This is a genomic window from Piscinibacter gummiphilus, from assembly GCF_002116905.1.
Classification (GTDB): Bacteria; Pseudomonadota; Gammaproteobacteria; order Burkholderiales; family Burkholderiaceae_C; genus Rhizobacter; species Rhizobacter gummiphilus.
Window position 1 is genome coordinate 5,946,904 of record NZ_CP015118.1, and the last position, 114,511, is coordinate 6,061,414.

Here is a 114,511-nt window from a genome sequence, read left to right on the forward strand (position 1 = left end):
AGACGCCGCTCAGAGAAGCGGCATCATCAATTCGAAGTGACTGCGCTCGGCGTCGTGCACGGATGGCGGGACCCACGTCGGCCGGAGCCGTGATGCGCAGGAGCTCGGAGGAAGTGCTGGCGTTCATTTCGGAATTCCCGGGATGTCGGTGGCCATGGCCGTCCGTGGGGGACAATTTCTTGAATTCCGAAATGATGCCACATCATGGCCTTTGGGTCGAATAATTCATCAAACTCCGAAACTGTGTCCATTCGAGTGTGGTGAGGCGCGAAATCACTTGAAATCCGAAACGGCCTCGGGATGGCAAATCCTGCCCGGGCTTTTCCGATTCTTTTCTATCGCACCCTCGGCCCCAGCCGGACGCAGGTCCTCGCGATCGCATGATCGAGGTCCCCGGCCTCGGCATGTCCCGCCGAGATCAGGCGGTCGATTCCCCGGTACTGCTTGCCGAGCGCCTGCTCCTGGCTCGTGGGCAGCGCGTACAGGTGGATCCGGCGCCAGGCCTCCCGGGTGTCCTGGATCAACTCCTGGCCATGGGCGACACTCGTCCCGTCCCGGACCAGGTCCCAGAGCCACAGCCCCAGCATCGCGGGAAGAACCTCGTTCCATTGGCGGAAGTGGATCGGCTTCGGCTGGCCCGATCGGAAGAAGCCGGAGTTCCGGTATTCCTCCCACATCGGCGCATCGAAGGCTTCGCCGTGTTCGTCCTGCAGCGCCTGCTGGATGGCCACCCGCAGGTAGTCCAGGGCCTGATCGATCTCCGCGGGCGCGCGGTGCAGGTCGATGCGCAGCTGAAGGGCCCGCCCTCCCGATGGCGCCTCCACGCGCCGGGGATTCACTTCCTTCAACGTGATGCTGGGTGAGAAGTCGTGGATCGCCGTCCGCGCGCCGAGCAGGGCGCAGGCGACATCCAGGTCCGCGGGCTGGTACATCGGACTCAGGAGGCGATGGATGCGGAGCCTGTCCTCGGGAACCTCGCTCCCCGGGGGCCAGGGCTGGAAATCCGCCCTGGCCCCCGGCTCCGGCAGACCGATGACACCGGACATCGCCCGGTCCAGCTCCAGGCACAGCAACTCCCCGTGGCAGAAGCCGGTCATCGGGAGCAGGCCGAAGAAGTCGAAGTAGTTGAAGCGGTCGAGCAGGTCCTCGACGAGGTCCAGGTGCGCGGCCAATGCCGACAGGGCACGCATCAGAGACTCCCGCACCCGGGGCGGCGAGCCGGCATGCCCCATCTGGTCGAGCGCCACGTCGAACCGGCCCGACCGGAGGGCCTCCCGGCCGCTCCGCCTGTCCACCAGCCAGAACAGATCGGACAGCCAGGCTTCGGGACGAAGGGATGTTCCCAGCGCCTCGACCAGCCCCTTGCGCAACGCGCGCAGCCCCTCGAGCGCCGCCGGATGCTCCTGCCGGAACCGCCGGATCGCACACTGCAACAGGAGGAGGCGGTCGAACTCGGATTGCCGCTGCTGGATGATCGGGTGGTTCGCCATGAGGGACAAGGTCGGCAGGTGAAGTCCAGGTAGACCCGGAACGGCCCGGGTGTACGTGGACGCCGGGGGTGCCCGACGATACCTTCGCTGCCGTCTTCCCACTCAACGAAAGGACCTCCCCATGCAACCCGACGACGTCAAGGGCACCGCCAACCTGGCCCGCCAGACCTCCGCCTATGCGGGCCTCCGGGAGGAATACGGCGCCGCCGCCGCCGAGGCGCTGGTGTCGCGGGGCCTGTCCCGGCGCGGAATCGACGTGCCTGCCGCCGGGGTGAGGCACTGGGACACGGTGAACCGCGCGATCCTGGCCGGCCGCATCGACATCGCCACCGTCCGGGCCGAGGCGGAAGAACGGGCCGCCAGCGCCGTCGCCGCGCTGATCGGGACGGTGTCGGGCACCACGCGCACCACCCCCGAAGCGCAGTAGGCGGCCGCTTGCGGGCAGGCATGTGGCGCGCCTCCGACACCCGACCGACAACCCGGCCGCCACTCCCTATAATGAGAAACGTTCTCATTACTGTAGTTCGCCATGCCGGCCGTCGAGCTCGCCCCGCCACACGAAATCCATTCGCTCTACAGCCATCACCATGGCTGGCTGTACGGGTGGTTGCGCAAGCGGCTGGGGTGTTCCGACAACGCGGCCGACCTGGCGCACGACACCTACCTGCGCGTGCTGGTGTCCGGGCGCACGCCGCCGCCGGACCAGTCCCGCGCGCACCTGATGCAGATCGCCAAGGGCCTGGTCGTGGACCAGCACCGCCGGCGCGTCATCGAACAGGCCTACCTCGAGATGCTCGTGCACCAGCCGCCCGCGCTCGCACCGTCGGTCGAGGAGCGCGCACTCGTGCTGGAGGCGCTGACCCGCATCGACGCAGCCCTCGACGCCCTCGCGCCCAAGGTGCGTGAGACCTTCCTGCTCTCGCAGTTCGACGGCCTCACCTACAGCGCCATCGCCGAGCAGTTGGGCATCGCCGTCGCCACCGTGCGCAAGCACATGCTCAAGGCCGTGACGGCCTGCTTCGCGGTGCTCGGGGGCGACACGCATTGAAGACCGCCCCCTCGGCGGCCGACGCGGCCGCGCTCGAGTGGCAGGTCACGCTCTGGTCCGGCGAGGTCACGCCGCAGGAGCAGGACGCCTTCGAGCGCTGGCGCACCGCCAAGCCCGAACACGAGCGTGCCTGGCAGCAAGTGCAGCAGATGAGCCAGCGCTTGCATGCCGCGCCCGGTGTGGTCGCGAGTTCGGTGCTGCGCCGCGGCGCGGGGCCCGACCGCGTGCCGGCCCGCCGCAAGGTGCTGGGCGGCCTCGGGCTGCTGGCGGCCACCAGCGGGCTCGCGAGCCTGACGATGGACACGCCGCCGTGGCGCACGGCCCTCGCCGACCTGCGCACCGGCCCTGGTGAACGCCGGCACCTGTCCCTGCCCGACGGCACCCGGGTCGCGATGAACTCCGGCACCGCCGCCGACGTGCACTTCGACGCCCGCGAACGCCGCCTGCGGCTGCACGCGGGCGAGTTGCTCGTCACCACGGCGCACGACACGTCGCGCCCCTTCGTCGTCGAGACCCGCGAAGGCCGCGTGGGCGCGCTGGGCACCCGCTTCAGCGTGCGCCGCACGGCCGAGGGCGCCATCGCCCAGGTGTTCGAGGGGGCGGTCGAGGTCACGCCGGACGGCCTGCCCGCCGCCGTGCTGCGGCTGACCGCCGGACAGCAGGCACGGTTCACCGCCGGCCACGTCGACGCCCCCCACGCCGCCGACCCGTTGTCCACCGCGTGGGAACGCGGGCTGCTCGTGGTGCAGCGGTGGCGGCTTGCCGACGTGATCGCGGAGCTGTCCCGTCACCGCGGTGGCGTGCTGCGCTGCGACCCGGCCGTCGCCGACCTCGTCGTCTCCGGCGTGTACCCCCTCGACGACACCGACGGCGTGCTCGCCTCGCTGGCCCGGGTGCTGCCGATCCACGTGCGGCACACGTCGCGCTACTGGGTGACGGTCGGGGCGCGCTGAGCCGCACTTTTTTCGCGCGGACCGTAGCACTTTTCCTTTCTCGTCCGGGAAACAGGAAGAGGCCGCCAGCGGCCACCTGATCCACATCCCCGAGGAAGTTCCCATGCCCACCCCGAGTGCCCCCGTGGCCCCGACGTTTTCCCCTTCACGCCTCAGCCGGGCCGTGCTGCTCGCCTGCCTGTCGCTGGGCCTCGGCGCCACGGCGACCGTCGCCCGCGCCCAGGCGAGTGCCCAGGCCCCGGCGCACCACGAGATCCCGGCCGGCCCGCTCGACGACGTGCTGACCCGCTTCGCCGCCGCCGCGGGCGTGCCGCTGACCATCGACGGCCAGCTCACGGCTGGCAAGCGGAGTGCGGGGCTGTCGGGCAGCTACGGCGTGCGCGAAGGCCTGGACCGCATCCTCGCCGGCTCCGGCCTCACGGTCACGGCGCAGCCGGGCGGCGGCTACGTCCTCGTGAAGTCCCCCGCCGCCACGGACACCAGCGGCGAAGCCGCCCTGCCGGTCATCAAGGTGCGAAGCCAGGCCATGCTGGAGGCCACCACGGAAGGCACCGGCTCGTACACCACCGGCGCCACGAGCGCCTCCACCGGCCTCAACCTGTCGCTGCGCGAGACGCCCCAGTCCGTCACCGTGGTCACCCGCCAGCGCATCGAGGACCAGGGGCTCACGCAGATGATGGACCTGGTGCAGAACGTGGCCGGCCTGTCCGTCAGCCAGGGCGGCAACGCCGGCTCCGACTCGAGCACCATCTACTCGCGCGGGTTCGCAGTGGAGAACTACCTGATCGACGGGGTCGGGCAGAACTACAGCAACTACAGCAGCATCTTCCAGACCAACGACCTCGTGATCTTCGACCGCGTCGAAGTCGTGCGCGGCGCGTCGGGCCTGATGAACGGCGTGGGTTCGCCCGGCGCCTCCATCAACCTCGTCCGCAAGAAGCCCACCGCGGAGTTCCAGGCGTCCGGCCGTGTCGAGGTCGGCTCGTGGAACTACTACCGGGGCGAAGCGGACGTGTCGGGCGCGCTCAACGAGGCCGGCACGCTGCGCGGCCGCGCCGTGGCCGCGGTGCAGGACAACGACTCGTACATCGACCGCCTGAACGAGAAGCGGAAGGTGCTCTACGGCATCCTCGAGGCGGACCTGACCCCGAACACGCTGGCCACCGCCGGCGTGTCGATCCAGCACCACGACGCCACCGGCCACGCCCGCGGCGGACGCCCCCTCTTCGCGAAGGACGGCTCGCTGGTCAACTGGGCCCGCTCCGATTCGGCCGCCGCGAACTGGGGCTACTCCGAGCGCCACAACAGCTCCCTCTTCGCCTCGCTCGAACACCGCTTCGATTCGGGCTGGTCGGTGAAGGGCACGGCCATCCGGTCCGAGAGCGACTACGACGAACGCCTCGGCTACGCCGCCGGCGGCAACCTCACACCCGGCACCGGCAGCGGCATCTCCCTGTACGGCTCCGGCTGGGAAGGCACCCCGGTGCAGGAGACGTTCGACGTGCGTGCCACCGGCCCGTTCGAGGCCTTCGGCCGCAAGCACGAACTGGTCGTGGGTGCGAGCACGTCGCGCACCAGGGACGTCGCGCCGGACTTCCCCGGCTGGGCCGTGACCCCCATCCCCGACATCTACAACTGGGACGGCAACACGCCCGAGGCACCGGTCTACGCACCGCGCGGCACGCAGAGCTTCAGCGAACGCCTCACGAGTGCCTTCGCCGCGGCACGCCTGAAGCCGACCGACGAGCTGTCGGTCATCCTCGGCGCCCGCGTCACCGACTGGCGCAACAGCGTCTCGTACGTGGACAACGCCGGCGTGATGTACGACAGTTCCTCGCGCGCCGAAAGCGGCGAGATCACGCCGTTCGCGGGCGTGACCTACGACTTCAGTCCGCACTGGTCGGCCTATGCGAGCTACACCAGCATCTTCAAGCCGCAGAACAACCAGTCGGTCGACGGCAGCTACCTCGACCCGGTGCTGGGGAACACGTGGGAGACCGGCGTCAAGGGCGCCTTCTTCGACAACCAGCTGAACGTGTCGGCAGCCATCTACCGCATCCAGCTCGACAACTTCGGCGTGGTGATCCCGGGCGAGTTCGTCGGTGGCGACCTGAACAAGCCGGCGTACCGGGCCGAGTCGGGCACGCTGTCGCGCGGCTTCGAGCTGGAAGTGTCCGGCGCGCTGACCCCGGCGTGGCAGCTGTCCGCGGCCTTCGCGCGCAACCTCGCGCAGACGCGTGAAGGCGGCCCGCTCGACACCTCCATCCCCGCCAACACCTTCAAGCTGTTCTCCACCTACAAGCTGGCCTCGGTGGGCAACGGCCTGACGCTCGGCGGCGGCGTGCGCTGGCAGAGCGAGATCTACAGCGAACGCTCGATCTTCCCGGGCGGCGGCGCCGCGCCGATTCCCGTGCGCTTCACGCAGGAAGCCTATGCGGTGGTCGACCTGATGGCGCGCTACCAGATCACCCGCAACCTGGGCGCATCGGTGAACCTGAACAACGCGTTCGACAAGTCGTACCACATGTCCACGTGGAACTCGTACTACGGCACGCCGCGCGAAGTGCGCGCCGCGCTCGACGTGAAGTTCTGACCGTGTCGCCCGTGCCGCCCTTCAGCGGCACGGCACCGACCACGGTGCATCGGGCCCCACCTCGTGGACCTCTCCGGCGAACCACACCACCAGCGGTGGTGCGCCGGGCGACGTCCGCAGCGTGAGGCGGCGGCCCTCGAGCCGCGCGTTCACCCAGTGCCCCGCCAGCACGACCCGTACCGCGACCTCGTCGAGGGCCTCGGGCGGATGCGGGTCCAGCCGCAGCCCGTCCCGCACGGGCCACAGGCCCAGGTAGTGCCGCTGCAGCACGTCCCACACCCCGCCCATCGCACCGAACGACAGGCCGTCCTCGACCGTCGCCGCACCGCGCAGCGGCGCATGCACGGCCCCCTCGAACGCCGCCCACGACGCGGCCCGGTCGACCGCCGCGAGGGCACCCGCCCGCGACACGCCCTCCAGCCGGCCCGGGCCTGCTGCCAGGGCCGCGTGGTGCCGCACGGTGCTCGGGTACCAGCCCGCCACGGCCACGCCGCCCAGGTGGGCGACGAGGTCGGCGGCCTCGTCGGGGCCGAGCAGGTGCAGCAGCGTCAGCGTGTCGATGCCGTCGCCCTCCGGCAGCGTCAGCACGTCCCCGGACCACACCACGGGCACGTGCCGGCTCGCCTCGTCCCACGCGGCCACCTCGGCATCGGAGAGGGCCGTGCGTTCGCGCAGCCGCATCCACGCCGCCGCGTCGAGATGCTCGCGCAGCCGCGCGGCGCACCGCAACGTCCATGCGGCCGGCAGCGACCGCGCCTGCGCATCGATCCCCAACCAGCGCCGGGCGCAGGCGACGAGCAGCTCCCCCGACGCCCCGCCGAGCAGGGCCGTGTCGCGGGTTGAAAGGTGATGCCGCCACAGACCGAACGCGGCCGCCGACCACCACGCCCGCGGCGCCTCCGCCGTGAGCCGCCGCGCGCGGTGGTGGATCACTTCGCGCGCGAGGGCCGGCAGGTGCAGGCTGTAGAACGGCAGCGCGAGCGCCTCGTCCCAGGCCTCGTGGCCCGGCTCGCGGCCCGATGCCGACCACACCGGCAGTCCCACGTCGCGCCCCACCGACCGTGGCGACACGGCCTGCAGCAGATGGAACGCGTTGAACCGCAGCGCGCGCTGCAGTGCCGCATCCGTCGTGCCGAGGAAAACCCGCTCCCACACCGATTGCCACGCCGCGCGGTGGCGTTCCAGCTCGGGCTCGAAGCCGGGCGGGGACACCGGCGCGGCGCCGTCGTCGACGGTCACCGTCATCGCGACGTCGATGCACACCGAGGCCTGCTCGGCGAGTTCGACATGGTGCTGCTGGTCGCTGCCCCCGATCTCGTGCGACCGCCCCGCCTGGCGGCCCGGCGCGCCCGACGTGCGCAGCGTGACGTCGACCCGCCACGGCGTGCCGTCCGGCGTCCGTCGCACCCGCACCGCGAGCCCGTCGGACGGCATCAGGTTCTCCACCTGCTCCGGCTCGCCCCCCTGCGCCCACGCGGGGTGCGCCACCGGGTGCTTGCGCAGGTCGAGCACGGACCGCACGACGATCGCGCCCGACCAGTTCAGCGGCGTCAGCTCCCAGCGCAGCTGCACGACGTGCGCGTGCGCCAGGCTCACGAAACGGGTCTCGCGCCACCGGGTCTGGCGGCCCTCGGCGTCCTCGAGCACCGCCTCGCGTTCGGCGACGCCGTCGGCCAGGTCCAGGCGATGGGTGCGTCCGTGCTGCAGCAGCGGGCGTTCGCCGAACCATTCGGCCTCGCCATCGTGGCGCCAGCTCAGCGCGAGTCCGTTCGGCAGGTCGATGAGCCGTCCGCCGGAGAAGAAGCACACGGGGTCGGCCACGCCGTCGCGGCCGAACGAGACCTCGGGGTCGACGGCCAGCACGAACAGCACGCCGTTGCCGAGCGCGAAGGACAGCACGCGGGAGGCCCTGGCCTCCAGGTCGTCGGGATCCAGGATGACGTCGTTGGCATCGGGCATGTCGTCATTCTCGGCAATCGATGTGCCCAGGACGAAAAAGGGGTGGGCAGCCGCGCCCCAACCACGGAAAATGCGGGTCATGAACACCGCGCCCGCTTCCGATCCCGTCGCCTTCCTCCGCTCCCTGTACGACGCTGCGGTGTCGCGCGCCCTGCCGGCCGACGTCACCGCGCCGCACCTGCCCGCGCCGCCGAAGGGCCGCACGCTGGTGCTCGGCGCCGGCAAGGCGGGTGGCGCGATGGCGGCCGCAGTCGATGCGCTGTGGCCGGCCGGCGCGCCGCTGTCGGGCCTCGTCGTCACGCGCTACGACCACGTGCCGCCGGCCTACCGCGCGAACCCCGGCCGCATCGAGGTCGTCGAGGCCGCCCACCCGGTGCCCGACGCCGCGGGCCGTGACGCGGCCGCGCGCATCGTCGAACTCGCGAAGGGCCTCACCGCCGACGACCTCGTGCTGTGCCTGATCTCCGGCGGCGGCTCCGCGCTGCTGTCGCTGCCGGCCGAGGGGGTCACGCTCGAGGACAAGCAAGCCATCAACAAGGCGCTGCTCAAGAGTGGCGCGGCCATCGACGAGATGAACTGCGTGCGCAAGCACCTGTCGGCCATCAAGGGCGGCCGGCTCGCCGCCCTGTGCCAGCCGGCGCGCGTGGTCACGCTGCTGATCAGCGACGTGCCGGGCGACTCGCCCGAGGTGATCGCCAGCGGCCCCACCGTGCCCGACTCCACCACGTGCGCCGACGCGCTCGCGATCCTCGACCGCTACGGCATCGATGTGCCGGCCGCCGCGCGCGCCGGCCTCGAGTCGGGTGCGTTCGAGACGCCGAAGCCGGGCGACGCCTGCTTCGACGGCAACGTGGTCCACATGATCGCCACGCCGCAGCAGTCGCTCGAGGCCGCCGCAGCGCTCGCGCGCTCCGCCGGGCTCGACGCGCACATCCTGTCCGACGAGATCGAGGGCGAGTCCCGCGAGGTCGGCAAGGTGCACGCGGCCCTCGCCCGCGCCGTCGCACGCCGCGGCCAGCCGTTCGCGAAACCGTGCGTGGTGCTGAGCGGCGGCGAGACCACCGTCACCGTGAAGGCCAAGGGCGGCCGCGGTGGGCGCGCCACCGAGTTCCTGCTCGGCTGCGCCATCGCGCTGCAGGGCGAACCCGGCGTGTACGTGCTGGCGGCCGACACCGACGGCATCGACGGCATCGAGGACAACGCCGGTGCCGTCGTCACGCCGGACACGCTGGCCCGCGCCGTGGCACTCGGCGTGAAGGCCGACGACCACCTCGACCGCAACGACGCCTACAACTTCTTCAAACCCCTCGGCGACCTCGTGGTGCCGGGGCCCACGTTCACGAACGTGAACGACTTCCGGGCGTTGCTGATCCTCTGACCGAAATGTCATCCCGGCGAAAGCCGGGACCCACCGCCCCGAGTGGCCCCCGGCTTTCGCCGGGGTGACAGGCAGAAAAAAAGCCCGCTCGCAGCGGGCTTTTTCCATGGGGACGAACCGATCAGTGCAGGATGAGGTTCGGCAGCCACATCGAGAAGCCGGGGACATAGGTCACCAGCATCAGCGCCAGGATCAGCGCCCCGTAGAACGGCCAGATCGTGCGCATCACCGTGCCCACCGACACACCGCCGATCGCGCAGCCGATGAACTGCGTGGTGCCCACCGGCGGGGTGTTCAGGCCCAGCGCGCAGTTGATCAGCATCACGATGCCGAACTGCTCCGTGCTCATGCCGAACTGCTGGCAGATGGGCAGGAAGATCGGCGTGCAGATCAGGATCGTCGCGGCCATGTCCAGGAACGTGCCCAGCAGGAACAGGATCACGTTCACGCAGAGGAAGATCACCCAGGGCTTGTCCGACAGGTGCGACAGCGCGTTGCCGGTCATCTCCGCCACGCCGTACAGACCGATCAGGTACCCGAACATCGACGAGATGCCGATCAGCAGCAGCACGACACCGGTCGTCTTCACGGCCTTCGCGGCCGAGCGGATGAACTGGTCGAGCGTCAGCGTGCGGTACGCGAAGACGGTCAGCAGCAGCGCCCACAGCACGGCGACGGCGGCCGACTCGGTGGCGGTGAACGCGCCCGACAGGATGCCCGCGATGATGATCACGACGACGAAGAGGCCCGGCAGTGCCTGCGCGAACGACTTGGCGACGATGTCCCAGCCCGGGAACTCACCCGCCGGGTAGCCGCGCTTGACGGCGACCCAGTAGGCCGCGCCGAGGTTGCACAGCGTCAGCAGGATGGCGGGGATGATGCCCGCGAGGATCAGCGTCGAGATGCTCGCCTTGCCGCTGGCGGCCAGCGCGAAGATGATCAGGTTGTGGCTGGTCGGCATCAGCGCGCCCACGAGGGACGCGTGCGTCGTCACGTTGACCGCGTAGTCGGCGTGGTAACCCTCCTTCTTCATCTGGGGGATCAGCACCGCGCCCATCGCCGAGACGTCGGCCACCGGCGAACCGGAGACACCGCCGAACAGCGTGCAAGCCACGACGTTGCTCATGCCCAGGCCGCCGCGCACGTGGCCCATCAGGCTCTTGGCCAGCGCGATGATGCGGTCGGCGATGCCGCCGTACATCATGATCTCGCCGGCGAAGATGAAGAACGGGATCGCCAGGAACGAGAACGGGTTCATCCCGGAGATCATCTGCTGGAAGCCCACCGCGAGCGGCAGGCCTTCGTACAGGATCGCCGCGAGCGAGGAAAGACCGATCGAGAAGGCGACCGGAACGCCCAGCAGCAGCAGCAGGGCGAACGTCACGCAGAGAATTGTCAGTGCCATGCCGGCTCTACCTCGGTGCCACGCACGAGCGCAACAATGTGTTCAAAGGAGAAAAGCGCGATCAGGATCCCGGCCATGACGGCAGGGATGTACCGGAACGCTTCGGAGATGCCGAGGGTGGGGAGCTTGTACTCCCACACCGACTCGGACAGGATGCCGCACTGCCACGCCATCGTGAGGCCGAAGAGCAGCACCAGCGCGTGGATCAGGATCTCGAGCTTCAGGCGCAGCCATTCGGGCGCCAGCACCAGGAAGGACTCGAGGCCGATGTGGCCGGCGTCATGGACGCCGACGGCCACACCGAGCATCGTCACGTACAGCACGAGCAGGATCGCGCTCGTTTCGGCCCAGGTCGGCGTGTCGTTCATGATGTACCGACCGAAGACCTGGTACAGCACCGCAATCACCAGCAGCACCATGCCGACCACGCCGATGTTCAGACACGCTTTCGCGATGAACGTGCAGGTTCGCGTAAAGAGGTTCGGCGGCGAGGACGCGGTCACAGGAGCTGCCGGGGAATGCGATGCAACGCTCATTTCGTGGCCTGCACCCGTGCGACGAGGGCCTTCAGCTTCGGATCCTGAAGGTACTTGTCATAGACCGGCTTCATCGCGGCCTGGAACGATGCCTTGTCCACTTCCACGATCTGGGCGCCAGCGGCCTTGACAGTGGCGAGCGACTTCTCTTCACGCTCGTCCCACAGCTTGCGCATGTAGACGACGGATTCCTTGGCGGCTTCGCGGATGATCTTCTGGTCTTCCGGGCTCAGCGTGTCCCAGGTCTTCTTCGAGAAGAGCAGGATTTCCGGGGCCATCGAGTGCTCGGTCTTCGAGAAGTACTTCGCCACTTCGAAGTGACGCGACGACTCGTAGCTCGGGTAGTTGTTCTCGGCGGCGTCGATCAGGCCGGTCTTGAGCGCGGTGTAGACCTCGCCGAAGGGCATCGGCGTGGCGTTGGCGCCCATGGCTTCCAGCAGCGAGACCCACAGGTCCGACTGCTGCACGCGCACCTTCAGGCCCTTGGCGTCGGCCAGGGTCTTGATGGGCTTCTTGACCGTGTAGATCGAGCGGGCGCCGCTGTCGTACCAGGCCAGGCCGATGAAGCCCTGGGCCGCGCAGGCCTTCAGGATGTCGTCGCCGACGGCACCGTCCAGTACCTTGCGCATGTGTTCCTTGCTGTTGAACAGGAACGGCATGGTGACGACGGTGGTTTCCTGGCACACGTTGTTCATGGCCGACGAGTTCACGCGGGTCATGGCCAGCGCGCCGAGCTTGGTCTGCTCGATCGTGTCCTTCTCGATGCCGAGGGCGGACTTGGCGTACACCTTGATGCTGTGGCGGCCGTTCGTGCGCTGGGAGACCAGCTCACCCATGTGGCGCACGGCCAGCACGGTGGGGTAGTCCTCGGGGTGGATGTCGGACGAGCGGAATTCCGTGGCCATGGCCACCGAACCGACGCAGGCCATGACGGCGGCGAGGACGCCGGTGCGCAAGCGGAGAGTGATGTTTTTCATTCAAGGACTCCAGTTCAACGTGAGCGGAAAGGAACTTCAGCGATACCGCGCCCACCCGGCCGCGTGACAAACAGCGCGCCATCGAGGGCGGCATCGAAACCATCGACCGGCTTGCCGGGCCGGATCGAGGCAATGAACAGCTGGTCGAGTTCGGGGCCGCCGAACGCGCACATGGACGGCTTGGACACCGGCACGGCGATCGATCGATCGAGCTTGCCGTCGGGCGTGAAGCGGTGGACCACACCACCGTCGTTGCCGCAGATCCAGTAGCCACCGTCCTCGTCGACGGCCGCGCCGTCGGGACGGCCCTGCATCGGCTTCATGTCGACGAACACCTCGCGCGGGGCCATGTGGCCTTCGGCGTCGAGGCGGGCGCGCCAGACAGTCTGCACGTTCGGGTGCGAGTCCGAGAAGTAGACGTATCGGCGGTCGGCCGTGAAGGCCAGGCCGTTGCCGGTGATCAGGCCCTCGACGAGCGGCTCGCCGATGCCGGCGGCCGTCACGCAGTAGAGCTTGCCGGCAGGCGAGGCGAGCGACATGTCGCGCACCATGGTGCTGACCCAGTAGCGCCCGTCGCGGTCGCAGCGGCCGTCGTTGAAGCGCATGCCGGGTTCGGCGAACGTGATGGGGAACAGCAGCTGCTCGGCCGCGTGCGGGTTGCCGGCCGGCAGGTCGATCTCGAACACACCCGTTTCCATGCCGGCCACGAGGCCGCCGCCCTCGCGCAGCACGATGCTGCCGATGCGTTCGTGCGTGGCCCAGCTCTGCACGGTGCGGGTGGCCCAGTCGAAGCGGCGGATCTGGCGGGACTCGATGTCGATCCAGTAGAGCGCCTGTTCGGCCACGGACCAGACCGGGCTTTCGCCCACCTGGTCGCGGATGTCGGAGACGGCTTGCATGTCGGTCACTCCGGTCACTCGAAGGGGCCGGTGCGGACGAACGGGCCGCCCTGGTACAGCACGGCGGGGTCGTTGAAGTCGAGCGTCTGCTGGCGGGCCTCGACCTCGGCCCGGAAGGGCTCGGAGCTGTCCTGCGGCACGTAGCCGATGTGGGCGGCCTTCGTGTTGTCCCACCACTTGGTGCGGTTGTCCGACATGCCGTAGATCACCGAGTAGCCGACGACCGGGGCGGTCAGCGAGGCGACCACGAGGCGCTCGAGGTCGTCGTAGCTCATGAACGTGGCGAGCATGCGGCGGTCGCGCGGGGCGGTGAACGACGAGCCGATGCGCAGCGCCACGGTCTCGATGCCGTAGCGGTCGAAGTAGAAGCGGGCCAGGCTTTCGCCGAAGGCCTTGCTGACACCGTAGAGGCCGTCGGGGCGCATCGGATCGTCCGCGTCGATGACCTCGTTCTGGCGGTAGAAGCCGGTCACATGGTTCGAGCTGGCGAACACCACCCGACGCACGCCCTGCTTGCGGGCGGCTTCGTACAGGTTGTACGTGCCGACGATGTTGGCTTGCAGGATGGGGTCCCAGGGGGTCTCGACCGAGACGCCGCCCAGGTGCACGACGGCGCTGACGCCCTCGAGCAGGTTCAGCACGGCGGCGCGGTCCTCGAGCGGCGTGATGGCCAGCTCTTCACCGGGGGCGGCGGTGCCCAGGTCGGCGATGTCGGAGAGGCGGAGGACATCGCAGTGCGGCTTCAGGCGCGAGCGCAGTTCGCGGCCGAGGCCACCGGCGGCGCCCGTCAGCAGCAGGCGAGGGAAGCGGATGGAGCAGGTGGTGGCAGGCATGTGGATCCGGATTCAGCAGAAGACACGGGACACAACGCAACCACGGCACTCGCCGCCTACAGCGCAAATGCCGTGTTGTAGGTTGTCGTACAACGGATCGTATCGTCGCCCACCGATCCCCTCGCGTCAAGGCAACAGACTGCGGGGATTACCCTAATGACCCTCCCTGTGCGCCCCTCGGGTTTGTCCGAATTTGTGAACGAATTCACGCCACCTACGCTGGTCGTACGATGACCGACAACAAGAGTCGTCGTGTGCCGACCCGGCAAACCCCATCCCACAGAGGAGCTCTTCAACATGAAACGCAGAATGTTCGTGATGTCCAGTCTGGCCCCGATCGCACTCGCCGCGTGCGGCGGTGACGATGACGTGACCCCCACCCCGGCGCCCCCGGCCGAGACCGGCGTGCGGGGCTCGGCCCTCGACGCCCTGAAGCGCGCCGCCGAGCACATGGACGAGAACGTCTCGTACCGCGGCGGCTACGTGTGGCAGTACCTCCCCGACCTGTCGGTCAGCTGGGGCGAGATGGAAGCCAAGCGCAGCATGTGCTGGATCCAGCCGCCGGGCACCCCCACCGCGGGCCATGCCTTCCTCGACGCGTACCACGCGACCGGCGACGAGCGGTACTACGAAGCCGCCGTGCGCACCGCGCAGGCCCTGATGGCAGCCCAGCATCCGGCCGGCGGCTGGAACTACATCCACGACTTCGCGGGCGAGGACTCGCTCAAGCACTGGTACGACACGGTGGGCGCCAACGGCTGGCGCCTCGAGGAGTTCCAGCACTACTACGGCAACGCGACGTTCGACGACGCCGGCACCGCCGTGTCCTCGCAGTTCCTGCTGCGCACGTACCTCGAAAAGAAGGATGCGCAGTTCAAGCCCGCCGTCGACAAGGCGATCGACTTCGTGCTGAAGGCGCAGTTCACCGGCGGCGTGGCCGATGGCGGCTGGCCGCAGCGCTGGCCCGTGCAGCCGGCGGCCATCTCGTCGATGCCACCCAAGAACCCAGGCCAGCTTCCCGTGGGCGCCCATTTCGACATGGAGGACGGGGACTACACGACGATGGTCACGTTCAACGACGACGTCGCCGGCGAGAACATCAAGTTCCTGCTGATGTGCGTGATCGGACTCGGCGAGACCCGCCTCGTCGACCCCATCAAGCGCGCGATGGAATGCCTGCGCACGCTGCAGCAACCCGCGCCGCAGGCCGGCTGGGGCCTGCAGCACCTGGCGGCCGATCGCAACGGCCGCACCGCCGGCTCGCCCGCCGGCGCGCGCAGCTACGAGCCGCGGTCGCTCGCGACGCACACCACGCAGACGAACGTGCAGCAACTCTTCAACTACTTCCGCGTGACCGGCGACCGCAAGTACCTGGCCGGTGTGCCGGCTGCGCTCACGTGGCTCGAGAGCTGCAAGCTCACGCCCACGCAGATCGCAGAGAACCCGCTGCTCGGCGGCGGCCGCACGCACCCGACGTTCATCGAGCTCGGCACGAACGTCGGCCGCTTCGTGCACCGCTACGGCTCCAACATCCACAACGGCGCGTACTACTCCGACAACAACCACAAGGACACACCGAGCCACTACTCCGCCGGCCGCAACATCAACATCACCGCCCTGCGGACGACGTACGACCAGCTCAACGCGATGACGGACGCGCAGATCGCCGAGATGGTCGCGAACTCGCCGCTCAACGTCACCACGCCGCGCGCGCTGCCGAAGTACTTCTCGATCCGCGAGGTGGACTTCCCCGACCTGTTCACCGGCGCCGTGATGAAGACGCCCGACGTGACGGAGGCCGCGGCCAAGGCCGTGATCGACGACCTCGGCACGAAGAACCACTGGCTCACGCCGCTGACGCTGGTGACCAATCCGTACCGCGGCGACGGCCCCACCACGCCGTACACGGGCACCGCGTACCAGAGCAAGCACGTGGGCGATGTGTACGACACCTCGCCGTACGACTCGCTCGACGCTCCGGTGATCGCGCCGTACACCAACAAGGACCGCCCGCTCGGCATCTCGACGAGCAATTGGGTGGCCAACATGGGCAAGCTGATCGCGTTCATCGCGCCCGTGAAGTAAGCCCCCGAAGCCCGTGCGAGACGGCAGGTTGCGCCGCATTTCGCACGGGCTTTGCTACAGTCCGGGGTAGCGAGGGTCGTCATACAACCCGTCGCACCGGGAAAGAACACAAGAGGGAATCGATGAACACGCCCACGACGGCCACCAGACGCACCAAGCCCCGCAACCTCGCACTCGACGTGGTCGACGTGCTGATCGAGCGGGTCCGAGCCGGTTCGCTGGCCGTGGGTGCGAAGCTGCCGACCGAGGCCGCGATCATGGACGAGTTCGGCGTCAGCCGCACCGTCGTGCGCGAGGCGCTGTCGAAGCTGCAGGCCTCCGGCGTCGTGCAGACGCGTCACGGCGTGGGCACCTTCGTCGTCGGCCTCGGCGAGGCGAGTGCCTTCCGCATCGGGCCCGAACAACTCGCCACGCTGCGCGACGTGATCGCGGTGCTCGAACTGCGCATCGGCCTCGAGACCGAATCGGCAGGCCTCGCGGCCGTGCGCCGCTCCGACGCCAACCTCGTCGCGATGCGCCAGGCACTCGACGAGTTCGCCGCGGCCGTCACCGCCGGCCTGGACGCGGTCACCGCCGACTTCGCGTTCCACTCCGAGATCGCCCGCGCCACGCAGAACCCGCACTTCACCGACCTCATCAGCGCCCTCGGCATGGCCGCCATCCCGCGCGCCAGGCTGGACCCGGCCCACACCGACGATGCGGAGCGCCTCGCGTACCTGCGGCGCGTGAACGGCGAACACGAAAGCATCTACGACGCCATCGCGGCGCAGGACCCGGAAGCGGCACGTGCCGCGATGCGCACGCACCTCGCGAACAGCCGCGAACGCCGCCGGCGCGCGGCGGCGTTGGCGGGCGACGCCTGACAGCCGGCCCGCTCCGCTTTCGAAACACGAGTCATCCCGGCGCAGGCCGGGCCCCTGGGCGCCTCGAGGAAGGCACAGGGTCCCGGCCTGCGCCGGGATGACTTGCTTTTGGGGACGACTTGTTTTTGGCGGCGGCCAGGTCCAGGATCGGGTTCACCCGGGTTGCACCTCTTGATTTGCGGTTGTACGATGACCGACAACGGGTTTGTCTGCCCGCGTTTTTGAAGGTCCCGCCATGCCCACCACCCCGTATTCCAGCTTCCCGAACCGGCTTCGCGCCGACCTGCTCGCGGGGAAGCGCCTGATCGGCTGCTGGTGCTCGCTGGCGAACCCCATCACCACCGAGGTGCTGGGTGTCGCCGGCTTCGACTGGCTCCTGCTCGACGGCGAACACTCGCCGAACGACGTCATCAGCTTCATCCCGCAGCTGATGGCGCTGAAGGACAGCCCGAGCGCCCCCGTGGTGCGCCCCTCGCAGAACGACACCGTCGAGATCAAGCGCCTGCTCGACGCCGGCTTCTACAACTTCCTCGTGCCCTTCGTCGAAAGCGCCGACGACGCCCGCCGCGCCGTGGCCGCCACCCGCTACCCGCCGCAAGGCGTGCGCGGCGTCTCCGTGTCCCAGCGCAGCAACCGCTATGGCACGGTGCCCGGCTACTTCACCGGCATCAACGACCAGGTCTGCGTGATCGTGCAGATCGAGAGCCGCGCCGGCTTGGCCGCCGCCGCCGAGATCGCCGCGGTGGACGGCATCGACTGCCTGTTCGTGGGCCCGTCCGACCTCGCCGCCGGCCTCGGTCACCTCGGCAACGCGAACCATCCGGACGTGCAGGCCGCCATCGCCACCATCTTCGATGCGGCCCGCCAGCACGGCAAACCCATCGGCATCCTCGCGCCGGTGGAAGCCGACGCGCGCCGCTACCTCGAGCAGGGGGCCACCTTCGTCGCCGTCGGCAGCGACCTGGGCATCTTCCGCAGCGCCACGCAGGCGCTGCACGACAAGTACCGCCCCTGATCCTTCCCACCCCTATTTCCAGGACACACACATGAGCAAGCTGGGTTTCATCGGTCTGGGCATCATGGGCACGCCCATGGCCGCCAACCTCCTCAAGGGCGGCCACGAGCTGTTCGTCAACACGCGCCGTTCGGTGCCCGCCGAACTGACCGCCGCCGGCGCCACCGCCTGCGCGAGCGCGAAGGAAGTGGCCGAGAAGGCCGACGTGATCTTCCTGATGCTGCCGGACACGCCGGACGTCGCGAAGGTCCTCTTCGGCGACAACGGCGTCGCCTCGGGCCTGTCGAAGGGCAAGACCGTGGTCGACATGAGCTCCATCTCGCCGATGGAAACGAAGGCCTTCGCGAAGAAGATCAACGACCTCGGCTGCGACTACGTCGACGCGCCGGTGTCCGGCGGTGAAGTGGGCGCCAAGGCGGCCTCGCTGACCATCATGGTGGGCGCCTCCGACGCCGCGTTCGAGCGCGTCAAGCCGCTGTTCGAGCTGATGGGCAAGAACATCACGCTCGTGGGCGGCAACGGCGACGGCCAGACCTGCAAGGTCGCCAACCAGATCATCGTCGCGCTGAACATCGCCGCCGTGGGCGAGGCCCTCGTGTTCGCCAGCAAGGCCGGCGCCGACCCGGCGAAGGTGCGCCAGGCGCTGATGGGCGGCTTCGCCTCGTCGCGCATCCTCGAAGTGCACGGCGAGCGCATGATCAAGCGCACGTTCAACCCGGGCTTCCGCATCAACCTGCACCAGAAGGACCTGGCCCTCGCGCTGGCCGGTGCTCGCGAGCTGGGCGTGGGCCTGCCGCAGACGGCCGGCGCCGCGCAGCTGATGCAGGTCGTGGCCGCCAACGGCGGCAAGGACCTGGACCACTCGGCCCTGGTCAAGGCGCTCGAGCTGATGGCGCAGCACCCCGTCGCGCCCGACGCCGCCTGACCCTGAACTTCTCCGGTTCAAACGCCTCCACCCGGAGGCGTTTTCGTTTCTGCCGATAAACTGGTCCGCACCCAGCCAGACGCCCCTTCCACCCCGCCCGAGGAGTCCGCATGCCGCATGACGTCAGCCTGATCTCCACCATCGCCGTCGGGCTGGGTCTCGCCATGGTGCTCGGCTACCTGGCGGCGCAGGTGAAGCTGCCTCCGCTCGTGGGCTACCTGCTCGCCGGCATCGTGATCGGCCCGTCCACGCCGGGTTTCGTCGCCGACGTGGCCCTGGCCGGCCAGCTGGCCGAGATCGGCGTGATGCTGCTGATGCTGGGGGTGGGCCTGCACTTCTCGGTGTCCGACCTGCTGGCGGTCAAGCGCATCGCCATCCCCGGCGCACTGCTGCAGATCACGGTGGCCACGCTGCTCGGCGTGGGCGTGTCCTCGTACTGGGGCTGGAACCTCGGGGCGGGGCTCGTGTTCGGCCTCGCGCTGTCGGTGGCCAGCACGGTGGTGCTGCTGCGGGCGCTGGAGGCCCGCGGCGTGCTGGAATCGGTGAACGGCCGCATCGCGGTGGGCTGGCTCGTCGTCGAGGACCTGGTGATGGTCCTCGTGCTCGTGCTGCTGCCCCCCATCGCCGGCCTGCTCGGCGGCGACCCCGCACCCGGTGTCCTCGCCGAACCGGGCCGCGGCATCGGCGTGACGCTGGGCCTCACGCTCGCGAAGGTCTCGGCCTTCATGGCGTTGATGCTGGTGGTGGGCCGCTGGGCCTTCCCGAAGATCCTGTGGCTCGTGGCCCGCACCGGCTCGCGCGAGTTGTTCACGCTGTGCGTGATCGCCGCCGCGCTGGGCGTGGCCTATGCGTCGGCCAAGCTGTTCGACGTGTCGTTCGCGCTGGGCGCCTTCTTCGCCGGCATGATGATGCGCGAGTCCGAGTTCAGCCACCGCGCGGCCGAGGAATCGCTGCCGCTGCGCGACGCCTTCTCGGTGCTGTTCTTCGTCTCCGTGGGCATGCTGTTCAACCCGGCCGTGCTGCTCAACGAGCCCGTGAAGCTGCTGGTGGTCGTGCTGATCATCATGGTGGGCAAGACCCTCGCGGCCTTCGCCCTCGTGCTCGCGTTCCGCTACCCGCTGAACACGGCCCTCACGGTGGGCGTGAGCCTCGCCCAGATCGGCGAGTTCTCGTTCATCCTCGCGGGACTCGGTGTCCAGATGAAACTGCTGCCCGAGGCCGGACAGAGCCTGATCCTGGCCGGCGCGCTCGTGTCCATCGCGCTCAACTCGGCGCTCTTCGCCGCCATCGACCCCGCCCTGCGATGGATCCGCGACCACTCGTCGTTCGCCCGCCGCCTGGAGGCCCGCGACGACCCGCTGGCCGAGCTGCCGATGAGCGTGGACGCCTCGCTGCTGCACGGCCAGGTGGTGCTCGTGGGCTACGGCCGGGTGGGCCGGCGCATCGCGCGCACGCTCACCGAACACCGCATCCCGTTCGTCGTGGCCGACGAACACCGCGAGCTCGTCGAGCAGCTGCGCGAGCGCGGCATCCCCGCGGTGGCGGGCGACGCGGCCGACCCGGCGGTGCTGATCCAGGCCCACGTCGCACGCGCCGGCATGCTCGTCATCGCGGTGCCCGACGTCTTCAACGTGCGCAAGATGGTCGAGACCGCCCGGCTGCTGAACCCGAACATCGAGGTCATCGTGCGCAGCCACAACGAAAGCGAGGCCGACCTGCTGGCCCGCGACATCGTCGGCAAGGTGTTCGTGGGCGAACACGAGCTGGCGCGTGGCATGTCCGACCACGTGCTCGGCCGCATGGCCGTGCCCTGAGCCGCCATCCGCCGCCGTCCTCCACTGACATTCCGTCACATCCCCCGGCACCCTTCCTGCTGCAATGCCCCCCAGGCCGCGCGCGCGGTCCGGAGGTGACCTGCCTGGTCCCTCACTGACACGCTGCGCCACATTTGCAAGCAGATACGGGTGATCCATGGTCGCTGAACCCCATTCCGAGACGTCCTCCACGCCGCGCCGGCGGCGCTGGCGCACCACCGCCGCCGTGACCCTGTTCACGGCCGTCCTCGCCGCGTGCGGCGGAGGCGGAGGCAGCGGGGGCGGCAGCGCCCCCACCGGCGACGTCCCGTCGAACGAGCCGCCGCCGCCCGTGCCGTCAGCGCCCACCGCACAGCCCACCACCGCCGCCGACGCGGTGCGCCTGGCCGACCAGGCCAGCTTCGGCCCCACCGAGGCGCTCGTCACCACCATCAAGGCCCAAGGCGCCGCCGCCTGGGTGGCCGCCCAGATGTCGCTGCCCGCCACCTCCCGCTATTCGAGCGGCCAGGGCGATGCGATCCACACGTACACCGGCACCGCGGACTTCTGCACCGGCCGCGGCGACGACTGCTGGCGCGACTGGTACTCCACCATGCCGCTCGTCTGGGACTTCTACCGCAACGCCGTCGGCCAGCCCGACCAGCTGCGCCAGCGCACGGCCTTCGCGCTGCAGCAGATCCTGGTCGTGAACAACCTCGACGTCAGCGGCACCTACGGCTTCCGCAACTACCACAATGCCCTGTTGGCCGGCGCGTTCGGCAACTACCGCGACCTGCTGCGCAAGGTCACGCTGTCCCCCGTGATGGGCGACTTCCTGAACAACGCCAACAACGACAAGGACGCACCGAACGAGAACTACGCGCGCGAGCTGCTGCAGCTGTTCTCCATCGGCACCTGCGAGCTCGAGTCCGACGGTTCGCTCAAGGGCGGCAAGTGTTCGCCCACGTACACGAACGACACCGTGCGCGCCTACGCCTACGCCCTGACGGGCTGGACGTACCCGGCCGGCGGCGCCTCGCGCTACGGCTGCTGGCCCAAGGGGGCCAACTGCACGTACTACGGCGGCGACATGGTCAAGGTCGACCAGTACCACGACACGAAGGAACGCCAGCTCCTCGGCGGCGTGAAGCTGGCCTCCGGCCATACGGCCGACACCGCGCTCGAGACCGTGCTCGACAGCGTGATGAACCATCCCAACACGCCGCCGTTCATCGGCAAGCAGCTGATCCAGCAGCTCGTGTCCAGCAACCCGTCCAGTGCCTACGTGGCCCGGGTGGCCACCGCGTTCGCGTCGGGGAAGTACAACGGCTTCGGCACCGGCCAGCGCGGCGACCTCGCCGCCACGGTGGCCGCCGTGCTGCTCGACACGGAGGCCCGCGGCGAGACGGTCACCCGCTCCGCCGGCAAGCTGCGCGAACCGGTGCTGATGTTCACCGGCGTGGTACGCGCGCTCGACGGCACCACGGACGGGGACGCCTTCGGCTGGTGGTGGGGCGACACGATGCAGCAGCACGTGTTCCGCGCGCCGTCGGTCTTCAACTTCTACCCGCCCGACTACCCGGTGCCCGGCACCACGCTCGTGGGCCCCACGTTCGGCATCCACAACGCCAACACCGCGCTCAACCGGCTGAACTTCCTCGTGTACCTGCTCGACTGGAACGGCAGCACGCCCAGCACCACCGTGCCCAACGCCGTCGGCACGAAGGTCAACCTCACCGCGATGTCCGCCGACGCCGCCGATGCCAGCAAGCTCGTGACCCGGCTCTCGATGTTGGCCCTCGGCCGCGAACTGCCGGCCACGGCCCGCGCCGAGGTCGTCAAGGCCGTCGAGGCCTCCGGCTCGAACGCCGCCAACCGGGTCAAGACCGCCGCCTACCTGGTGTTCGGCGCCCCGCAATACCACGTGCACCGCTGAGATCGCCCCATGTCGCACCACCACCACGCCACCCCCGCCACGGCACTCACACGCCGCGAATGGCTCGCCCGCTCGGGCCTCGGCCTCGCCGGCGCCCTCGGCGCCGGCACGCTCGCCAACCTGACGCTCGCCACGAAGTCCGCCCACGCGGCCGACTACAAGGCGCTCGTCTGCATCTTCCTGTACGGCGGTAACGACGGTCTCAACACCATCGTCCCCACCGACACGGCCCGCCACAACCAGTACAAGGGCGTGCGCGGCGGCATCCACGTGCCGGTCGCGAGCCTGCTGCCGCTCGGCGGCACCTCGTACGGCCTGCACCCGGCGCTGTCGGGGTTGTCGAAGGCCTGGAGCGACGGCCAGCTCGCGCCGGTGTTCAACGTGGGCACGCTCTACAAGCCCCTCACGAAGGCGCAGTTCCGCGCCGAGCCGGCCAGCTCCGACCTGCTGCCCGACAACCTCTACTCGCACTCCGACCAGCAGAACCTGTGGCAGACCGCCACGGCCGACGCGCTGACCCGCACCGGCTGGGGCGGCCGCGCCTCGGTGACGCTCGCCGCCGGCAACCCGGTGATCTCGGTGGGCGGCAACGCGCGCTTCGGCCTGTCGGAGACGCAGTCGCCCCTCGTGCTGCCGGAAACCCCGGGCGACACGTTCGGCGCGCAGAACCTCGCCGCGAACTCCGCCCGCAAGAAGGCCATCGACGCGTTGTACGCCGAGGCGCAGTCGCAGGACCTGGGCACCGCGTTCACCGCGGCACAGCGCAACGCGTTCAGCGTGTCCGACCGGCTCGGCGCCATCGTCGCCACCAAGCCCGGCCAGAACACCGCCTTCGCGGCCATCGACACGGCGTTCGCGCCGGTGCTCGACGCGAACAAGCGCCCCACCACCGCCATCGCGCGCCAGCTGTACCAGATCGCCAAGCTGGTGGTCTCCAATGCCACGGCCACCGGCCCGCGCCAGATCTTCTTCGCGCAGATGGACGGCTTCGACACCCACGGTGGCCAGGCCGTCGCCGACACCCCGATGGACGGCGCCCACCCGCGCCTGCTGAAGGCCCTGGGCGATGCCCTCGGCGCCTTCCAGGCCGCGATGGTGGCCACGGGCTACGGCAACGCGGTCACCAGCTTCACGCAGAGCGACTTCGGCCGCACCTTCACGCCGAACAACAGCAGCGGCACCGACCACGCGTGGGGCAACCAGCACCTCGTGGTGGGCGGCGCGGTCAAGGGCGGCACCACCTACGGCACCTACCCGAGCCTCACGCTGGGTGGCCCCGACGACGTGGGCGTGGACTCGTGGGAACTGCAGGGCCGCTGGATCCCCACCACGTCGGTGGACCAGTACGCGGCCACGCTGCTGGGCTGGTTCGGGGCCACGGACGCGCAGCTGCTGCAGCTGCTGCCGAACCTGCAGAACTTCGCGACGAAGAAGCTCGGGTTCGTCTGACGAGGCTTGTCATCCCGGCGAAGGCCGGGATCTTCGGCGCAGGCCCAGGGTCCCGGCCTTCGCCGGGATGACACCGTTGTTGGTGCTTCCCGCTTCCGTCAAGCCGTCTCCGGCTCCTCCGGCTTCGCGATCGACGCCCGCGCCGCCGCCGCGGCGCGCAGCGCCTTGAGCTTCTCGCGCGGGTCCACCTGTTCCTTCACCTCGTCGAGCTTCATCTCGGCGATGAAGCGGCTCGGCACGCCGGGCACGAACTCGCGGCCCTTCTTGCGCCGGCGCAGCACGTCGACCGCCAGCGTGCGGCGCGCGCGGGTGATGCCCACGTACATCAGCCGGCGCTCTTCCTCGATGTGCTGCGGCGTGGTCTCCTCGTCCTCGCTGCGGAACGGCAGCAGGCCTTCGTTCACGCCGGCCAGCACCACGTGCGGCCACTCGAGGCCCTTCGACGCGTGCAGCGTCGAGAGCGTCACCTGGTCCTGCTCGTCGCTGCGTTCGGCCAGGCTGATGATCACCGAGATGGTCTGCGCCACGTCGAGCACCGTCTGGCGCTCCGTCTCGAAGCTCATGCCCCCGTCGTTCTCGATCTCGCCGCCGCACCGCCGGGCGATCCAGTCGACGAAGTCCATCACGTTCGACCAGCGGCCGGCCGCGACCTTCTCGCTGTCGTCGCCCTCGTAGAGGTGCTTCTCGTAGTCGATGTCCTTGAGCCAGCCCATCAGCAACGCCTTCGCGTCCTCGGACCCCGACGTGTGCCGCGCGCGGTACTCGAGGTCGTTGACCATGCGGCCGAACTCGTGGAGCGAGGCCACGGCCGCGGGCTTCATCGCCGTGCCGAGGCTCTCGGCGAACAGCGCCTCGAACAGGCTCACCTTCCACTTGCCCGAGAACTCGCCGAGGGCGCCGAGCGTGGTGTGGCCGATGCCGCGCTTGGGCGTGGTCACCGCGCGCAGGAACGCCGGGTCGTCGTCGTTGTTGACGAGCAGCCGCAGCCACGCGCACAGGTCGCGGATCTCGGTGCGCTCGAAGAAGCTCTGTCCGCCCGAGACCTTGTACGGGATGTTCGCCTTGCGCAGCGCCTTCTCGAACACACGCGCCTGGTGGTTGGCCCGGTACAGGATCGCGAAGTCCTTGTAGGCCGCGTCGGGGTACTGGGAGCGGATGCTGTTGATGCGGGCCACGGCGCGCTCGGCCTCGTGTTCCTCGTTGTCGCATTCGACGAGGGCCACGGGGTCGCCGTCCCCGAACGCGCTCCACAGCTTCTTGTCGAAGAGCTTCGGGTTGTTGCCGATCACGCAGTTGGCCGCGCGCAGGATGAAACCGGTGGAGCGGTAGTTCTGCTCGAGCGGGATCACCTTCAGCGCCGGGTACTCCTGGGGCAGTCGGCGCAGGTTCTCGATGGTGGCGCCGCGCCAGCCGTAGATGCTCTGGTCGTCGTCGCCCACCGCGGTGAACATCGCGCGTTCGCCCACGAGCGACTTGAGCAGCTCGTACTGGATCGCGTTGGTGTCCTGGTACTCGTCGACCAACACGTAGCGCAGCGTGTTCTGCCACTTCGTGCGGCATTCCTCGTCGCGCTGCAGCAGCCGGTGCGGCATGCCGATCAGGTCATCGAAGTCCACCGCCTGGTAGGCCGCCAGACGCTCCTCGTAGCGCTTCATCACCACGGCGGCCACGCGTTCGTCGTCGTCGAGCGCGGCGGTGGCGGCCTGGTCGCTGTCGAGGCCCTGGTTCTTCCAGAGGCTGATGGTCCATTGCCAGCGGCGCGCCATGTTCACGTCGGTGGTGCCGCCCGCGTCCTTCAGGATGCCCACCACGTCGTCGCCGCCGAGGATGCTGAACTTGTCCTTCAGGCCCAGGCGCGCGCCCTCCGCCCGCAGCAGGCGCACGCCCAGCGAGTGGAACGTGCTGATCACGAGGTTCTTCGCGGCCTTGCCCCCGATCAGTTCCTTCGCGCGCTCGCGCATTTCCTGAGCGGCCTTGTTCGTGAAGGTGATGGCGGCGATCTGGCCCGGCGCGTAGCCCGCCTCCAGCAGCCGGCCGATCTTGTGCGTGATCACCCGCGTCTTGCCGGAGCCGGCACCCGCGAGCACGAGGCAGGGGCCGTCGAGGTGGTGCACGGCCGCCATCTGGGCGGGGTTCAGCGAGGGGGCTTCAGACATGGAAAAAGCGGTCCGGGCGAGGGGGGCGACGGATCATAACGAGGCCGGCCGATGACCTTGCATCGCAGTCTGTGCTAGCGTGAAACCTTCCCGATGACTGCCGACCTGAACCGCCGCCACCTGTTGGCCGCCGCCCTCGCCGCGGGCGCCGCGCCCAGCCTCGTCGCCTGCGCGAACCTCGGTTCGCCCGAGCCCTGCTTCACGCTCGGCGTGGCCTCGGGCACACCCCGGCCCGACAGCATCGTGCTGTGGACCCGCCTGTCCCCCGAAGCTCACCCCGCCCGGGTCGTCGAGGTGCGCTGGGAACTCGCCACCGACGAATCCTTCCGCCACGTCGTGCGGTCCGGCGTCGACCACGCCGAGGCGGACTGGGGCCACAGCGTGCACGTGCAGGTGGGTGGACTGGAACCCGCCCGCTGGTACTGGTACCGCTTCACGGCGCTGGGCCAGGTGTCGCCCGTCGGGCGCACGCGCACCGCGCCGGCCGCCGGCAGTCTCGACCCGGTCGCGTTCGCCATCGCGTCGTGCCAGCGCTGGGACCACGGCCACTACGCCGCGTGGCGCCACCTCGCCGACGAATCGCCCGACCTCGTGCTGTTCCTCGGCGACTACATCTACGAATACGCGCCGGTGCCCGGCGGCGTGCGTTTGCACCAGGGTCTCACCGACACCCGCACGCTCGCTCAGTACCGTGCCCGCTACGCGCAGTACAAGGGCGACCCCGACCTGCAGCGGGCCCACGCCAGCGCACCCTGGATCGTCACATGGGACGACCACGAAGTGCAGAACGACTACGCCGCCGACCAGGGCCCGTTCTTCGCGCCGGCCTTCCTCGAGCGCCGCGCACGGGCGTACCAGGCGTGGTGGGAGCACATGCCGCTGCCGCCGTCCACGCGCCCCACGGGTCCCGGCCTGCAGGTGTTCGACCGCTGCGACTGGGGCGCGCTCGCCCGCTTCCACGTGCTCGACAACCGGCAGTACCGCGACCCGCAGGCCTGCCCGCCGCCGGGACGGGGCGGCGGCAACACGGTCGACGTCGCCCGCTGCCCCGACCTGGCCCGTCCCGAACGCACCTACCTCGGCGCCACGCAGGAGCGCTGGCTCGGCGAGGGGCTCGCCCGCGGCGGCGTCCGCTGGAACTTCATCGCCCAGCAGACGCTCGTGGCCCCGTTCACATGGCGGCCCGACGGCAACCGCGTGTGGACCGACGGCTGGTCGGGCTACCCCGGCGCGCGGGCCCGGCTGCTCGGGCAACTCGCCCGGCCCGGGGTCGAGAACCCGGTGGTGCTGGGCGGCGACACCCACACCCACTACGTCTGCGACCTGCACCAGCGCGGCGACCCCACCGCCCCCGTGATCGCCACCGAGTTCTGCGGCACATCCATCAGCAGCCGCGGCCGCTCCCAGGCCCAACTCGACGCCGCACTGCCATGGAACCCGCACGTGCACTACGGCCGCCGCGACGAACGGGGCTACGTGGCCTTCCGGCTCGCGCCCGGACGGCTCGACGCCCGCCTGCGCGCCCTCAGCGACGGGGCCGATCCCGCGGCCACCGTGCGCACCGCGGCCACGTTCCACGTCGAATCGGGCCGGGCCGGCGCACAACGCGGTTAGGCTCCATCCCCATGTCCTCGATCCTCGCCGTCACCTTCCCGTTCTTCGCGCTGGTGCTCTGCGGCTACCTCGCCGCCCACCGCCGCTACCTGCCCGAGTCGGCCATCCCCGGCCTCAACGGCTTCGTGCTCTTCTTCGCGCTGCCGTGCATGCTGTTCCGCTTCGGCTCCAGCATGCCGTTCGCGCAGCTGATCGACCCGTGGCTGGCGGCGATCTACGCGGTGTGCGCCCTCGTGATCGTGGGCGGCACCATCGCGGCCACGCGCCACCAGGTGGTGTTGAAGGACGCCGCGTTCGGCGCGCTGGTGGCTGCGTTCCCCAACACCGGCTTCATGGGCGTGCCGCTGCTCGTCGCGGTGCTCGGCCAGGCCGCCGCCGGGCCCGTCATCACCACCATCCTGGTCGACCTCGTGCTCACCAGCTCGCTGTGCATCGCCGTGGCCGAGTCGCACGCGCCCCACGGCCCGGGACCGTCGCCGCTCGCCCGGGCGCTGCGCGGTGCGTTCAGCAACCCGCTGCCCTGGGCCATCGGGCTCGGTGCGGCGAAGGCCGCGAGCGGCATCGTGTTCCCCGGCCCGGTCGACCAGGTGATCAAGATGCTGGCCGACGCGGCCTCGCCGGTGGCCCTCTTCACCATCGGCGCGGTGCTGTGGCGCGCGGGGCAGCACACCCACACGCGCACGCCGGTCGCGCACTACCTGCCCGTGTCGCTCGTGAAGCTGTTCGTGCACCCGCTGCTCGTGCTGGGCCTCGGTTTCGGCGCCCGCGCCGCCGGGGCCGACGTGCCGCTGTTCGGGCTCACCGTGCTGGCCCTCGCGGCGGCGCTGCCCAGCGCCAGCAACGTGTCGATGCTGGCCGAGCGGCACGGCGCCGACAACGGACGCGTGGCCCGCATCATCATGGCGAGCACCGTGCTGTCGTTCCTGACCTTCTCCGGGTTCGCCTCGCTGACCCGCCCGCTGCTGGCTCAGTAGGCGGTGCAGAGGCAGTGGGCCAGCGACGCGAACGGGTTGCGCCCGTCCGCCAGCTGCACCAGCCACGCCATCTCGTCTCGCGCCTGCTGCGCCACCGCCGGCGGCTGCACCCACGGCAGCCGCGCGTCGAGCTGTTCACCCACCACGGTGGCGGTCGCACCACCCACCAGGCTCAGCACGCGGTCGAGCCGGCTGCGTTCCGGTTCGATGTAGGTGATGCGCGGATCGCCTTCGAGCTTCGCGCGTTTCGCCGCCGACTTCAGCGCCACGTCGAACCCGCCGATCGTGTCGACCAGGCCGCGTTCCAGCGCCTGCGAACCGGTCCACACCCGGCCCTGCGCCACGGCGTCGATCTTCTCGGGCGTGGTCTTGCGGGCGCCCGCGGCGAGGGTGGTGAACTGCTGGTACACATGGCCGATGCTCGATTGCAGCAGCTCGGCGAAGCGCGGGTCGAGCGGCTTGCGCGGGTCGCCGGCGCCCACCAGCCACGTGGTGCGCACGCCGTCGGTGTGCACGCCGAGTTTCTCGAGCGCCTTGTCGGCGCGCGGCAGCAGCGCGAACACCCCGATCGAGCCCGTGATGGTCGCCGTGTCGGCCACCACCTCGTCGGCCGCCATCGAGATCCAGTAGCCCCCGGACGCGGCCACGTCGCCCATCGAGATCACCACCGGCTTGCCGGCGGCCTTCGTCAACTCCAGCTCGCGGCGGATCAGTTCCGAGCCGTACGGGCTGCCCCCCGGGGAGTTCACGCGCAGCACCACGGCCTTGACCTTGTCGTCGAGCCGCGCCTGGCGGATCAGGTCCGCGGTGGAGAGCCCGCCCACCGCGCCGGCCGGCGCCGCACCGTCGACGATGGCGCCCTCGGCCACCACCACGCCGATGGCGTCGCCGGTGAACTTCGGCACCTGGCGCGCGAGGTAGGGCGCGAACGCGACCTGGCGGAACGACTTGCCGTCCTCGGACTTCGCGCCACGCTCGACCATCAGGTCGCGCACCTGGTCGAGGGTCATCAGCTTGTCGACGAGCTTCGCGTCGAGCGCCGTCTTCGCGGCGTCGCCCCCGGCCGCGGCGAGGCGCTGCGGCAGGTCGTCGATCAGCGCACCGATGGTGCCGGCCGGCAGCTTGCGGGCCTTCTCGACGTCCTGGGTGTAGGTGGCCCACAGGCCGTCGTACACCGCGCGGCTGGCGGCCTGGGACTCGGGCGACGGACCGTCGGCGATGAAGGCCTCGCCCGCGTCCTTGAACTCGCCCACGCGCAGCAGGCTGACCGTCACGCCGACCCGGTCGAGCGCCTCGCGGTAGTAATTGCGGTAGCCGCCGAAGCCCTGGATCAGCAGCGTGCCCATCGGGTGCAAAAACACCTCGTCGGCCTGCGCGGCGAGGTAGTACTGGCGCTGGTCGTAGCCGCCGCCCCACGCCGTCACCTTCTTGCCGCTGGCGCGGAAGCGCTGGATCGCGGCCGCTGCCTCGCGCAGCGCGGGCAGGCCGCCGCCCTCGAACTCGTCCAGCACCAGCAGCGCGTTGTGCACCTTCGGGTCGGCCGCGGCGGCGTCGAGCACGGTGCGCACGTCGCGCAGCTGCGTGTCGGCATCGGCCCGGCCGGCGCCGAACTGCGCGAGCGCCGCGTCCCGCGGGCGCGTGGACCGCTGCTCGACGAGCTTCCCCCGAAGGTTCAGCACGAGCGTCGTCCGTTCGGCCATGGGTGCCGCGCCGCCGCGCACCATCGACACGACCAGCACGACCAGCAGCACGAGGAACAGCAGGTTGAACACCAGGCGCCGGGTACCGTCGAGAACGGACCAGAGGCGGCCGAAGAACCGGCCGGTGGCGGCGAGGCGGGGGTAGGGCATGGGGATCCTTCCGGGGGATGTCGACGCGGGAACCGCGTCCGACACTTTAAGGGCACGGGCGATGGCCTTGCCTATCGCCGCGTTCGAGCCTTTCAACTTCCCTCTCCTCCCGCCCCGCCCCAGACTGCGAAGCATCGACACGAGGACGCACCCATGACCGACACCACCCGCCTGACCACCGCCTCCGGCATCCCCGTCGCGGACAACCAGAACTCCGTCACCGCCGGCCCGCGCGGTGCCGTGCTGCTGCAGGACTTCCACCTGATCGAGAAGCTCCAGCACTTCAACCGCGAGCGCATCCCCGAGCGGGTCGTGCACGCGAAGGGCTCCGGCGCCTACGGCACCTTCACGGTCACGCACGACATCACGAAGTACACGAAGGCCAAGCTGTTCGGCGCGGTGGGCAAGACCACCGAGACCTTCCTGCGCTTCTCCACCGTGGGCGGCGAGAAGGGCTCGGCCGACACCGAACGCGACCCGCGCGGCTTCGCGCTGCGTTTCTACACGGAAGAGGGCAACTGGGACCTCGTCGGCAACAACACGCCCACCTTCTTCCTGAAGGACGGCATCAAGTTCCCCGACTTCATCCACACCCAGAAGCGCGACCCGCAGACGAACCTCAAGTCGCCCACGGCCGTGTGGGACTTCTGGAGCCGCACGCCCGAGTCGCTGCACCAGGTCACCATCCTGTTCTCGGACCGCGGCACGCCCGACGGCTACCGCCACATGGACGGCTTCGGCAGCCACACCTTCAGCCTGATCAACGCCGCCGGTGAGCGCGTGTGGTGCAAGTGGCACCTGAAGACGCGCCAGGGCATCCGCAACCTCGACGCCGCCGAGGCGCAGCGCCTGGCCGGCACCGACCCCGACTACGCCCAGCGCGACCTCTTCAACGCCATCGCGAACGGCGACTTCCCGCAGTGGGACGTCTACGTGCAGGTGATGCGCGAGGACCAGGTGGCCGCCTGGGAAGCCCGCACCGGCTGGAGCGCGTTCGACCTGACGAAGGTGTGGCCGCACGCCGACTTCCCGCGCATCCCCGTGGGCGTGCTGGAACTCAACCGCAACCCCGACAACTACCACGCCGAGGTGGAGCAGGCCGCGCTGTCGCCGTCCCACATCGTGCCGGGCCTCGGCTTCAGCCCCGACAAGATGCTGCAGAGCCGCCTGTTCGGCTACCACGACGCGCAGCTCTACCGCGTGGGCACGAACCACCAGCAGCTGCCGGTGAACCGGCCGCGCTGCCCCGTGCACCACCAGCAGCGCGACGGCTACATGGCCGTGGACAACGGCGGCGCCGCCCGCAACTACGACCCGGTGCAGGCCGGCGGCTCGAACCCCTCGGGCCTCGGCCACGGCGAACCGGGATGGGTGCTGGAGGGCGTGGCCGGCCGGTACGACGACCGGGCCACTGCCGACGACTTCACCCAGGCCGGCAACCTGTTCCGCCTGATGACGCCCGACGCGAAGGACCGCCTCGTCACCAACATCGCGAACGCGATGCAGAGCGTGCCCGACGAGATCCGCCAGCGGCAGCTCGCCCACTTCACGAAGGCCGATCCGGCCTACGGTCAGGGGGTGGCGGCGAAGCTCGCCACGCTGATCCAGCGCTGACCCGGAGGGCCGGGAAAGACCTCGGCCCTTTGGTTCATGTCCGCTTCCCTCCGGGCCGCTGGCGTACTACGCTTGCCGGTCCCAGCCAACCCGCGAGGAGAAGCCGCATGAACGCCGAATCGAAGTGTCCCGTCGCGCACACGCCCGCACGAGCCCGCACCAACGTCCAGTGGTGGCCCGACGCGCTGAACCTGGCCCTGCTGCACCAGCATTCCACGCTGGCCGACCCGATGGTCGAGGACTTCGACTACCGCAAGGAGTTCCTGACCCTCGACCTGAAGGCGGTGACCGCCGACCTGCATGCGCTGATGACCGACTCGCAGGACTGGTGGCCCGCCGACTACGGACACTACGGACCGCTGTTCATCCGCATGGCCTGGCACGCCGCCGGCACCTACCGCATCTTCGACGGCCGGGGCGGCGCCCGCTCCGGCGAACAGCGCTTCGCGCCCCTCAACAGCTGGCCCGACAACGGCAACCTCGACAAGGCGCGCCGGCTGCTGTGGCCCATCAAGCAGAAGTACGGCCGCAAGCTCTCGTGGGCCGACCTGATGATCCTGACCGGCAACGTCGCGCTCGAGTCGATGGGCTTCAAGACCTTCGGCTTCGGCGGCGGCCGCGAGGACATCTGGGAACCGCCCGCGATCGACTGGGGCCCCGAATCCACGTGGCTCGGCGACGAACGCTACAGCGGTGAGCGCGAACTCGCGAACCCGCTCGCGGCCGTGCAGATGGGCCTCATCTACGTGAACCCGGAAGGCCCGAACGGCAACCCCGATCCCGCCGGCTCCGGCCGCGACGTGCGCGAGACCTTCGCGCGCATGGCGATGAACGACGAGGAGACGGTGGCGCTCACCGCCGGCGGCCACACCTTCGGCAAGTGCCACGGCGCGGGCGACGCGAGCCTCGTGGGCAAGGAGCCCGAAGGGGCGAACGTCGAGGAACTGGGGCTCGGGTGGAAGAGCACCTTCGAGAGCGGCATCGGCGCCCACGCGATCACCAGCGGCCTGGAAGGCGCGTGGACCCCGAACCCGATCCAGTGGGACAACGGCTACTTCGAGACCCTGTTCGGCCACGAATGGGAGCTGACGAAGAGCCCCGCCGGCGCGAACCAGTGGAAGCCGAAGGGCACCACCGGCGACGGCAAGGTGCCCGACGCGCACATCCCCGGCAAGCGCCACGCCCCGATGATGACCACCGCCGACATGGCGATGCGCGTCGACCCCGCCTACGAGAAGATCTCACGCCGCTACATGGCCGACCCGGCCCTGTTCGCCGACGCCTTCGCCCGCGCGTGGTTCAAGCTCACCCACCGCGACATGGGCCCGAAGAGTCGCTACCTCGGCGCACTCGTCCCGAAGGAAGACCTGATCTGGCAGGACCCGATCCCCGCGGTGGATCACCCGCTGGTCGACGCGGCCGACGTGGCCGCGCTGAAGGCGAAGCTGCTGGCCACGGGCATCGCCCCGCGGCAGCTGATCAAGACGGCGTGGGCCTCGGCCACCACGTTCCGCGGCACCGACATGCGCGGCGGCGCGAACGGGGCGCGCCTGCGCCTCGCACCGCAGAAGGACTGGGACGCCAACGAACCCGCGGAACTCGCGAAGGTGCTGGCGGCGCTGGCCACGGTGCAGCAGGACTTCGCCAAGTCGGCGAAGGGCGGCAGGAAGGTGTCCCTCGCCGACCTGATCGTGCTGGGCGGCTGCGCGGCCGTGGAGGCCGCCGCGAAGCAGGCGGGGTTCGCCGTCACCGTGCCGTTCACGCCGGGCCGCATGGACGCCACGGCGGCGCAGACCGATGCCAACTCGTTCGATGTGCTCGAACCCGCGGCCGACGGCTTCCGCAACTACACGCGCAAGGGCAGTGCGCTCTCCGCGGCCACCGCCCTGGTCGACCGCGCCGCGCTGCTGACGCTGACGGCGCCGGAGATGACCGCCCTCGTCGGCGGCCTGCGCGTGCTCGACGCCAACACGGGCCACACGCCCCACGGCGTCTTCACGAAGCGCCCCGGTCAGCTGACCCCGGACTTCTTCGTCAACCTGCTCGACATGCGCACCGCCTGGCAGCCGTCCTCGACGCAGGCGGGGGTCTTCGAAGGGCGCGACCGCAAGACGGGCGAAGCCCGCTGGACGGCCACCCTGGCCGACCTCGTCTTCGGCTCGAACGCGCAGCTGCGCGCACTGTCGGAGGTCTACGCGTCGAGCGACGGCGCGAAGGCCTTCGTCGACGACTTCGTGGCGGCGTGGGACAAGGTGATGAACCTGGACCGGTTCGACGTGCCGGGGCACAAGGTGGGTTGAGGGTCCGGGCGGAGCGCTAGAACGTGGTCACCGCGAACGTGTTCCGCCCGTTCCGCTTGGCCCGGTAGAGCGCCCCGTCCGCCTTCGCCATGATGTCGACGGCCTGGATGCGCGGGTCGTCGACGTAGGCGACGCCGATGCTCGTCGTGACGCGGCGGATCTCGTCGCCGACGTGGAACGGCAGACGCATCAGCAGGCCGATCTTCTCGGCGATGGCCACGGCCTCCTCGACGTCCTTCAGGCCCTCGAGGACGATGACGAACTCGTCGCCGGCCAGCCGCGCCACGGTGTCGGTCTGTCGCACGCACGTCAGCAGCCGCCGCGCGAACTCGCACAGCACCTCGTCGCCCGTGCCGTGGCCGCGGCTGTCGTTGATCTCCTTGAAGTGGTCCACGTCGAGGAACAGCAGCGCGAGGCGCTGCCGCGTGCGGCGGTGGCGGGCCACGCTCGACTGCAGCCGCTCGTCGAACGCACGGCGGTTGGGCAGGCCGGTGAGCGGGTCCACGCGGGCCTGCTCGTTCAGCTTCGCCTCCACCTCCTTCAGCGCGGTGACGTCGGTGCTGAGCGCGTAGAGGCCGTCCACGCGGCCGTCCTCGCGCACGTCGGGCACGTACACCGTGTGCAGGTGGCGCCGGGTGCCCCGGGTCGTCGACACCAGGTCGAACTCCACGCGCTGGCCCGACAGCGCGGTTCGCAGCGCCTCGCGGCGTTGCTCGTACAGCTCGGGGCTCACGACGTCGCGGATGCGGCGGCCGATGGCGGCCACCGGGTCCACGTCGGACCACGCGCGGTAGGTCTCGTTGGCGAACTGCATGCGCTCGTCGGCATCCACGTACGAGATCAGCACCGGCAGGTTGTCGGCGATGGTGCGCAGGCGCTGCTCGCTGTGCTGCACCGCCGCGCGGGCCTCGTGCGTGTGGGCCATCAGTGTGTTGTAGGCCTGGACCACCTCGTAGACCTCGCGCGTCTCGTCGCGCAGGTCCACGACCACCGGCTCGGAACGGTCGAGCGATTGCACCATCGCCGCGCGCAGGTGGTCGATGGGTGCGAGCAGGCGCTCCACCAGCACCCAGATGCCGATGCCGGCCAGCACCATCAGCCCGAGGCCGAGGGCGATCACCTGCCGCTCGGAGTCGCGAAGCTGTTCGCGGGCCTCGGCGAGCGGGTAGGCCGTGGTCAAGAGCCACGGCACGTTCTTGAGCAGGCGGAAGCTGAAGAGGGCCTCGAGCCCGACCGAGTTCACGCCCTCGAAGGTGCCCTCCTCGCCGGCGAGCGCGCGGTACACGAGCGGGCTGCGGTCCGGTGGCGGCACCGGGGTCATGACGCGGTCGCGGTGGCCGTGCATCATGATCATCGGTGTCTCGCCCTTGACGATCACCGACACGTACCCGGTCTTGCCCACCTTCACGTTCGACAGTTCGGTGAGGAAGTTGGGCCGCGTGAGGTAGAGGATGCCGCCGAGCGCACCCACGGTCTCGCCGGAGGCCGTGCGGATGGGCGCCGCGAACACGATGTTGGGCTCGGCCGTCGCGCGGCCCGCCAGCGGTTCGGACACCACGAGGCGGCCCGTCGCCATCACCTCCTTGAAATAGGCGCGGTCGGCCACCGAGCGGCCCACGCGGCCGGCGAACTCGGGCGTGTCGAACGTGATGCGGCCCTCGCGGTCGATCACGATCAGCGTGTCGAACAGGCCCAGCACCACCGGGCGCGAGGCGAAATGCTCGCGCAGCAGGTCGGGGCGGGCGATCAGTTCCGGGTCGATCACCGAGGCGGCCTGCTGCAGCGCCTGGCGCCGGTCGGCGACGCGGGCGTCGAGTTCGCGGGCGATGCTGTCGGACAAGGTCGTCTGCACGTCGGCCGCGTTGCGTGTCATGTCCGAGCGCAACATCCACAGCGTGAAGGACGTGACCGCGATCACCACCACCACCATGGCAGCCGCCGACCAGAAGGCCAGCTTGGCTTTCAGGCTGCGTCGCTTGTAGTGTTTGAGCATCGCGGGCGGTCGAAGGGACGGGCAGACGCGAGCCTAGCCGTCCGCAGCCACCCCCGGTCCGCGGATGAGCGGGCCGATCCGCCCGCAGTTGCGACGATCACCAGCTGCCCGGATCGATGCGGTAGAGCGCAGTGAACTCGCGGTACAGCAGCGGGTGCTCGGCCGCCAGCCGTTCGGGCTGCTCGAAGAACACCTCCGACGCCACGGCGAAGAACTCGGCGGGGTTCGTGGCGCCGTAGGTGCTGAACAGGGACGGCTCGCCCGTGGCCGCCCGGGCCTGCAGCTCCGCGAAGGCGTCGCCCATCACCTGCGCCCAGCGCGCGCGCCGCTGGGTGGGGCCGAGGGCGGGGGCGCCGTTGGCCGGACCGTTCTCCTGGTCGAGCTGGTGCGCGAACTCGTGGATCACGACGTTCTGGCCGTCGCCCGGCGTGGCCGCGCCCGAGACGGTGTCGTCCCACGAAAGGATCACCTGCCCCTGCGACCACGATTCGCCGGACAGCGCCTGGCGCTCGTCGCGCACGATGCCGCCGCCCTCGGCGTGCACCTTGTCGACGAGGAAGGCGCCCGGGTAGACGAGGATCTGGCGCAGCTTCGGGTAGTAGCTCGACGGCCGGTTGAGCAGCAGCAGGCAGGCCTGCGCGGCGATGGTGACCCGCACCTCGTCGGTCACCTGGAAGCCGGCGCAGCCGATGAAGGCCTTCTCGCGCAGGAACACCTGCATGTGCGCCTTGAGCTGCAGCTGCAGGTCGGCGGGCAGGCCGCGCACGTACGGCACGCGGCGGCGCAGGATGGTGCGCCAGTCGGCGGGGAAGGGCAGCGCGCGCCAGCGGGCGCGGCGGCGTTCGGTGAACCAGGGTTCGGTCACCAGCCAGCCGATCCACAGCAGGGCCAGGGCCGAGACGATCAGCAGGGTGAGCACGGACGGGTCCCCGGGGTGTTCTGGAAGTACCCTGCAGATGGGCGCGGGCGGGCGGATTTCAATGGCGGCGGGTGCGTTAGGCTACGCGCTTCGCTTCTCCATCACGCCATGTCCCATCCCGTCGTCATCCTCGGCACCGGCCTCGCCGGCTTCACGCTCGCCCGCGAGTTCCGCAAACTCGACAAGGAAACGCCCCTTGTCCTCGTCAGCCGCGACCACGGCGGCTTCTATTCGAAGCCCATGCTGTCGAACGCGCTGGCCGGCAACAAGACGCCCGCGAGCCTCGTGATGAAGGACAGCGACAAGATGAGCGCCGAACTCGGCGCGGCCACGATCCACAAGGGCCGCACCGTGGCCGGCATCGACACGGCCGCCCGGGTGATCGAGCTGGACGGCGGCGAGCGCATCGCCTACCGCGACCTCGTCTTCGCCGTCGGCGCCGACCCGATCCGCCTGCCCATCGAGGGCGACGCGGCCGACACGGTGCTGTCCGTCAACGACCTCGACGACTACGGCCGCTTCTCGGAACGCCTGGACGGCGTCACCTCGGTCGCCGTGCTGGGGGCCGGCCTGATCGGCTGCGAGTTCGCGAACGACCTGCTGTCGCGCGGCATCTCGCCCACCGTGATCGACCTGGCGCCGCGCGTGCTGCCGCGCCTGCTGCCCGACGCGGCCAGCGAACGGCTGCGCTCGAAGCTCGCCGAGGCCGGGGCGTCGTTCCGCTTCAACGTGTCCGTGTCCCGCGTGGACCGCGCCGGCGCGGGCCTGAAGCTCACGCTGAGCGACGGCAGCGTGCTCGACGCGGGCCTCGTGCTCTCGGCCGTGGGCCTGCGCCCGCGCACCGGCCTCGCCGCCGAGGCCGGCGTGCGCGTGAACCGCGGCATCGTCACCGACCGGCTGCTGTCGGCCAGCGCCCCGCACACGCACGCGCTGGGCGACTGCGCCGAGGTGGACGGCCACACCCTGCCCTACGTGATGCCCATCATGCAGCAGGCCCGGGCGCTGGCGGCCACCCTGGCCGGCAACGCCACCCCGGTGGTCTACCCGCCGATGCCGGTCATCGTGAAGACGCCGGCGTGCCCCACGGTCGTGTGCCCGCCGGCGCTCGACGCCTCGGGCGCCTGGACGGTGGAGCTGACCGACGACGGCTGCGATGCCCGCTTCCACAGTGGCGACGGGCAGCTGCTCGGCTTCGCGCTGCTGGGCGCGGCCACGAAGCAGCGGCAGGCGCTGGTGTCGCAGGTGCCCGGCCTGCTCGTGTGACAGCGACGGAAGAGTTTCACGTGAGCGTGCGTTTTCTTGCGCTTTTTTACGCCTCACACTGAAACGATCGGCGCACACTGGGGCTCATCGAACGATCCTCTCGATGCCCGCCATGCGCCACTTCCTCCGCCAACGTTCCGCCCGCCTCTACCTCCTCGGCCACGGCCTGATCTTCATCGGCGCCTGGTCCATCGAGGCCACCGGGTCGTACGTGCCCATGGCGCTCGCGGCCTCGGCCGGGCTGATGCTGTCGATGCCGCTGTTCTGCGAGCGGCTCGCCCGCGCCAAGGCGGCGCGCCAGCGCTGAACGCCCTGTAGGAGCGTGCCCACCGCCGGGCACGCTGCCGTCCGCTGCCCTCGGGCCGCGGGCCCCGGCATCCTCTGGAACTCACTCTTCCAGGAGATCGCCATGAGCAACACCGGACCCCTCGTCACGGGCCTCTTCCGTGACCGCGACAGCGCCGAACAGGCCTACCAGTCCGTCCAGGACCGGGGCTACGGCAGGAACGATGTCAACCTCGTGATGTCCGACGACACCCGCCAGCGCTACTTCGCCGACGACGTGCGCGTCACCGAACTGGGCACCAAGGCCGCCGAAGGCGCCGGCGTGGGTGGCGCGATCGGCGGCACCGTGGGTGCCATCGCCGCGGCCATCGCCGCCGTGGGCACCACCCTCGCCATTCCCGGCCTCGGCCTCGTGATCGCCGGCCCGCTGGCCGCGGCCGTCGCCGGCGCGGGTGCGGGCGCCGCCACCGGCGGCCTCGTGGGCGCGCTGATCGGCTGGGGCATTCCGGAGGAACGCCTCAAGACGTACGACGCGGGCATCCGCGACGGCGCCATCCTGATGGCGGTGAAGCCGCGGTCGGACGCCGACGCGGCGCACTTCGAGAACCAGTGGCGCGTGACCAAGGGGCAGGACGTCTACCGCTGATCCTGCGGATCAGATCGCCAGCGGGTCCACGTCCAGCGCCCAGCGCAGCACGCCCTTGTGCGTGGCCCGCAGCGACGGCAGCGCCGCCATCCATGGCGACAGCACCCGCTGCAGCTGCGGTCGAGACGACGCCTCGACCAGCATCTGCATGCGCTCGACCCCCGCCACCCGCGCGATCGTCGTGGGCACCGGCGGGTACAGCAGCAGCTCGTTCGCCCCCGGCAGCTCCGCCGCGAGGTCGGCCGCCGCCTGCAGGAAATCGCGCGCGGCCTCGGGCGTGCGGGCCTCGGCCCGCATCAGCGCGAGGTGCACGTAGGGCGGCAGCCCGGCGATCTCCCGCTCCTTCAGCTGGCTGGCCGCGAAGGCCTTGAAGTCGTGCTGGCGCAGTGCGGTGTAGACCGGGTGCGTCGGGTGCCAGGTCTGCACCCACATCTCGCTGCGGTCGGCCTGCGCCGCGTCGCGCCCCGCGCGGCCGGCGGCCTGCATCAGCAGCGAGAACAGCCGCTCCGGCGCGCGGAAGTCGCTGCTGAAGAGGGCGCTGTCGGGGTTCACCGCGGCCACGAGCGTGATGCGGCGGAAGTCGTGACCCTTCGTGACCATCTGCGTGCCGACGAGGATGTCGACCTCGCCGGCGTGCACGGCCGACAGGCTCGCCTCCAGCGCGCCCTTGTGTTTCGTGGTGTCGGCGTCGATGCGGGCCACGCGGGCGCCGGGCAGTGCGGCGGCGAGCTGCTCCTCGAGCTTCTCGGTGCCCTGGCCCAGCGGGGCGATGTCGAGGTTGCCGCAGTCCGGGCACGCGCGCGGCACCGGCTGCGTGAAGCCGCAGTGGTGGCAGCGCAGCGTGCGGTCGCCCTTGTGGAACACCCGCCAGGCGCTGCAGTGCGGGCACCCGCTCTTCCAGCCGCAGTCGGTGCAGTGGAGCACCGGGGCGTACCCGCGGCGGTTCAGGAACACGAGGCTCTGCTCGCCGCGTTCGAGGCGCTTGGCGAGCGCGGCCACCAGCGCCGGTGCGAGGGCCGTGGTGGCGCCACGCACCTTGGGCAGCAGGTTCATGTCGGCGAGCCGCACCTTCGGCAGCACGCCGCCTCCCACCCGGTTCGCGAGCGTCAGCCGCAGGTAGCGCCCCTGCTCGGCCCGCTGCCAGCTCTCGAGCGACGGCGTGGCCGACCCGAGCAGCACGCACGACCCCTCGAGCTTGCCGCGGTAGACGGCCAGGTCCCGGGCCGAGTAGCGCGCGCCCTCCTGCTGCTTGAACGACGGGTCGTGTTCCTCGTCCACGACGATCAGGCCGAGGCGGGGCAGCGGGGCGAACACCGCGAGGCGCGTGCCCAGCACGAGGTCGGCAAGGCCCAAGTGCGCCGCGAGCCAGTTCTTCAGACGCTGCGCCGGGGTCAGCCCGCTGTGCAGCGAGACGATGCGCCGGGGCGTGTCGCCCCCGCCGAACCGTTCGGCGAACCGGGCTTCGAGCTGCGGCGTCAGGTTGATCTCGGGCACCAGCACCAGCACCTGGCGGCCGGCAGCCAGCGCCGCCTCGGCGGCGCGCAGGTACACCTCGGTCTTGCCGCTGCCGGTCAGCCCGTGCAGCAGCACCACCGGCGCGGCGCCGGGCAGGTTCACCTCGGCCAGCTTCGCGAGAGCGTCGGCCTGGTCCGACGTGAGTTCGGGACGGACGGGCGCGGGCGCCGCGGGCACCGGCTTGTCGTACGCCTTGCGCAGTTTCGCGATGCGGCTGGCCAACCCGGCGTTGTCCAGCTTGCGGAGTTCGGGCGGCAGCACCGCCATCGCCACCTCGCCAAGACCCCGCTGGTAGTAGGTGGACGTGAACTTCACCAGGTCGCACCAGCGGGCCGACAGCGGCGGCAGCGCGTCGACCACCTCGGTGACGGCCTTCAACGCGTGCCCCTCGTCGTCGCCCGGGGCGGTGGTCCACACGACCCCGGGCACGTCCCGCCGCCCCAGCGGCACACGCACCAAGGCGCCGGGCGAGAGCGGCCGCTCGCTCAGGTAGTCGAGCGGACCGTGCAATCCGCTGTGCAGCGGCGCCTCGACCGCGACCGCCAGCCGGACCGGATCCGCCCCTGGCGAAGTCAGCGAGTTAGCCGTCAAAGTTCAGGCCTTTTTGAGACATTGCGCTTAAGGCCATGATTTGAATGAACTTTTGGAGCTTTCCACCGGATCTGTGGATAACTTTGTGGGTAAGCTGCCCACAGGCGCGCTAAGACGTTGATCTGTTTGGCTTCCGCTTGGAATGCCCACTTTCGTGGCAATCAGCGAACCTAATGAAATCAACAACTTAGCAAGCACATTCGAGAAATGTCTGCTGCGCTGCAGCACCCCTTCAGTGGGGTTGCCGCACGCAGCATTTTGGGGATAAGTCAAGCCTTGACGAACGATTAACGAGTTTGTACGGGCGTTCAGGCACGCAGATGGCCCGTTTCCACGTCAGCGGGCGCCCGCTCGCTGCGCCCGGGAGTGTTCGTGCACCGTGTCGACCAGCACCTTCACGATCTCGGGCGGGGTGAACTGGCTGATGCCGTGCCCGAGGTTGAAGACGTGCCCGGCCGTGGTGCCGTCGGCATTGGCTGGCGCACCGAAACTGTCGAGCGTGCGGATCACCTCGGCGCGCACCTGCTCCGGCGGCGCGAACAGCACGTTCGGATCCAGGTTGCCCTGCAGCGCCACGCGGCCGCCCACGCGGCGGCGGGCCTCGCCCAGGTTCATCGTCCAGTCGAGGCCCACCACGTCGGTGCCGCTGGCCGCGATCTCGTCGAGCCACAGGCCCCCGCCCTTCGTGAAGACGATGTGGGGGATGCGCCGGCCGCCCTTCTCGCGCTGCAGCTTCGCGAGCACGCGCCGGGTGTAAGCGAGGCTGAACTGCTGGAACGCGCCGTCGGCCAGCACGCCGCCCCAGCTGTCGAAGATCATCACGGCCTGGGCGCCCGCGTCGATCTGGGCGTTCAGGTACACCGCCACCGCGTCGGCGTTGACCTCCAGCATGCGGTGCATCAGGTCGGGTCGGGCGTACATCATCGACTTGACGAGGCGGTAGTCGTCCGACCCCTGGCCTTCGACCATGTAGCAGGCGAGCGTCCACGGGCTGCCGGAGAACCCGATCAGCGGCACGCGGCCGTTCAGGGCCTTGCGGATCGACGTGACGGCGTCGAACACGTAGCGCAGCTTGTCGAGGTCGGGCACCGCGAGGCGGGCCACCGCGGCCTCGTCACGCACCGGCGACGCGAACTTCGGGCCCTCGCCGATGGCGAAGCTCAGGCCGAGGCCCATGGCGTCGGGCACCGTGAGGATGTCGCTGAACAGGATGGCGGCATCGAGGTCGTAGCGCTCCAGCGGCTGGAGGGTGACGTCGGTGGCGTACTGCGTGTTGGTGGCGAGCCCCATGAAACTGCCCGCTTGCGCCCGCGTCTCCCGGTACTCCGGCAGGTAGCGGCCCGCCTGGCGCATGAGCCAGACCGGGGTGTGCGGGGTGGGCTCGCGCAGGCACGCGCGCAGGAAGGTGTCGTTCTGGAGGGGTGCAAACATGTCCGGGATTATCGTTGCACCCATAATTTGCCACCACGACCGGAGGAACCCCAATGCTCGCCCAGAACGTTCTGCAGACCATCGGCAACACCCCGCACATCCGCATCAACCGGTTGTTCGGGTCCAGCCACAACGTCTATGTGAAGAGCGAGCGGTCGAATCCGGGGGGCTCCATCAAGGACCGCATCGCCCTCGCGATGGTCGAGGCCGCCGAGCAGGACGGCCGCCTGAAGCCCGGCGGCACCATCGTCGAACCCACCTCGGGGAACACCGGTGTGGGCCTCGCGATGGTGGCGGCCGTGAAGGGCTACCGCCTCGTGCTGGTGATGCCCGAGAGCATGAGCGTCGAGCGCCGCCGGCTGATGCTGGCCTACGGAGCCCGCTTCGAACTCACCCCGCGCGAGAAGGGCATGAACGGCGCCATCGCCCGTGCCCACGAGATCGTCGCCGAGACGCCCGGGGCCTGGATGCCCCAGCAGTTCGACAACCCGGCCAACGTGGAGGTGCACGAGCGCACCACGGCCGCGGAGATCGCCGCGTCGTTCCCGAGCGGCCTCGATGCGCTGATCACCGGCGTCGGCACCGGCGGGCACATCACCGGCTGCGCCCGGCAGCTCAAGGCCCTGTGGCCCAAGCTCAAGGTGTACGCGGTCGAGCCCAGCGCGTCGCCCGTGATCAGCGGCGGCAAGCCGTCGCCGCACCCCATCCAGGGCATCGGCGCCGGCTTCATCCCGCGCAACCTGAACACCGAACTGCTCGACGGCGTGATCCAGGTCGAGGCGGACGCCGCGAAGGACATGGCCCGCCGCTCCGCGCGCGAGGAAGGCCTGCTCGTCGGCATCTCGTCGGGCGCCACGCTCGCGGCCATCGCGCAGAAGCTGCCCGACCTGCCGCACGGCGCCACCATTCTCGGCTTCAACTACGACACCGGCGAACGCTACCTGTCGATCGAAGGTTTCCTGCCCACCGAATGAAACCGAAGATCCTCATCGTCGAAGACGAACCCGGCATCGCCGACACGCTGCAGTACGCGCTGCGCACCGACGGCTTCGATCCGGCCTGGGTGGCCACCGGCGCGGAGGCCGTGGCCCACGTGACCGCGGAGGCCCCCGCCCTCGTGATCCTCGACGTGGGCCTGCCCGACACCAGCGGCTTCGAGGTGTTCAAGCGCGTGCGCGCCGTGGCCGACGTGCCGGTGATCTTCCTCACCGCGCGCAGCGACGAGATCGACCGCGTGGTGGGCCTCGAACTGGGCGCCGACGACTACGTGGCCAAGCCGTTCTCGCCGCGCGAGCTGGTGGCCCGCGTGCGCTCGATCCTGCGCCGCGCCGCGAAACCCCCGGCGGCTCCGGCCCCGGCGGCCATTGCGCACATTCCCGTGGCCGTCGACGACGGACGCCGCCAGATCCGCTACTACGGCCGCCTGCTCGAACTCTCGCGCTACGAGTTCGGCCTGCTGCAGACGCTGGCCTCGCGCCCGGGCCACGTGTTCACGCGCGACGCGCTGCTCGAGCGCGTGTGGGACGACGCGACCGAAAGCCTCGACCGCACCGTGGACGCGCACGTGAAGACGCTGCGCGCGAAGATGAAGCTCGTGGCCCCCGATCTCGACCCGATCCGCACGCACCGCGGCACGGGCTACGCGCTCGCGGAAGACCTGCCCGCATCGATCGGCGCCTGATCCGGGAATTTCCCACCCCTTTCGCGCTCAACGGGCGCGACGCGCGGCCGATAAGGCAACGATGCGGCCCGCTTCCCTTTGGAGCAGGCCGGCCTTCGACATGCGCGACCCGATCCTCTTCTTCACCCGCCTGCTGCTGAAATGCCTGCTGCCGGCGTTCGCCCTGCTGCTGGCGTTCAGCGCCCGCGCCGCGGCCCCACTGGCCCTCGTCGGCGACGACATCGACCTCTGGCCCGCCGTGACGTTGCTGGACGACCCCGGCCACACGCTGCGGCTGCCCGACGCGCTCGCCCGCCGGGCCGAGTTCAAGCCCACCGACGCCCCCTACGCCAACCTCGGCCTGAACCGCCACACGGTGTGGCTGCGCGTGCCGGTGGACGTGCCCGCGGACGCGCCCGCCCGCTGGTGGTTCACGATCGACTATGTCGCCCTCGACGACGTCGAGGTGTTCGTTCAGCGCGGCGCCGAAACGCTGCAGCGGGTCGAGATGGGTGACCACCTCACCGTCGCGGAACGCCCGTTCCCCGGCCGCACGCACCTCGCGCTGCTGAACCTGCCCGCGGGCGAATCCCTCGAACTCTTCGTGCGGGTGCGCACCACGAGCACGATGATCGTGCCGATGTCGCTGCGCCAGCCCGTGGTGGTGTCGCAGCGCGAGAACGCGTTCCAGATGTGGCACGGCATCGCGCTCGGCATCGGCCTGTGCGTGCTGGCCTATGCGCTCACCGGGGCCATCGCGAACCGCGAGTCGCTGTACGTGTGGCTCGCCTGGTCGAGCGTCACGGGCATCCTGTTCTTCTTCTCGTACTTCGGCCTCGCGCAGCAGTACCTCTGGCCGGAGAACCGGTGGCTCGTGCAGAACGGCGCGGTACTGCTGATGCTGCTCGTGCTGGTGGGCGGCTTCATGTTCGCCGAACGGGCGCTCGACGTGGGCAGCATGCACCCGCGCATCGGCCGCGCGATGCACGTGATGGCGGCCCTCATGCTGCTGGCGGCGGTGCTGTTCGCAACCGGGGTGATCGACTATCACCTCGCCACCGACATCAGTGCGTGGTTCGGCGCCTGGCCGATGCTGCTGTCGGTCACCGTGGCGATCAGGCGTGCCCGGTCGGGCGATCGTGCGGCGGCGTGGACCATCGGCGGCTGGGCCACCTACACCGTGGGCGCGATGACCGCGATGGCGCTGAGCCGCGGTCACGCACCGGCCACGCTCGCGATGCAGGAGACCTACATGGTCTGCGCCCTCGTGCAGATCTTCGCGTGGGTGATGGTCATCAACGTGCGCGTGGCCGAGTTCCGCGAGGAGGCCGCCGCGACCCGCCGCGAGCACGACCGCGTGCTGCTGATCTCGCAGACCGATCCGCTCACCGGCCTGCTGAACCGCCGCGGCCTGCAGCTCGGGCTGCAGCCCCTGATCGACCAGTCGGCCCCCGGCCGCCTCACCGCCGTGTACCTGCTGGACCTCGACGGTTTCAAACCCGTCAACGACCTGCACGGCCACGACGCGGGCGACGAGCTGCTGGTCCAGATGGGCGAACGCCTGAAAGGCGTGATGCGCGCGAACGACCTCGTGGCCCGCCTGGGCGGCGACGAGTTCGTGGTGGTCGCCACGCAGCTCGGCGGCGAGGCCGAGGCCGAGGTCGTGGGCCACAAGCTGCTCGCGTGTTCCGACGCGCCGTTCCAGCTCACCCACACCGAGTGTGCGGTGGGCATCACGGTGGGCTACGCGCTCGCGGCCGGCGACGGCGCCGACGCGGCCGAACTGCTGCGCCGCGCCGACGCCGCGATGTACGGCGGCAAGCAGGCGGGCAAGCGGCGCGTGCGCCGCGCCCACGTCGAGGTGACCCCCGCCTGACGTTCTCGTTCTGATAGGGTGCGCGCCATGAGCAAGCGCACCCGCATCTTCATCGGCATCCTCCTCGCGTACGCGCTGGGCGTGGGGTGGCTGATGTACCGCCAGCTGGAGGACATCGACCCGCGCTATCGCGAGAGCGCCGAGGAGTCGCTCGTCGAGACCGCACAACTGGTGGCGACGCTGGTGGAACGCCAGTCGGTCGACGGCACGCTGCAGGCCGAGGCCCTCGGGCCCGTGTTCCAGGCGCTGTATGCGCGCCGCTTCGAGGCCGACATCTTCGGCTTCCGCAAGACCCGCGTGGAGCTGCGCGCCGCCGTGACCGACCGCGACGGCCGCGTCGTGTTCGACTCGCTCGGCCGCGAGACCGGCAAGGACCATTCCCAGTGGCGCGACGTGCGACTGGCGCTGCAGGGCGAGTACGGCGCGCGCTCCACGCCCGACATCGCCGGAGACCACCGCACCACGGTGATGTACGTCGCCGCGCCCATCCGCGTGAACGACCGCATCATCGGTGTCGTGAGCGTGGGCAAGCCGGTGCAGAGCTTCGGCCAGTTCGTCGAGGCCGCGCGGCGCAAGACGGTGCTGGTCGGCGTGACGTCGGCCGCCGCGGTGCTGCTGCTCGCGGTGATCGTGTCGCTGTGGCTCGTGCGGCCGTTCGGCGTGATCGCCGACTACGTGCGCTACGTGCGCTCGCAGCGCTCGTTCAGCCTGCCGCGCCTCGGCCGCCGCGCGCTCGGCGCCATCGGCGCGGCCTACGACGAGATGCGCGACGCGCTCGCCGGCCACAGCTACGTCGCCGACTACGTGCAGACGCTGACCCACGAAGTGAAGAGCCCGCTGTCGGCCATCCGCGGCGCGGCCGAGCTGCTGCAGGAGCCCATGCCCGATGCCGACCGCGCGAGGTTCGCCGGCAACATCGCCCGCGAGGCGCTGCGCATCCAGGAACTGGTCGACCGCATGATGGAGCTGACCGCGCTCGAGTCCCGCCGCGGGCTCGACACCGTGGCCCCCGTGGCCCTCGGCCCGATGCTGCGCGACCTGGCCGCCGCCGCACGGCACGCGGGCGCGCCGCGCGGCGTGACGGTGGACCTGGACGTGCCGCCCGAGGAGGATGTGCCGTCGGTCGAGGGTGACGCCTTCCTGCTGCAGCGGGCGGTGGCCAACCTGCTGTCGAACGCGGTGGACTTCTCGCCGAACGGCGGCACGGTCACGCTCGCGGTGAAGCGGGCGCGGCACACGGTGGCGATCACGGTGCGCGACCGCGGCCCCGGCGTGCCGCAGTACGCCGAGGGCAAGGTCTTCGAGAAGTTCTACTCGCTCGCGCGGCCCGGCACGCAGAAGAAGAGCACCGGGCTCGGGCTGCCGTTCGTCAAGGAGATCGCCGAGCTGCACCAGGGCCGCGTGACGCTCACGAACGCACCGGACGGCGGAGCGGTGGCGACCCTCGCGCTGCCGTCGTTCGCCTGACCCGCACGCCGCCTAGAATCAGCCCTTCGCCCCTGGTACCGCCCCATGCAGTTGCTCGCCCGCCTCAGCCAATTCGTCGGCAAGACCTTCGCCCTCTGGGTGTTGCTGTTCGCCATCCTCGCGTTCTTCTTCCCCGCGCCGTTCAAGACCGTCGGCCCGTACATCGTGCCGCTGCTCGGCCTGATCATGTTCGGCATGGGCCTCACCCTGTCGAAGGACGACTTCAAGGAAGTGGCCAAGCGCCCGGTGGACGTCGCCATCGGCGTGGCCGGCCAGTTCGTCATCATGCCGGCCCTCGCCTGGCTGCTCTCCAAGGGCCTCGACCTGCCGCCCGAGGTGGCCGTGGGCGTGATCCTGGTGGGGTGCTGCCCCGGCGGCACCGCATCGAACGTGATGACCTTCCTCGCGCGCGGCGACGTCGCGCTGTCGGTCGCGGTGACCTCGGTGACGACGCTGCTCGCCCCGGTGGTGACCCCGGCGCTGATCTACCTGCTCGCGAGCCAGTGGCTCGAAGTGAGCGCCTCGGCGATGTTCTGGTCCATCGTGCAGGTGGTGGTGCTGCCCATCGCGTTCGGCGTGCTCGCCCAGTCGCTGCTGCGGGAGAAGGTCAAGGCCGCGGTCGCGGTGCTGCCCCTGGTGTCGGTGGTCTCGATCGTCGCGATCGTGGCCGCCGTCGTGGCCGGCAACCAGGCCCGCATCGCCACGAGCGGCCTGATGATCTTCGCGGTGGTGGTGCTGCACAACGGCCTCGGCCTGCTGCTGGGCTACTGGCTCGCGAAGGCCACGGGCATGGACGTGGCCAAGCGCAAGGCCATCTCGATCGAGGTGGGCATGCAGAACTCCGGTCTCGGCGTGGCCCTCGCCACGGCCCACTTCTCGCCGCTGTCGGCCGTGCCGAGCGCGATCTTCAGCGTCTGGCACAACATCTCGGGACCGCTCGTCGCGACCCTGTTCCAGCGGTTCCGGAACGGCCCGGCGGCCGGGCCGCGCTGAACGGTCAGGCGCGGATCCGCGGGCCGCGGGGCAGGCCGGCCGCGTCGTAGGCGCGGCGATGCGCCACCCAGCCCCAACCCCACAGCAGCAGCGGCACGGCGACCAGCGCCGAGAGCCACGGCCAGTGGTCGGCGGCGAAGCCGGCGGCCTCGTCGACGAACGACGGGCCCTCGTCGGCCAGGGGCGGCATCGGCATCAGTTGCGCCGTGTCCGTCTCCGGTTCGGGTGCGGGCTTCACGATGGGCCGCGGCTCGGGTTCGGGCTCCGGCTTCGGTTCAGGTTTCGGCGGGGGCGTCACCACGGCCACGGGCGCTGGCGCGGGTGCCGGCGGCGGAGGAGGTGGAACCTCGATCTTCTTCGGCGGCGGCACGGCGGGCGCCGGCGCAGGCGCCACCGCCACGACCTTCTCCACCGGCACCGGTTTCGGTGTCGGCGCGGCCGTGGCCGGGGGCGCACCCCGGATGAACAACATGCGGTAGGCCCCGCCGCTGCAGTTGCCGATGACCTTCGCGCCCTTCGGCACGGGTTCACCCGCCGGCAGCGATTCGAGGTGGTAGCTGCCCGCGGCGGGCAGGCGCGCGGCGAGGGAGGTCTTGAGTTGCTCGCAGGCGGGGGTCTGCGCCTGCGCGCCCGCCGCCAGCAGCACCGCCGCGGCGGTCACCGTCCATCGCACGGCCCGGCCCGGCGGCGCGGGGATCCGGTCGATCCTCTGTTCTTCCATCCTCGTTGACTCCGTCCTGCCCTGTTGCCGGTCGAATGGCGTGCCGGCGCACCCCGAAGTGTGGCCTGTTCCGGGCCGTTGCCGAAGCCCGGACGCCCCACCTTGTGGGGGATGGTGTGGCGTGCCGCACACGTGGATCCCCGGGGTTTCCCGGAGAACGCCCTGGCGCACATCTTTTTCACCCCATCGGCCCCCGCCGCGCGTACCAGCCTTCGTCCCCTCGAACGAAAGGCTCCCATGACCCCGTCCCTCCGCCCTCTCGCCCTGGCCCTGCTCGCGATCACCGCCACCGCCCACGCCCAGGACTCCCGCATCACCCAGGTCAAGGTCTACCCGGGCAGCGCCACCATCGAGCGGGTCGCCCGTGCGAAGGCTGGCGACCGCACCCTGACCTTCGCCTGCCTGCCCGCCGGCCTCGACGTGCAGAGCCTGCAGGTGACGGCGAACGCGTCGGTGCGCCTCGGCGAAACCACGGCGCTGACCGAGGCGCGCGACCTGTCGCCACGCTGCGCAGCCCACCCGCTCGACGGCCGCATCCGCGCGCTGGAGGAACAGAAGGACGCGCTGCTGGCCGAACACGAGTCGCTCGGCCTCGTGACCGGCTACCTGAAGGGCGTGGCCGGCGGCCGCGACACCCGCCCCGCCGTCGATGCGAAACAGCTGACCGGCATGGCCGACGCCGTGCGCCGCACCGGCCAGGACGCGCTGGCGAAGCAGCGCCAGCTCGTGCGGCAGCAGGCCGACCTCGACCGCCAGCTCGCCCCGCTGGTGGCTGAACGCGCCCGCGCGCGCGGCGCGAGCGGCCAGGTGGTGAGCGTCACGGTGACCCTGGCCACCCCGGCCGACGCCGACGTCACGCTGCGCTACCAGGTGGCCGGCCCCACGTGGTCGCCCGCGTACCGCGCGCTGCTCGACACACCGACGCGCCAGGTGCGCCTCGAACGCCAGGCCCTCGTCGCCCAGTCCACCGGCGAGGACTGGGCCGGCGTGAAGCTCGTGCTGTCCACCGGCCAGCCCCGCCGCGAGACGGCCGGGCGTGTGCCGACGCCGTGGCAGGTCGGCATCGCCCAACCTCCGCGGGAGGAGTTGATGAAGCGCCGATCGATGCCGATGGCGGCCATGGCCCCCGCCCCCGCGATCATGGCGGAGGCCGCCGCCGATCAGTCCTTCGAGGTCGCGACCGTCGACACCGCCTTCGCCACCGAGTTCGACGTGCCCCAGCCCATCGACGTGGCCTCCAGCGGCCAGCGGGTCGCGATCGCCCTCGGCCAGCACGTGGACACCGCCCGCCTCGCGGTGCGCACGAGCCCGCGGCTCGACCCGAGCGCCTTCCTGGTCGCCGACCTGCCCGTGCCCGCCGGCGTGTGGCCGGCCGGCCCGATGCAGCTGTACCGCGACGGCGCGTACGTGGGCCAGGGCCGCTGGAACACGGCCGAGGGCGAACGCCTGACGCTCTCGTTCGGGCGCGACGAGCGCGTGCGCGTCACCGCCGAACCGGAGCGCGACAGCCTGGGCACCGGCGGTTTCGCGGGCGGCCGCACGGAACGCCGCGTGTCGCGGGCGTACGTCGTCGAGAACCGCCACACGACCCCCATCGCGGTGCAGGTGCTCGACGCGGCGCCGGTCAGCGTCGACGACCAGGTGCGGATCACGTCCACCTTCTCGCCGCAACCGGCCGAGCTCGCCTGGAACAAGCTGCCCGGGGTGGCGATGTGGACGCTGGACCTGAACGCCGGCCAGTCGGTGCGCGTGGCGGCCGACCACGTCATCGGCCACCCGAAGGACACGCGCCTGAGCGACCGTTGAACCGGGGCGGCGCGGACTTCACATGCACTTCACACAACCGCGCCGCCGCTTCCAACTGCGTTCGCACACCCCGCCGATCCTTGATCCCGTCCCGCCAGTCCGGCGGCCCCTTCAAGGAGAAATGTCATGCGCCTGTTCCTTCACCCACCCGGCCCGCTCAGCCAGATCGGGCGGGTGTTGTGGTGCGCGGCGATCGCGGTGTTCGCCGCGGTGCTGTCGCTGGTCTGGTCCTCGCCCGCACGGGCGGACGACTCGGAGGCCCGCAAGGCCGAGAGCCCGTACTTCCACGTCAACAGCAGCCAGCCCGGCACCGACCGGCTGCCGCTGAAGTCGACGGCCGTGGACGTGCGCATCGCCGGCGTGATCGCCGACGTGACCGTGGTGCAGCACTACCGCAACGAAGGACAGCGCCCGATCGAGGCGCGCTACGTGTTCCCCGGCTCGACGCAGTCGGCCGTGTACGCGATGAACGTGCGCCTCGGCGACCGGCTGCTCACCGCCCGCATCAAGGAGAAGCAGGCCGCGCGCGTCGAGTACGAGGCCGCGAAGAAGGAAGGCCGCACCTCCGCGCTGCTGGAACAGCACCGACCGAACGTGTTCGAGATGAACGTCGCGAACATCCTGCCGGGTGACGACGTGCGCGTCGAACTCCACTACACCGAACTGCTGTCGCCCACCGACGCCCGCTACGGCTTCGTGTTCCCGACCGTCGTGGGCCCGCGCTACGCCGGCGCCCCGTCGGCCGGCGGTGCCATGCCCGCGATGCCGTACCTGAAGGAAGGCGAGGCCACCCCGGCCACGTTCGACATCCGCGTCGCCATCGATTCCCCGGTGCCCGTGAAGGAGGTGACCTCCAGCTCCCACGACGTGCGCGTCGACGACGTCGGCACGCCGCACGTGAAGGTCGCGCTCGCCCCGGCCGGCAACCGCCCGGCGAACAACCGCGACTTCCTGCTCGACTACCGCCTGGCCGGCGACCGCATCGAGTCGGGCCTGATGCTGTTCCGCGGTGGCGACGAGAACTACTTCCTCGGCCTGATCGAACCGCCGAAGGCCGCGCCGAGCCGCTCGATCAACCCGCGCGACTACGTGTTCGTGGTCGACATCTCGGGCTCGATGCACGGCTACCCGCTCGAGACCGCCAAGGTGCTGCTGCAGAACCTGATCGGCAGCCTGCGCCCGAGCGACACCTTCAACGTGCTGCTGTTCTCCGGCAGCAACCGCATGCTCGCCCCCGAATCGGTGCCGGCCACGCGCGCCAACATCGACCGTGCGATGGAGACCATCCGCGCGATGGGCGGCAACGGCAGCACCGAGATCGTGCCGGCCCTGAAGCGCCTGGCCGCGCTGCCGAAGGCCGAGGGGGTGTCGCGCAGCGTGATCGTGGTGACCGACGGCTACGTGAACGTCGAGTCGGAGGTGTTCCAGCTCGTGCGCCAGCACCTGTCCCACCAGAACGTGTTCGCGTTCGGCATCGGCAGCAGCGTGAACCGCCACCTGATCGAAGGTCTGGCCCGCGCCGGCATGGGCGAGGCGTTCATCGTGACGAAGCCGGCCGAGGCCGCCGCGCAGGCCGAACGCCTGCGCAAGATGATCGACTCGCCGGTGCTGACGAACGTGAAGCTGCGCTTCGAAGGCCTCGACGCGTACGACGTGGAACCCGCACGCCAGCCCGACGTGCTCGGCGGCCGCCCGGTCGTCGTGTTCGGCAAGTGGAAGGGCGACACCACGCACGCGAAGCTGATCGTCGAAGGCCGCTCGGGCGATGGCCCGTACCGCATCGAGATGGCCACCGCCGGCCATGAAGACAACACGTCGTCGGCCCTGCGCCTGTTGTGGGCCCGCCAGCGCATCGCCGCGCTGTCGGACCAGGAAGCGCTCGAAGGCGGCACCACGCAGAAGGAGGCCATCACGGCCCTGGGCCTGCAGCACGGCCTGCTGACGCAGTACACGAGCTTCATCGCCGTGGACAAGATCGTGCGCAACCCGAACCCGGCGCTGTCGCCGTCGGTGGACCAGCCGTCGCCGCTGCCCGAGGGCGTGAGCAACCTCGCCATCGGCGCGGAAGTGCCGAGCACGCCGGAACCGGCCGCCTGGCTCGCGCTGCTCGTCGTCGTGGGTGTGGTGGGCGCGACGCTCTTCACCCGCCGCCGCGCCTGAGGAGCCGCCGTGACCCGCATCGTTGTCCCCACGAGCGAGTCCGGCCGCTGGCTGGGCCGGCTCGACCGGCTGCCGCCGGCGGCCTGGCTCGGCCTGCAGGCCGCCGCGCTGTGGCCGCACTGGCGGTGGGCCGCGGCGCGGGTGGCCGACGGCTCCGACGACCCGCTGGGCCTGGCCGCGCTCGCCGCGTTCGCGCTGCTCGTGGCCCGTGAGGTGCCGCGCATGTCCGCCCGTCCGTCCGGCCGGTGGTGGGCGGCCGCGGCGGTCGCGACGGGTGCCGCCACCCTGGCGACGTTCTGGCTGCCCCCGCTGGTCGGCGCCGTGTTCGCGGCCCTCGCGGTGGCCTGCGGCGCACGCGCCTTCCTGCCGTCGGGCCATCCGTCGCTGCCGATGGCGGGGCTCGCGGTGCTCGCGCTGCCGGTCGTCTCGTCGCTGCAGTTCTACGCCGGCTTCCCGCTGCGCGTCGTGACGGCGCAGCTGAGCACGTGGATCCTGCAGCTGGCCGGCCTCGCCGCCGAACGCGCCGGCACGGCGATGGTGGTCGAAGGAAAGCTCGTGATCGTCGACGCGCCGTGTTCGGGCGTGCAGATGGTGTGGATGGCGTACTTCTGCGCGTGTGCGGTGGCCGGCTTCGGCCGGCTCGCCGACCGCGTGTTCCTGCGCCGGCTGCCGGCGGCCGGGCTGTTCGTGCTGGCCGGCAACGTGGTGCGCAACAGCGCGCTCGTCGCGATGGAGGCGACCGGCCGGCCGGTGTCCGAGGCCCTGCACCAGGGCATCGGTCTCGTGGTGCTCGCGGCGGTGTGCGCGGGTGTGGTGTGGGTGATCCGTGGAGGCCGTGATGGCACGCAGTGAGAAGGCGGTGATGCTCAAGGGGATGTTCGCGGCGGTGCTGGTCGCCTGCGCGCTGTCGCCGCTCGCGCGGCCGGCCGCGCCGGCCGCGCCCGTCACCGCGTCGCCCGAGTGGCCGATGCAATGGGACGGCAAGGGCCTGCGCCCGCTCGCGCTGAGCGCCGTGGAGCAGCGCTTCGCGTCGCGTTTCCCCGGCCACATCGCCCGCATGACCGACGGCGAGCAGGTGCTGGTGCTGCGCGCGGTGAACGAACCCACGCGCCAGCTCCACCCGGCGGCCGACTGCTACCGCGGCCTCGGCTACACCATCCGCAACGCCCAGCTGGAGGCCGACGCGAAGGACCAGCTGTGGCGCTGCTTCATCGCCGAACGCGCCGGCCAGTCCACCCGCGTGTGCGAACGCATCGTCGACGCGGCCGGCCACGCCTTCACCGACACGTCGAGCTGGTACTGGGCCGCCCAGACGGGCCGCTCCACCGGCCCGTGGCAGGCCGTCACCCTCGCGAGGGCGCTGTGAAGACCTGGGCCCTGCGGATCCTCGTGGCGATGGGCCTGCTGGCCACCACCGCGGCGCTGCTGCTCGCGATGGCCCTGCACGCGCTGCGCCCCGCCGAGGGCGAGTGGCGGCAGCGTGTGCGTGTGGGCCCCGTGTCGGCGGAGCTGAGCGTGCCCGCGCTGTGGCGCGTGGCCACCCATCCGATGGTGCTGGGCCTCGCGGCCGACCGCACCTGGGGCACCCCCGTGGGCCCGGTGCGGTGGCAGGCGTCGCCGAAGGCGGGCCAGTGGTTCGCGGTGTGTGCACCCTGTTCGCTGCGCCGGCCCGAATGGGGCGACGAGCCGCTGACCGTGTCGCGCGTGGAGTTCACGCTGGAACACGGCATCGACGGGCAGGTGCGGGGCGGTGTCGTGATCGGCGACGCGCCGAACGCCGTGATCGGCCGCTGGACCTTCGCGATGAACCGTGCCGACGCGGTGCTCGATTTCACCTTCACCGACGTGCCTCTCGCCGACGCCTACGGCGTGCTGGCCGCCGTGGTGCCCGAGACAGCGCAGGCGCAGATCGACGGCCGCCTCGACGTGAAGGGCGCGTTGCGCCTGCCGTCGCGGACCATGACGGTGACCCCGAAGGTCACGGGCTTCCGCGTCTCGGGCCTCGGCACCGAGCGCCTCGCCGCCGCCGAGCTCGCGTGTGGCGCGGCGCCGGCCGCGGGCTTCGGCCGCTGGCTGCCGCGCGCCGTGATCGCCGCGGAGGACCAGCGCTTCCACGAACACACCGGCTTCGACGCCACCGAGATGGCCGCGGCCTGGTCCACGAACCAGGCGCGTGGCGGTGTGGTACGCGGCGGCAGCACGCTGTCGCAGCAGCTCGCCAAGCTCGTCTACACGGGCGACGGCCGCAGCCCCGTGCGCAAGCTGCGCGAGCTGCTCTACGCGGTGGAGCTCGACCGCACGCTCGGCAAGGCGCGGGTGCTGAACCTGTACCTCGCGCTCGCGCCGTGGGGCGAGCGCCATTGCGGCGCCACCGCCGCGGCACGCCACTACCTGCACAAGGACCCGGCGCGGCTCACGCCCATCGAGGCGGCGTGGCTCGCGAGCCTGCTGCACAACCCCGACCGCGAGCGCGCGAAGCTGGCCTCTGAAGGCCGCGTCAACGTCGCCCGCGTGGACTGGGTGATGGACCAGATGCGGCCCGCGCCCCGCGCGCGCGACCGGGTGCCGGCCGGCGCGTGGCTGCCACCGTCCTGAAAACCTTGCGGGCGGTCCGGCTTCCGGCCGGGGTAGCATGCACCTCCCTGATCTGGAGGACCCGCTCATGAATCGCAGGCCGTGGCTCGTCGCCGTCTTGTTCGCTTCGCTCACCGCACTCACCGGCTGCGGCTACAACGACTTCCAGCGCCTCGACGAGGACGTCAAGGGCGCGTGGGCCGAAGTGCTCAACCAGTACCAGCGCCGCGCGGACCTGATCCCGAACATCGTCGCGAGCATCAAGGGCGAGACCCAGTTCGAGCAGGACACCCTCACGCGCGTGGTCGAGGCCCGCGCGAAGGCCACCAGCATCCAGGCCACGCCCGAACTCATCAACAACCCCGAGGCCTTCGACAAGTTCCAGAAGGCCCAGGGTGAACTGAGCGGCGCGCTGAGCCGCCTGATGGTCGTCAGCGAACGCTACCCGGACCTGAAGGCCAACAAGGGCTTCCAGGACCTGCGCGTGCAGCTCGAAGGCACCGAGAACCGCATCACCGTGGCCCGCAACCGCTACATCAAGTCCGTGGCCGACTACAACGTGCTGGCCCGCAGCTTCCCGACGAACCTGACCGCGATGGCGTTCAGCTACCAGATCAAGCCGAGCTTCACCGTGCAGAACGAGGCGCAGATCTCCACGCCGCCGTCCGTCAGCTTCGACAAGCCCGCCTCGAAGTGATCACCAAGGGGCTGCGCCGGCTCGGGCTCGCGCTGCTGCTCGCGGCGGTCGCGGGGCTGGCGCTCGCGCAAGACCTGGTGCCCGTGCCCGCGCTGTCGGCACGGGTGATCGACGAGACCGGCACGCTGTCGACGGAGCAGCGGCGCGCGCTGTCCGACAAGCTGCAGGCCATCGAGGCGCAGCACGGCTCGCAGGTGGTGGTGCTGATGGTGCCCACCACGAAACCCGAGGACATCGCCGACTACACGCAGCGTGTGGGCGACGCCTGGAAGATCGGCCGCCGTGACGTGGGCGACGGCCTGCTGGTGGTGGTGGCGAAGGGCGACCGGCGCATGCGCATCGCGCCGGCGAAAGCGCTCGAAGGGGCCGTGCCCGACCTCGCGGCCAAACGCATCATCGACGAACAGATGGTGCCGGCCTTCCGGCAGAACGACTACGCGGGCGGCCTCAACCTCGCCGTGGACGCCCTCGCGGCGCGCATCGCCGGCGAGGGCCTGCCCGAACCCACGGTGCGGCCGTCGCCGTCGTCGCGGCCGGGCTTCGATCTGGAAGACGGGCTGATCTTCCTGCTTGTCAGCGTGCCGCTGATGGGTGGCATCGCGGTCTCGGTGTTCGGCAAGCGCCTGGGCTCGCTGCTGACCGGCGGCGCGGTCGGCGGCATCGGCTGGTGGCTCACGGCGAGCGTGCTCGTCGGCGTGGGAGCCGGGTTCGTCGCGCTGCTGCTCGTGGGCACGCTGGGCGTGGGCAGCGGCCGGCGTGGCGGCGGGCCCGTCATCTGGGGCGGCGGCGGGGGTGACAGCGGCTTCGGTGGCGGTGGTGGAGGGGGCGGCTTCAGCTCCGGCGGCGGCGGCGATTTCGGAGGCGGTGGCGCCTCGGGAGACTGGTGATGGATGCATCCGGCAACCGCGTGATCCGCGTGCTGAAACACCGCTGGCGCGACGCCCGCGACTCGCGCCGCGCCCTCGGCGACGCGGGCCTGCAGGCGCTGCAGTCGCGCGTGGCCAAGAGCGAACGCGCCCACACCGGCGAGATCCGCATCTGCGTCGAGGCGGGCCTGCCGCTGTCGTACCTGTGGCGCCGCGCGAGCGCCCGCGAACGTGCGGTGATGCTGTTCGGCAAGCTGCGCGTCTGGGACACGCACCACAACAACGGCGTGCTGATCTACCTGCTGCTCGCCGACCACCGCATCGAGATCGTCGCGGACCGCGGGCTCAACGCCCTCGTGCCGCAGACGCAATGGGCCGAGGTGGCCGCGCGGATGGCGCAGGCGTTCGCGAAGAACCAGTTCGCCGAGGGGCTGTCCGCGGCCGTCGACGAGGTTCACGCCTTGCTGGCCGCGCATTTCCCGGCGAGCCCCGGCGCGCCCAACCCCAACGAACTGCCCGACACCGTTGTCCTGATCTGACGGGCGCCCCCGCCTTCAGGGAGGGGGGCGGAGGGGTTCGCCCGGTGCGAACATGGCGCGTCGCCATTTCCCGGGGAGCCTCGCCATGGCCTTGTCCGACGAAGTCGTTCCGCTGCAACCGGGGCCCGTGGAGGCCGCCGGCGGCGCGCCGTTCGTGCGCATCCGCCACGACCTGACTCGCACCGTGCTCTCCGTGCTCGTGATCGGGGTGCTCCTCCTGGGCTCGTTCTGGATCCTGCGGCCCTTCCTGCTGCCCGGCCTGTGGGCCATGACCCTCGTGGTGGCGACGTGGCCGCTGATGCTGAAGGTGCAGGCGCGCGTGAGGCGGCCCTCGGTCGCCGTGCTCGTCATGACGCTCGCGATGGTGGTCGTGTTCGTCGCGCCCATCGGCCTCGCGCTGCAGACCCTCGCCGAGAACACCGACACGCTGACGCGCTGGCTGCGCACGTTCGCGGAGACACCGTTCCCGCCGCCGCCGGACTGGGTCGCGCGGCTGCCGCTGGTGGGCGACAAGGTCGCCAACGCGTGGCTGGAGATCTCGCTCGCCGGCAAGGAAGGCCTCGCCGCGCGCATCGCGCCGTACGCGAGCCAGGCCGCTCACTGGATCGCCGCGGCCCTCGGCAGCGTGGGCCTGCTGCTCGTGCAATTGCTGCTCACCGTGATCATCTCGGCGATCCTGTTCGCCAACGGCGAGACGGCACGCAACGCGCTCGTGCGCTTCGGCCAGCGGCTCGCGGGCGAAGGGGGCGGGGAGGTCGTGGTGCTGGCCGGCCGCGCGATCCGCGCCGTGGCCATGGGCGTGGTGGTGACGGCGCTCGTGCAGACGGTGCTGGCGGGCCTCGGCCTCGCCATCGCCGGCGTGCCGTTCGCCGGGCTGCTCACCGCGGTCATCCTGGTGCTGTGCATCGCCCAGCTCGGCCCGGTGATCGTGCTGCTGCCCGCCGTGGGCTGGCTCTACTGGAGCGGCCAGCCGGGCTGGGGGACGACGCTGCTCGTGTGGACGGTGATCGTCGGCGGGCTCGACAACATCCTGCGCCCGCTGCTGATCCGCCGCGGCGGCGCCGACCTGCCGCTGCTGCTGATCTTCGGCGGCGTGATCGGCGGGCTGCTCGCCTTCGGCATCGTGGGCCTGTTCATCGGCCCGGTGATCCTCGCGGTGGCCTACACGCTGATGCAGCGCTGGATGGCGTCGCACCCGGCGGGCTGACGCCTCAGTCCGGCAGCGCCCCCAGCACGAAGGCCGCGCGCAGCATCGGCGTCGGCGAGACGTCGGGACCGAAGACGCCGCGCATCACCGCCTCCACCTCGCCGCTGCGGTAGACGCCGGCGAGCGCCTTGTTCACCGCGAGGCGCAGGTCCGGGTCGCGGCGCATCATCAGCCCGTAGGTCTCGAACGAGATGTACTCGTCGCCCAGGCGCAGCGTCTGGCCCTCGGGCCCCCCGAGGGTCTCGCCGATCAGGATCAGGCGGTCGGTCGCGTACGCATCGGCCCGGCCGTCGCGCACCGCGGCGATGCCGTCGGTGTGCGTGGCCACCGGCACGAACACCGGCGTGATGCCGCGCGTGGCGAGGTGCTTCAGCGCGGCCTCGGTCGTGGTGCCGGCCACCACGCCCACGCGCTTGCCGTTCAGGTCCTTGGCGAGGCGAAGGCCGGACGCCGGCAGCGCGACGAAGGACGCGCCCTCGACCCACGTGGGGTTGCTGAAGTCCACCTGCTGCTCGCGCCCGAAGGTGCGGCTGGTGCTGCCGCATTCGATGTCGACGCGGCCGTCGGTCACGGCCTGCATGCGGGTGGCGACCGTCACGGGCTGCCAGCGCACGTCGAGCTGGGTCAGCCCGAGCTGGCCCTTCAGCGCGTCGGCCACGCGGCGGCACAGCTCGACGGAGTAGCCGTCGGGCTTGCCGTCGCTGCCCTGGTACGAGAACGGGCGCGCGTCCTCGCGATAGCCGAAGGTCACCGCTTTCGTCTCGGCGATGCGGGCGAGCCCGCCCTGGGACGCGGGCGGTGTGGCGCAGCCGGCCAGCCACGCCGCGGCGGCCAGCACGGTGGCCACGGGAACGAACGACAGGCGCTTCATGGTCGGGTATCTCCCTGGTCGTGGTGTCGCGGCCAGTCTAGGAGCGCGCCGGGACAGGGCTGGCGCCGCGAAGGAGGGGGCGAAGGAGGGGTGCCGCCCGCGACCGCGTCGCCCCAGGCGGAACGCTGGACCGGAGAAGCCCTCATGTGCACGCCCGTGCACTTATGTCCCAATCCCGCGCATCGGCCGTCGGCCCCGCCGGAGATCCACCCTTGAACCCGCCCCGCCGGTCGCCCGGCTTCACGCTGCTCGAGCTGCTGGTGGTGATGGCCATCATCGGCCTGCTTGCGGCCTACGTCGGTCCGAAATACTTCTCCCAGCTGGGGCAGTCGGAACACAAGGTCGCGCGGGCGCAGGTCGAGGCGTTCGCGAAGGCGCTCGACACCTACCGGCTCGACAACGGCCACTATCCCAGTTCGGCCCAGGGCCTCGCGGCGCTCGTGTCGCGACCCGCCGCCGCGCCGCGCTGGAACGGACCGTACCTCGGCAAGGCCGTCCCGCTCGATCCGTGGGGCCGGCCGTACCACTACCGGCAACCGGGCACGCAGGGCCGCGAGGTCGACGTGGTCTCGTACGGCAACGACGGCCGGCCCGGCGGCAGCGGCCTCGGCGCCGACATCGTCAACTGAAGGCCGCCGATGCGATTCGCCGTGCGCGCGCTGCTGCCCGACCACCGCGTCGAGACCCGCGAGGTCGACGCAGCCGACGAGCCGGCCGCGCGCCGCGCCGTCGCCAGCGCCGGCGCACGGGCGCTGCACGTGACGCCCGTGACGGCGCCCCGTGCGGGACGGCCGCCGGCGTTTTCGCTCGTGCTGTTCTCGCAGGAACTGCAGTCGCTGCTCGACGCGGGCCTGTCGCTCGCCGAGTCCTTCGAGGCCCTGGCCGACCGGGCCCCCGCGGGACCCGCGCGCGACCTGCTCGGCGAACTGCTGCGCCGGCTGCAGGAGGGCCAGGCGCTGTCCGACGCGGCGGGCGCCCACCCGGCGCTCTTTCCCCCGCTCTACGTGGGCACGCTCAAGGCGGCCGAACGCACGGGCGACCTGCCCGCCGCCCTCGGCCGCTTCATCGACTACCAGCAGCGCGTGGACCAGCTGCGCGGCAAGCTGGTGGGCGCATGCATCTACCCCGCGATCCTGCTGATGGTGGGTAGCCTCGTGACGCTGTTCCTGCTGGGTCACGTCGTGCCGTCGTTCGCCGCGGTCTACCAGGACAGCGGCCGCGACATGCCGCTGCTGTCGCGGTGGCTGATGGCCTGGGGCGGATTCGCCTCCGCCCACGGAGGCGCGGTGACGGCCGCGGTGGCTGCGGCCGCGGCGGCGCTCGCGGGGTCCGTGCGCCAGGCCCTCCGCGGCGGCGGCCTCGCCGCGCTGCTGCGACGGCTGCCCGGCGTCGGCCCGCAGGTGGCCGCGATGGAGCTCTCGCGCCTGTACCTCACACTGGGCATGCTGCTCGGCGGCGGCATCCCCGTCCGCACGGCCCTGGGCATGGCCGCGGGCACGCTGTCGCCGGACACCCGCGCGCGCCTGGCCGCGGCGAGCGACTCGATCGGCGGAGGCGACGCGGTTTCCACCGCGTTCGAACGGCAGGGCCTCGTCACGCCGGTGGCACTGCGCCTGCTGCGCGTGGGCGAACGCACCGGCCGGCTCGGCGAGATGCTCGAACGCGCCGCCCGCTTCCACGAGGCCGAGAGCGCCCGCTGGATCGACCGCTTCACCAAGGCCTTCGAGCCGGCGCTGATGGCCGCCATCGGCCTCGTGATCGGCGGCATCGTCGTGCTGCTGTACCTGCCCATCTTCGACCTCGCGGGGTCCCTGCAATGAGCGCCGTCGCGGCCACCGGACGCGACTCTCTGCGGGCGCTCGCGGACCGGTGCGGCCTCGCCGTCATCGAGGTCGCGGAGATGCTGCGGTGTTCGCCCGCGTTCGACCTGCTGCCCCTGGCGCTCGCCACGCGCACCGGGTGTGTGCTGCTGCGCGACGGCGCCCGGCTCGTGGGCGTGCTGCCCGACCCGCTCGACGGCGACCGCCGCGTGTTCCTCGGCAGCCGTGTGCCGCGCCACATCGACGTGCGCCTCGCGCTGCCATCGGACATCCAGGCCTACCTGCAGCGGCAGGAGGCCGGCGTCCAGGCGATGGACAGCGCCCTCGACGGGGCCGATGCGGCCGGCACGCACCCGGCGCTCGAGTCGATCAGCCTGGAAGCCGCGAGCGGCGCCACGAGCCCGGCCGTCAAGATCGTCAACTCGGCGCTCTACGACGCGCTGCGGCTCGGCGCGAGCGACGTCCACCTCGAATCGACCCCGTCGGGCCTCGCGGGCAAGGTGCGTGTCGACGGCGTGCTGGAACCCCTGGCCGCGGTGCCCGGCACGGCGCTGGCCGAGCAGATCGTCTCGCGCATCAAGGTGCTGGCCGAGCTGGACATCGCCGAACGCCGGCTGCCGCAGGACGGCAGCTTCCGCGTGGCCTCCGGCGGCCGAGAGGTGGACCTGCGCGTCTCCGTGATGCCCAGCGTGCACGGCGAGGACGTGGTGATCCGCATCCTCGACAAGCGCGCGATGCTCGACGCCAGCGCGTCGCTGACCCTCGAGTCGCTCGGCTTCGGCGACACCACGCTCGCCACGCTGCGCCGGCTGGTGGACGCGCCGTACGGCATGGTGCTCGTCACCGGCCCCACGGGCTCCGGCAAGACCACCACGCTCTACGGCGCGCTCTCGGAGATCCACGATGGCCGCGACAAGATCATCACCATCGAGGACCCGGTGGAGTACCAGCTCGAGGGCATCCTGCAGATCCCCGTCAACGTCCGCAAGGGCCTGACCTTCGCGCGCGGCCTGCGCTCCATCCTCCGCCACGACCCGGACAAGATCATGGTGGGCGAGATCCGCGACCAGGAGACGGCCTCGATCGCGGTGCAATCGGCCCTGACCGGCCACCTGGTGCTGTCCACGGTCCACGCCAACAACGTGTGCGACGTCTTCGGCCGCTTCCACCACATGGGCGTGGACCTGCATGCCTTCGCGTCGGCGCTCATCGGCGTGACGGCGCAGCGGCTCGTGCGGCTCCTGTGCCCGCACTGCGCGCAGCCGCACGCGCCCGCGGCCGACGAACTCGCCCGCGCGGGCCTCGACGCCGCCACCGTCGCGGGCTGGGCGTTCCGCCGAGGCGGCGGCTGCGGCGACTGCCGCGGCACCGGATACCGCGGGCGCAAGGCCATCGCGGAAGTGCTGACGATGACGCCCGAACTCGCCGAGATGGTGGTCGAGCGCCGGTCCACGCGCCAGCTGATGGCCGCCGCGCGGCGCAACGGCACGCGCAGCCTGTTCGACGACGCGCTCGGGCTGGTCGCCCGCGGCGAGACCACGCTGGAGGAGGTGCATCGTGTCACGCTGGCGGCCTGAGGTCGTGGCCGTGCGGATCGAGGCCGACCGCATCGACGGCGCGGGGATCACCGAGCCCATCGGCAGCGACGCGGCCGAGGCGTGGCGGCGCTGGGCCGGTCGCACCTCGCTGCGGCGTGGCACCCGCCTGCGCGTGACCGTGTCGGACCACCGGACGCGGTACTGGCTGTGCTCGCCGCCAGCCGGGCTCGCCGGCTTCGCCGAGCTGCGGGCCGTGGCCGCCGCGCGCTTCGAGGACCTGTTCCACGTCCCGGCCGGCGACTGGGCCCTCGACGGCGACTGGCACGCGACCCAGCCTTTCCTGTGCGCCGCGATGCCGGCCGTGCTGCACGCCGCGGTCTGCGCGACGGCGGACGAACACGGCTGGCGGCTGAAGGCCCTGCAGCCCGCGTCCGTCGCGGACTTCAACGGCATGGACCTCGGCGGCCGGGCGCCCACCTGGGCGCTCAGCTTCCGCGACGACGGGTTCAACGCGCTGCTGCTCGACGGGGGCCGGCCGCGCGACGTGTGCCAGCACTGGACCGACGAACCGCCCGACACCGCGGGGGTGCTCACGCGCCTGCGCGCCCAGGCGCTCGTCGCCCGCGCCGAGATGCCCACGCGGTTCGTGACCGCCGGGCCGGCGCCCCGCCTGGGGACCTCGCCATGAAATCCATCGCGATCGATTTCGCCCCCGGGCCGCGCCACCTCGGGCGCACGCGTGCACTGCTCGCGTTCGCCGTGGTGTTGTGCGCGTCGGCCGCGTGGGGCCTGAGGGAAGACACCGGGCGCGAGGCCGCCGAGGCCGAGCGGCTCGTGGCCCTGTCGCCGGCCCCGGCCGTCGACGTGCCGCCGACCCGCCTCGCGGCCATCGAGGCCGCGGTGTCGCACCTCGACACGCCATGGGCCCGCTGGTTCGCCGACCTCGAGGCCCTGGTGCCACCGGAGGTGTCGCTGCTGGCCCTCGACGTGACGGCCGGCGGCGGGGAGGTGCGGTTGCTGTGGCGGGCCGACGGCGTCCCGGCCATGCTCGCCTTCCTCGCGTCGGTGAAGCGCCACCCGCGCCTCGCCCGGCTGGAGGTGGTGCACCAGGACCTCACGCCCGGCGAGGGCCTCGGCGTGCAGTTCGCCCTCGAAGGCCGGCTCGTGGACGAGGCACGGCCGTGAGCGCGTGGCGCGTGCGCCTCGGCATCGCCCGCCACCGCCAGGGTCCCGGCGCGGTGGCGGCCGCGGTGCTGCTCGCCCTCGGCCTGGCCGCCTGGACCTGGCTGTTGCCGCGCCACCTGGCCGCGCGGCAGGCGCCCGGGCTCGACACCGTGGCACCGGCCGTGGTGCGCGAGGCGGACGACCCGCAGGCGCGGCTGCGGGCCGTGCTGGTCGAGCCCGCGCAGGTGCAGGCCGTCCTGGCCCGGCTCGTCGAGGCGGCGCAGGTGGACGGGCTCGCATCGGGCCGCGTCGGCTACCACCGCGACGAGGCGGCCGCCACGCGCGTGCGCCTCGAACTGCCGGTGCGGGGCGGCTACCCCGCGCTGAAGCGGTTCCTCGGCGCCGCGCTCGCCAGCCACCCCGGCGTGTCCGTCGACCAGGTGGACGTGCGGCGCGACACCGGCGGAACCGGTCTCGAAGGCACCGTGTGGCTGTCGGTGTGGTCGACCGCCGTGCTCGACGGCGAGGACCCGCCATGAGGCCCCGGCAGCGGCACGCGCTGCTGGGCGCGGCGTTCGCGGGCGCCGCGTGGCTGGCCGTGTTCGGCGACACGACGCCGGACGACGCGATCGCGCCCGCGGTGGTGCGCGACGGCGTGTCCGAGGCCTTCGAGGCCACCGCACCGCGGCGCCTGCAGGGGCGGGACGCCGCGCCCTGGCCGGCCGCCACGGTCGACCTCTTCGTGTCGGCAGCGGCATCGGCGGTGTCGCCGGTCCCGCCCGGCCCCGCCTCCGAGGCCGCCGCGTTGCCCTTCACCGCGATCGGCCGCGAGGGCCAGGCCACGGTGCTGCTGCACGACGGCGAGGACGTCGTGCAGGCGCGTGTCGGCACGCGGTGGCACGGCTACCGTGTCGTGCGCGTGGAGACCGAGCGCGTGCGGGTGCGCGAGATCGCGACCGGCCACGAAGTGTCGCTCGCGACCGGCGGCCCCGACGGAGTGTTCGATGGCCCGCCGTGACCCGAAGCGGGCCCTGGTGGCCGTCGTCGCCGGCCTGCTGGCGGCCTGCGCCACGCCACCGCCGGAAGCCGACCTGGAACCCGCGAAGGCCGCCCTGGCCGAAGGCCGGCTGCGCGAAGGCTACCTCGACCTCGCGGCGCGCGCCGCGCGCCATCCCGCCGACGCGCCCACGCGCGTGTGGCTCGCCCGCGCGCGCGACCGCTACACCACGAGCCTCATCACGGGCGCCACGCAGGCGCTGCAGTCCGGTCAGCCCGACCAGGCCGAGCCGCTGTTCCGCGAGCTCGCCACCGTGCCGGGCTTCGAGGCGCGCGCGCGCGACGGCCTGCAGCGCGTGGCCGCCGCCCGCGCGCCGGCGGCGGAGCTGCGGCTGGACCATCGGCTGAGCGCGCCGGCCGCCGACCCCGCGATGCAGCGGCGCGTGTCGCTGCAGTTCCGCGATGCGCCGGTGCGATCGGTGTTCGACGTCATCGGCCGCACCGCGCAGGTGGCGATCGTCTTCGACCGCGACGTGCCGCCGGACCTGAAGGTGTCGGTGTCGCTGCGCGACACGACGGTGGCGGCGGCCCTCGACAAGGTGGCCCGCGGCGCGGGGCTCGCCCACCGGCTCGACGACGACGGCACGGTGCTCGTGTACCCCGACCTGCCGCGCAAGCAGGCCGACTACCAGGGCCTCGTGGTGCGCAGCTTCTACCTGACCCACGTCGACGCGCGGTTCATGGCGCAGAGCCTGAAGACGGTGCTGAGGTCGCGCGACATCGTCGTCGACCCGAAGATCAACATGATCGTGTTGCGGGATACGCCCGAAGGCCTGCGCCTGGCCGAACAGCTCGTGCGCATGCACGACGTGGCCGAGCCGGAGGTGATGCTGGAGGTGGAGGTGCTCGAGGTGAAGCGCACGCTGTTGCAGCAGCTGGGCATCGACTGGCCGTCGCAGCTGTCGCTGTCCCCGCTGCCCATGCAGCTGCAGGTACCCGGCATGCCGTTCGACCGCAACCTGCCGGTGACGCTGCGCGACGTGCTGAACCTGCGCTCGAGTTCGGTGGAGGCCGCGCTGGGATCGCTGACGGTGCACCTGCGGCGCGAGGACGGCGACGTGAACACGCTCGCCACACCACGGCTGCGCGCGCGCAACCGCGAGAAGGCCCGCATCATGATCGGCGAGCGGGTGCCCAACATCACGTCCACGTCAACGTCCACCGGGTTCGTCGCCGAGTCGGTGAACTACGTCGACGTGGGCCTCAAGCTCGAGATCGAGCCGCAGGTGTATGCCGGGGGCGAGGTCGTGATCAAGGTGGGGCTCGAGGTCAGCAGCCTGCTCGATCAGACCCAGACGCGCAGCGGGTCCACCGCGTACCGCATCAGCACGCGCAACGCGAACACCGTGCTGCGGCTGCGCGACGGCGAGAACCAGCTGCTGGCCGGCCTCATCCAGGACGAGGACCTGCGCCAGCAGGGCAAGGTGCCGGGACTCGGCGAGATGCCGGTGGTGGGCCGGCTGTTCACCGCACAGCGCGACCAGCACGCGAAGACCGAGATCGTGCTGTCGATCACCCCGCGGCTGATCCGCCCGCTGCCCGTGCCGTCGGCCGGCGACTCGTCGTTCCGCCTGGGCACGGCGAGCGGGATCCGCGGGCGCATGGAGGACGCGCCGCCGGACGACGCGCCGGAGGCCGTGGAAGCGCCCGCCGCGGACAAGGGTGGCGAACGCCCGCAGGTCACGCGATGACGGTGCGCCGCGGCTTCACGCTGATCGAGATGCTCGTGGTGCTGGCCGTGCTCGCGATGCTGCTGTCGCTCGCCCTGCCGAAGTACTTCGGCGGCCTCGAGCGCGCCCGCGAGACCCTGCTCGTCGAGAACCTGCAGCACACGCGCACCGCGCTGGACCAGTTCTACGCGGACCAGGGCCGCTACCCCGACTCGCTCGACGAACTGGTTTCGCGGCGCTACCTGCGCGCACTCCCGATCGACCCGCTCACGAACAGCACGCGCAGCTGGCGGCTCGTGCCGCCGGAGCCGCCGACCCCGGGGCGCGTGGCCGATCTGCGAAGCGGCGCACGCGGCAAGGGCCCGAGCGGTCTGGCGTACGCCACGCGCTGACGGGTTAGAACGGAGCCGCTCGGGAATGCCTTTGCCCTAGCCTTCCAAGGCCCGTCGGCGCGACCTTCGGGCGGTTCATAAAACACATTGGAGACTCGACATGAAAACCCTTCGCGCCCTCGCGGCGCTGGCTCTGTCCTGCGCGGCCCTCGGGGCCTCCGCCACCACCACCGTCACCGGCACCTTCGACGGGGGCGGCAAGAGCTACGGCACCTCGTGCGCCGGTTCCTCCGAGAGCCAGCAACCCGTCTTCCTGCTGAAGGACGGCGCCACGCTCCGCAACGTGGTCATCACCAAGAACGCCGCCGACGGCGTGCACTGCGAGGGCAACTGCAACATCGAGAACGTGGTGTGGCAGGACGTCTGCGAGGACGCGGCCACGATGAAGGGCGGCAGCGGCAAGATCATGCGCGTGCGCGGCGGGTCCGCGGCCAACGCGTCGGACAAGGTGTTCCAGCACAACGGCAAGGGCAGCACCATCAGCATCGACGGCTTCCAGACGAAGGGCTCCATCGGCAAGCTGTACCGCTCCTGCGGCAACTGCGAGAGCAACGGCGGCCCGCGCAGGCTCAACCTCGCGAACACGAAGATCGAGAAGGCCTCCGAGGTGGCCGGCGTCAACGCCAACTTCGGCGACGTCGCCACGATCCGCACGCTGCAGATCAAGGGCTACAAGGCCGGCTCGCCGAAAGTGTGCGTCGAGTACAAGGGCGTGCAGAAGGGCAGCGAGTCCACCAAGGTCGGTGAGAAGTGGGGGACCACCGCGTGCAACGTGCGCACCTCGGACGTCAAGGCGTACTGATGGCCCCAAGGTCCGGGCCGAGCCCGGCCCGCCCCCCGAGGGGAGCAGGGAAACTTGGGGCGGCCCGGCGTTTCCCTGGCACCCGGTGGCGCAGCACGGCAGGCTTCACCTTCATCGAGATGATGGTGAGCCTGGCCGTGCTCGCGCTGCTCGCGTCGGCCACGGTGCCGGTCGCGCGGGTCGCGGTGCAGCGGCAGAAGGAGCAGTCGCTGCGCCTCGCGCTGCGGGAGATCCGGCTCGCGCTCGACGCGCACCGCGACGCCGCGGCCCAGGGCGCCATCGCCGTGCCGGCGGGGGGCTCCGGCTACCCGCGCTCGCTCGACGTGCTGGTGGCCGGTGTGCCGGACCTTCGCCGCGCCGACGGCCAGCGCCTGTTCTTCCTGCGGCGCGTGCCACGCGACCCGTTCGCCGACGGCACGCTGCCGGCGGCGTCCACGTGGCGGTTGCGTGCGTACGCGAGCGATGCCGAGCACCCGCGCGAGGGCGACGACGTGTACGACGTGATGTCCACCGCACCGGGCGTCGGCCTCAACGGGGTGCCGTACCGCGCATGGTGATCCGGAACACCCGCGGTTTCTCGTACCTCGGCCTGTTGTTCGCCGTGGCGGTGCTGGGGCTCGCCGCCGCGGCGTCGGTGCGCGCGGGCGCGCTGGCCCAGCGCCGGGCCGCGGAGGACGAGCTGCTGTTCATCGGCCGCGAGTTCCGCGAGGCGCTGCGCCACTACCGCGAGGCCACGCCCGACGGCGGCCCGCCCGCGCCACACCGCCTCGAGGACCTGCTCGCCGATCCGCGCTTCGCCGATCGCCGCCGCCACCTGCGCCGCGTCTACACCGACCCGCTCACCGGCCGGGCCGAATGGGGCCTCGTGCGCGACCGGAACGGCGCGCTGCTCGCGGTGTTCAGCCTCGCCGAGGGCGAACCCATCCGGCGAGCGAACTTCCGTGCCGACTTCTTCCATTTCGGCGGCGCCCGGAGCTACCGCGACTGGGTGTTCGCCTACGGCGTCGCGTGTGTCGACACCGGCTGCCAGTGGCCCGCGGGGACCCGGTGGAGTCCGCCATGATCCTTCGCCTGCTGGCCGGCGTCGCTTTGCTGTGCGGCACCCTCGCGGGCTGCTCGCGGCCCGCCGACGCGGTGCCCGTTCGCGCAACCCCTTCGGCACCCGCCGCGCCGGCCTCCGCGGTGTTCCGGGCGACCGTGACCAACCCCGACCTGCGCCGGCTCTTCGTGCACCCCGCGGCGCGCGTGCTGCTCGCGCTGGGCACCGACGGCACGGTGTGGCGCTCCGAGGACGGGGGCCTCCAGTGGTCCGACACGTCACCGCCCACGAACGCGACCCTCGCCGCTGTCGCGCGGGTCTCCGCCTCGTCGCGGCTCGTGGCGGTGGGCAGCGGCGGCGTGGTGCTCGTGTCCGACGACGGCGGACGGCAGTGGCATCGGCGCGAGAGCGGCGTCGCGAACGACCTGCTCGCGGTGGCCGGCGACACGAAGGGTCGGCGCGTGGTGGCCGCGGGCCTGGGCGGTGCGCTGCTCGTGTCCGACGATGCCGGCGACCACTGGTCGGTGGCGGACACGGGGACGGCCGCCGGCTTCGGGGCCGCGGCGCACGACGAGGTGTCGGGTTCGCTGGTGGCGCTGGGCCAGCAGCGCCGCATCGCCGTGGCCATCGGTGATGCGTGGACGCTCGCCGGCGGGGACCGCCCGTACGCCTTCACGGCGGTGGCCGCCGACCCGGCCCGCGGCCGCCTGTTCGCCGCGACGTCGCACGGCTGGGTGCACCGGTCCGACGACGGTGGGCGACGCTGGACCCGCGTGGACACCGGCACGAGGGCTTACCTCGCGCACGTGCATGTCTCCGACGACGGGCGGGCGCTCACCGCGGTGGGCGATGGCGGCGCCATCGCGGTGTCGGCCGACGCGGGACGGTCCTGGCGCACCTCGTTCACCGCGGACCGGAACTACCTGTCGGCCGTCGCCGTCCATGCGCCCTCCGGCGCGAGGGTGGCGGTCGGGGACCACGGCGCGGTGTGGCGGTCGACGGACCATGGCCGGCGCTGGGCGCGGGTGGCCGATGTCGCCGCCGTCGACCTGGAATCCATCGCCTTCGATCCGGCATCGGGTCGCCTGGTGGCCGGCGGCAAGGGCGGGGTCGTGGTGGTGTCGGACGACGGGGGCCAGCGCTGGCGCACGGTGAGAGAAGGCCTGCCCCGTTACGTGCACGACCTGGTGCACGACCCGGCGAGCCGCCGGCTGATCGCGTTCGGCACGGACCGCACGGTGGGCACGTCGAACGACGGTGGGTTGACATGGTCGCCGCGCGTGCTCGCCGAACTGGCCGAGCCCGCCTACCTGTTCTCCGCGTCGTTCGAACCCACGACGGGTGCGTGGGTGGCCGCGGGCGGGCAGGCGACGGTGCTGGCGACGCGCGACGGCGGGGCCACGTGGGCCGCGAGCAGCGACGGCGCGGGCCCCGACCACGTGGCCTCGGCCGTGCACCCGCGCAACGGATCGGTCTTCCTCGTCGGGCAGGCCGGACGCATCGTGCGGGTGGGACCCGGCACCCAGGAACGGGTGGTCCTGCCCCCACCCGTTTCCTCGAACCTGCACGGGGTGATCTCCGACCCGACCTCCGGCGTGCTCGTCGCGTTCGGCGAGGCGGGCACCATCGTGCGCTCTGGTGACGGCGGCATCTCCTGGTCACCCGTCGCATCGCCGGACCGCGAGGACTTCCACGGGGGCGCGTTCGACCCCGCGAGCGGCGTCGCGCTGCTGGTGGGCGCGCACGGCAGCGTCGTCCGCTCGGACGACGGCGGGCGCCGCTGGCAGCTCGTGGACGCCGGCACGCCGCATGAGCTTCGCCGGGTGTCCGTGGTGCGCGGCGCGCTGTTCATCACCGGTGTGGGCGGCACCGTGCTGCGCTCGCGGGACACGGGACGGACCTGGCAGGCCATGGCCGCCCCCACCGACGCGCAATTGCGGGGCATCGTGACCGAGCCGGGAGGCGGCGCCCTGTGGGTGGCCGGCCGCGATGGCGTGGTGCTGCGCTCGACGGACGAGGGCGCCACATGGGCGCCGATCGACAGCCACACCCGGACCCGCTTCAAGGGGCTGGCCGTGGACCCGGTGCGTGGCGCGGTGATCGGCTACGGCGACCGGGTGGTGGTGTTCACACGGGCGCCGAGCCCATGAGAAAAGCCCGCGCGGGACGGACCCGGGCGGGCTTTGCGGGAGACACCAGCGGTGCACGAAGCACCGCGGCGTTTCACTTCTGCCGGAACTTGCGCAGCGCGGCGATCTGGGCGGCCATCGCGGCGAACTCGCTCTGGGCCGCGGCGAAGTCGATGTCGCTCTTCGCGTTTTTCATCGCTTCTTCCGCCAGGCGTTTGGCCTCGCCAGCCTTGGCTTCGTCGAGGTCCTTGCCGCGGATGGCGGTGTCGGCCAGCACGGTGACCGCACCCGGCTGCACCTCGAGGATGCCGCCGGCGACGAACACGAATTCTTCCGTGCCGTCGGTGCGTTCGATGCGAACGGCGCCCGGCTTGATGCGGGTGATCAGCGGCGTGTGGCGGGGCAGGATGCCCAGCTCGCCGCTTTCGCCCGGCAAGGCGACGAACTTGGCTTCGCCGGAGAAGATGCTTTCTTCGGCGGAGACGACGTCTACGTGCAGGGTAGCCATGGTGATTTCCTTCAATACAGAGTCAGTCAAGCGCGCGGGCCGGGCGCCGGCCCGCATCCCCTCGGGGGCTCGTCCGTTGTACCCAACGGACGAGGGGCACCCTCTTTACTGAATCTTCTTCGCCTTCTCGAAGGCTTCGTCGATGGTGCCGACCATGTAGAAGGCCTGCTCCGGGAGGCTGTCGCACTCGCCGGCCACGATCATCTTGAAGCCGCGGATGGTTTCCTTCAGCGGAACGTACTTGCCCGGCGAGCCCGTGAACACTTCGGCCACGTGGAACGGCTGCGACAGGAAACGCTGGATCTTCCGGGCGCGGGCCACGGCCAGCTTGTCTTCCGGCGACAGTTCGTCCATGCCCAGGATGGCGATGATGTCGCGCAGTTCCTTGTAGCGCTGCAGCGTGCCCTGCACGGCGCGGGCCGTGTTGTAGTGCTCTTCGCCGACGACGTTCGGGTCCAGCTGGCGCGAGGTCGAGTCGAGCGGGTCCACGGCCGGGTAGATGCCCAGCGAAGCGATGTCACGCGACAGCACCACGGTGGAGTCCAGGTGGGCGAAGGTGGTGGCCGGCGACGGGTCGGTCAGGTCGTCCGCAGGGACGTACACGGCCTGGATCGAGGTGATCGAGCCGACCTTGGTCGACGTGATGCGCTCTTGCAGGCGGCCCATTTCCTCGGCCAGCGTCGGCTGGTAGCCCACGGCGGAAGGCATCCGGCCCAGCAGGGCGGACACTTCGGTACCGGCCAGCGTGTAGCGGTAGATGTTGTCGACGAAGAAGAGAACGTCCTTGCCTTCGTCACGGAACGATTCGGCGATGGTCAGGCCGGTCAGCGCGACGCGCAGGCGGTTGCCCGGCGGCTCGTTCATCTGGCCGTACACCATGGCGACCTTGGACTCTTCGAGCTTCTCGAGGTTCACGACGCCGGAGTCGGCCATCTCGTGATAGAAGTCGTTGCCCTCACGGGTCCGCTCGCCCACACCCGCGAACACCGACAGACCGCTGTGGGCCTTGGCGATGTTGTTGATGAGTTCCATCATGTTCACGGTCTTGCCCACGCCGGCGCCACCGAACAGACCCACCTTGCCGCCCTTGGCGAACGGGCAGACCAGGTCGATCACCTTGATGCCCGTTTCGAGCAGGTCCTGCGACGGGCTCAGCTCGTCGAAGGCCGGGGGCAGGCGGTGGATGGAGGCGGTCAGGTCCTGGGCCACTTCACCACGTTCGTCGATGGGGTTGCCCAGCACGTCCATGATGCGGCCGAGGGTCGCGCGGCCCACGGGCACCGAGATCGCCTTGCCGGTGTTGGTCACGGTCAGGCCGCGGCGCAGGCCGTCGGACGAACCCAGCGCGATGGTGCGCACCACGCCGTCGCCCAGCTGCTGCTGGACTTCGAGCGTCAGGGCCGTGCCCTCGAGCTTCAGTGCGTCGTACACCTTCGGCATCGCATTGCGGGGGAACTCCACGTCCACCACCGCGCCGATGCACTGAACAATTTTGCCGTCAGCCATGTTCGTATCCTTGAATAATCAGTTTCTTGAATCGTCGACCTGGGGGTGCGCTGGCCGTCAGACGGCGGCGGCGCCTGCCACGATCTCGGACAGTTCTTTGGTGATCGCGGCCTGCCGGGCCTTGTTGTAGACCAGCTTCAGCTCGGCGATCACGTTGCCGGCGTTGTCGGTCGCGGCCTTCATGGCCACCATGCGCGCCGAGTGTTCCGACGCCATGTTCTCGGCGACGGCCTGGTAGACCAGGGCCTCGGTGTAGCGCACCAGCAGTTCGTCGATCACCGTGGCCGCGTCGGGCTCGTAGATGTAGTCCCAGCCATGCGAGCCTGCACCCACCGCGGCCTGCGACGATTCCGTCTTCAGCACGTCGGCGTCGAGCGGCAGCACCTTCACCACCACCGGCTCCTGCTTCATCGTGTTGATGAAGCGGGTGAACGCCAGGTAGACGGACGAGAGGCGGCCTTCGGCGTACGCGTCGAACAGCACCTTGACGGGGCCGATCAGCTTGTCGAGGTGCGGCTTGTCGCCGAGCTGCGTGACCTGCGACACCACGTTCACGCCGGTGCGGCCGAGGAAACCGAGGCCCTTGTTGCCGATGGCAACGGCCTCGATCTTCTGGCCCGCACCGTCGAGCTCGCGGAGCTTGGTGGTCAGCGAACGCAGGATGTTGGTGTTCAGGCCGCCGCACAAGCCCTTGTCCGTGGTCACGAGGATCACGCCGGTGGTCTTCGCCGACGGGTTCTCGAGCATGAACGGGTGCTTGTACTCGGGCGTGGCCTGCGCGAGGTTGGCGGCCAGGCTGCGGACCTTCTGGGCGTACGGGCGAGCGGCGCGCATGCGGTCCTGCGCCTTGCGCATCTTGGAGACGGACACCATCTCCATGGCCTTGGTGATCTTCTTCGTATTCTCGAAGCTCTTGATCTTGCCGCGGATTTCCTTGCCTGCTGCCATGTCGGAGTTCCTTCGTTAAAGGGTCTTCGGACCGTCAGCGGGTCAGGCGAAAGACTTCTTGAAGGCCGTCACGGCGTTCGACAGTTCGGCTTCCGCTTCCTTGTCGAGGGCCTTGGAGTCTTCAATCTTCTTCAGCAGACCGGCGTGGCTGGACTTCAGGTGCGTGTGCAGACCGGCTTCGAACGCGAGGACCTGCTTGACGTCGATGTCGTCCATGAAGCCCTTGTTCACCGCGAACAGCGTCGCGCCCATCAGGCTGATGGACAGCGGCGAGTACTGGGCCTGCTTGAGCAGTTCCGTCACGCGGGCGCCGCGGTCCAGTTGCTTGCGGGTGGCTTCGTCGAGGTCGGAGGCGAACTGCGCGAAGGCCGCGAGTTCACGGTACTGCGCGAGGTCGGTACGGATACCACCGGACTGGCCCTTGATGACCTTCGTCTGGGCAGCACCACCGACGCGCGACACCGAGATACCGGCGTTGATGGCGGGGCGGACACCGGCGTTGAACAGCGAGGTTTCCAGGAAGATCTGACCGTCGGTGATCGAGATCACGTTCGTCGGCACGAAGGCGGACACGTCGCCGGCTTGCGTTTCGATGATCGGCAGGGCCGTCAGCGAACCGGTCTTGCCCTTGACTTCACCCTTGGTGAAGGCTTCGACGTAGTCGGCGTTCACGCGGGCTGCGCGCTCGAGCAGGCGGCTGTGGAGGTAGAACACGTCGCCGGGGTAGGCTTCGCGGCCCGGCGGGCGGCGCAGCAGCAGCGACACTTGACGGTAGGCCACGGCCTGCTTGGACAGGTCGTCGTACACGATCAGCGCGTCTTCGCCGCGGTCGCGGAAGTATTCGCCCATCGTGCAGCCCGAGTAGGCCGACACGTACTGCATGGCGGCGGACTCGGCGGCCGAGGCGGCCACGACGATGGTGTATTCCAGGGCGCCGTTGGCTTCCAGGGCGCGCACCACGTTCTTGATCGACGAAGCCTTCTGGCCGATCGCAACGTAGATGCAGGTCATGTTCTGACCCTTCTGGTTGATGATCGCGTCGATGGCGACGGCGGTCTTGCCGGTCTGGCGGTCACCGATGATCAGCTCGCGCTGACCACGGCCGACGGGCACCATCGAGTCGATGGACTTCAGGCCGGTCTGCATCGGCTGGTCGACCGACTTCCGTGCGATCACGCCCGGGGCGATCTTCTCGATCGGGGCGGTCAGCTTGGCGTTGATCGGGCCCTTGCCGTCGATGGGCTGGCCGAGGGCGTTGACCACGCGGCCACGCAGCTCGGGGCCGATCGGCACTTCGAGGATGCGGCCCGTGCACTTGACGGTGTCGCCTTCCGAGATGTGCTCGTACTCGCCCAGGATCACGGCGCCGACGGAGTCGCGCTCGAGGTTCAGGGCCAGACCGAAGGTGGGCGTGCCGGCCGACGTGGCCGGGAATTCCAGCATTTCGCCCTGCATCACGTCCGACAGGCCGTGGATGCGGACGATGCCGTCGGTGACCGACACCACGGTGCCCTGGTTGCGGATGTCCGCCGAAGCGGTGAGCCCTTCGATGCGGCTCTTGATCAGTTCGGAAATTTCTGCGGGATTCAGTTGCATAGCTTCTCTCCGGTCTGCGTCGGGCAAGGCCTCGGCAGGTTGGACGGGCAGCGGGGACGGCTTACGCCGTCAGGGCTGCCTTCATTTGTTCAAGACGGGCCTTGACCGAGGTGTCCAGCACTTCGTCACCGACCACCACGCGGATGCCACCGATCAGTTCCGGCTGCACGACGACCGTGGCGTTGAGCTTGCGCGCAAAGCGCTTCTCCAGCATCGCCTTGACGTCGGCCAGCTGGGCTGGTTCGATGGGGTACGCGCTGTAGACGACAGCGTCGGAGACACCGGAACGCTCGTTGACGAGCGCCTGGAACTGCGTTGCCACTTCGGGCAGCGCAGCCAGGCGGTCGTTTTCGAGCGCGAGCTGCAGCAGGTTCTTCGCGGGAGCCGACAGCGGGGCCTTCAGCACCGAACCGATGAGGTCGAGCACCTGTTGGGCGGTGACCTTCGGATCGGAGGCGAACTGGCGCAGCTGGGCGTCACCGGCGACGGCGGCCAAGGATTGGATTTCTCCAACCAGGGCCGGCGCGCTGGCGGCGTCGGATGCCTTGAACAGCGCCTCGGCGTACGGGCGCGCGATGGTTGCAAGCTCGGCCATGGTTTACAGCTCAGCCTTCAGGCGATTCAGGATGTCGGCGTGGACGCCGGCGTTGACTTCGCGCTTCAGGATCTGCTCCGCACCCTTGACGGCCAGGACCGCCACCTGGTCGCGCAGGCTTTCGCGAGCGCGGGTGGCTTCCTGTTCGGCTTCGGCCTTGGCCGAAGCGATGATCTTGGCGCCTTCCTCGCTTGCGCGGGTCTTGGCTTCCTCGATCATCGATTGCGCCAGGCGCTCGGCATCGGCCAGGCGCTTGTTGGCATCGTCACGGGCGGCCGACAGTTGCTCGCCCACCTTTTGCTGGGTGGTGGCGAGCTCCGTCTTGGCCTTGTCAGCGGCGGACAGACCTTCAGCAATCTTCGCGGCGCGCTCGTCCAGGGCCTTGGTGAGGGGCGGCCAGATGAAGCGCATCGTGAACCACACCAGGATCGCGAAGACGATCGCCTGGAGGAACAGTGTTGCGTTGATGTTCATTGCACAGTCCTTTCAACCGTGAAAGGGTGGCGACGAATTACTTGATGAAGGCAGCGAACGGGTTGGCGAACGCGAACAGCAGCGCGATGGCGACGCCGATCAGGAACGCGGCGTCGATCAGACCGGCCAGGATGAACATCTTGGTTTGCAGTTCGTTCATCAGTTCCGGCTGGCGAGCCGACGACTCGAGGAACTTGCCGCCCATCAGTGCGATGCCGATCGAAGCGCCGATCGCGCCCAGGCCGACGATCAGACCGCAAGCCAGTGCCAGAAGACCGATGTAGCTGTTATCCATGATTGCTCCTAAAGGGAATGAAAAACGAAAGGGAAGAAAAGCTAAAGAAACGGATCAGTGCGCGTCGTGCGCCTGGCCCGTGTAGATCAGCGTCAGCATCATGAAGATGAAGGCTTGCAGCGTGATCACGAGAATGTGGAACAGGGTCCAGACGGTCCCGGCCACCACATGCCCCACGCCCAGCCAGAAGCCACCGGACACGGGATTGAACTGGAATGCCCACACGCCGCCCATGAGGGCGATCAGCATGAACACGAGTTCGCCGGCGAACATGTTGCCGAACAGCCGCATGCCGTGGGACACGGTCTTCGCGACGTATTCGATCACTTGCATGAGGAAGTTCACCGGGTACAGGAACCACTTGTCGCCGAAGGGCGCTGCGATCAGCTCGTGGGCCCAGCCGCCAACGCCCTTGATCTTGACGTTGTAGACGAGGCAGACGAACAGCACGCTGGTCGACAGACCGAGCGTGGTCGACAGGTCGGCCGTGGGCACGACACGCAGGTAATCCTTGAAGCCGAGCGCCGGGCCGGCCGAGTGCCAGATGCCGGGCAGCAGGTCGACGGGGATCATGTCCATGAAGTTCATCAGGAAGATCCACACGGCCACCGTGAGGGCGAGCGGGGAGATGAGCTTGCGGCTCTGGGCGTTGTGGATCACGCCCTTGGCCTGGTTCTCGACGCCTTCGGCGAGGATTTCAACCAGGGCCTGGAAGCGGCCCGGAACACCCGAGGTGGCGCGGCGCGCGGCCAGCCACAGGACCCAGCAGCCCAGCACGCCGAGGACGATCGAGAACACCAGCGAATCGAGGTTGAAGACGCTGAAGTCGACGATGGACGTCTGCTTCACGCTCTCGAAAGAGAAGTTCTTCTGCAGGTGTTGCAGGTGGTGCTGGATGTACTCCGTGGGCGTGGGGCCCGCGTGGTGAGCAGCGTTTGCTTCGGCAGACATGTCGAATCAGACTCTCTTTGTTATCGTGTCACAACGGGCCGGCGCCGCTTGATCAGCGCCAACCAACCCAACTTCAGGCACACGACCATCGTGACCAGCATCGCCGGCCAGCTCAGATCGGGCGCCCACATGGCTGCTGCCACCAACATGGAAGCAGCCACGGCAATCTTCACCAGTTCCCAGAACATGAACCCCGCGGCCGCAGCCGCCGGGTTGGCAGTTCCACGCCGGATTCCATAGGCCAGCAAGGCCCCGGGAATCACGACCACCGCCGCACCGTAGAGGGCAGACCACATCGCGCTGGCGCGATGCGTGAGCCACCACGTCACCCCGGCACAGACCAGACCCAGCGCGGCTTGCGCCGCAAGGATTCGCCAAGGCGAGACCAGTGGGTTCCGGGCCCTCAAGCTCAACACTTCTTCACGTGTCAGGGGCTTGAAAGCCTCGTCTTGCGCCGCATCTGTGTCCTGGAAGCCATCGTTGCCATGTTCGGTAGGTACGCCCATGGCTCTTCAACATCCGGTTGCAGCAAAGCCTCGGAATTATACGTGGAAACCCGTCCAGTTCCGTGAACCGCAATTCACTGTCTGGTTTCAACCAAACCGAGCACCTGCTCGGTCATTGACGCTCACCCGAAGAACGTGGTGGGCAGCCCGGGCACGTCGACCTTCAGCGACAGCACGCCGCCGGCCCACGGCTGTGCCGCGAGCTCGGCCTCGGGGCGCTTCTCGCGCGTGGTGGTGAGGTACAGCGTGCGCAGGTCCGGCCCGCCGAAGCAGGGCATCGTGGGACACCGCACCGGCACCCGCACGTCGCGCAGCACCTCGCCCGAGGGCGCGATGCGCAGCAGCCGCCCGCCCTCGTACATCGCCACCCAGTAGCAGCCCTCGGCATCGACCGCCGCGCCGTCGGGGCGGCCGCCGTACGTGTCGAGGTCCTGGCCGGTCTGCTTGAGCGGGAAGCTCGCGAACACGCGCTGGTTCGACAGCGCGCCCACGTCGGGATCGACATCGAACGCGAACACCGTGTGCGACGTGGTGTCGGCCCAGTACATCGTGCGGCCGTTCGGGCTGAAGCCGAGGCCGTTCGACACGGTGATGCCGTCGGCCGCGACCTGCAGGCCGCGCTTGCGGTCGAAGCTGTAGAGCGCCGACTGCGGCACGCGCGCGTCGCTCAGCGTACCCACCCAGAAACGCCCCTGCGCATCGCACTTGCCGTCGTTGAAGCGGAAGGCGGCCGGGTCGTACGGTGGAGGCACCAGCGGAGTGCGCTGGCCCGTGTGGCGGTCGAAGCGCCAGAGCCCGTCGCGCTGTGCAAGCAGCAGGGCGCCGTCGCGCATGGGCGCGATGCTGGCCAGGTGGGTCTCGAACTGCCAGTGGCGCAGCTCTTCCGTGACCGGGTCGAAGCGGCGCAGCTGGTGCTCGGCGATGTCGCAGTAATAAAGACACTGCTCGACCGGGTGCCACAGCGGGGACTCGCCCAGCGTCGAATGGGCCGCGACAGCGAGCACCCAGGGGGCGTCTTCCTCGGGAGTCGGGGTGGCGTGGCTCACGATGCGGAGACCGCGAGGGTCATGCTGGATTCGAAGGACTCGCCCGGCTGCAGCGTGCGCAGGCCGTGGGCGGCGGGGTCGGCCATCTGGATCGCGTTGCTGACGTGGCTCACGGGCTCGACGCAGAAGTAGTCCTTGTCCTGGGGCGTGTAGACGACCAGGTAGGGCAGCGTGGAGGTGAGTTCGAGCGAGAACTTCTCGTCGGTGATGCGGGCGACACCCGTCCAGCCGTCGAAGCAGTTGTCGTAGTCGAGGCGGGCCACGTCGTCGGCGATGCGCGCCTGCGCTTCGCGGCGCACCGGCAGGTGCGTGGCGTCGGAATCCCAGCGGCCGGCGATCGCGATGTCCAGGTGGCTGCGCTCGCGCTTCGGGAAGTAGGGATGCCAGCCCACCCCGGCCGGCGCGGCGGCGCCATGGGTGTTGGTGAACACGAATCGGGCCGTGAGGGCCTGCGGGGTCAGATCGAAGTGCTGGACCACCTCGAAGGCGAACGGCCAGTGGTCGTCCGGCGCGTGGCGGTAGCGGAGGACCGCGTTCGTGGTGGTGGCGGAGACGACCTCCCACGCGCGCAGCCAGGCGACGCCGTGCACCGAATGGGGGTAGTTGCCGAAGTTGTCGGGCGTGGTGTAGTCCTGGCCCGCCCAGCGGAAACGGCGGTTGCCGATGCGGTTGGAATAGGGCACGAGCGGGTAGCTGGCCGACGACCGCGGCAGCGTGAGCGCGGCCGGTTCGGTCGAGCGGAGCACCGGCGTGTCGCCGGACCACAGCCCCGCGATGGAGCCGCCGAGGTCGGGGCGCACGGCGAAGCGCAGGGCGCCGGCGCGGAGTTCGATGCCGTGGGAAGAGGATGCGGTCATGGCCTGTCTTGCGCTGGAAGGAGGAAAAGAACGAGGCGAAGGCGGCGCCGGGTCAGTCGAGGTCGGCCTTCAGGTAATGCGCCCCGGGAATCGGATTGAAATAGTAAGGCGGGATCTCGTGGAAGCCGAGCGTGGCGTACAGCTCGCGTGCGGCCTCCATGTCGTCCAGCGTGTCGAGCAGCATCGCGGAATAGCCGGCGCGCCGCGCGTCGTCGAGCAGCGCCTGCGCCATGATGCGTCCGAGTCCGAAGCGGCGGAAGGCCGGGCGGACGTAGAGGCGCTTCATTTCGCACGCGTTCGGGTAGTCCGCGTCGTGCAGCGGTGCGAAGGCGCCGCAGCCGGCGATGCCGCCGTCCACCAGGGCCAGCATCAGCTGCCCCTCGGGAGCGGCGTACCGCCCGGGCAGCGAGGCGAGCTCCTCGTCGAAGCCCTGGAAGGCGAGGTCGATGCCCAGGCTGCCGGCGTACTCGCGGAAGATGTCGCGCACGCCGTCGAGCCATTCGGGGGCGTCGGCGGGGATCAGTCGGATGTCGGGGGCTTCCATTCCAGGGGGGCTTCGGAGGGCGGCCCCAGTTTATCGGGTCGCGGGCGGCGGCCTCGAAAAGCCGGACGCCGCGTTCCTCCCGAGGGCCCCGTCATGGCCTTCGGCTAATATTCGCGGCTGCCTTTCATGGTGCACCGTGATGCCCCCCACCCGCGGGACCCGGCCGCGGGCCTTCCGAGAGTTCGTTCCGCATGACCCTGCCGTCCTTCCGCTCCCTTCTCAGAGCCAGTGCGCTCGCCGCCTCGCTTCTGTCTTTCTCCTCGGCGCTGCTGGCCGCGGGCGAAACCTCCAACGGCAGCTTCAACACCCCGGCCTACGGCGAACCTCTCGACTCGATGCGGCTCGGTGGCACGGGTGACAGCGGCGGCACGTCGTCGGGCCGCAGCGGCGTCGTGGTGCGCAACGACGGTTCGCCGGGCGGTCAGCAGCCCGGCTCGTCCACGCAGCAACAGCAGCAACAGACGCAGCAGCGGCCCGCCGTCACGTCCCCGGGCCGCCGCAGCGACATGCTGCCGCAGCGGCCCAGCGAATTCCAGAAGTTCGTCGAGGCGGCCACGGGCCGGCAACTGCAGCCCTTCGGTGCCCGGTTCTTCAACGAGGCCGCCGACAGCTTCTCGCCGGTCGACAACGTGCCGGTCTCGGCCGACTACATGGTGGGCCCCGGCGACCAGCTGCTGATCCGCGCCTGGGGCAGCATCGACGTCGACTACCGAGCCACCGTCGACCGCAGCGGCCAGATCAGCCTGCCGAAGGTGGGCACGTTCACCGTCGCCGGCACCCGCGCCTCGAACCTCGAGAGCCACCTGCGGGCCCAGATCGGCCGCCTGTTCACCAACTTCAACCTGAACGTGACGCTGGGCCAGCTCCGCGGCGTGAAGGTGTTCGTCGTCGGCCCGGCCCGCGTGCCCGGTGTCTACACGCTCGCCAGCCAGTCGACCATGCTGTCGGCGGTGGTGGCCGCGGGCGGCCCGAGCGCCAACGGCTCGATGCGCAAGGTCTCGCTGCGCCGCGACGGCCGCACGGTCGCCGAGATCGACATCTACGACTTCCTGGTGCAGGGCGACAAGTCGAAGGACGTGCAGCTCGCCGCCGGCGACGTGATCGTCTTCCAGCCGGCCGGCCCGCGCGTGGCCGTGACCGGCACCATCGACAGCCCCGCCATCTACGAACTGAAGTCGGAGAAGGAGCCCGTCGCCGACGTGCTGCGGTACGCGGGCGACTCGCCGGTGCTCGTGAACCCCAACCGGGTGCAGGTCGAGCGCATCGACACCGCACGGACCGGCGCCGCCCGTTTCGTCGAGCAGTTCAAGCTCGACGCCGCCGGCCTGCAGAAACCGCTCCAGGACGGCGACGTGCTGACCCTGCTGCCCATCTCGCCCGCGTTCAGCAACGCCGTGACCCTGCGCGGCGCCGTGGCCCAGCCGCTGCGCTACGCCCACACGCCGGGCATGCGCATCCGAGACCTGATCCCCGACCGCGACGCCCTGATCTCCCCCGACTTCTACCGCCGCAAGAACCTGCTCGTGCAGGTGATCGAGGAGGACGAGATGGGCCGGCCGCTCAGCCGGAACACCCGCGACCGCCAGGACCGGTCCGATCGCTATGACCGCGCGAACAACGCCTCCCGCAACGACGCGGACAGCCGCAACGGGCAGCGCAATGGCGCCATGGCGTATGGCACGCCCACCGACAACCTCGACGTCCGCGACGCCCAGCGCCTGGGCAACCCGCCTTACGACCGCGACGGCATGTCCTCCTCGGGTTCGGGTGACAACCTCCGTTCGCCCAATGGCTCGCAGCGGTACGACCGCGATGACCGCGACGACGACAACGAGCGCAATCGCTTCAGCACGAACACCCGCCAGCGCATCGCGTCGCCCCTGTTCGATGCGGTGAACTGGGACTACGCCGTGATCGAGCGCCTGAACAAGGCCGACCTCACGACGCAGGTCATCCCGTTCAACCTCGGCAAGGCCGTGCTGCACGGCGACGAAACCAACAACCTCGAACTGCTGGCCGGCGACGTCGTCACGGTCTACAGCCAGAAGGACCTGCGTGTGCCGGTGTCCCGCCAGACTCGCCTGGTGTCGGTGCTCGGCGAAGTGGGTGCCCCGGGCACGTACCAACTGCTGCCGGGCGAAACGCTCCCGCAACTCATCACGCGTGCCGGCGGCCTCACGCCGCAGGCCTACGTGTACGGCCTCGAGTTCAGCCGCGAGGAGACCCGCCAGCGCCAGCGCGAAAACCTGCAGGCCGCCATCGTGCGCCTCGAGGCGCTCTCGTCGGTGCAGGCGGCCCGCGACGCGGCGAACCGCTCCGACCTCGCCACCGCCGGCCAGGCCGCGGTCAGCTCGGCGGCCACCCAGGCCCAGATCGGGCGCCTGCGCCGCATGGAGCCCAACGGCCGCATCGCGCTCGAACTGCAGCCGAACGTGGCCTCGCTGTCCGAACTGCCGGAAGTGCCGCTCGAGCACCTCGACCAGATCGTGGTGCCCACCAAGCCGGCCTTCGTGACAGTGGCCGGCGCCGTGGTCAACAACAACGCCTTCCTGTGGAAGCCGGGCAAGACCGTGGGCGACTACATCGGCTCGGCCGGCCTCGACGACGCGGCCGAGGTGTCGAACATGTTCGTGCTGCGCGCGGACGGCACCGTCACCCACGCCAACGACACCCGCGGCTTCTTCGGCGGCAACAAGCTCGAATCGGTGCCGCTCAACCCAGGTGATGCCGTCGTGGTGCCGAACAAGCTCGACTACGAGACCTGGGGCCGCGCGCTCGTGCGCAACCTGAAGGACTGGTCGCAGATCTTCGCGCAGTTCGGCCTGGGTGCCGCGGCCATCATCACGCTGCGGGACAACTGACATGAACGCTCCCGCTCCCGTGACCGCCCCCGTGGCGGACGACTTCGATGAACGCCCCCAGGTGGGGTTTGTCGACCTGCTGACCTGGCTCGGCGAAGGCAAGAAACCCATTGCAACCGTGACCGCGGTGGCCGCGGTGGTGTTCCTGGGCATCTCGCTGCTGCTGCCCAATGTCTATACGGCCCGCACGACACTGCTGCCGGCCAACTCGCAGCAGCAGAGCAACTCCTCGGCGGCACTCGCGGCCCTCGGCTCGCTCGGCGGCCTTGCAGGGGGTCTCGCAGCCAAAACCCCCGAGGAGCTGTACGTGAATCTGCTGCGCAGCGACAGCGTGCAGCGTGCCCTGGATGCACGCTTCGACCTGCGCAAGCGGTATGACATCCCGACCTACGAGGTGCTCCGCGGCACCATGCCCCGATACATCCGGGTGACGGCCGACAAGAAGTCGGGCGTGATTCTGGTCGAGGTGGACGACGAGGATCCCAAGTTCGCGGCCGATCTGGCCAACGCACATTCGACCGAGATCTCCAAGCTGCTGGGTCGCCTCGCCGTGTCCGAGGCGCAGCAGCGCCGCGTGTTTTTCGAACAGCAACTCAAGGACACCAAGGAGAACCTGATCCGGGCCGAACAGGCGCTGCGTGACGTCCAGGAGAAGTCGGGGATGGTCGTGCTCGACAAGCAGGCCGAGGCTCTCATCCTCGCCGTGGCACAGCTGAAGACTCGGATCGCCGAACGCGAGATTCGCCTGAAGGTGCTGCGCACCTCGGCGACGCAGGAGAACCCCGAGGTGCGCCTGCTGGTCTCGGAGCTGGCCGCGTTGCGCAACGAACTCGGTCGCATGGAATCGAGCAACGGTGGCGGCACCGACAAGGAAGGCAATCTCGACATCCCGATCGGCAAGTTGCCTTCGACCGGCCTCGAGTACGTCCGTGCCACGCGCGAAGTGAAGTTCCAGGAAACGCTGCTGGCCGGCATGCTGCGGCAGTACGAGATCGCCAAGATGGACGAGGCCAAGGAAGCGCCCGCGCTCCAGCAGGTGGACGTGGCCGAACCGCCTGACCGCAAGTCGAAGCCGAAGCGGGCCTCCGTCGTGCTGGGAGGCACCTTCACGGCGTTCCTGCTGATGGCCGGCTGGACGATCTGGCGCCGTTACGGTGACCTGGCGCGCGCCAGAAATCCGGAACTCGATGCCCGCATGACGGTGCTGCGCGGCGCCTGGCGCCTGCGCCGCTGACCGGCCCCGGCCGGCCGCCCGTCAGAAGCTGACGTCGCCCCGGATGCACCCGACGGTGGGCCCGCCCACCCACAGGGTGTCGCCATCGCGGGTCAGCGAAACGCGGCCGTCCCGGCCCACGCGGGCGCCCTGCGCGGCGCGGTAGGCCGGCGGCGCCTCGCCGCGGTCCATCAGCCAGCGCGCCACGCTGGCGTTGAGGCTGCCGGTGACCGGATCCTCCGGGATGCCGCCGCCCGGCGCGAAGCCTCTCAGTTCGAACTGCACGTCGCCGCCCGGCGCGTGCGCCCCCACCAGGCCCACGTCGGCCAGTGTCGCCAGGGCCCCGAAGTCGGGCTCGACGGCCAGCACGCGCGCCGCGCTGTCGAGCTGCAGCACGAGCCACGGCAAGCCGTTGTCGAGCCAGCTGGACGCCCGCACGTGGTCGGCCGACAGGCCCAGCGCCTCGCGCACCCGGCCGAGCAGCACCTCGTCCACCGGTGTCGCCTTCATCGGTGGCGCGGCGAACGCCGCCTCGTCGCCCGACACGCGGATGCGCACGAGCCCCACGCCACACTCCTGCACCACGAGGCCCGGCGTGCGGGACACCCCGCCGGCCGCGCGCCACGCATGGCAGCTGCCGAGCGTGGGGTGGCCCGCGAACGGGAACTCCCGGTTCGGCGCGAAGATGCGCACGCGGTAGTCGGCCTCCGGGGTCGTGGGCCGGAGCAGGAACGTCGTCTCCGACAGGTTGGTCCAGCGGGCGAAGGCCTGCATCTGCTCGGCCGTCAGGTCGTCGGCGTCGTGCACGACGGCCAGCGCGTTGCCTTTCAACGGCGTGGTGGTGAACACATCGACCTGCGAGAACGGCAGCTTCATCGGGGACCTCAGAGGTGGGCGCGCAGCGTGTCGGCGAGGGCGCGCACGCCCCGGTCGATCTGCTCCGGCGTGGCGGTGACGAACGAGAGCCGCATCGTCGCAGGGTTCCCGCCTTCCGCATAGAAGGCACCGCCCGGCACGAAGGCCACGCCGCGCTCGACGGCGTGCGGCAGCAGGCGCGCCGCATCGGTGCCGGCGGGCAGCTCGACCCAGAAGAACATGCCACCGTGCGGCACCTCCCAGCGGCAGCCGGCCGGCAGGTGGGCCTTCAGGGCCTCGGCCATCGCGTCGCGCTGGCGCTTGTAGGCCGCACGCACGGCGGGCAGGTGGGTGTCGAGGAAGCCCGTGCGCAGCACCTCGAGCACCATGCGCTGGTTGAACCCCGGCGTGTGCAGGTCGGCCGACTGCTTGGCCTGCAGCAGCTTGGGGCCGAGCTGGGGCGGCGCCACCACGTAGCCGAGCCGCAGGCCCGGCGCCAGCACCTTCGAGAAGCTGCCCATGTAGACGACACCCTCGGGCCACAGCGCGGCCAGCGGCGGCGGCGGCGGGGTGTCGTACCAGAGGTCGCCGTACGGGTTGTCCTCGACGAGGGGCAGCGCGACCTCGCGGGCTGCCCGCACCAGCGCCTCGCGCCGTCCGGCGCTGATGCAGCGGCCGCTCGGGTTCTGGAAGTTCGGCAGCACGTACAGCAACCGGGCGCCGCGGGCGTCGGCCAGCCCGGCGGGCAGCGGCCCGTCGTCGTCGCACGGCACCGTGGTCCACTCGGGCTCGAACACCCCGAAGGCCTGCACGGCGCCGAGGTAGGTGGGCGACTCCACCGCCACGCGGCTGCCCGCGTCGATCAGCACCTTGCCCACGAGGTCCAGCCCCTGCTGGGAGCCCGTGGTGATCTGCACCTGCGCGGCATCCAGCCGCATGCCGGACTGGCGCAGGTGGCCGGCCACCCATTCGCGCAGCTCGGGCAGCCCCTCGCTCGACGCGTACTGCAAGGCCTCGACCGGCGTGTCGCGCAGCACCTTGGCGCTGGCCTCGCGCATCGCCTCGACCGGGAAGACCTCCGGCGACGGCAGGCCGCCGGCCAGCGAGATGATCCCGGGCCGTTCGGTGACCTTCAGGATCTCGCGGATGCTCGACGGGTTCATGCGCTCGGTGCGGCGGGCGAGGTGCCAGTTCATCGGGGTCCTTTCGAAGCAAAAGCCCAGTCTACGCACATGACCAGCACAGTACCGATACACTTTAACGATACGTCCGAGGCACTGTATCGGCGGAGCCACCGACACATGAACGCGACCCCTCTCTCCCGCGAGTCCCACACGACGCTGACCGACCAGCTGGCGGAGCGGTTCGCCGAGCGCATCCGGCAGCGGCTCATCGCCCCCGGCGCGCGGCTGCCGTCCGTGCGCGAATGTGCCCGACGCCACCAGGTGAGTCCGCACACGGTCGTGGCCGCGTACGACCAGTTGCTGGCCGCCGGCCTCGTCGAGGCCCGGCGGCAGCGCGGCTTTTTCGTGCGGGAGCCACGGCCCGCGGCGAGTGCCCCGGCCCCGGCCGCGGGACACGCCGTCCGCCCAACCGCCCCCATCAGCGCCACGGCCCTCGTGCGCGGCATGTTCCAGCCGCCCGGCGCCCGGCCCATGCCCGGCCTCGGCACCCTGCCCGTCGAATGGCTCGACGTGCCGATGCTCGCCACGGCGCTGCGGCGGGTCACGAGCGGCCACCAGCTGGAGGCCATGACCGTGCGCTACGGTGAACCGGCCGGCGACCTGCGGCTGCGCCGCGCGCTGTCCGGCAAGCTCGCCGAACTCGGGGTGCCCGCGCCGCCCGAGCAGATCGTCACCACCGCGGGCGCCACGCAGGCCCTCGATGTCGTGACCCGCACGCTGCTGCGGCCGGGTGACACGGTGCTGGTCGACGAACCCGGCTGGTCCGTCGAGTACGCGCGGCTCGCCGCGCTCGGCATGCGCATGCTGCCGGTGCCGCGCGGCGAGGACGGCCCGGACCTCGCCACGATGGCCCGCCTGATCGAGGCCCAGAAGCCTGCCGACCGGCCACGGCTGTACGTGACCGTGTCGGTGCTGCACAACCCGACCGGCGCGTCGCTCGCGCTCGGCACCGCGCACCGCCTGCTGCAGCTCGCGCAACAGCACGACTTCCACATCGTCGAGGACGACACCTACGCCCACCTCGCGCCGGCGCACCTGCCGCGCCTGTCGGCGCTCGACGGGCTCGGCCGCACCATCTACGTCTCCGGCTTCTCGAAGATCCTCGCGCCCAACTGGCGCGTGGGCTACCTCGCGGCGTCGCCCGCGCTGGTCGAGCGGGTGATCGACACCAAGCTGCTGACGAGCCTCACGACCCCCGTGATGCAGGAGCAGGCCATCGCCCACTGCCTCGAGCAGGGGCTGCTGCGCCGGCACGTCGAGCGCATCACGCGGCTGCTCGACGCGGCCCGGGCCCGCACGGTGCGGGCGGCCGAAGCCGCCGGCTGCCGCTTCGGCGCGCCGCCGCGCGGCCTCTTCGGCTGGCTCGACGCCGGCACGGACACCGAGCGGCTGTCGCACACGATGCTGGACGACGGCTGGCTGCTCGCGCCCGGGTCGCTGTTCTTCGCGTCGCCGCGGCCCACCTCGCTGATGCGCATCAACTTCGCCACCACCCAGGAGCCGGCGTTCTGGCAGGCGCTGCAGCGCGCGCGCCGCGGCGCCTGAGCCGGACCCTTTCCAGGGAAAGGGCGAATGCCCTTGAAGCCCGGAGTGGCATAAAGTCACGGGTTGAAGCGATTCCCTGCATGTTCGAACCCACCATTCCTTTCGGCGAACCGGAGCTCCTCCGCGTCAGCGCCTTCCAACGCTACCTCCACGAGCCTGGCGGCCCTCGGGCCCGCGGGGTCGTGGTCGAGGGCGCGGCGCGCCAGCCTGCGCTCAGCCCATCCCTCCTCGCCGACCTCGGCCGATTCGAGCAGGCCGGCCAGGCCTCCGAGGCCCTCGAGGTGCTCGCCGCCTGTGTCCGCCATGGCCAGCAGGTCGTGGTCCACCTGCAGATGGGCGACATGGTCGTGCCGCTCACGGTGTTCGCCATCGAACGCCTCGTGCACTGCCCCATCAGCCTCGACGCACTGCTGAAGCAGCGCCCCACCGAACTGCGCGTGCTGCACGTCGAGCCCGCGGTGCTGCGCCCGCCGGGCGACGTCGAGAAGGCCCTCGTGGGCGAGGAACAGCACTACCACCCGCTGCGGCCGGTGCTGTGGGAGTTCGCGCTGCGCGGCTCGCGCGCCACGCTGCTGCCCGAGATCGCCGGCCCCGTGGCCTACCGCGTGGCCCCCGGCATCGAGCTGGGCGACCTGCGGGCCACCGGCGTGCTGGCCGCCGCCATCCAGCGCCTGCAGCGCGCCAGCGTCTCGCTGCGCGAGCTGTCCGACTGGCCCGGCTTCGACGGCGAACGGGCGGCACGGCTGCTCAATGCGCTGTACCTGCAGTCGGGGCTGATCATCAGCCGCACGCACCGGGCGGCGACGGATTCCTGGTTCGGGGCGCTCACCCGATAGGGAAGCCCGCGGGCGCGAAAGAAGAAGCCGCCTTCCCGGCGAAGGCCGGGACGACGGAGAGTTGCTCAGCCCCGCGCGCCCAGTTCTTCCCAGCGCTCGAGCGCGGCCATCAGCTCCTCCTCGATGGCCGTCGTGCGCGCCTGCGCCGCCGCCAGCCGCTTCGCATCGCTGTAGATCTCGACCCCGGACAGCTGCTCGGCCAGTTGCGCCTGCTCGGTCTCCAGCGCCTCGATGCGGGCCGGCAGGCCGTCGAGTTCGCGCTGCTCCTTGTAGCTGAGCTTGGCCTTCTTCACCGGGGCGGGCGCCGCCGCGGATGCGGCAGCCGGCGGCGTGGGAGCCGGCGCCGCGCGGGCCGCCTTGTCGCGCAGGCTGCGGGCGCGGTCGCGCTGCACCTTCCAGTCCTCGTAGCCGCCTTCGTACTCGCGCCACAGGCCCGGGCTCTCGTCGCCTTCCCACGCGATGGTGCTGGTGACCACGTTGTCGAGGAAGCGGCGGTCGTGGCTCACGAGGAACACAGTGCCGGCGTAGCCCTGCAGCAGTTCCTCGAGCAGCTCCAGCGTGTCGATGTCGAGGTCGTTCGTGGGTTCGTCGAGCACCAGCACGTTCGCGGGCAGCGCGAACAGGCGGGCGAGCAGCAGGCGATTGCGTTCACCGCCCGACAGCGTGCGCACCGGCGAGTTGGCCCGCTCCGGCGAGAACAGGAAGTCGTTCAGGTAGCTCATCACGTGCTTGCGCTGGCCGTTGAACTCCACCCATTCGCTGCCGGGGCTGATGGTGTCGGCCAGCGTCGCGTCGAGGTTCAGCGTGCTGCGCATCTGGTCGAAGTACGCGACCTCGATCTTCGTGCCCTGACGCACCGTGCCGTGGTCGGGGGCGAGCTGGCCGAGGATCAGCTTGAGCAGCGTCGTCTTGCCCGCGCCGTTGGGGCCGATCAGGCCCACCTTGTCGCCGCGCAGCACGGTGGCGTTGAAGCCCTTGACGATCACCTTGTCGCCGAAGGCCTTCGACACGTCACGCAGTTCGCCGACGATCTTGCCGCTCGGCACACCCGAGTCGATCTCGAGGCGCACCTGGCCCAGCGAGTCGCGCCGCTTCTGGCGGTTCGCCCGCAGCACCTCCAGGCGCGCGATGCGGGCCACGCTGCGCGTGCGCCGGGCCTCCACGCCCTTGCGGATCCACACCTCCTCCTGGGCCAGCAGCTTGTCGGCGCGGGCATTGGCCAGCGCTTCCGAGGCCAGCTGTTCTTCCTTCAGCCGCTCGTACGCGGTGAAGTTGCCGGGGTAGCTGCGGATGATGCCGCGGTCGAGTTCGATGATGCGGGTGGCCACGCCGTCGAGGAAGGCGCGGTCGTGGGTGATCAGCATCACGCTGCCCTTGAACGAGCGCAGCAGGTCTTCCAGCCAGGCGATGGAGTCGAGGTCGAGGTGGTTGGTGGGTTCGTCGAGCAGCAGCACGTCGGGCACGGCCACCAGGGCCTGGGCCAGCGCCACGCGCTTCTTCATGCCGCCCGACAGGTCGCCGACGATGCGGCTGCCGTCGAGGTGCAGCTGGCCGAGCGTGGTTTCCACCCGCTGCTCCCACGTCCAGGCGTCGAGCGCCTCGATGCGCGTCTGCAGCGCGTCGAGGTCGACGCCCTCGGCGTGTTCCTCGTACTGCTGGCGCACGGCCTTGGCCTCGGCCACGCCGAGGCTCACGACGTCGAACACCGACGAGGACAGGTCGAACACCGGTTCCTGCGGCACGTAGCAGATGCGCAAGCCCTGGGTCATCTGCAGCAGCCCGTCGTCGGGCTTCTCGAGGCCCGCGAGGATCTTCAGCAGCGACGACTTGCCCGCCCCGTTGCGGCCGATCAGGCCGAGCCGTTCACCCGACTCGAGCGAAAACGCCGCGTTGTCGAGCAGGGCCACATGGCCGAAGGCCAGGTGGGCGTTGGAGAGCGAAAGGACGGCCATGGGGGGTGGGGCGCGAAAACCGGAATCCCCGATTGTCGCCGGGCGCGGACCCCACCCGCCGGAAATGCCCTTCGATCAGGCGGCCGACACGCGCAGGGCCGCCTCCAGCGCGTCGACGAACATCGCCGCCACGTCGAAGCCGCTCTGCTGCGTGATCTCCTGGAAGCAGGTGGGGCTCGTCACGTTGATCTCGGTGAGGCTGTCGCCGATCACGTCGAGGCCCACGAGCAGCAGGCCGCGCGCCGCGAGGATGGGGCCGAGCGATTCGGCGATCTCGAAGTCGCGCGCGCTCAGCGGCTGGGCCACGCCCTTGCCGCCGGCGGCGAGGTTGCCGCGGATCTCGCTGCCCTGGGGAATGCGCGCGAGCGAATGGGGCACCGGCTTGCCGCCGATCACCAGCACGCGCTTGTCGCCCTTGACGATCTCGGGCAGGTAGCGCTGCACCATCACCGTCTGCGCGCCGCCGCGGTTCAGCGTCTCGCTGATGCTGCCGAGGTTCAGGCCGTCGGGGCCCACGCGGAAGATGCCCATGCCGCCCATGCCGTCGAGGGGCTTGAGGATGATGTCGCCGTGTTCGGCGTGGAAGCGGCGGATGTCCGACTCGGACCGCGTGACGAGCGTGGGGCCGATGAACTGCGGGAACTCGAGGATCGCGAGCTTCTCGGGGTGATCGCGCAGCGCCGACGGCTTGTTGAACACGCGCGCGCCTTCGCGCTCGGCCTGCTCGAGCAGGTGCGTGGCGTAGAAGAACTCGCTGTCGAAGGGCGGGTCCTTGCGCATCAGCACCGCGTCGACGTCGGCCAGCGCCGTCACCACGCCCTCGGACACCGTGGTGTACCAGTCGTCGAGCGATCCGGTGAGCGCGATCTCGCGCAGCGGCGCGCTCACGCGCCCGCCGCGCTGCCAGTGCAGGTGCCGCGGTTCGCAGAAGAGGATGCGGTGGCCGCGCTTGACGGCCTCGCGCATCATCGCGAAGGTGGAGTCCTTGTAGGGCTTGAACGTGTCGAGCGGGTCGGCGACGAAGAGCAGGTTCATGGCAGTCGGGCTTCAGTGGGAAGCAGGACTGTTGCACAAAACGGGAGGCCGCGTCAGATCTCTATCTTCGACCCCAGTTCGACCACGCGGTTCGTCGGCAGGCTCAGGAAGTCCGCCGCCCCGCTCGCGTTGTGGTGCATGCTCGCGAACATCTTCTCGCGCCACATCGCCATGCCCTCGCCGAGCGAGGGGATCACGATGTCGCGCGACAGGAAGTACGAGGTCTCCATGTCGTCGAGGCGCACGCCGCGCCCGCGCAGCAGGTTCAGCGCCTCGGGCACGTCGGGATCGTTCTTGAAGCCGAAGTGCAGCGTGACCTGCCAGCAGTCGTGGCCCAGCGACTTCATCTCGACGCGCTTGTCGAACCCGACCCACGGCACCTCGTGGTGCATCACCGTGACGAACACGTTCGTCTCGTGCAGCACCTTGTTGTGCTTGAGGTTGTGCAGCAGCGCATTCGGCGTGAGGCCCTGTTCGCTGACGAGGAACACGGCCGTGCCGGTCACGCGGTTCGGCGGGCTCAGGAACACCGCCTCGAGGAAACTCTCGAGGTCGATGGCGTCGTCGCGCAGGCGGTCGCGCATGAGCTGGCGGCCTTCCTTCCACGTCATCATCAGCAGGAACATCACGCCGCCGATCAGCAGCGGGAACCAGCCGCCGTCGAACACCTTGACGATGTTGGCGGCGAAGAAGATCGCGTCCACCATGAAGAAGAAGCCGGTGGCGGCCGCGCACAGCACCCACGGGTACTTCCAGCCGTAGCGCAGCACGAAGAAGGTCATCGTCGTGGTGATCAGCATGTCGATCGTGACGGCGATGCCGTACGCGCTCGCGAGCTTGCTGCTCGAGCCGAACAGTGCGACGGCGAACACGATGCAGACGAACAGCCCCCAGTTCACGACCGGCACGTAGACCTGGCCGGCTTCCTTCACCGAGGTGTGGTGGATGTGCATGCGTGGCAGGTAGCCGAGCTGGATGGCCTGCTTCGTGATGGAGAAGGCCGCGGTGATCAGGGCCTGCGACGCGATCACGGTGGCGCAGGTGGCCAGCGCGATCAGCGGGTACAGCGCCCAGTGCGGGGCCATCTCGTAGAACGGGTTGTTGACGTTCTCGGGGTGCGCCAGCAGCAGGGCGCCCTGGCCGAAGTAGTTGAGCACGAGCGCGGGCATGGCCAGCGCGAACCACGCGAGGCGGATGGGCCGCTTGCCGAAGTGGCCCATGTCGGCGTACAGCGCTTCGGCACCGGTCACGCAGAGCACCAGCGCACCGAGCGCCGCGAACGAGGTGCCGGGGTGCGCGACGAGGAAGGCCACCGCATGGTCGGGGGCCAGCGCCCACAGCACCGACGGGTTGGTCATGATGTGCTGCACGCCCAGCACCGCCAGCACGCCGAACCACAGCACCATGACCGGGCCGAAGAACTTGCCCACGTGGGCCGTGCCATGCCGCTGCACGAGGAACAGCGCGGTGAGCACCACCAGCGTGATGGGCACGACGTAGTGGTGCAGCCCGGGCGCGGCCACCTCGAGGCCCTCGACCGCGGAGAGCACCGACACGGCCGGGGTGATGACCCCGTCGCCGAAGAAGATGGCGGTGCCGAAGATGCCCAGCAGCAGCAGCCGGTTGCGCAGCACGGGCCGCTCGGCCACGGCGGTGGACGCCAGCGCCAGCATCGCGATCAGGCCGCCTTCGCCGTTGTTGTCCGCGCGCAGGATCAGCACGACGTACTTCAGCGACACGATGATCGTCAGGGTCCAGAAGACCAGCGACAGCACGCCGTAGATGTTCTCTTCCGTGAGAGGCACCCGCCCGTGGGCGAATACCTCCTTGAGCGCGTACAGCGGGCTCGTGCCGATGTCGCCGTACACGACACCGATGGCGCCCAGCGTGAGCGCCGCGAGGCTGGAAGTGGGACGGGGCTGGGTCACGGTCGACCGCGGCGCCGGGGGCAGCGCGGGCTGAGAAATCTAGGGGTCGCCATTTTGCACCTGACGGACAGACAAGATGTTGCAATGCAACAACTTGTCATCTTGCCTCAAGGTGGGCTACTCGTAAACCTCGGCGTCCGGGTCGGTGGCCTCCAGCTCGTAGCTGGCGGCCAGCATGGCCAGGCGGGCGATCACGCCGTACATGTAGAACCGGTTCGGCGCGCTGGCTCCGGGCTTGACGCCCGGCTTCGGCAGCTGGTTCGACTCCGCGAAGGCCAGCGGGGCGAACACCGCCCCGGGGGAATTCAGGTTCTCGTCGACCCCGCGCTCGGCGTTGACGCGGTAGAAGCCGCCCACCACGTAGCGGTCGATCATGTAGACCACGGGCTCGGCCACGGCGTCGTTCATGCGCTCGTACGTGGGCACGCCTTCCTGCAGGATGACCTCGCTCACCTCCTGGCCGTCCTTGATGACGCTCATCTTGTTGCGCGTCTTGCGGTTCAGGTCGATCAGGTCCTTCGGGTCGCGCACGGTCATGATGCCCATGCCGTAGGTTCCGGCGTCGGCCTTGACGATCAGGAACGGCTTCTCGGGGATGCCGTACTCCTTGTGCTTGCGGCGGATCTTCGCGAGCAGCGTCTCGGCCTGCGCCGCGAGTTCGTCCTCACCTTCGCCGGTGGTGAAGTTGATGGCGCTGCAGCGCGCGAACATCGGGTTGATGAGCCACGGGTCCATGCCCAGCAGCTTCGCGAACTTCTTCGCCACTTCCTCGTACGCCTGGAAGTGGTTGGTCTTGCGGCGCAGCGCCCAGCCGGCGTGCAGCGGCGGCAGCAGGTACTGCTCGTGCAGGCCTTCCAGCACCTTCGGGATGCCGGCGGACAGGTCGTTGTTCAGCAGGATCGTGCAAGGGTCGAAGTCCTTCAGGCCCAGGCGGCCTCGCGTGCGCACGAGCGGCTCCACCGTGAGGGACGTGCCGTCGGGCAGGTCGACCGTGGTGGGGCTGGTGACCGTGTCGTCGAGTGTGCCCAGGCGCACGTTCAGGCCGGCCTGGTGGAAGACCTGCATCAGCCGCGCGACGTTGGCGAGGTAGAACGAGTTGCGGGTGTGCTTCTCGGGGATCAGCAGCAGGTTCTTCGCCTCGGGGCAGATCTTCTCGATGGCTGCCATGGCCGCCTGCACCGCCAGCGGCAGCATCTCGGACGTGAGGTTGTTGAAACCGCCCGGGAACAGGTTGGTGTCGACCGGGGCGAGCTTGTAGCCCGCGTTGCGCACGTCCACCGAGGTGTAGAACGGCGGGGTGTGTTCCATCCACTCGAGGCGGAACCAGCGCTCGATGGCCGGCAGCGATTCGAGGATGCGCTGCTCCAGTTCGTTGATCGGGCCGTTGAGGGCGGTGATGAGGTGAGGAACCATGGGAAGCCCGGAATCGCGTCAATGCGGAGATTCTAGGCATGTGGGGGCGGGCCCGGCGGCTGCAAGTCGCGGCATCCTGCCGCCGCCCCCTCGAACGGGGCATCCGGTCCAGGCAGCAAAAAGGCCACCCGGAGGTGGCCTTGGGGATCGCACGAGGCGCCGCCCGTGAAGGCGCGGCGCCGGGGCAAGGGCTTACTTGTGGTACGCCGTCTCGCCGTGGGCCGTGATGTCCAGGCCTTCGCGCTCTTCCTCTTCCGTCACGCGCAGGCCCACCACCAGGTCGACGACCTTGAAGGCGATGAACGAGACGACGCCGGACCAGACGATGGTCAGCAGCACGGCCTTCAGCTGGATCCAGACCTGGGCGCCGATGCTGTTGGACACCACCGAGGCGGTGACCCAGTCGCCGACCAGGCCCGGGCCGCCGAGGGCCTGGTTGTTGAACACACCGGTCAGCAGCGCGCCGACGATGCCGCCGACACCGTGGACGCCGAAGACGTCCAGCGAGTCGTCCGCACCCAGCAGGCGCTTCAGGCCGTTCACGCCCCAGAGGCAGGCGAAACCGGCGACGAAGCCGATCACGAGGCCGCCCATCAGGCCGACGTTGCCGGCGGCCGGGGTGATGGCGACGAGGCCGGCGACGGCACCCGAAGCGGCACCCAGCATCGAGGCCTTGCCCTTGAGCAGCGCCTCACCGATGCACCAGGCCAGCACGGCGGCGGCGGTGGCACCCAGGGTGTTCATGAACGCGAGGACGGCGCTGTTGCCGGCTTCGAGCGCCGAGCCGGCGTTGAAGCCGAACCAGCCCACCCACAGCAGCGAGGCACCGACCATCGTCAGCGTCAGCGAGTGCGGCGTGAAGGCTTCCTTGCCGTAGCCGACGCGCTTGCCGATCACGAAGGCACCCACCAGGCCGGCGACGGCCGCGTTGATGTGCACCACGGTGCCGCCCGCGAAGTCGAGGGCGCCCATCTGCCACAGGTAGCCGGCCTTGCCGTTCATCTCGTCGACCACCGAGGCGGCCGAGTAGGCGTCCGGACCCATCCAGAACCACACCATGTGGGCGATCGGGGCGTAGCTGAACGTGAACCACAGGACCATGAACAGCAGCACGGCCGAGAACTTGATGCGCTCGGCGAAGGCGCCGACGATCAGGCAGCAGGTGATGCCGGCGAACGTGGCCTGGAAGGCGGCGAACAGCATTTCAGGGATGTAGACACCCTTGCTGAACGTGGCGCCCATGGCGAACGAGCCGTCGGCCGCGTTGAAGAGGCCCTTCATGAACAGCCGGTCGAGGCCGCCGATGAACGAGTTGCCCTCGGTGAAGGCGAGGCTGTAGCCGTAGACCATCCACAGCACCACGATCAGCGAGAAGGTGACCAGCACCTGCATCAGCACCGACAGCATGTTCTTGCTGCGGACGAGGCCGCCGTAGAACAGGGCCAGGCCCGGGATGGTCATCAGGATCACGAGGAGCGTGGCGACCACGATCCAGGCGATGTCGCCCTTGTTGGCGACCGGCGCGGCCGCGGGAGCGGCCGACGCGGCTTCGGCCGGTGCCGCCGCGGCGGCGGCCGCAGGCGCGGCATCGGCAGGCGCTGCCACGGAGGCAGCAACTTCCGGAGCAGAGGCGGCGGCGTCCTGTGCGGAGACGCCCCCGGCAAACCCGAGGACCGACAGGCCCAGGGCGAGGGATACGAGCAGTTTCTTCATGGTTGTCTTTCTCGGGACGTCAGAGCGCGTCCTTGCCGGTCTCGCCGGTGCGGATGCGAACCACTTGTTCCAGCGGCGACACGAAGATCTTGCCGTCGCCGATCTTGCCGGTGCGCGCGGCACCTTCGATGGCCTCGATGACGCGGTCGATCAGTGCGTCGTCGACCGCGGCCTCGATCTTCACCTTCGGGAGGAAGTCCACCACGTACTCTGCACCGCGGTACAGCTCGGTGTGGCCTTTCTGGCGCCCGAAACCTTTCACTTCGGTCACGGTGATGCCTTGCACGCCAATGGTGCTGAGGGCTTCCCGGACCTCGTCAAGCTTGAACGGCTTGACGATGGCAGTCACCATCTTCATGGGATTCTCCTTGGTTGATACCCGCTAGATTTCCACCCGGCAGCGCCGGACCTCACATCGCCTTGGTGACGGACACGATGAAGCGACCCTTGTTGCCGTCGCCCCAGCTTTCCTTCTCGTTGGCGCCGACGTAGGCGGCCGCGGCCGAGAAGCCCGAACCGAAGTCGTAGGTGGCGCCGACCTTGTAGTCCATGTAGCTCTTGTACGGGTACAGGGCCTTCGTGTCGCTCGTCAGGTTCGTGTAGCCGAGGTGGCCGTTCAGGGTCACGCCCTTGACCACTTCGTAGTTCGCGCTCAGGTCGACGTACAGCGTGCCGCGGCCTTCCTCGAGGCCGAAGTAGCGGTCGCCGGCGTTGTACGAGAGCTTGGCGGAGACGAACTTCCAGCTCAGCGCGCCGTAGAGTTCGGTGGTGTTCAGCGCGGCGCCTTGCGGGTACTGGTAGCGCAGCACGCCGACGTCGAAGCCGAAGTCGGGGGCGATCTCGCCCTTGTAGCCGCCGTAGAGGTCCATCTCGATGTCGGTGCCGGGCACCAGGCCGATCGAGGAGTTCCAGTTGCCGATGTAGAAACCCTGGTACGAGACGTCGAAGCCGCCCTGGATGGCCGGAGCGACGTTCTTCTCGATGTTGCTCTGGTCCTGGCCACGGTACTTGTACTTCGTCGTGAGCGTGACGTTCGCGGTGACCGAAGGCGCTTCCTCCGCATGGGCGGCGGCGCCCACGAACGAGGCCAGCACGGACAGGCACACAAGCGATTTCTTCATGAAAGGGAACTCCAATGGGGCGGTTGGTTGAATCTTGCGGGGACACTTCTGCAGCTTCTGTGCCATGCGCACTCCCCTCCTGATCCGCCCCACCGTCGGACATCCCGCCCATGAGCCGGGCATCGTCAGCACCGAGAAGGTGCTTTTGTCAGTTTTCAGACACGATTCGGCACGAAAGTGGTGCACATGATTCAAGCCAGGTCGAACGCCCTCAGCGCCCGCGCGGCCGCCTTGAGTGCGTCGGCGCCGTCCCCGGCCATCTGGGCCTGGACGATCGCACCATCGACGATCAAGGCCACCGCCGCGGCGTCGGCCCGGCGTGTCCGCCCCGCCGGCAGCAGCGACGCGATGACGCCGGCCATGTCGGCCTTGTGGGCGCGCACCGCCTCCAATGCACCGGGCACCGACGGCCCCAGCTCCGCCGCGACGTTGATGAACGCGCAGCCGCGGTACCCGTCGCTCCCGAACCACTCCGCGAGCGCCGGCAGCAGCGCGCCGAGCGGCGGCCCCTTGCGCGGGGCGTGCCGCTGCAGGGCGTCGGTGAACCACGACATCCAGAGGCCGTGCCGGTGGGCCAGGAACGCCAGCACCAGGTCGTTCTTGCTCGGGAAGTGGCGGTAGAACGTGACCTTCGTGACCCCCGCGTCCGCGATCACCCGGTCGATGCCGGTGCCGCGGATGCCGTCGCGGTAGAACAGGTCGTGGGCGGTGGCGAGGATGCGGTCGCGGGCGGAGAGGTCCATGCGGAATTGTAGACAGATCTGTCTACATGCCCTAGAGTCGCGCCATCGCATGTAGACAGACCTGTCTACACCACCCCGCCCCCGGAGCCCCCGCCATGGAAACCCGCCCGCCGCTGCCCCCCTTCACCGCCGACACCGCCCGCCAGAAGGTGCGCGCCGCCGAGGACGGCTGGAATTCGCGAGACGCCGAACGCGTGTCGCTCGCCTACACGGTGGACACGCGCTGGCGCAACCGGTCCGAGTTCGTGAACGGCCGCGCCGAGGCCCGCGCCTTCCTGCAGCGCAAATGGGTCCGCGAGCTCGACTACCGACTCATCAAGGAACTGTGGGCGTTCGAAGGCAACCGCATCGCGGTGCGTTTCGCCTACGAATGGCACGACGACTCGGGCCAGTGGTACCGCAGCTACGGCAACGAGAACTGGGAGTTCGATGCGAACGGGCTGATGGCCGTGCGCCACGCGAGCATCAACGACCTGCCCATCGCCGAGGCCGAGCGCAAGTTCCGCTGGCCGGCCGGTCGGCGGCCCGACGATCATCCGGGTCTGACCGACCTCGGCTGCTGAGCGGCACCTCGCCATTGACCTCCACCGCCTCCCTGGAAGACACGCTGCGGCACATCCCGCTGTTCGCCGGCTGGCCCGGCGCTGCCCTGGAGGCGCTCGCCGCCGCCGGGCGCCGGCTGCACTGCCGGCGGCGCACGCCGCTGCTGCACGACCACGCGCGGCGCGAGGTGCTGGCCGTGGTGTCCGGCGTGGTCGAGATCAGCCGCACGAGCCCGGAGGGCCGCAAGCACTTGCTGACCTTCCTGGTGGCGGGCACGGTGGCCCCGCTCGTGCGCCTGCTCGAGGACACGTCGCTCGAGTACGGCTACACGGCGCAGGCCGGGGCGGTGGTGGTGTGCCTGCCGTGCGCGGCGCTCCTTGCCGTGCTGGACGCGACGCCGCTGCTGTGGCGCGACATCGCCCGCGCCGGCCTGCTCCGGCAACGCGACAGCGTCGCGCAACTGCAGGCCCAGGCGCTGGGCTCGCTGCGCCAGCGTGTCGCGGCGACGCTGATGTCGTTGGCGAGGGACACCGGCACGCCGCTGCGCGATGGGCAGCACCTGCCGATGAAACTGTCCCAGGCCGACCTGGCGACGATGCTCGGCGTGTCGCGCCAGACCCTCAACAAGACGCTCCGGCAGCTGGCCGAAGAGGGCATCGCCAGCCTGTCCTACCGCCGCGTCACCTTCCTCGACGCCGCGGGGCTGGAACGTGCGGGCCGCGACGCATGAGGGGATGCGTCAGCCGGCCGTGATCGGCCGCAGCGCGGGCATCCGGTAGGCCCCGGTCAGCAGCTCGGGCTGCGGCAGGTAGGCCCGCAGGATGACGCTGAAGCGCTTGGCCGCCGGCGCGGGCAGCCAGTTGGCCCGGCGCCCCTCGCCCGGGTCCTCGCGCGTCAGCCACACGTCGAGCGACCCGTCCGCGCCCCGCACGAGGCCGGGCGTGCGGTCACCGATCGCATACCGGTCGATCGGGTTCGGCGTGAAGAAGAACTGGCCCTCGGGCGTCGCCTCGTACATCGTGAGCGACCAGAACGAATCCACCGGCGGCAGCGAGCCCGCCGGGAAGTGGAGCCGGTGTCCCACCGCCCCGTCGAACAGCGGGCTGCCCTGCGGCGTCACCGCGCGGAGGTACATCGCCTCCTCCGGCGGCAGCGCGGCCAGCCCGCCCACGGCGACCTGGGCGCGGTACACGTAGTCCTGCCCGAACGCACCGAGCGTCGCCTTCGGGTACGACCAGCCGTCTGCCACGCGGCCGGCCCGCGCGGAACGCAGCCCCCCCTTCGCGTCGGCCACGCCCGCCTCGATCTGCGCCGCCTCGTCGGCCGTGAAGCGGGACGGATCGAACGGACCCGGCGGCAGCAGCCCGAGCGGGGCGAAGGCACGGAGCCAGGCGAGGTCCGTCGCTGGCGGTGGGTTCTCGCGCATCAGCGCGTGGACCGCCGCGAAGTACTCGGCCCAGGGCGCGTTGCGCCCCGCGGAGGCCGCCGGCACCGGACAGGCCGGTCCCCGGAGGTGGAGCGCGTCCTGCACCGCATTGGCGGCGGCCAGGTCGGGCGCGCCGTCGACCAGCGTGCGGGCCAGCAGCCACACCCAGCGGGTGGGCGAACGCACCACGGACGGTCCCGCCGCAGCCCGGTCGCCCGGCCCGACGAGCGTGAACACGCCTCCGTCCGGCCCGGTGGTGCGGGTGCCGAGAACGGCGAAATTGTTCGAGTACATGTCCATCAGCGCCACCGACAGGTAGCGCGTGCCGCTGGCCGGGAGTGTCACGGTCACGGGCCCCTCGGCGAGGTCGACCCAGGCGCGGGCGTAGAGGGTGTCGTTGTTGGGGGTGGTGACGAACTGCGCCGCGAGCGTGGTCAGCTCGCGGCCGCGCCGCAGCGTGTTCGGCGCCGTCGCCTTGAGGGTCTCGGCGCGCGCGCCGGCCATCTCGATCAGCGGCAGGCCGTAGAGCCAGGCGTCGCGGGCCGCCGCGCGCAGCGTGGGGGCCGCGGCGAAGGCCGGCAAGGCGCCGAGGGCGCTGGAGGACGAGGCGGCGAGGAGGAACTGGCGACGCTGCATGGCGGTGAGGGTGGTGGCGATGAGGCCGCAGCTTAGGGACGGCGAGACACCGAATCTGTCAAACATCCGACACATCGGAGGCCGAGGGGCATGTCGGCGATAGGTACAAACCCTCAACTCCTGTCGCCGCCCGCCGAAAACACGCTCGAATCCCCTCGCCGCGGGAGCGAGGGCAACCCTTCGTTCCGGAGAATCCCGCATGCAGTCCCTCTTCGACCGGCTCCGCCTCGGTCCCCGCCTCGCCCTTGCGTTCGCGCTCGTGCTCCTCGTGATGTCCGCCGCCGCCGGCATCGGCATCTGGCGCCTCGACACCCTCCACCTGATCGCCAGCGACCTGGGCGGCCCCTCGGCCGAACGTGCGCTGCTCGCCCAGGAGTTGCAGTCGATCGTCGTGCTCAGCTCGGTGCGCGCCGAGACGCTGCTCGAGATCGACGACGCCGACTACACGAAACGCATCAACGCCGACCGCAAGCTCACGTCGGCCCGCTCCGAGGTCGTGCGCAAGTCGCTGGAGGAACTGGCCGACACCGACGAGACGAAACGCCTTTTCGCCGCCATCGACACGGCGGGCGACACCTTCCGCGACGTGCGCAACGCGCTGGTCAAGAAGAAGGGCGCCGGCGAAGCGGTCACCGACGACGACATCCAGTCGCGGCTGCGCCCCGCCGCGGCGAACTACGCCGCCGCGGTGGAGGCGATGGCGCAGTACCAGCGCCAGCGCGTCGAGCAGGAGCGCGCGTTCGCCGACACCAACCACCGCACCGGCATCGCGATGCTGGCCTCGGGCATCGCGATCGGCGTGCTGCTGGCCGCCGCGTGCGCCTGGGCGCTGGCGCGTTCGATCGTGCGGCCGCTCGCCGAGGCCTCGCGCCGCGCCGGGCAGGTCGCGAGCGGCGACCTCACCGCCGCCCCCGTGCCCGACGAACGCCACAACGAGATGCAGACCCTGGTGGCCGACCTGAGCACGATGCAGGGCCGGCTCGCCGACCTCGTCGCCAACGTGCAGGGTGCGAGCGAGTCCATCACCACCGCCAGCGCCGAGATCGCCGCGGGCAACCTCGACCTGTCGTCCCGCACGGAGCAGGCCGCGTCGAGCCTGCAGCAGACCGCGTCCAGCATGGAGCAGCTCACCGCCACCGTGCGCCAGAGCGCCGATGCCGCGGTCCAGGCGAGCGAACTCGCGACCTCGGCCTACGGCGTCGCCGAACGCGGCGGCGAGGTGGTGTCGGCGGTGGTGACCACGATGAACGGCATCGCGGCAGCGTCCGCGCGCATCGCCGACATCATCGGCACCATCGACGGCATCGCGTTCCAGACCAACATCCTCGCGCTCAACGCCGCGGTGGAAGCCGCGCGGGCCGGCGAACAGGGCCGCGGCTTCGCGGTCGTGGCCTCCGAGGTGCGCAGCCTCGCGCAGCGGTCGGCCCAGGCCGCGCGCGAGATCAAGTCGCTGATCCACACGAGCGTGGACGAGGTCGAGTCCGGCACCCGCCTCGTGCAGGAGGCCGGCACCACGATGGCCGAGGTGGTCTCGTCGGTGCGGCGTGTCACGGAGATCGTGCGCGAGATCAGCACCGCCGCCGCGGAGCAGCGCGACGGCATCGGCCAGGTGAACCAGGCCGTGGCCCAGCTCGACCAGGTGACGCAGCAGAACGCCGCGCTCGTCGAGGAATCATCGGCCGCCACCGAAAGCCTCAAGGACCAGGTGCTGCACCTGTCCGGGCTGGTGGGGACGTTCAAGCTCGCGCGGTCGCGCTGAGCACCGTCTCAGACCACCCGCACCCCGAGTTCCTCGACCAGCGCCGCGGCCTGGCCGTGGGACAGGACGGCGCCCTTGAAGGCGGCGCCGAGGCTCGCGAGCTTCAGCCCGCCGAGGTCGACCCCGCGCAGGTCGGCGCCCTCGAAGCGCGCATTGCGCAGGTGGGCGTTGCGCAGGCTGCCGCCTTCGAACACGGCCTCGCGGAAGTCGCAGCCCGCGAGGTCCGCGTCCGACAGATCGAGCTGCGAAAGCGTCTGCTTGCGGAACGACATGCCGCGCAGGTCCACGCCCACCAGCAGCGACTCGTGGAATCCGAGGCCCAGCGTGCGTGCCTCGTGGAACCCGGCGCCCGTGAGTTTCACCTCGGTGAACACGGCGGACGACAGCGTGGCCCGCGCCCACACGGTGTTGTTCAGGTCGCAGCGGGCCCACCGTGCGTCGGTCAGGTCGGCGAGGTGGAAGTCCGCCTGGCGGCCCTTGCAACCCATCCAGCGGGTGTCGCGGAGGTCGGTGCGTTCGAACGAGGTTTCGATGAACGCGCAGTCGAAGAACTGCGCGCCGCGCAGCACGAGCCGCGAGAGGTCCTCGCCGTCGAAGGTGCAGTCCTCGAACTGCAGCGCGAGCGCCTCCTCGGCCAGCAGCGCGGCCACGTCGGCACGGGACAGCGTGCGGCCGACGACGGACAGGGGGGTGGCGGCTTCGGTCATGGTCGGATCGGCACGGTCATCGGGGGGGGCGAAGGACTCTAGCCGGTAAATCCGACGGCAAGCCCAAGCCCTTGCGCGAGCCGAAGGTCAATGCGCCGGCCGTTTGACGAAACGGCGCGGCTGTGAACACATCCGCTACACGAGGTGCGGCTTCGCGTCCGGCACGTCGTCGTCCGAGCGGTTCACGAACAGCGACCGCGTGGGCACCGCGAACGTCACGCCCAGGCCCGCCAGCTCGCGCATCAGCGCGAGGTTGATGCGCTGCTGCTCGTCCATGTAGACGTTGAAGTCGGGGGCCAGCACGATATAGACCACCTCGTACTCGAGCGCGTTCTCGCCGAAGCCCTTCAGGTGCGCGCGGTCGAACCGGAGCTTGTCGCTCTGCTCGACGATGCGCCGCACCACCGCCGTCACCTGCTCGGCCTGCTCCGGCGTGGTGGCGTAGGTCACGCGGAACCCGAACACGATGCGCCGCTCGCGCAGGCGCTTGTAGTTGCTCACCGTCTGCTTGAGCAGCTCGGTGTTCGACATCACGATCTGCTCGCCGCCCAGGCTGCGGATGCGCGTGGTCTTCACGCCCACCAGCTCCACGGTGCCCGCCACGGCGCCGAACACGATGAAGTCCCCCACCTCGAAGGGTTTGTCGACCGCGATCGCCACCGAGGCGAACAGGTCCCCGAGCACGTTCTGCACCGCGAGCGCCACCGCGATGCCGCCCACGCCGAGGCTCGCGATGAAGGCCGTGATGTTGACGCCGAGGTTCGACAGCATCGCGAGCAGCACGATGGTCCACAGCAGCGTGCGCACGCCCCACGAGATCAGCGTGGCCGCCGCGCTGGTCGCCTGCACGCCGGCCCCCGCCTGGCGCGCGGCGTGCCGTCGCAGCACCATCGTGACGGCGCGGTTGGCCCACAGCGCGACCTGCAGGGCCAGTGCCACGAACCACAGCTGGCTCACGCGCGAGGCCCAGCGGTCGGGCAGGTCCAGCATGCCCACGCCCACCAGCAGCGCCACCAGGGCGATCAGCCAGCCGTTCGTGCCGCCGAGGATCTCGACGATCACGTCGTCCGCACGGTTCGTCGTGCGGTCGGAGATGCGCTTCAACCGGCTCAGCACCAGCCTCAGCGCCATCGACAGCGCGACGTAGACCACGAGGGACACGGCCAGCGCCAGCAGCAGGTTGATCATCGAGACACCGAACACTTCGGTGTCGGTCAGCCAGTCGGGGAGGTTCGGGTTCATGGGTCACCAGGTCGAAGACATCGACCCGGTGGAGTGCAAACGGTGTTCCTGCCCCCTGGCGGGTCACCCCGCGACCGGCTCCGGGCGCTCCTTCGGCCACCGCCGCTGGCGCCACCGCCGCAGCGGGTCGTCCATCAGGTGCAGGCACAGGGCCGCCATCACGCCCGAGAACAGCAGCGTGCCGGCCGCGGTGATCCACAGCGGATGGTGGTCCCGCAGCAGCACCACGATCGGGAAATGCCAGAGGTAAATGCCGTACGACAACCGCCCCACGTACACGAGCGGTGGCCAAGCCAGCACGCCGCCCGCGCCGGGCCGCGCGGCGCGGCACACGAGCAGGAAGGCCGACAGTTCGGCCAGCGTGATGACGAGGGTGGTCGCCTCCACCGTGCGATGGAATGGCAGGGACGGCAGCGTGGGCACGGCGATGACGATCGCGAGCGCCACGGCGGCGATGGACGCGGCGATGCCGGAGACCTTCGGCCTCGCCACCGCGGCGATGGCGCCCAGCATCAGCCCGCTCAGGCGCGCGTCGAACGTGAAATACGCCTGCAGCCATCCCCACTGGACGGCCGTGAAGCACCGCCAGGCGGTCGCTGCGACGAAGGCCGCGACCAGCCACGCGACGGGTCGGCGCGCGCGCAGCACGAATGGCAACACCAGCGGCCATAGCAGGTAGAACTTCTCCTCCACGGCGATCGACCAGCTGTGACCCACGACGAGCGGCTGCCCGAAATGCCCCAGCGAATAGTCGGTGAGGAAGAAGGCCGCGAGGCCGGCGTACAGCCACTGGCGGTCGGCCGGCCACAGCAGCGGCGCCAGCGCGAGGTAGGCCACCACCAGGAGCAGCAGCGTCGGGTACAGCCGCACGGCACGGCGCGCGTAGAAGCGGCCCACCCGGATGCTGCCGCCCGCCACCTCGCCCGCGAGCATCGTGGTGATGACGTAGCCCGAGATGACGAAGAACACGTCCACGCCCACGAAGCCGCCGCCCGCCCAGGGTGCCCAGGAATGGAAGAAGACCACCACGAGGCACGACAGGGCCCGCAGGCCATCGAGGCCCGGGCGGTAAGGGATGTCGGTCGGGCGCGGCGGGAAGAGGGACGTTGCCGGGTGCAGGCTCATGGCGTTGCAGCGAGCGGGTCCGGCCGGCAGGGCTGCATCAGCACGCGGCCGCACGCAGCGGGCGCGGCCGGTCCGCGCACGTCCCGCAGCACGCCGAAGCGCAGCACCGAGTCGTACGTCGCGGTGTGCAGCACGTGGACCCGCTGCTGCAACGAGAACGTGTCGAACACCAGGCCGCCCGTCTGCGCCGGGGTGTCGATCCAGACGCGCAGGCGCGAGCCCTTGCGGAAGTAGTGCCCCATCTTGTTCACCTCCACCCGCGCGAGCACCGGCCGCCCCGGCAGCACCGGCTGCAGCCGGTCGGGGTCCTCGAGGTGGACCGGCCGCAGCGGCGTCGACCGCGCCGTGTCGAGCGTGCGGTTCGACAGGCGCAGCCAGCCGCGCTGCACGTACATCTCCTGCCCGTCGGGACGCACCTCCGTGACCGTGACCTGCAGGTCCGCGTCGCCCGCCGTGGCGGCGACCCACAGGTCCGCGCTCGCCGGCCCGTAGACCATCATGTCCTCGACCAGCGGCGCCGATGTGTAGGCGAGCTGGGTCTGGCGCCAGTCCGCCGGCAGCGGACCCCAGAAAGCGTTGCCGCCCAGGTCGTTGACCGCGACGCCGGTGCCGGGCGCAACGAACCCGTCCGCCGCGCCCGGCGCGAGGGTCTCGCCCAGCCGCCCGCCGGCCCCGAGGTGGAACGTCCTGACCGACACGTCCCCGGCCGTGATCGAACCGCGCTTCACCTCCCACGCGGGCGTCGCGGCGGCACGCCGTGCCGCCCCCCCGTCGACCGGATCCGCCAGTTCCATCCAGACCGTCGTGCGCGGGGTGTCGCGCTCGAAGCCGTTGGGCTGGTCGCGCACGAAGCGGTCGAGGAAACGGACGACCGTGTCCTGGAACGCGGCCACGGTGTAGAGGTCGTGCGAGCCGTTCGTCTGCACGAGCCACACCTTCGCCGGGTCCAGCAGGGACTGGTAGTGGCCGCCGCGCGCGGTCACCGCCTGGTCCTGGAACGCTTCCATCGACAGCACCGGCACGTCGATGCGGTGGAGGTCGCGGCCGAAGTCGTGGCTGCCCATCGTCGCGTCCCGCAGCGGATGCGACGTCACGAGGTGCATGATGGACTGCGAGCGCTCCTCCGCGTCGAGGTTGCGCTCGACCTGCCGCAGGCAGGCCTCGTCGCCCTCCTCCTTCGCGGTGGCGGCCACCAGGTCCTGCCAGTACGTGCGGAAGATCAGCCGGAACGGCGTGATGAACCCGGGCTGCGGCACGCCGCCGGGCGCGAGGGCCTCGCGGTAGTCGGTCAGCACCATGCCGGGCGCGATGGCGCGCAGGTGGGGCGGGCGGTTCAGCGCCGTCGCCAGTTGCGAGGCGCCGCCGTACGACGACCCGGCCATGCCCACGCGGCCGTCCGACCACGCCTGCGCCGCGGCGAACTCGACGGCGTCCGCGCCGTGGCGGCCCAGCTGCGGGCGGATGTATTCCAGCGAACCTTCGGAACACCCGGTCCCTGCCGTGTTCACGCCCATCACCGCAAAGCCGGCCTCGAGCAGCCGGCGGTCGAGCTCGAGGTTCTGCGCGGTCTGCCGCTGGCGGTAGGCGAGGCCGCCGATCGATCCGGCGTCGTAGCCGTGCAGGTTGAGGATCACCGGGACGCGGCCGGTGGCCCGGGGCAGCAGCACGGCGTAGCGCAGCCGCGTGCCGTCGGTGGTGGTCAGGTAGCCGGTGACACGCTTCGCCCAGAACGGGGCCACGGCGGGGGAGGCGGGGAAGCGGAACGGCTGGACGACGGGGAGTCCCGTGTCGGGGTCCGTGGCCGGGGTCTGGCCGAATGCGGCGGTGGCGGTGACGACACCGGCAAGGAGGAGGGTGAGGGTGAGGGTCTTGTTCATCGGCGGAGGGCGACCCCGTCCAGGGTCTTCAGGAATTTCGCGGCCAGCTTGGGCCGCCCGGTGTTCGTCAGCAGGTCGGCGAGGCTGCGCAGCGCGCGGGCCTCCCACGCCTTCGCGCCGAGCTGCCGCGCGGTGTCGAGCGCGTTGCGGTAGGCGGCCTCGGCGTCGTCGGTGCGTCCGCAGCGTTCGTGCCGCCAGCCCACGGCGCGCCAGGTTTCCGGCGCGCACCACTGGCCTTCGCCACGCGCCAGCCGCTCGACCACGCGCTCGTCGAGCCAGTCGAGGCAGAACGTCAGCAGCATCTCCTGCCGCGGCGGGTCGTACGAGGAGAGCCGCGTGGCCACGTCGCGCACGTGCGCCTCGCGGTCGGGTCCGGCGGACAGCAGCAGCCCTTCGACGAACCACTCGGCATACCGCAGCCAGCCCAGCAGGCCGCGGCGCTGCGCCTCGTCCTTCATGCGGTGGATCCAGCGGGCGGCCAACGGGATGTCGCCGGCCCACAGCGCCACCACACACGCCCCGTACAGCGCCGAGCAGAGCGACACCGCATGCCCGAGCGCCTCGGCGCGGGCCACCGCCTCGCGGCTCATCGCCAAGGCCTGTTCGCCCTCGCCCTGGATCCACAGCGTGCGCACGAGCAGCGCCTGGGTCGCGACCACGGCGTCCGGCCCCACCACGTTGGGCTGGGTGCGGCCGCTTCCGTGCGTGATCGCGAGGGCCTCCTCGCTGTGGCAGCGCGACACCGCGAAGCGGCCGCCGAAGTGGTTGGCCATCGCGCTGACACGGTGGGACAGCACGAGTGCCGTCGTGTCGTCCCACGGCGCGACGAACGCCGCGAGGGCATCGGCATGCGCCAGCGCCGCCGCGTATTCGCCGCGGAACATGTCGCAGGTGCTGCGGCCCCAGCGCGCCTTCAGCTCCAGGCCCGGCGACCCGGTCGCGATGGCCCCGGCCAGCGCCTGGTCGCACCGCGCGTCGAGCGTGTCGTCGACGCCCGCGGTCTGCAGCAGCGCGGTGACCAGCGTGGTGTTCAGCGACGCGGCCATGCCGGTGTCCGGCGCGGGCTGCTGGCCCACGAGGCGCAGGGCCGCCTCGGCCAGCTCGCGGAACTCCGCCACCTGCGACAGGTGGAACCACAGCGGCGACGAGGTGGTGACCAGCGCCGCCGCCAGCGCCACGTCGGGCTGCTGCACGAGGCACACCTCCAGCGCCGAGCGCACGTCGTTCAGGCGATAGGCATACCGTTCGCCCCAGGCCTGTTCGTTCAGCACCTGCAGCTCGACGTTCGCTTCCTTCATCAGGTCGAGCATCAGCGTCGCATGGCGGCGCAGCAGCGCGACACGTTCGTCGCTCTGCGCCAGCAGCGCGGCAGCATAGCTGCGCGTGGTGTCGAGCAGGCGATAGGGCGCGACCGCATCGTCGCCGTCGAAGAACACGAGCGACTTGTCGGCGAGGGACACCAGCGTGTCGAAGGCGTCCTCCGGGTCCACGTCGATGGCCACGCCCAGGGCAGAGTCGACGTCGAACCGCCCGCGGAAGACCGACAGGCGGCGGAACAGCCGCAGCTCGCCCTCACCCAGCAGCGCGATGCTCCAGTCGAGCGCTGCCGCGAGCGTGCGGTGCCGTGGCGGCGCGCCGCGGTTGCTGATCGAGAAGAGCCGGATGTGGTCGTCGAGCCGCGGGGCGAGGTCGCGCGCGGACTGGCCGCCCAGGCGGGCCGCGACGAGTTCGATGGCGAGCGGGATGCCGTCGAGCTGCCGCGCGATGCGGGCGAGCAGCGGCCCCTGCGACTCGTTGAACTGCCCGGCACCCGCCGCTTCGGCGCGCCCCACCAGCAGACGCACGGCGGGCCAGTGCAGCGCTTCCGTGAGCGACACCCCCTCCGCGTCGGGCACGGCCAGCGGCGACAGCCGCAGCACCCACTCGCCCGACACCCGCAGGGTCTCGCGGCTCGTCGCCAGCACGCGCAGGCCCGGGAGCGCCGTGAGCAGCGCCATGACCGGCTGAGCGAGCGATTCCACGACGTGTTCGCAGTTGTCGATCACGAGCAGCATGTCGCGCCCGACCAGGCTCTGCGTGATCGCCTGGATGGTGTCGGGCAGGTCCGGCGCCGCACCGAGCGAACGGGCCATCGTGCTCAGCACGTGGTCGCTCGAGATCAGCGGCGAGAGGTCCACGAAGGCGACCTGGGTGCCCCGCGTCTGCTGCAGGCTTTCCGCCGAGCGGATCGCCACGCTGGTCTTGCCGATGCCGCCCGGCCCGACGATCGTGACGAGGCGGTGCGTCGAGAGCGACTCGATCACGGTGGCCACGTCGGCATCGCGCCCGACCAGCTCGGTCAGGCGCGCGGGCAGTGCCGTGAACGACGGCGCCGCGATGCGGGCACGCGGCACGACCGAGGTGTCGATCTCCTCGCGCGACACGCGGCCGTTGAACCGGTAGCCACGCGACGGGATGTTCGAGATCCACTCGCGGCATTCGTCGTCGGCGCCCGGTTCACCGAGGGCCTTGCGCAGCATGGACATGTGCACGCGCACGCTGGCTTCCTCGACGACCACACCGGCCCACACGGTGGCGAGCAGTTCGTCCTTGCCGATGTACTCGCCGGCGCGGCGCACGAGCTGCAGCATCAGGTCGAAGGAACGGGGGCCGAGGCGAACGGCCTGGCCTGCCCGTTCGAGCCGCCGCTGGGTCTCGCAGAGCGCGAACGCGCCGAAGCGCCAGCAGGTCTCTGTCGATGTCGGAGCGGCCTCGGGCGGTGCTGGCATGGTGGACTGGAATGAGGCTCGCACGGGGTGAGCGGCGAGTATGAAATGAAAGCCGGGAGGCGTCAAAACGGCCCCGCGGCGATCAACCCCCTTCACCCGCCTCGTCAACAGCACGCAGGCGGCACGTGGAGTGGACCACAGGCCGGCGCGTCCGATGGTGCGTTCATGGAAACACTGTGGTGAACGGCGCGGGCCTACCGACGCCGTGGCCCGCCTCCTAGCATGGGCTTCCACAGCACGGGCCGAGGGACCGATCGCGAGATGATGCAGCTCTACTACATGGCCGGCGCCAGTTCGCTGGCGGCCCACATCGTGCTGGAGTGGGTCCAGGCGTCGTACCAGTTGGTGGAGATGACGCCGGAGAGCCTGCGGTCCGCGAGTTTCCTGGGCCTCAACGCATTGGGCAAGGTGCCCGTGCTGACGCACGGCGCGTTCACGCTCACCGAAAGCGTGGCCATCCTCAGCTACCTCGTCGACCTGAACCCCGCGTCGGGCCTGCTCGGCGGGGACACGCGCTCCCGCGCCGAGGCCATGCGCTGGCTGGCCTTCCTGAACACCGAGGTGCACCCGTCGTTCCGGCCGCTGCTCGCGCGGCCGGAGCCCGACGAGGCCGACCCGCCGGCCGGGCGCGCCACGGCGGCGGCCCGGCGGGCCGTGCGCGAACACCTCGCGCGCCTGGACCGCCAGCTCGAATCCCGCGACTGGATCGCCGGCGTGCGGTCGGTGGCCGACCCCTACCTGTTCGTGATGTTCCGCTGGGCGGTGGCGATGGACGTGGACCTCGACGGCCTGCGCTACCTGACCGCCTTCGCGCGCCGCATGTATGGCGACGCGGGTACCCGCGCCGCGCTGCACGCGGAGGAAGGCCTCGCCCTCTGACGGCGGCCGGGCCGCCATCAGGCGACCTGCCGGACGGGCTCGCCGATCGGGCCGAGGCCCGAGGCGAACGCCATCGATTGCCGGTGCTGCGCGCGGATGCGCAGGGTCATGTAGTCGATGAACACCCGCACCCGCGACGGCAGCTGGCGCCGGCTCGGGTAGCAGATGTAGTGGCCGCGGTCGTCCGGCTCGTGTTCGGCCAGGCAGGTGACGAGGTCGCCCGACTGCAGCGGCTCGCACAGCTGGAAGGCGGGCAGCTGGGCGAGGCCCTGGCCGCCGAGCGCGGCCTGCAGCACGAGGTCGTCGTCGTTGAACGTGCTGCGTGCCGGCGGCAGCATCCGGTGGGTGCGGCCGTCGACCTTGAACTCCCATTCCGCGAGCCGCCCCGACGGCAGCCGCAGGTGCACGCAGCGGTGCTGCGCCAGCTCGTCGAGCGAACGCGGCAGGCCGTGTTCGCGCGCATACGCGGGTGACGCGCAGGTCACCATCCGCATCGGCACGAGCTGCTTGGCCACCACCTGGCTGTCTTCCATGCGGCCGTTCTGGAACGAGATGTCGATGCGGTCGGCGATGAACTCCGGCCGGGCGTCGTCGAGCAGCAATTCCAGCTCGATCTCGGGGTGGGCCTCCTGAAAGCCGGCCAGCAGCGGGGCCACGACCTTGCGGCCGAAGGTCGCGGACGAGCTGACGCGAAGCCGGCCGCGCGGGCGCCCCTCGCGCAGGTCGCGCATCTCTTCGAAGGCCTGGGCGATGTGCATCACGCCCGGCTGGCACCGGGCGAAGAACAGCTCGCCTTCGCTGGTGAGCGAGATGCTGCGCGTGGTGCGGTGGAACAGCCGCGCGTTGAGCTGCACCTCGAGCCGCTGCACGTTGCGGCTGACGGCGGATCGCCCGATGCCCAGGCGGTCGCCCGCCCGGGCGAAATTGCCCTCGTTCGCCACCGCCATGAAGGCGAGCACCCCCGCGTAGCTCGTGGCGAAGCTCGACGC

Annotated in this window: 98 protein-coding genes and 1 pseudogene (2 of these 99 running past the window's edge); 54 read left to right on the top strand and 45 right to left on the bottom strand. The window is 70.6% G+C overall.

The genetic code is table 11. The features are described 5' to 3' along the window. Together A4W93_RS27260 and A4W93_RS27265 are read right to left on the bottom strand one after the other, a co-directional pair. On the bottom strand, positions 1–127 hold the 5' portion of the coding sequence (locus A4W93_RS27260) for a helix-turn-helix domain-containing protein (RefSeq protein WP_085753602.1). The gene continues 167 nt to the left of window position 1, outside the view; the window shows 127 of its 294 coding nt (coding positions 1–127); the start codon lies at positions 125–127; its stop codon lies beyond the left edge, outside the window. 208 nt (positions 128–335) lie between these two features. Then, a complete protein-coding gene (locus A4W93_RS27265) occupies positions 336–1,490 on the bottom strand; it encodes a hypothetical protein (RefSeq protein ID WP_085753603.1) in 1,155 nt (384 codons plus the stop codon). Between the two features lie 121 nt (positions 1,491–1,611). Here A4W93_RS27265 and A4W93_RS27270 point away from each other — a divergent pair, with 121 nt between their 5' ends. The 4 genes from A4W93_RS27270 to A4W93_RS27285 all read left to right on the top strand — a co-directional run bounded on the left by A4W93_RS27270 (position 1,612) and on the right by A4W93_RS27285 (position 6,084). Next, entirely contained in the window at positions 1,612–1,917 is a 306-nt protein-coding gene (locus A4W93_RS27270) for a hypothetical protein (RefSeq protein ID WP_085753604.1), read from the top strand. Between the two features lie 102 nt (positions 1,918–2,019). Continuing rightward, positions 2,020–2,538 carry a sigma-70 family RNA polymerase sigma factor gene (locus A4W93_RS27275; protein ID WP_085753605.1) on the top strand — a complete coding sequence of 173 codons (519 nt, stop codon included), beginning with the start codon at positions 2,020–2,022 and terminating at the stop codon, positions 2,536–2,538. Then, on the top strand, positions 2,535–3,491 hold the full coding sequence (locus A4W93_RS27280) for a FecR domain-containing protein (protein ID WP_085753606.1): 957 nt from the start codon (positions 2,535–2,537) through the stop codon (positions 3,489–3,491). The genes A4W93_RS27275 and A4W93_RS27280 overlap by 4 nt, the downstream gene beginning before the upstream one ends. 103 nt (positions 3,492–3,594) lie before the next feature. Further along, entirely contained in the window at positions 3,595–6,084 is a 2,490-nt protein-coding gene (locus tag A4W93_RS27285; protein WP_085753607.1) for a TonB-dependent siderophore receptor, read from the top strand. A gap of 21 nt (positions 6,085–6,105) precedes the next feature. On the opposite strand, the gene A4W93_RS27290 is transcribed toward A4W93_RS27285, so the two are convergent. Next, on the bottom strand, positions 6,106–8,043 hold the full coding sequence (locus A4W93_RS27290; RefSeq protein ID WP_085753608.1) for a glycosyl hydrolase family 65 domain-containing protein: 1,938 nt from the start codon (positions 8,041–8,043) through the stop codon (positions 6,106–6,108). A 79-nt stretch (positions 8,044–8,122) separates the two neighbouring features. Between A4W93_RS27290 and A4W93_RS27295 the strand changes: the two genes are divergently transcribed. Continuing rightward, positions 8,123–9,421, top strand: coding sequence for a glycerate kinase type-2 family protein (locus A4W93_RS27295; RefSeq protein WP_099960000.1), 1,299 nt, complete (start codon positions 8,123–8,125; stop codon positions 9,419–9,421). Between the two features lie 121 nt (positions 9,422–9,542). Here A4W93_RS27295 and A4W93_RS27300 read toward each other — a convergent pair whose 3' ends face one another. The 5 genes from A4W93_RS27300 to A4W93_RS27320 all read right to left on the bottom strand — a co-directional run bounded on the left by A4W93_RS27300 (position 9,543) and on the right by A4W93_RS27320 (position 14,071). Beyond that, on the bottom strand, positions 9,543–10,826 hold the full coding sequence (locus tag A4W93_RS27300) for a TRAP transporter large permease (RefSeq protein WP_085753610.1): 1,284 nt from the start codon (positions 10,824–10,826) through the stop codon (positions 9,543–9,545). Further along, positions 10,817–11,245, bottom strand: a complete 429-nt coding sequence (locus tag A4W93_RS27305) for a TRAP transporter small permease (protein WP_237357827.1) — start codon at positions 11,243–11,245, stop codon at positions 10,817–10,819. Before A4W93_RS27305 ends, A4W93_RS27300 begins: the two co-directional genes overlap by 10 nt. Before the next feature lie 113 nt (positions 11,246–11,358). Further along, a complete protein-coding gene (locus tag A4W93_RS27310) occupies positions 11,359–12,291 on the bottom strand; it encodes a TRAP transporter substrate-binding protein (RefSeq protein WP_237357828.1) in 933 nt (310 codons plus the stop codon). 62 nt (positions 12,292–12,353) lie between these two features. Beyond that, positions 12,354–13,238: an SMP-30/gluconolactonase/LRE family protein gene (locus A4W93_RS27315; protein WP_085753613.1), complete on the bottom strand. Its 885-nt coding sequence runs from the start codon at positions 13,236–13,238 to the stop codon at positions 12,354–12,356. A gap of 14 nt (positions 13,239–13,252) precedes the next feature. Then, positions 13,253–14,071, bottom strand: coding sequence for an NAD-dependent epimerase/dehydratase family protein (locus tag A4W93_RS27320; RefSeq protein WP_085753614.1), 819 nt, complete (start codon positions 14,069–14,071; stop codon positions 13,253–13,255). Between the two features lie 297 nt (positions 14,072–14,368). On the opposite strand from A4W93_RS27320, the gene A4W93_RS27325 reads away from it, so the two are divergent. The 7 genes and pseudogenes from A4W93_RS27325 (at position 14,369) to A4W93_RS27355 (ending at position 24,137) form a co-directional block, all read left to right on the top strand. Then, on the top strand, positions 14,369–16,156 hold the full coding sequence (locus tag A4W93_RS27325) for a pectate lyase (protein ID WP_085753615.1): 1,788 nt from the start codon (positions 14,369–14,371) through the stop codon (positions 16,154–16,156). A 122-nt stretch (positions 16,157–16,278) separates the two neighbouring features. Next, positions 16,279–17,019: a FadR/GntR family transcriptional regulator gene (locus A4W93_RS27330; RefSeq protein ID WP_085753616.1), complete on the top strand. Its 741-nt coding sequence runs from the start codon at positions 16,279–16,281 to the stop codon at positions 17,017–17,019. 235 nt (positions 17,020–17,254) lie between these two features. After that, positions 17,255–18,034 (top strand): 2-dehydro-3-deoxyglucarate aldolase, encoded by a 780-nt coding sequence (garL, locus tag A4W93_RS27335; protein WP_085753617.1) that lies wholly within the window; start codon positions 17,255–17,257, stop codon positions 18,032–18,034. A gap of 13 nt (positions 18,035–18,047) precedes the next feature. Then, a pseudogene (glxR, locus tag A4W93_RS27340) lies at positions 18,048–18,959 on the top strand (2-hydroxy-3-oxopropionate reductase); the annotation flags it as partial. Between the two features lie 110 nt (positions 18,960–19,069). Then, a complete protein-coding gene (gene ybaL, locus A4W93_RS27345) occupies positions 19,070–20,773 on the top strand; it encodes a cation:proton antiporter domain-containing protein (protein WP_085753619.1) in 1,704 nt (567 codons plus the stop codon). 157 nt (positions 20,774–20,930) lie between these two features. Then, the gene (locus A4W93_RS27350; RefSeq protein WP_085753620.1) at positions 20,931–22,688 is read left to right on the top strand and encodes a DUF1800 domain-containing protein; all 1,758 of its coding nucleotides are present in this window, start codon (positions 20,931–20,933) and stop codon (positions 22,686–22,688) included. Positions 22,689–22,697: 9 nt separating this feature from the next. After that, a complete protein-coding gene (locus A4W93_RS27355; protein ID WP_085753621.1) occupies positions 22,698–24,137 on the top strand; it encodes a DUF1501 domain-containing protein in 1,440 nt (479 codons plus the stop codon). A gap of 98 nt (positions 24,138–24,235) precedes the next feature. Here A4W93_RS27355 and A4W93_RS27360 read toward each other — a convergent pair whose 3' ends face one another. Then, complete coding sequence (locus tag A4W93_RS27360; protein ID WP_085753622.1) at positions 24,236–26,293, bottom strand: ATP-dependent helicase; 2,058 nt, start codon at positions 26,291–26,293, stop codon at positions 24,236–24,238. Between the two features lie 93 nt (positions 26,294–26,386). Between A4W93_RS27360 and A4W93_RS27365 the strand changes: the two genes are divergently transcribed. Both A4W93_RS27365 and A4W93_RS27370 read left to right on the top strand, forming a co-directional pair. After that, the gene (locus A4W93_RS27365) at positions 26,387–27,907 is read left to right on the top strand and encodes an alkaline phosphatase D family protein (protein WP_085753623.1); all 1,521 of its coding nucleotides are present in this window, start codon (positions 26,387–26,389) and stop codon (positions 27,905–27,907) included. 11 nt (positions 27,908–27,918) lie between these two features. Continuing rightward, positions 27,919–28,881 (top strand): AEC family transporter, encoded by a 963-nt coding sequence (locus A4W93_RS27370; protein ID WP_085753624.1) that lies wholly within the window; start codon positions 27,919–27,921, stop codon positions 28,879–28,881. Here the strand turns inward: A4W93_RS27370 and sppA are convergent. Further along, positions 28,875–30,731 carry a signal peptide peptidase SppA gene (sppA, locus tag A4W93_RS27375; RefSeq protein WP_085753625.1) on the bottom strand — a complete coding sequence of 619 codons (1,857 nt, stop codon included), beginning with the start codon at positions 30,729–30,731 and terminating at the stop codon, positions 28,875–28,877. The genes A4W93_RS27370 and sppA overlap by 7 nt on opposite strands. A gap of 153 nt (positions 30,732–30,884) precedes the next feature. Between sppA and A4W93_RS27380 the strand changes: the two genes are divergently transcribed. Beyond that, entirely contained in the window at positions 30,885–32,345 is a 1,461-nt protein-coding gene (locus A4W93_RS27380) for a catalase (RefSeq protein WP_085753626.1), read from the top strand. Between the two features lie 107 nt (positions 32,346–32,452). Further along, positions 32,453–34,645 carry a catalase/peroxidase HPI gene (katG, locus tag A4W93_RS27385; protein ID WP_085753627.1) on the top strand — a complete coding sequence of 731 codons (2,193 nt, stop codon included), beginning with the start codon at positions 32,453–32,455 and terminating at the stop codon, positions 34,643–34,645. Between the two features lie 16 nt (positions 34,646–34,661). Here katG and A4W93_RS27390 read toward each other — a convergent pair whose 3' ends face one another. Next, positions 34,662–36,638, bottom strand: a complete 1,977-nt coding sequence (locus A4W93_RS27390; RefSeq protein ID WP_085753628.1) for a diguanylate cyclase domain-containing protein — start codon at positions 36,636–36,638, stop codon at positions 34,662–34,664. Between the two features lie 97 nt (positions 36,639–36,735). Continuing rightward, positions 36,736–37,557 carry a M90 family metallopeptidase gene (locus tag A4W93_RS27395; protein ID WP_085753629.1) on the bottom strand — a complete coding sequence of 274 codons (822 nt, stop codon included), beginning with the start codon at positions 37,555–37,557 and terminating at the stop codon, positions 36,736–36,738. A 108-nt stretch (positions 37,558–37,665) separates the two neighbouring features. Here A4W93_RS27395 and A4W93_RS27400 point away from each other — a divergent pair, with 108 nt between their 5' ends. The 3 genes from A4W93_RS27400 to A4W93_RS27410 all read left to right on the top strand — a co-directional run bounded on the left by A4W93_RS27400 (position 37,666) and on the right by A4W93_RS27410 (position 39,751). Continuing rightward, positions 37,666–38,820: an NAD(P)/FAD-dependent oxidoreductase gene (locus tag A4W93_RS27400; RefSeq protein ID WP_085753630.1), complete on the top strand. Its 1,155-nt coding sequence runs from the start codon at positions 37,666–37,668 to the stop codon at positions 38,818–38,820. A gap of 112 nt (positions 38,821–38,932) precedes the next feature. Then, positions 38,933–39,127, top strand: a complete 195-nt coding sequence (locus A4W93_RS27405) for a hypothetical protein (protein WP_157131789.1) — start codon at positions 38,933–38,935, stop codon at positions 39,125–39,127. Positions 39,128–39,229: 102 nt separating this feature from the next. Next, positions 39,230–39,751, top strand: a complete 522-nt coding sequence (locus tag A4W93_RS27410; RefSeq protein WP_085753632.1) for a hypothetical protein — start codon at positions 39,230–39,232, stop codon at positions 39,749–39,751. Between the two features lie 9 nt (positions 39,752–39,760). On the opposite strand, the gene A4W93_RS27415 is transcribed toward A4W93_RS27410, so the two are convergent. Together A4W93_RS27415 and hemE are read right to left on the bottom strand one after the other, a co-directional pair. After that, positions 39,761–41,842: a primosomal protein N' gene (locus tag A4W93_RS27415; RefSeq protein WP_085754346.1), complete on the bottom strand. Its 2,082-nt coding sequence runs from the start codon at positions 41,840–41,842 to the stop codon at positions 39,761–39,763. 351 nt (positions 41,843–42,193) lie between these two features. After that, positions 42,194–43,288: a uroporphyrinogen decarboxylase gene (gene hemE / locus A4W93_RS27420; RefSeq protein ID WP_085753633.1), complete on the bottom strand. Its 1,095-nt coding sequence runs from the start codon at positions 43,286–43,288 to the stop codon at positions 42,194–42,196. A 53-nt stretch (positions 43,289–43,341) separates the two neighbouring features. On the opposite strand from hemE, the gene cysK reads away from it, so the two are divergent. The 5 genes from cysK (at position 43,342) to A4W93_RS27445 (ending at position 49,284) form a co-directional block, all read left to right on the top strand. Continuing rightward, the gene (gene cysK, locus A4W93_RS27425; protein WP_085753634.1) at positions 43,342–44,262 is read left to right on the top strand and encodes a cysteine synthase A; all 921 of its coding nucleotides are present in this window, start codon (positions 43,342–43,344) and stop codon (positions 44,260–44,262) included. Continuing rightward, positions 44,259–44,969: a two-component system response regulator CreB gene (gene creB, locus A4W93_RS27430; protein ID WP_085753635.1), complete on the top strand. Its 711-nt coding sequence runs from the start codon at positions 44,259–44,261 to the stop codon at positions 44,967–44,969. The genes cysK and creB overlap by 4 nt, the downstream gene beginning before the upstream one ends. Positions 44,970–45,069: 100 nt before the next feature. Further along, entirely contained in the window at positions 45,070–46,824 is a 1,755-nt protein-coding gene (locus A4W93_RS27435) for a diguanylate cyclase (protein WP_169726595.1), read from the top strand. Positions 46,825–46,851: 27 nt separating this feature from the next. Continuing rightward, positions 46,852–48,291, top strand: coding sequence for a two-component system sensor histidine kinase CreC (gene creC / locus A4W93_RS27440; protein WP_085753637.1), 1,440 nt, complete (start codon positions 46,852–46,854; stop codon positions 48,289–48,291). A gap of 45 nt (positions 48,292–48,336) precedes the next feature. Further along, on the top strand, positions 48,337–49,284 hold the full coding sequence (locus A4W93_RS27445; RefSeq protein WP_085753638.1) for a bile acid:sodium symporter family protein: 948 nt from the start codon (positions 48,337–48,339) through the stop codon (positions 49,282–49,284). Between the two features lie 4 nt (positions 49,285–49,288). On the opposite strand, the gene A4W93_RS30225 is transcribed toward A4W93_RS27445, so the two are convergent. Next, positions 49,289–50,005 (bottom strand): DUF1161 domain-containing protein, encoded by a 717-nt coding sequence (locus A4W93_RS30225; protein WP_085753639.1) that lies wholly within the window; start codon positions 50,003–50,005, stop codon positions 49,289–49,291. Between the two features lie 237 nt (positions 50,006–50,242). Here A4W93_RS30225 and A4W93_RS27455 point away from each other — a divergent pair, with 237 nt between their 5' ends. The 9 genes from A4W93_RS27455 to ydiK all read left to right on the top strand — a co-directional run bounded on the left by A4W93_RS27455 (position 50,243) and on the right by ydiK (position 59,854). Further along, positions 50,243–51,811: a DUF4139 domain-containing protein gene (locus tag A4W93_RS27455; RefSeq protein ID WP_085753640.1), complete on the top strand. Its 1,569-nt coding sequence runs from the start codon at positions 50,243–50,245 to the stop codon at positions 51,809–51,811. 126 nt (positions 51,812–51,937) lie between these two features. Next, positions 51,938–53,971, top strand: coding sequence for a VIT and vWA domain-containing protein (locus tag A4W93_RS27460; protein ID WP_085753641.1), 2,034 nt, complete (start codon positions 51,938–51,940; stop codon positions 53,969–53,971). A 9-nt stretch (positions 53,972–53,980) separates the two neighbouring features. After that, on the top strand, positions 53,981–54,823 hold the full coding sequence (gene xrtQ / locus A4W93_RS27465) for an exosortase Q (RefSeq protein WP_237357633.1): 843 nt from the start codon (positions 53,981–53,983) through the stop codon (positions 54,821–54,823). Then, entirely contained in the window at positions 54,810–55,337 is a 528-nt protein-coding gene (locus A4W93_RS27470; protein WP_099960001.1) for a hypothetical protein, read from the top strand. The genes xrtQ and A4W93_RS27470 overlap by 14 nt, the downstream gene beginning before the upstream one ends. After that, complete coding sequence (locus tag A4W93_RS27475; protein ID WP_085753642.1) at positions 55,334–56,566, top strand: biosynthetic peptidoglycan transglycosylase; 1,233 nt, start codon at positions 55,334–55,336, stop codon at positions 56,564–56,566. Before A4W93_RS27470 ends, A4W93_RS27475 begins: the two co-directional genes overlap by 4 nt. Positions 56,567–56,633: 67 nt before the next feature. Then, the gene (locus A4W93_RS27480; RefSeq protein WP_085753643.1) at positions 56,634–57,242 is read left to right on the top strand and encodes a LemA family protein; all 609 of its coding nucleotides are present in this window, start codon (positions 56,634–56,636) and stop codon (positions 57,240–57,242) included. Beyond that, positions 57,242–58,129 (top strand): TPM domain-containing protein, encoded by an 888-nt coding sequence (locus A4W93_RS27485; RefSeq protein WP_179951342.1) that lies wholly within the window; start codon positions 57,242–57,244, stop codon positions 58,127–58,129. The genes A4W93_RS27480 and A4W93_RS27485 overlap by 1 nt, the downstream gene beginning before the upstream one ends. Next, entirely contained in the window at positions 58,129–58,647 is a 519-nt protein-coding gene (locus tag A4W93_RS27490) for a TPM domain-containing protein (protein ID WP_085753644.1), read from the top strand. The genes A4W93_RS27485 and A4W93_RS27490 overlap by 1 nt, the downstream gene beginning before the upstream one ends. An 85-nt stretch (positions 58,648–58,732) precedes the next feature. Then, positions 58,733–59,854: an AI-2E family transporter YdiK gene (ydiK, locus tag A4W93_RS27495; protein WP_085753645.1), complete on the top strand. Its 1,122-nt coding sequence runs from the start codon at positions 58,733–58,735 to the stop codon at positions 59,852–59,854. Positions 59,855–59,858: 4 nt separating this feature from the next. On the opposite strand, the gene A4W93_RS27500 is transcribed toward ydiK, so the two are convergent. Then, complete coding sequence (locus A4W93_RS27500; protein WP_085753646.1) at positions 59,859–60,725, bottom strand: amino acid ABC transporter substrate-binding protein; 867 nt, start codon at positions 60,723–60,725, stop codon at positions 59,859–59,861. Positions 60,726–60,937: 212 nt separating this feature from the next. Between A4W93_RS27500 and gspG the strand changes: the two genes are divergently transcribed. The 13 genes from gspG to A4W93_RS27560 all read left to right on the top strand — a co-directional run bounded on the left by gspG (position 60,938) and on the right by A4W93_RS27560 (position 72,356). Next, complete coding sequence (gene gspG, locus A4W93_RS27505; RefSeq protein WP_237357634.1) at positions 60,938–61,354, top strand: type II secretion system major pseudopilin GspG; 417 nt, start codon at positions 60,938–60,940, stop codon at positions 61,352–61,354. Positions 61,355–61,363: 9 nt separating this feature from the next. Continuing rightward, positions 61,364–62,545, top strand: coding sequence for a type II secretion system F family protein (locus A4W93_RS27510; protein ID WP_085753648.1), 1,182 nt, complete (start codon positions 61,364–61,366; stop codon positions 62,543–62,545). After that, positions 62,542–64,122 carry a GspE/PulE family protein gene (locus A4W93_RS27515; RefSeq protein WP_085753649.1) on the top strand — a complete coding sequence of 527 codons (1,581 nt, stop codon included), beginning with the start codon at positions 62,542–62,544 and terminating at the stop codon, positions 64,120–64,122. The genes A4W93_RS27510 and A4W93_RS27515 overlap by 4 nt, the downstream gene beginning before the upstream one ends. Beyond that, positions 64,103–64,771: a hypothetical protein gene (locus A4W93_RS27520; RefSeq protein WP_157131790.1), complete on the top strand. Its 669-nt coding sequence runs from the start codon at positions 64,103–64,105 to the stop codon at positions 64,769–64,771. The genes A4W93_RS27515 and A4W93_RS27520 overlap by 20 nt, the downstream gene beginning before the upstream one ends. Further along, positions 64,768–65,268, top strand: a complete 501-nt coding sequence (locus A4W93_RS30170) for a hypothetical protein (RefSeq protein ID WP_157782237.1) — start codon at positions 64,768–64,770, stop codon at positions 65,266–65,268. Before A4W93_RS27520 ends, A4W93_RS30170 begins: the two co-directional genes overlap by 4 nt. Next, a complete protein-coding gene (locus A4W93_RS27525; protein WP_157782238.1) occupies positions 65,265–65,786 on the top strand; it encodes a GspMb/PilO family protein in 522 nt (173 codons plus the stop codon). Before A4W93_RS30170 ends, A4W93_RS27525 begins: the two co-directional genes overlap by 4 nt. Then, positions 65,783–66,265 carry a hypothetical protein gene (locus tag A4W93_RS27530; protein ID WP_085753652.1) on the top strand — a complete coding sequence of 161 codons (483 nt, stop codon included), beginning with the start codon at positions 65,783–65,785 and terminating at the stop codon, positions 66,263–66,265. Before A4W93_RS27525 ends, A4W93_RS27530 begins: the two co-directional genes overlap by 4 nt. Beyond that, positions 66,252–67,994, top strand: coding sequence for a secretin N-terminal domain-containing protein (locus A4W93_RS27535; protein WP_085753653.1), 1,743 nt, complete (start codon positions 66,252–66,254; stop codon positions 67,992–67,994). The genes A4W93_RS27530 and A4W93_RS27535 overlap by 14 nt, the downstream gene beginning before the upstream one ends. Next, the gene (locus A4W93_RS27540) at positions 67,991–68,365 is read left to right on the top strand and encodes a type II secretion system protein (protein ID WP_085753654.1); all 375 of its coding nucleotides are present in this window, start codon (positions 67,991–67,993) and stop codon (positions 68,363–68,365) included. Before A4W93_RS27535 ends, A4W93_RS27540 begins: the two co-directional genes overlap by 4 nt. Before the next feature lie 100 nt (positions 68,366–68,465). Then, a complete protein-coding gene (locus tag A4W93_RS27545) occupies positions 68,466–69,167 on the top strand; it encodes a pectate lyase (protein ID WP_085753655.1) in 702 nt (233 codons plus the stop codon). Positions 69,168–69,286: 119 nt separating this feature from the next. Further along, positions 69,287–69,724 carry a general secretion pathway protein GspG gene (locus A4W93_RS27550; RefSeq protein WP_237357635.1) on the top strand — a complete coding sequence of 146 codons (438 nt, stop codon included), beginning with the start codon at positions 69,287–69,289 and terminating at the stop codon, positions 69,722–69,724. Further along, positions 69,718–70,230: a hypothetical protein gene (locus A4W93_RS27555; RefSeq protein ID WP_085753657.1), complete on the top strand. Its 513-nt coding sequence runs from the start codon at positions 69,718–69,720 to the stop codon at positions 70,228–70,230. Before A4W93_RS27550 ends, A4W93_RS27555 begins: the two co-directional genes overlap by 7 nt. Beyond that, positions 70,227–72,356 carry a beta propeller repeat protein gene (locus tag A4W93_RS27560; protein WP_085753658.1) on the top strand — a complete coding sequence of 710 codons (2,130 nt, stop codon included), beginning with the start codon at positions 70,227–70,229 and terminating at the stop codon, positions 72,354–72,356. The genes A4W93_RS27555 and A4W93_RS27560 overlap by 4 nt, the downstream gene beginning before the upstream one ends. A gap of 73 nt (positions 72,357–72,429) precedes the next feature. On the opposite strand, the gene A4W93_RS27565 is transcribed toward A4W93_RS27560, so the two are convergent. The 12 genes from A4W93_RS27565 to A4W93_RS27620 all read right to left on the bottom strand — a co-directional run bounded on the left by A4W93_RS27565 (position 72,430) and on the right by A4W93_RS27620 (position 82,161). After that, positions 72,430–72,843, bottom strand: coding sequence for a F0F1 ATP synthase subunit epsilon (locus A4W93_RS27565; RefSeq protein WP_085753659.1), 414 nt, complete (start codon positions 72,841–72,843; stop codon positions 72,430–72,432). Positions 72,844–72,948: 105 nt separating this feature from the next. After that, positions 72,949–74,349 (bottom strand): F0F1 ATP synthase subunit beta, encoded by a 1,401-nt coding sequence (gene atpD / locus A4W93_RS27570; RefSeq protein ID WP_085753660.1) that lies wholly within the window; start codon positions 74,347–74,349, stop codon positions 72,949–72,951. A 57-nt stretch (positions 74,350–74,406) separates the two neighbouring features. Next, a complete protein-coding gene (gene atpG, locus A4W93_RS27575; protein ID WP_085753661.1) occupies positions 74,407–75,297 on the bottom strand; it encodes a F0F1 ATP synthase subunit gamma in 891 nt (296 codons plus the stop codon). A 42-nt stretch (positions 75,298–75,339) separates the two neighbouring features. Next, positions 75,340–76,893 carry a F0F1 ATP synthase subunit alpha gene (gene atpA, locus A4W93_RS27580; protein ID WP_085753662.1) on the bottom strand — a complete coding sequence of 518 codons (1,554 nt, stop codon included), beginning with the start codon at positions 76,891–76,893 and terminating at the stop codon, positions 75,340–75,342. A 61-nt stretch (positions 76,894–76,954) separates the two neighbouring features. Continuing rightward, positions 76,955–77,488 carry a F0F1 ATP synthase subunit delta gene (locus A4W93_RS27585; protein WP_085753663.1) on the bottom strand — a complete coding sequence of 178 codons (534 nt, stop codon included), beginning with the start codon at positions 77,486–77,488 and terminating at the stop codon, positions 76,955–76,957. Between the two features lie 3 nt (positions 77,489–77,491). Then, positions 77,492–77,962: a F0F1 ATP synthase subunit B gene (locus A4W93_RS27590; RefSeq protein WP_085753664.1), complete on the bottom strand. Its 471-nt coding sequence runs from the start codon at positions 77,960–77,962 to the stop codon at positions 77,492–77,494. Between the two features lie 37 nt (positions 77,963–77,999). After that, positions 78,000–78,257 carry a F0F1 ATP synthase subunit C gene (gene atpE, locus A4W93_RS27595; RefSeq protein ID WP_056660939.1) on the bottom strand — a complete coding sequence of 86 codons (258 nt, stop codon included), beginning with the start codon at positions 78,255–78,257 and terminating at the stop codon, positions 78,000–78,002. 54 nt (positions 78,258–78,311) lie between these two features. Further along, on the bottom strand, positions 78,312–79,208 hold the full coding sequence (gene atpB / locus A4W93_RS27600) for a F0F1 ATP synthase subunit A (RefSeq protein WP_085753665.1): 897 nt from the start codon (positions 79,206–79,208) through the stop codon (positions 78,312–78,314). Positions 79,209–79,228: 20 nt separating this feature from the next. Then, entirely contained in the window at positions 79,229–79,714 is a 486-nt protein-coding gene (locus A4W93_RS27605; RefSeq protein ID WP_085753666.1) for an ATP synthase subunit I, read from the bottom strand. A 122-nt stretch (positions 79,715–79,836) separates the two neighbouring features. After that, positions 79,837–80,760 (bottom strand): SMP-30/gluconolactonase/LRE family protein, encoded by a 924-nt coding sequence (locus tag A4W93_RS27610; RefSeq protein WP_085753667.1) that lies wholly within the window; start codon positions 80,758–80,760, stop codon positions 79,837–79,839. Beyond that, complete coding sequence (locus A4W93_RS27615; protein ID WP_085753668.1) at positions 80,757–81,617, bottom strand: aldose 1-epimerase; 861 nt, start codon at positions 81,615–81,617, stop codon at positions 80,757–80,759. Before A4W93_RS27615 ends, A4W93_RS27610 begins: the two co-directional genes overlap by 4 nt. 52 nt (positions 81,618–81,669) lie before the next feature. Further along, positions 81,670–82,161, bottom strand: a complete 492-nt coding sequence (locus A4W93_RS27620; RefSeq protein WP_085753669.1) for a GNAT family N-acetyltransferase — start codon at positions 82,159–82,161, stop codon at positions 81,670–81,672. Between the two features lie 191 nt (positions 82,162–82,352). On the opposite strand from A4W93_RS27620, the gene A4W93_RS27625 reads away from it, so the two are divergent. Continuing rightward, positions 82,353–85,022 (top strand): polysaccharide biosynthesis/export family protein, encoded by a 2,670-nt coding sequence (locus A4W93_RS27625; protein WP_085753670.1) that lies wholly within the window; start codon positions 82,353–82,355, stop codon positions 85,020–85,022. A gap of 1 nt (position 85,023) precedes the next feature. After that, the gene (locus A4W93_RS27630) at positions 85,024–86,256 is read left to right on the top strand and encodes a Wzz/FepE/Etk N-terminal domain-containing protein (protein ID WP_085753671.1); all 1,233 of its coding nucleotides are present in this window, start codon (positions 85,024–85,026) and stop codon (positions 86,254–86,256) included. Between the two features lie 21 nt (positions 86,257–86,277). Here A4W93_RS27630 and A4W93_RS27635 read toward each other — a convergent pair whose 3' ends face one another. Together A4W93_RS27635 and A4W93_RS27640 are read right to left on the bottom strand one after the other, a co-directional pair. Further along, positions 86,278–87,111: a PhzF family phenazine biosynthesis protein gene (locus A4W93_RS27635; RefSeq protein WP_085753672.1), complete on the bottom strand. Its 834-nt coding sequence runs from the start codon at positions 87,109–87,111 to the stop codon at positions 86,278–86,280. A gap of 8 nt (positions 87,112–87,119) precedes the next feature. Next, a complete protein-coding gene (locus A4W93_RS27640; RefSeq protein ID WP_085753673.1) occupies positions 87,120–88,286 on the bottom strand; it encodes an aminotransferase-like domain-containing protein in 1,167 nt (388 codons plus the stop codon). 105 nt (positions 88,287–88,391) lie between these two features. Between A4W93_RS27640 and A4W93_RS27645 the strand changes: the two genes are divergently transcribed. Next, positions 88,392–89,819 (top strand): aminotransferase-like domain-containing protein, encoded by a 1,428-nt coding sequence (locus A4W93_RS27645; RefSeq protein WP_085753674.1) that lies wholly within the window; start codon positions 88,392–88,394, stop codon positions 89,817–89,819. 80 nt (positions 89,820–89,899) lie between these two features. Next, positions 89,900–90,655, top strand: a complete 756-nt coding sequence (locus A4W93_RS27650) for a hypothetical protein (protein WP_085753675.1) — start codon at positions 89,900–89,902, stop codon at positions 90,653–90,655. A 65-nt stretch (positions 90,656–90,720) separates the two neighbouring features. Here the strand turns inward: A4W93_RS27650 and A4W93_RS27655 are convergent, their stop codons facing one another. The 8 genes from A4W93_RS27655 to A4W93_RS27690 all read right to left on the bottom strand — a co-directional run bounded on the left by A4W93_RS27655 (position 90,721) and on the right by A4W93_RS27690 (position 100,560). Next, entirely contained in the window at positions 90,721–92,607 is a 1,887-nt protein-coding gene (locus A4W93_RS27655; RefSeq protein WP_085753676.1) for an ATP-binding cassette domain-containing protein, read from the bottom strand. A gap of 75 nt (positions 92,608–92,682) precedes the next feature. Beyond that, positions 92,683–93,642 (bottom strand): glutathione synthase, encoded by a 960-nt coding sequence (gene gshB / locus A4W93_RS27660; RefSeq protein WP_085753677.1) that lies wholly within the window; start codon positions 93,640–93,642, stop codon positions 92,683–92,685. Between the two features lie 53 nt (positions 93,643–93,695). Beyond that, entirely contained in the window at positions 93,696–95,570 is a 1,875-nt protein-coding gene (locus A4W93_RS27665; RefSeq protein ID WP_085753678.1) for a potassium transporter Kup, read from the bottom strand. Positions 95,571–95,687: 117 nt separating this feature from the next. Further along, positions 95,688–96,983 (bottom strand): glutamate--cysteine ligase, encoded by a 1,296-nt coding sequence (gene gshA / locus A4W93_RS27670; protein ID WP_085753679.1) that lies wholly within the window; start codon positions 96,981–96,983, stop codon positions 95,688–95,690. A gap of 192 nt (positions 96,984–97,175) precedes the next feature. After that, entirely contained in the window at positions 97,176–98,696 is a 1,521-nt protein-coding gene (locus A4W93_RS27675) for an ammonium transporter (protein WP_085753680.1), read from the bottom strand. A 19-nt stretch (positions 98,697–98,715) separates the two neighbouring features. After that, positions 98,716–99,054 carry a P-II family nitrogen regulator gene (locus A4W93_RS27680; RefSeq protein ID WP_056660899.1) on the bottom strand — a complete coding sequence of 113 codons (339 nt, stop codon included), beginning with the start codon at positions 99,052–99,054 and terminating at the stop codon, positions 98,716–98,718. A gap of 52 nt (positions 99,055–99,106) precedes the next feature. Then, positions 99,107–99,817, bottom strand: a complete 711-nt coding sequence (locus tag A4W93_RS27685; protein WP_085753681.1) for a TorF family putative porin — start codon at positions 99,815–99,817, stop codon at positions 99,107–99,109. Between the two features lie 191 nt (positions 99,818–100,008). Further along, complete coding sequence (locus tag A4W93_RS27690; RefSeq protein ID WP_085753682.1) at positions 100,009–100,560, bottom strand: TetR/AcrR family transcriptional regulator; 552 nt, start codon at positions 100,558–100,560, stop codon at positions 100,009–100,011. A 95-nt stretch (positions 100,561–100,655) separates the two neighbouring features. Here A4W93_RS27690 and A4W93_RS27695 point away from each other — a divergent pair, with 95 nt between their 5' ends. Continuing rightward, a complete protein-coding gene (locus A4W93_RS27695; RefSeq protein ID WP_085753683.1) occupies positions 100,656–101,123 on the top strand; it encodes a nuclear transport factor 2 family protein in 468 nt (155 codons plus the stop codon). 14 nt (positions 101,124–101,137) lie between these two features. After that, positions 101,138–101,833, top strand: coding sequence for a Crp/Fnr family transcriptional regulator (locus A4W93_RS27700; protein ID WP_237357636.1), 696 nt, complete (start codon positions 101,138–101,140; stop codon positions 101,831–101,833). A 9-nt stretch (positions 101,834–101,842) separates the two neighbouring features. Here the strand turns inward: A4W93_RS27700 and A4W93_RS27705 are convergent, their stop codons facing one another. Continuing rightward, entirely contained in the window at positions 101,843–103,231 is a 1,389-nt protein-coding gene (locus A4W93_RS27705; RefSeq protein ID WP_218919173.1) for a DUF1254 domain-containing protein, read from the bottom strand. Positions 103,232–103,364: 133 nt separating this feature from the next. Between A4W93_RS27705 and A4W93_RS27710 the strand changes: the two genes are divergently transcribed. Beyond that, the gene (locus A4W93_RS27710) at positions 103,365–104,924 is read left to right on the top strand and encodes a methyl-accepting chemotaxis protein (RefSeq protein WP_085753685.1); all 1,560 of its coding nucleotides are present in this window, start codon (positions 103,365–103,367) and stop codon (positions 104,922–104,924) included. An 8-nt stretch (positions 104,925–104,932) separates the two neighbouring features. Here A4W93_RS27710 and A4W93_RS27715 read toward each other — a convergent pair whose 3' ends face one another. From A4W93_RS27715 to A4W93_RS27735, 5 genes are all read right to left on the bottom strand, one after another. After that, positions 104,933–105,631: a pentapeptide repeat-containing protein gene (locus A4W93_RS27715; RefSeq protein WP_085753686.1), complete on the bottom strand. Its 699-nt coding sequence runs from the start codon at positions 105,629–105,631 to the stop codon at positions 104,933–104,935. A 135-nt stretch (positions 105,632–105,766) separates the two neighbouring features. Continuing rightward, positions 105,767–106,873 carry a mechanosensitive ion channel family protein gene (locus tag A4W93_RS27720; protein ID WP_085753687.1) on the bottom strand — a complete coding sequence of 369 codons (1,107 nt, stop codon included), beginning with the start codon at positions 106,871–106,873 and terminating at the stop codon, positions 105,767–105,769. Positions 106,874–106,936: 63 nt separating this feature from the next. Beyond that, on the bottom strand, positions 106,937–107,998 hold the full coding sequence (locus A4W93_RS27725) for an acyltransferase family protein (RefSeq protein WP_085753688.1): 1,062 nt from the start codon (positions 107,996–107,998) through the stop codon (positions 106,937–106,939). Continuing rightward, positions 107,995–109,875, bottom strand: a complete 1,881-nt coding sequence (locus A4W93_RS27730; protein WP_085753689.1) for a CocE/NonD family hydrolase — start codon at positions 109,873–109,875, stop codon at positions 107,995–107,997. The genes A4W93_RS27725 and A4W93_RS27730 overlap by 4 nt, the downstream gene beginning before the upstream one ends. Beyond that, positions 109,872–112,643: an ATP-binding protein gene (locus tag A4W93_RS27735; protein ID WP_085753690.1), complete on the bottom strand. Its 2,772-nt coding sequence runs from the start codon at positions 112,641–112,643 to the stop codon at positions 109,872–109,874. Before A4W93_RS27735 ends, A4W93_RS27730 begins: the two co-directional genes overlap by 4 nt. A gap of 261 nt (positions 112,644–112,904) precedes the next feature. On the opposite strand from A4W93_RS27735, the gene A4W93_RS27740 reads away from it, so the two are divergent. After that, the gene (locus tag A4W93_RS27740; protein WP_237357637.1) at positions 112,905–113,522 is read left to right on the top strand and encodes a glutathione S-transferase family protein; all 618 of its coding nucleotides are present in this window, start codon (positions 112,905–112,907) and stop codon (positions 113,520–113,522) included. Between the two features lie 17 nt (positions 113,523–113,539). On the opposite strand, the gene A4W93_RS27745 is transcribed toward A4W93_RS27740, so the two are convergent. Continuing rightward, positions 113,540–114,511, bottom strand: the 3' portion of a protein-coding gene (locus A4W93_RS27745; RefSeq protein WP_085753691.1) for a LysR family transcriptional regulator. 45 nt of this gene lie beyond the right edge of the window; the window shows 972 of its 1,017 coding nt (coding positions 46–1,017); its start codon lies beyond the right edge, outside the window; the stop codon is at positions 113,540–113,542.

Coding starts and splice junctions, on each gene's coding strand:
- ybaL (WP_085753619.1), top strand. CDS start 19,070: ATGCCGCATGACGTCAGCCTGATCTCCACCATCGCCGTCGGGCTGGGT.
- A4W93_RS27535 (WP_085753653.1), top strand. CDS start 66,252: ATGGCCCGCCGTGACCCGAAGCGGGCCCTGGTGGCCGTCGTCGCCGGC.
- atpB (WP_085753665.1), bottom strand. CDS start 79,208: ATGTCTGCCGAAGCAAACGCTGCTCACCACGCGGGCCCCACGCCCACG.
- A4W93_RS27625 (WP_085753670.1), top strand. CDS start 82,353: ATGACCCTGCCGTCCTTCCGCTCCCTTCTCAGAGCCAGTGCGCTCGCC.
- A4W93_RS27605 (WP_085753666.1), bottom strand. CDS start 79,714: ATGGGCGTACCTACCGAACATGGCAACGATGGCTTCCAGGACACAGAT.
- A4W93_RS27540 (WP_085753654.1), top strand. CDS start 67,991: ATGACGGTGCGCCGCGGCTTCACGCTGATCGAGATGCTCGTGGTGCTG.
- A4W93_RS27560 (WP_085753658.1), top strand. CDS start 70,227: ATGATCCTTCGCCTGCTGGCCGGCGTCGCTTTGCTGTGCGGCACCCTC.
- A4W93_RS27550 (WP_237357635.1), top strand. CDS start 69,287: ATGATGGTGAGCCTGGCCGTGCTCGCGCTGCTCGCGTCGGCCACGGTG.
- A4W93_RS27445 (WP_085753638.1), top strand. CDS start 48,337: ATGCAGTTGCTCGCCCGCCTCAGCCAATTCGTCGGCAAGACCTTCGCC.
- A4W93_RS27725 (WP_085753688.1), bottom strand. CDS start 107,998: ATGAGCCTGCACCCGGCAACGTCCCTCTTCCCGCCGCGCCCGACCGAC.
- A4W93_RS27285 (WP_085753607.1), top strand. CDS start 3,595: ATGCCCACCCCGAGTGCCCCCGTGGCCCCGACGTTTTCCCCTTCACGC.
- A4W93_RS27405 (WP_157131789.1), top strand. CDS start 38,933: ATGCGCCACTTCCTCCGCCAACGTTCCGCCCGCCTCTACCTCCTCGGC.
- A4W93_RS27645 (WP_085753674.1), top strand. CDS start 88,392: ATGAACGCGACCCCTCTCTCCCGCGAGTCCCACACGACGCTGACCGAC.
- A4W93_RS27500 (WP_085753646.1), bottom strand. CDS start 60,725: ATGAAGCGCCTGTCGTTCGTTCCCGTGGCCACCGTGCTGGCCGCCGCG.
- A4W93_RS27590 (WP_085753664.1), bottom strand. CDS start 77,962: ATGAACATCAACGCAACACTGTTCCTCCAGGCGATCGTCTTCGCGATC.
- atpD (WP_085753660.1), bottom strand. CDS start 74,349: ATGGCTGACGGCAAAATTGTTCAGTGCATCGGCGCGGTGGTGGACGTG.
- A4W93_RS27635 (WP_085753672.1), bottom strand. CDS start 87,111: ATGAAGCTGCCGTTCTCGCAGGTCGATGTGTTCACCACCACGCCGTTG.
- A4W93_RS27615 (WP_085753668.1), bottom strand. CDS start 81,617: ATGACCGCATCCTCTTCCCACGGCATCGAACTCCGCGCCGGCGCCCTG.
- A4W93_RS27515 (WP_085753649.1), top strand. CDS start 62,542: ATGAGCGCCGTCGCGGCCACCGGACGCGACTCTCTGCGGGCGCTCGCG.
- A4W93_RS27650 (WP_085753675.1), top strand. CDS start 89,900: ATGTTCGAACCCACCATTCCTTTCGGCGAACCGGAGCTCCTCCGCGTC.
- A4W93_RS27295 (WP_099960000.1), top strand. CDS start 8,123: ATGAACACCGCGCCCGCTTCCGATCCCGTCGCCTTCCTCCGCTCCCTG.
- creC (WP_085753637.1), top strand. CDS start 46,852: ATGAGCAAGCGCACCCGCATCTTCATCGGCATCCTCCTCGCGTACGCG.
- A4W93_RS27320 (WP_085753614.1), bottom strand. CDS start 14,071: ATGCCTGCCACCACCTGCTCCATCCGCTTCCCTCGCCTGCTGCTGACG.
- A4W93_RS27380 (WP_085753626.1), top strand. CDS start 30,885: ATGACCGACACCACCCGCCTGACCACCGCCTCCGGCATCCCCGTCGCG.
- A4W93_RS27435 (WP_169726595.1), top strand. CDS start 45,070: ATGCGCGACCCGATCCTCTTCTTCACCCGCCTGCTGCTGAAATGCCTG.
- A4W93_RS27460 (WP_085753641.1), top strand. CDS start 51,938: ATGCGCCTGTTCCTTCACCCACCCGGCCCGCTCAGCCAGATCGGGCGG.
- A4W93_RS27300 (WP_085753610.1), bottom strand. CDS start 10,826: ATGGCACTGACAATTCTCTGCGTGACGTTCGCCCTGCTGCTGCTGCTG.
- atpA (WP_085753662.1), bottom strand. CDS start 76,893: ATGCAACTGAATCCCGCAGAAATTTCCGAACTGATCAAGAGCCGCATC.
- A4W93_RS27740 (WP_237357637.1), top strand. CDS start 112,905: ATGATGCAGCTCTACTACATGGCCGGCGCCAGTTCGCTGGCGGCCCAC.
- A4W93_RS27490 (WP_085753644.1), top strand. CDS start 58,129: ATGGATGCATCCGGCAACCGCGTGATCCGCGTGCTGAAACACCGCTGG.
- ydiK (WP_085753645.1), top strand. CDS start 58,733: ATGGCCTTGTCCGACGAAGTCGTTCCGCTGCAACCGGGGCCCGTGGAG.
- hemE (WP_085753633.1), bottom strand. CDS start 43,288: ATGTTTGCACCCCTCCAGAACGACACCTTCCTGCGCGCGTGCCTGCGC.
- A4W93_RS27640 (WP_085753673.1), bottom strand. CDS start 88,286: ATGAACTGGCACCTCGCCCGCCGCACCGAGCGCATGAACCCGTCGAGC.
- A4W93_RS27630 (WP_085753671.1), top strand. CDS start 85,024: ATGAACGCTCCCGCTCCCGTGACCGCCCCCGTGGCGGACGACTTCGAT.
- A4W93_RS27470 (WP_099960001.1), top strand. CDS start 54,810: ATGGCACGCAGTGAGAAGGCGGTGATGCTCAAGGGGATGTTCGCGGCG.
- A4W93_RS27390 (WP_085753628.1), bottom strand. CDS start 36,638: ATGCTCAAACACTACAAGCGACGCAGCCTGAAAGCCAAGCTGGCCTTC.
- gshB (WP_085753677.1), bottom strand. CDS start 93,642: ATGAACCTGCTCTTCGTCGCCGACCCGCTCGACACGTTCAAGCCCTAC.
- A4W93_RS27365 (WP_085753623.1), top strand. CDS start 26,387: ATGACTGCCGACCTGAACCGCCGCCACCTGTTGGCCGCCGCCCTCGCC.
- A4W93_RS27690 (WP_085753682.1), bottom strand. CDS start 100,560: ATGGACCTCTCCGCCCGCGACCGCATCCTCGCCACCGCCCACGACCTG.
- cysK (WP_085753634.1), top strand. CDS start 43,342: ATGCTCGCCCAGAACGTTCTGCAGACCATCGGCAACACCCCGCACATC.
- A4W93_RS27730 (WP_085753689.1), bottom strand. CDS start 109,875: ATGAACAAGACCCTCACCCTCACCCTCCTCCTTGCCGGTGTCGTCACC.
- A4W93_RS27735 (WP_085753690.1), bottom strand. CDS start 112,643: ATGCCAGCACCGCCCGAGGCCGCTCCGACATCGACAGAGACCTGCTGG.
- A4W93_RS27680 (WP_056660899.1), bottom strand. CDS start 99,054: ATGAAGATGGTGACTGCCATCGTCAAGCCGTTCAAGCTTGACGAGGTC.
- A4W93_RS27710 (WP_085753685.1), top strand. CDS start 103,365: ATGCAGTCCCTCTTCGACCGGCTCCGCCTCGGTCCCCGCCTCGCCCTT.
- A4W93_RS27545 (WP_085753655.1), top strand. CDS start 68,466: ATGAAAACCCTTCGCGCCCTCGCGGCGCTGGCTCTGTCCTGCGCGGCC.
- katG (WP_085753627.1), top strand. CDS start 32,453: ATGAACGCCGAATCGAAGTGTCCCGTCGCGCACACGCCCGCACGAGCC.
- A4W93_RS27355 (WP_085753621.1), top strand. CDS start 22,698: ATGTCGCACCACCACCACGCCACCCCCGCCACGGCACTCACACGCCGC.
- gshA (WP_085753679.1), bottom strand. CDS start 96,983: ATGGTTCCTCACCTCATCACCGCCCTCAACGGCCCGATCAACGAACTG.
- A4W93_RS27400 (WP_085753630.1), top strand. CDS start 37,666: ATGTCCCATCCCGTCGTCATCCTCGGCACCGGCCTCGCCGGCTTCACG.
- A4W93_RS27510 (WP_085753648.1), top strand. CDS start 61,364: ATGCGATTCGCCGTGCGCGCGCTGCTGCCCGACCACCGCGTCGAGACC.
- A4W93_RS27410 (WP_085753632.1), top strand. CDS start 39,230: ATGAGCAACACCGGACCCCTCGTCACGGGCCTCTTCCGTGACCGCGAC.
- sppA (WP_085753625.1), bottom strand. CDS start 30,731: ATGCCCTACCCCCGCCTCGCCGCCACCGGCCGGTTCTTCGGCCGCCTC.
- A4W93_RS27675 (WP_085753680.1), bottom strand. CDS start 98,696: ATGAAGAAACTGCTCGTATCCCTCGCCCTGGGCCTGTCGGTCCTCGGG.
- A4W93_RS27290 (WP_085753608.1), bottom strand. CDS start 8,043: ATGCCCGATGCCAACGACGTCATCCTGGATCCCGACGACCTGGAGGCC.
- garL (WP_085753617.1), top strand. CDS start 17,255: ATGCCCACCACCCCGTATTCCAGCTTCCCGAACCGGCTTCGCGCCGAC.
- A4W93_RS27325 (WP_085753615.1), top strand. CDS start 14,369: ATGAAACGCAGAATGTTCGTGATGTCCAGTCTGGCCCCGATCGCACTC.
- A4W93_RS27315 (WP_085753613.1), bottom strand. CDS start 13,238: ATGCAAGCCGTCTCCGACATCCGCGACCAGGTGGGCGAAAGCCCGGTC.
- A4W93_RS27720 (WP_085753687.1), bottom strand. CDS start 106,873: ATGAACCCGAACCTCCCCGACTGGCTGACCGACACCGAAGTGTTCGGT.
- A4W93_RS27265 (WP_085753603.1), bottom strand. CDS start 1,490: ATGGCGAACCACCCGATCATCCAGCAGCGGCAATCCGAGTTCGACCGC.
- A4W93_RS27715 (WP_085753686.1), bottom strand. CDS start 105,631: ATGACCGAAGCCGCCACCCCCCTGTCCGTCGTCGGCCGCACGCTGTCC.
- A4W93_RS27530 (WP_085753652.1), top strand. CDS start 65,783: ATGAGGCCCCGGCAGCGGCACGCGCTGCTGGGCGCGGCGTTCGCGGGC.
- A4W93_RS27350 (WP_085753620.1), top strand. CDS start 20,931: ATGGTCGCTGAACCCCATTCCGAGACGTCCTCCACGCCGCGCCGGCGG.
- A4W93_RS27565 (WP_085753659.1), bottom strand. CDS start 72,843: ATGGCTACCCTGCACGTAGACGTCGTCTCCGCCGAAGAAAGCATCTTC.
- A4W93_RS27585 (WP_085753663.1), bottom strand. CDS start 77,488: ATGGCCGAGCTTGCAACCATCGCGCGCCCGTACGCCGAGGCGCTGTTC.
- atpE (WP_056660939.1), bottom strand. CDS start 78,257: ATGGATAACAGCTACATCGGTCTTCTGGCACTGGCTTGCGGTCTGATC.
- A4W93_RS27330 (WP_085753616.1), top strand. CDS start 16,279: ATGAACACGCCCACGACGGCCACCAGACGCACCAAGCCCCGCAACCTC.
- A4W93_RS27620 (WP_085753669.1), bottom strand. CDS start 82,161: ATGGAAGCCCCCGACATCCGACTGATCCCCGCCGACGCCCCCGAATGG.
- A4W93_RS27655 (WP_085753676.1), bottom strand. CDS start 92,607: ATGGCCGTCCTTTCGCTCTCCAACGCCCACCTGGCCTTCGGCCATGTG.
- A4W93_RS30225 (WP_085753639.1), bottom strand. CDS start 50,005: ATGGAAGAACAGAGGATCGACCGGATCCCCGCGCCGCCGGGCCGGGCC.
- creB (WP_085753635.1), top strand. CDS start 44,259: ATGAAACCGAAGATCCTCATCGTCGAAGACGAACCCGGCATCGCCGAC.
- A4W93_RS27270 (WP_085753604.1), top strand. CDS start 1,612: ATGCAACCCGACGACGTCAAGGGCACCGCCAACCTGGCCCGCCAGACC.
- A4W93_RS27480 (WP_085753643.1), top strand. CDS start 56,634: ATGAATCGCAGGCCGTGGCTCGTCGCCGTCTTGTTCGCTTCGCTCACC.
- A4W93_RS27310 (WP_237357828.1), bottom strand. CDS start 12,291: ATGGCCTGCGTCGGTTCGGTGGCCATGGCCACGGAATTCCGCTCGTCC.
- A4W93_RS27685 (WP_085753681.1), bottom strand. CDS start 99,817: ATGAAGAAATCGCTTGTGTGCCTGTCCGTGCTGGCCTCGTTCGTGGGC.
- A4W93_RS27455 (WP_085753640.1), top strand. CDS start 50,243: ATGACCCCGTCCCTCCGCCCTCTCGCCCTGGCCCTGCTCGCGATCACC.
- A4W93_RS27360 (WP_085753622.1), bottom strand. CDS start 26,293: ATGTCTGAAGCCCCCTCGCTGAACCCCGCCCAGATGGCGGCCGTGCAC.
- A4W93_RS27275 (WP_085753605.1), top strand. CDS start 2,020: ATGCCGGCCGTCGAGCTCGCCCCGCCACACGAAATCCATTCGCTCTAC.
- A4W93_RS27555 (WP_085753657.1), top strand. CDS start 69,718: ATGGTGATCCGGAACACCCGCGGTTTCTCGTACCTCGGCCTGTTGTTC.
- A4W93_RS27695 (WP_085753683.1), top strand. CDS start 100,656: ATGGAAACCCGCCCGCCGCTGCCCCCCTTCACCGCCGACACCGCCCGC.
- A4W93_RS30170 (WP_157782237.1), top strand. CDS start 64,768: ATGAAATCCATCGCGATCGATTTCGCCCCCGGGCCGCGCCACCTCGGG.
- A4W93_RS27705 (WP_218919173.1), bottom strand. CDS start 103,231: ATGTTTGACAGATTCGGTGTCTCGCCGTCCCTAAGCTGCGGCCTCATC.
- A4W93_RS27370 (WP_085753624.1), top strand. CDS start 27,919: ATGTCCTCGATCCTCGCCGTCACCTTCCCGTTCTTCGCGCTGGTGCTC.
- A4W93_RS27305 (WP_237357827.1), bottom strand. CDS start 11,245: ATGGTGCTGCTGGTGATTGCGGTGCTGTACCAGGTCTTCGGTCGGTAC.
- atpG (WP_085753661.1), bottom strand. CDS start 75,297: ATGGCAGCAGGCAAGGAAATCCGCGGCAAGATCAAGAGCTTCGAGAAT.